Annotated in this window: 115 protein-coding genes and 1 pseudogene (2 of these 116 only partly in view); 56 read left to right on the forward strand and 60 right to left on the reverse strand. The window is 56.9% G+C overall.

Translation table 11 applies throughout. The annotated features are described in order from the left end of the window. Nucleotides 1-333 carry the 5' portion of a pilin gene (locus C7H08_RS10355; RefSeq protein WP_106671673.1) on the reverse strand. 111 nt of this gene lie to the left of the window's left edge, so 333 of the gene's 444 nt are visible here — the first part of the coding sequence; it begins with the start codon at nt 331-333; its stop codon lies beyond the left edge, outside the window. 160 nt (nt 334-493) lie between these two features. Here C7H08_RS10355 and ppnP point away from each other — a divergent pair, with 160 nt between their 5' ends. Beyond that, nucleotides 494-775, forward strand: a complete 282-nt coding sequence (gene ppnP / locus C7H08_RS10360) for a pyrimidine/purine nucleoside phosphorylase (RefSeq protein ID WP_106671674.1) — start codon at nt 494-496, stop codon at nt 773-775. A 351-nt stretch (nt 776-1,126) separates the two neighbouring features. Here the strand turns inward: ppnP and C7H08_RS10370 are convergent, their stop codons facing one another. The 3 genes from C7H08_RS10370 to C7H08_RS10380 form a co-directional block, all read right to left on the reverse strand. After that, nucleotides 1,127-1,423, reverse strand: coding sequence for a type II toxin-antitoxin system RelE/ParE family toxin (locus C7H08_RS10370; RefSeq protein WP_106671676.1), 297 nt, complete (start codon nt 1,421-1,423; stop codon nt 1,127-1,129). Further along, nucleotides 1,423-1,662, reverse strand: a complete 240-nt coding sequence (locus tag C7H08_RS10375) for a type II toxin-antitoxin system ParD family antitoxin (protein WP_106672072.1) — start codon at nt 1,660-1,662, stop codon at nt 1,423-1,425. Before C7H08_RS10375 ends, C7H08_RS10370 begins: the two co-directional genes overlap by 1 nt. Nucleotides 1,663-1,978: 316 nt before the next feature. Beyond that, entirely contained in the window at nt 1,979-2,302 is a 324-nt protein-coding gene (locus C7H08_RS10380) for a helix-turn-helix domain-containing protein (protein ID WP_106671677.1), read from the reverse strand. Nucleotides 2,303-2,570: 268 nt separating this feature from the next. Here C7H08_RS10380 and C7H08_RS10385 point away from each other — a divergent pair, with 268 nt between their 5' ends. Beyond that, on the forward strand, nt 2,571-3,155 hold the full coding sequence (locus tag C7H08_RS10385) for a hypothetical protein (protein WP_243411431.1): 585 nt from the start codon (nt 2,571-2,573) through the stop codon (nt 3,153-3,155). Between the two features lie 191 nt (nt 3,156-3,346). Here C7H08_RS10385 and C7H08_RS10390 read toward each other — a convergent pair whose 3' ends face one another. The 4 genes and pseudogenes from C7H08_RS10390 to C7H08_RS10405 form a co-directional block, all read right to left on the reverse strand. Further along, entirely contained in the window at nt 3,347-3,646 is a 300-nt protein-coding gene (locus tag C7H08_RS10390; RefSeq protein ID WP_188445141.1) for a HigA family addiction module antitoxin, read from the reverse strand. A gap of 12 nt (nt 3,647-3,658) precedes the next feature. Beyond that, nucleotides 3,659-3,769 (reverse strand): annotated as a pseudogene (locus tag C7H08_RS18385) (type II toxin-antitoxin system RelE/ParE family toxin); the annotation flags it as partial. 76 nt (nt 3,770-3,845) lie between these two features. Next, entirely contained in the window at nt 3,846-4,148 is a 303-nt protein-coding gene (locus C7H08_RS10400) for a helix-turn-helix domain-containing protein (protein ID WP_106671679.1), read from the reverse strand. Nucleotide 4,149: 1 nt separating this feature from the next. After that, nucleotides 4,150-4,503 (reverse strand): type II toxin-antitoxin system RelE/ParE family toxin, encoded by a 354-nt coding sequence (locus C7H08_RS10405; protein ID WP_106671680.1) that lies wholly within the window; start codon nt 4,501-4,503, stop codon nt 4,150-4,152. Between the two features lie 148 nt (nt 4,504-4,651). Between C7H08_RS10405 and C7H08_RS18390 the strand changes: the two genes are divergently transcribed. Further along, nucleotides 4,652-5,194 carry a transposase gene (locus tag C7H08_RS18390; RefSeq protein ID WP_227663105.1) on the forward strand — a complete coding sequence of 181 codons (543 nt, stop codon included), beginning with the start codon at nt 4,652-4,654 and terminating at the stop codon, nt 5,192-5,194. Further along, a complete protein-coding gene (locus tag C7H08_RS18395; RefSeq protein WP_227663106.1) occupies nt 5,191-5,688 on the forward strand; it encodes a hypothetical protein in 498 nt (165 codons plus the stop codon). The genes C7H08_RS18390 and C7H08_RS18395 overlap by 4 nt, the downstream gene beginning before the upstream one ends. A gap of 208 nt (nt 5,689-5,896) precedes the next feature. On the opposite strand, the gene C7H08_RS10415 is transcribed toward C7H08_RS18395, so the two are convergent. The 3 genes from C7H08_RS10415 to C7H08_RS10425 form a co-directional block, all read right to left on the reverse strand. Beyond that, entirely contained in the window at nt 5,897-6,091 is a 195-nt protein-coding gene (locus C7H08_RS10415; RefSeq protein WP_106671681.1) for a hypothetical protein, read from the reverse strand. After that, nucleotides 6,075-6,242 carry a BrnT family toxin gene (locus tag C7H08_RS18560; protein ID WP_227663107.1) on the reverse strand — a complete coding sequence of 56 codons (168 nt, stop codon included), beginning with the start codon at nt 6,240-6,242 and terminating at the stop codon, nt 6,075-6,077. The genes C7H08_RS10415 and C7H08_RS18560 overlap by 17 nt, the downstream gene beginning before the upstream one ends. A gap of 192 nt (nt 6,243-6,434) precedes the next feature. After that, complete coding sequence (locus tag C7H08_RS10425; RefSeq protein ID WP_207768310.1) at nt 6,435-6,872, reverse strand: pilin; 438 nt, start codon at nt 6,870-6,872, stop codon at nt 6,435-6,437. Between the two features lie 392 nt (nt 6,873-7,264). On the opposite strand from C7H08_RS10425, the gene pilB reads away from it, so the two are divergent. The 12 genes from pilB to C7H08_RS10485 all read left to right on the forward strand — a co-directional run bounded on the left by pilB (nt 7,265) and on the right by C7H08_RS10485 (nt 21,261). After that, complete coding sequence (gene pilB / locus C7H08_RS10430) at nt 7,265-8,977, forward strand: type IV-A pilus assembly ATPase PilB (protein ID WP_106671683.1); 1,713 nt, start codon at nt 7,265-7,267, stop codon at nt 8,975-8,977. A gap of 2 nt (nt 8,978-8,979) precedes the next feature. After that, nucleotides 8,980-10,200, forward strand: a complete 1,221-nt coding sequence (locus tag C7H08_RS10435; protein ID WP_106671684.1) for a type II secretion system F family protein — start codon at nt 8,980-8,982, stop codon at nt 10,198-10,200. Between the two features lie 88 nt (nt 10,201-10,288). Beyond that, nucleotides 10,289-11,164 (forward strand): prepilin peptidase, encoded by an 876-nt coding sequence (locus C7H08_RS10440; protein WP_106671685.1) that lies wholly within the window; start codon nt 10,289-10,291, stop codon nt 11,162-11,164. A gap of 1 nt (nt 11,165) precedes the next feature. Next, nucleotides 11,166-11,777: a dephospho-CoA kinase gene (gene coaE, locus C7H08_RS10445; protein WP_106671686.1), complete on the forward strand. Its 612-nt coding sequence runs from the start codon at nt 11,166-11,168 to the stop codon at nt 11,775-11,777. A gap of 79 nt (nt 11,778-11,856) precedes the next feature. Continuing rightward, nucleotides 11,857-12,855: a hypothetical protein gene (locus C7H08_RS10450; RefSeq protein ID WP_227663110.1), complete on the forward strand. Its 999-nt coding sequence runs from the start codon at nt 11,857-11,859 to the stop codon at nt 12,853-12,855. Between the two features lies 1 nt (nt 12,856). After that, on the forward strand, nt 12,857-13,606 hold the full coding sequence (gene tsaA / locus C7H08_RS10455) for a tRNA (N6-threonylcarbamoyladenosine(37)-N6)-methyltransferase TrmO (RefSeq protein WP_106671688.1): 750 nt from the start codon (nt 12,857-12,859) through the stop codon (nt 13,604-13,606). A 43-nt stretch (nt 13,607-13,649) separates the two neighbouring features. After that, nucleotides 13,650-16,004 carry a response regulator gene (locus C7H08_RS10460; protein WP_106671689.1) on the forward strand — a complete coding sequence of 785 codons (2,355 nt, stop codon included), beginning with the start codon at nt 13,650-13,652 and terminating at the stop codon, nt 16,002-16,004. 36 nt (nt 16,005-16,040) lie between these two features. Continuing rightward, nucleotides 16,041-16,229 (forward strand): DNA gyrase inhibitor YacG, encoded by a 189-nt coding sequence (gene yacG, locus C7H08_RS10465; protein WP_106671690.1) that lies wholly within the window; start codon nt 16,041-16,043, stop codon nt 16,227-16,229. A gap of 168 nt (nt 16,230-16,397) precedes the next feature. Beyond that, nucleotides 16,398-16,958, forward strand: coding sequence for a YfaZ family outer membrane protein (locus C7H08_RS10470; RefSeq protein ID WP_106672078.1), 561 nt, complete (start codon nt 16,398-16,400; stop codon nt 16,956-16,958). Between the two features lie 135 nt (nt 16,959-17,093). After that, entirely contained in the window at nt 17,094-19,313 is a 2,220-nt protein-coding gene (locus C7H08_RS10475; protein ID WP_106671691.1) for a hypothetical protein, read from the forward strand. An 85-nt stretch (nt 19,314-19,398) separates the two neighbouring features. Then, nucleotides 19,399-20,331 carry a glucosaminidase domain-containing protein gene (locus C7H08_RS10480; protein WP_106671692.1) on the forward strand — a complete coding sequence of 311 codons (933 nt, stop codon included), beginning with the start codon at nt 19,399-19,401 and terminating at the stop codon, nt 20,329-20,331. 33 nt (nt 20,332-20,364) lie between these two features. After that, the gene (locus C7H08_RS10485) at nt 20,365-21,261 is read left to right on the forward strand and encodes an acyltransferase (protein ID WP_106671693.1); all 897 of its coding nucleotides are present in this window, start codon (nt 20,365-20,367) and stop codon (nt 21,259-21,261) included. A gap of 26 nt (nt 21,262-21,287) precedes the next feature. Here the strand turns inward: C7H08_RS10485 and C7H08_RS10490 are convergent, their stop codons facing one another. From C7H08_RS10490 to zapE, 5 genes are all read right to left on the reverse strand, one after another. Next, the gene (locus C7H08_RS10490; RefSeq protein WP_188445152.1) at nt 21,288-23,963 is read right to left on the reverse strand and encodes a LuxR C-terminal-related transcriptional regulator; all 2,676 of its coding nucleotides are present in this window, start codon (nt 23,961-23,963) and stop codon (nt 21,288-21,290) included. Nucleotides 23,964-24,235: 272 nt separating this feature from the next. After that, entirely contained in the window at nt 24,236-25,597 is a 1,362-nt protein-coding gene (locus tag C7H08_RS10495) for a DUF1329 domain-containing protein (protein ID WP_106671694.1), read from the reverse strand. 33 nt (nt 25,598-25,630) lie between these two features. Then, complete coding sequence (locus C7H08_RS10500; protein WP_106671695.1) at nt 25,631-27,532, reverse strand: DUF1302 domain-containing protein; 1,902 nt, start codon at nt 27,530-27,532, stop codon at nt 25,631-25,633. Nucleotides 27,533-27,751: 219 nt separating this feature from the next. Then, entirely contained in the window at nt 27,752-28,936 is a 1,185-nt protein-coding gene (locus tag C7H08_RS10505; protein WP_106671696.1) for a thiolase family protein, read from the reverse strand. A 110-nt stretch (nt 28,937-29,046) separates the two neighbouring features. Next, a complete protein-coding gene (gene zapE, locus C7H08_RS10510; RefSeq protein ID WP_207768316.1) occupies nt 29,047-30,144 on the reverse strand; it encodes a cell division protein ZapE in 1,098 nt (365 codons plus the stop codon). Between the two features lie 236 nt (nt 30,145-30,380). Here zapE and C7H08_RS10515 point away from each other — a divergent pair, with 236 nt between their 5' ends. Then, nucleotides 30,381-30,815 carry a Z-ring associated ZapG family protein gene (locus C7H08_RS10515; RefSeq protein ID WP_106671698.1) on the forward strand — a complete coding sequence of 145 codons (435 nt, stop codon included), beginning with the start codon at nt 30,381-30,383 and terminating at the stop codon, nt 30,813-30,815. On the opposite strand, the gene C7H08_RS10520 is transcribed toward C7H08_RS10515, so the two are convergent. From C7H08_RS10520 to C7H08_RS10570, 11 genes are all read right to left on the reverse strand, one after another. Beyond that, on the reverse strand, nt 30,816-31,559 hold the full coding sequence (locus tag C7H08_RS10520; protein ID WP_106671699.1) for a Nif3-like dinuclear metal center hexameric protein: 744 nt from the start codon (nt 31,557-31,559) through the stop codon (nt 30,816-30,818). A gap of 216 nt (nt 31,560-31,775) precedes the next feature. Next, nucleotides 31,776-32,828 (reverse strand): histidinol-phosphate transaminase, encoded by a 1,053-nt coding sequence (gene hisC, locus C7H08_RS10525; protein WP_106671700.1) that lies wholly within the window; start codon nt 32,826-32,828, stop codon nt 31,776-31,778. 261 nt (nt 32,829-33,089) lie between these two features. Further along, the gene (gene hisD / locus C7H08_RS10530) at nt 33,090-34,394 is read right to left on the reverse strand and encodes a histidinol dehydrogenase (protein WP_106671701.1); all 1,305 of its coding nucleotides are present in this window, start codon (nt 34,392-34,394) and stop codon (nt 33,090-33,092) included. Between the two features lie 253 nt (nt 34,395-34,647). Next, nucleotides 34,648-35,295: an ATP phosphoribosyltransferase gene (gene hisG / locus C7H08_RS10535; RefSeq protein WP_106671702.1), complete on the reverse strand. Its 648-nt coding sequence runs from the start codon at nt 35,293-35,295 to the stop codon at nt 34,648-34,650. A gap of 30 nt (nt 35,296-35,325) precedes the next feature. Continuing rightward, nucleotides 35,326-36,588 (reverse strand): UDP-N-acetylglucosamine 1-carboxyvinyltransferase, encoded by a 1,263-nt coding sequence (murA, locus tag C7H08_RS10540; protein ID WP_106671703.1) that lies wholly within the window; start codon nt 36,586-36,588, stop codon nt 35,326-35,328. 19 nt (nt 36,589-36,607) lie between these two features. Beyond that, nucleotides 36,608-36,856 (reverse strand): BolA family protein, encoded by a 249-nt coding sequence (locus C7H08_RS10545; protein WP_106671704.1) that lies wholly within the window; start codon nt 36,854-36,856, stop codon nt 36,608-36,610. A 60-nt stretch (nt 36,857-36,916) separates the two neighbouring features. Next, on the reverse strand, nt 36,917-37,234 hold the full coding sequence (locus C7H08_RS10550; protein ID WP_106671705.1) for an STAS domain-containing protein: 318 nt from the start codon (nt 37,232-37,234) through the stop codon (nt 36,917-36,919). Beyond that, entirely contained in the window at nt 37,231-37,884 is a 654-nt protein-coding gene (locus C7H08_RS10555; protein ID WP_106671706.1) for an MlaC/ttg2D family ABC transporter substrate-binding protein, read from the reverse strand. Before C7H08_RS10555 ends, C7H08_RS10550 begins: the two co-directional genes overlap by 4 nt. 23 nt (nt 37,885-37,907) lie before the next feature. Next, nucleotides 37,908-38,357 (reverse strand): outer membrane lipid asymmetry maintenance protein MlaD, encoded by a 450-nt coding sequence (gene mlaD / locus C7H08_RS10560; RefSeq protein WP_106671707.1) that lies wholly within the window; start codon nt 38,355-38,357, stop codon nt 37,908-37,910. Between the two features lie 22 nt (nt 38,358-38,379). Continuing rightward, nucleotides 38,380-39,162 (reverse strand): lipid asymmetry maintenance ABC transporter permease subunit MlaE, encoded by a 783-nt coding sequence (gene mlaE / locus C7H08_RS10565; RefSeq protein ID WP_106671708.1) that lies wholly within the window; start codon nt 39,160-39,162, stop codon nt 38,380-38,382. Further along, nucleotides 39,159-39,974 (reverse strand): ATP-binding cassette domain-containing protein, encoded by an 816-nt coding sequence (locus C7H08_RS10570; protein WP_227663238.1) that lies wholly within the window; start codon nt 39,972-39,974, stop codon nt 39,159-39,161. Before C7H08_RS10570 ends, mlaE begins: the two co-directional genes overlap by 4 nt. A 213-nt stretch (nt 39,975-40,187) precedes the next feature. On the opposite strand from C7H08_RS10570, the gene C7H08_RS10575 reads away from it, so the two are divergent. From C7H08_RS10575 to yjgA, 12 genes are all read left to right on the forward strand, one after another. Beyond that, nucleotides 40,188-41,177 carry a KpsF/GutQ family sugar-phosphate isomerase gene (locus tag C7H08_RS10575; RefSeq protein ID WP_106671710.1) on the forward strand — a complete coding sequence of 330 codons (990 nt, stop codon included), beginning with the start codon at nt 40,188-40,190 and terminating at the stop codon, nt 41,175-41,177. A 34-nt stretch (nt 41,178-41,211) separates the two neighbouring features. Continuing rightward, complete coding sequence (locus C7H08_RS10580) at nt 41,212-41,781, forward strand: KdsC family phosphatase (RefSeq protein ID WP_106671711.1); 570 nt, start codon at nt 41,212-41,214, stop codon at nt 41,779-41,781. Further along, on the forward strand, nt 41,778-42,377 hold the full coding sequence (lptC, locus tag C7H08_RS10585) for an LPS export ABC transporter periplasmic protein LptC (RefSeq protein WP_188445154.1): 600 nt from the start codon (nt 41,778-41,780) through the stop codon (nt 42,375-42,377). The genes C7H08_RS10580 and lptC overlap by 4 nt, the downstream gene beginning before the upstream one ends. Then, a complete protein-coding gene (gene lptA, locus C7H08_RS10590) occupies nt 42,361-42,888 on the forward strand; it encodes a lipopolysaccharide transport periplasmic protein LptA (protein ID WP_106671712.1) in 528 nt (175 codons plus the stop codon). Before lptC ends, lptA begins: the two co-directional genes overlap by 17 nt. A 7-nt stretch (nt 42,889-42,895) precedes the next feature. Beyond that, a complete protein-coding gene (gene lptB, locus C7H08_RS10595; RefSeq protein ID WP_106671713.1) occupies nt 42,896-43,621 on the forward strand; it encodes an LPS export ABC transporter ATP-binding protein in 726 nt (241 codons plus the stop codon). 190 nt (nt 43,622-43,811) lie between these two features. Beyond that, entirely contained in the window at nt 43,812-45,341 is a 1,530-nt protein-coding gene (locus C7H08_RS10600) for an RNA polymerase factor sigma-54 (protein ID WP_106672084.1), read from the forward strand. A 72-nt stretch (nt 45,342-45,413) separates the two neighbouring features. After that, nucleotides 45,414-45,716, forward strand: a complete 303-nt coding sequence (hpf, locus tag C7H08_RS10605; protein ID WP_044384321.1) for a ribosome hibernation promoting factor — start codon at nt 45,414-45,416, stop codon at nt 45,714-45,716. A gap of 99 nt (nt 45,717-45,815) precedes the next feature. Then, entirely contained in the window at nt 45,816-46,286 is a 471-nt protein-coding gene (ptsN, locus tag C7H08_RS10610) for a PTS IIA-like nitrogen regulatory protein PtsN (protein ID WP_106671714.1), read from the forward strand. A gap of 39 nt (nt 46,287-46,325) precedes the next feature. Beyond that, nucleotides 46,326-47,210, forward strand: coding sequence for an RNase adapter RapZ (gene rapZ / locus C7H08_RS10615; protein WP_106671715.1), 885 nt, complete (start codon nt 46,326-46,328; stop codon nt 47,208-47,210). Between the two features lie 7 nt (nt 47,211-47,217). Next, nucleotides 47,218-47,487: an HPr family phosphocarrier protein gene (locus C7H08_RS10620; RefSeq protein ID WP_106671716.1), complete on the forward strand. Its 270-nt coding sequence runs from the start codon at nt 47,218-47,220 to the stop codon at nt 47,485-47,487. 91 nt (nt 47,488-47,578) lie between these two features. After that, nucleotides 47,579-48,940 (forward strand): magnesium transporter, encoded by a 1,362-nt coding sequence (gene mgtE / locus C7H08_RS10625; RefSeq protein ID WP_106671717.1) that lies wholly within the window; start codon nt 47,579-47,581, stop codon nt 48,938-48,940. A 17-nt stretch (nt 48,941-48,957) separates the two neighbouring features. After that, nucleotides 48,958-49,482, forward strand: coding sequence for a ribosome biogenesis factor YjgA (gene yjgA, locus C7H08_RS10630; protein WP_106671718.1), 525 nt, complete (start codon nt 48,958-48,960; stop codon nt 49,480-49,482). An 11-nt stretch (nt 49,483-49,493) separates the two neighbouring features. On the opposite strand, the gene C7H08_RS10635 is transcribed toward yjgA, so the two are convergent. From C7H08_RS10635 to C7H08_RS10665, 7 genes are read right to left on the reverse strand one after another with little or no spacing between them, the layout of a single operon-like run. Further along, nucleotides 49,494-50,321 carry a carbon-nitrogen hydrolase family protein gene (locus tag C7H08_RS10635; RefSeq protein ID WP_106671719.1) on the reverse strand — a complete coding sequence of 276 codons (828 nt, stop codon included), beginning with the start codon at nt 50,319-50,321 and terminating at the stop codon, nt 49,494-49,496. Nucleotides 50,322-50,333: 12 nt separating this feature from the next. After that, nucleotides 50,334-54,068 (reverse strand): YhdP family phospholipid transporter, encoded by a 3,735-nt coding sequence (locus tag C7H08_RS10640; RefSeq protein WP_106671720.1) that lies wholly within the window; start codon nt 54,066-54,068, stop codon nt 50,334-50,336. 39 nt (nt 54,069-54,107) lie between these two features. Then, on the reverse strand, nt 54,108-55,592 hold the full coding sequence (gene rng / locus C7H08_RS10645; RefSeq protein ID WP_106671721.1) for a ribonuclease G: 1,485 nt from the start codon (nt 55,590-55,592) through the stop codon (nt 54,108-54,110). Continuing rightward, nucleotides 55,589-56,191 carry a Maf family protein gene (locus C7H08_RS10650; RefSeq protein ID WP_106672086.1) on the reverse strand — a complete coding sequence of 201 codons (603 nt, stop codon included), beginning with the start codon at nt 56,189-56,191 and terminating at the stop codon, nt 55,589-55,591. Before C7H08_RS10650 ends, rng begins: the two co-directional genes overlap by 4 nt. A 5-nt stretch (nt 56,192-56,196) precedes the next feature. After that, entirely contained in the window at nt 56,197-56,673 is a 477-nt protein-coding gene (gene mreD / locus C7H08_RS10655; RefSeq protein ID WP_106671722.1) for a rod shape-determining protein MreD, read from the reverse strand. Continuing rightward, a complete protein-coding gene (mreC, locus tag C7H08_RS10660; RefSeq protein ID WP_106671723.1) occupies nt 56,673-57,539 on the reverse strand; it encodes a rod shape-determining protein MreC in 867 nt (288 codons plus the stop codon). Before mreC ends, mreD begins: the two co-directional genes overlap by 1 nt. Nucleotides 57,540-57,568: 29 nt before the next feature. Then, the gene (locus C7H08_RS10665; protein ID WP_106671724.1) at nt 57,569-58,612 is read right to left on the reverse strand and encodes a rod shape-determining protein; all 1,044 of its coding nucleotides are present in this window, start codon (nt 58,610-58,612) and stop codon (nt 57,569-57,571) included. A gap of 194 nt (nt 58,613-58,806) precedes the next feature. On the opposite strand from C7H08_RS10665, the gene gatC reads away from it, so the two are divergent. From gatC to gatB, 3 genes are all read left to right on the forward strand, one after another. Further along, on the forward strand, nt 58,807-59,094 hold the full coding sequence (gene gatC, locus C7H08_RS10670; RefSeq protein ID WP_106671725.1) for an Asp-tRNA(Asn)/Glu-tRNA(Gln) amidotransferase subunit GatC: 288 nt from the start codon (nt 58,807-58,809) through the stop codon (nt 59,092-59,094). 74 nt (nt 59,095-59,168) lie between these two features. Continuing rightward, complete coding sequence (gatA, locus tag C7H08_RS10675; protein ID WP_106671726.1) at nt 59,169-60,626, forward strand: Asp-tRNA(Asn)/Glu-tRNA(Gln) amidotransferase subunit GatA; 1,458 nt, start codon at nt 59,169-59,171, stop codon at nt 60,624-60,626. 23 nt (nt 60,627-60,649) lie between these two features. Continuing rightward, on the forward strand, nt 60,650-62,101 hold the full coding sequence (gene gatB / locus C7H08_RS10680) for an Asp-tRNA(Asn)/Glu-tRNA(Gln) amidotransferase subunit GatB (protein ID WP_106671727.1): 1,452 nt from the start codon (nt 60,650-60,652) through the stop codon (nt 62,099-62,101). 478 nt (nt 62,102-62,579) lie between these two features. On the opposite strand, the gene rimO is transcribed toward gatB, so the two are convergent. Next, the gene (rimO, locus tag C7H08_RS10685) at nt 62,580-63,920 is read right to left on the reverse strand and encodes a 30S ribosomal protein S12 methylthiotransferase RimO (protein ID WP_106671728.1); all 1,341 of its coding nucleotides are present in this window, start codon (nt 63,918-63,920) and stop codon (nt 62,580-62,582) included. 309 nt (nt 63,921-64,229) lie between these two features. Between rimO and C7H08_RS10690 the strand changes: the two genes are divergently transcribed. The 6 genes from C7H08_RS10690 to C7H08_RS10715 all read left to right on the forward strand — a co-directional run bounded on the left by C7H08_RS10690 (nt 64,230) and on the right by C7H08_RS10715 (nt 69,325). Further along, nucleotides 64,230-64,652 (forward strand): PilZ domain-containing protein, encoded by a 423-nt coding sequence (locus tag C7H08_RS10690; protein ID WP_106671729.1) that lies wholly within the window; start codon nt 64,230-64,232, stop codon nt 64,650-64,652. Between the two features lie 180 nt (nt 64,653-64,832). Further along, nucleotides 64,833-65,747, forward strand: a complete 915-nt coding sequence (gene cysD / locus C7H08_RS10695) for a sulfate adenylyltransferase subunit CysD (protein WP_341476608.1) — start codon at nt 64,833-64,835, stop codon at nt 65,745-65,747. Nucleotide 65,748: 1 nt separating this feature from the next. After that, nucleotides 65,749-67,407 (forward strand): sulfate adenylyltransferase subunit CysN, encoded by a 1,659-nt coding sequence (cysN, locus tag C7H08_RS10700; RefSeq protein ID WP_106671731.1) that lies wholly within the window; start codon nt 65,749-65,751, stop codon nt 67,405-67,407. A 185-nt stretch (nt 67,408-67,592) separates the two neighbouring features. Beyond that, nucleotides 67,593-67,796, forward strand: coding sequence for an addiction module protein (locus C7H08_RS10705; RefSeq protein ID WP_106671732.1), 204 nt, complete (start codon nt 67,593-67,595; stop codon nt 67,794-67,796). Continuing rightward, nucleotides 67,793-68,095 (forward strand): hypothetical protein, encoded by a 303-nt coding sequence (locus C7H08_RS10710; RefSeq protein ID WP_106671733.1) that lies wholly within the window; start codon nt 67,793-67,795, stop codon nt 68,093-68,095. Before C7H08_RS10705 ends, C7H08_RS10710 begins: the two co-directional genes overlap by 4 nt. A gap of 213 nt (nt 68,096-68,308) precedes the next feature. Continuing rightward, on the forward strand, nt 68,309-69,325 hold the full coding sequence (locus C7H08_RS10715; protein ID WP_106671734.1) for a nucleoid-associated protein: 1,017 nt from the start codon (nt 68,309-68,311) through the stop codon (nt 69,323-69,325). A gap of 141 nt (nt 69,326-69,466) precedes the next feature. Here C7H08_RS10715 and trmH read toward each other — a convergent pair whose 3' ends face one another. Further along, the gene (gene trmH / locus C7H08_RS10720; protein ID WP_106671735.1) at nt 69,467-70,201 is read right to left on the reverse strand and encodes a tRNA (guanosine(18)-2'-O)-methyltransferase TrmH; all 735 of its coding nucleotides are present in this window, start codon (nt 70,199-70,201) and stop codon (nt 69,467-69,469) included. 349 nt (nt 70,202-70,550) lie between these two features. Between trmH and miaB the strand changes: the two genes are divergently transcribed. The 5 genes from miaB to lnt all read left to right on the forward strand — a co-directional run bounded on the left by miaB (nt 70,551) and on the right by lnt (nt 75,823). Beyond that, nucleotides 70,551-71,897, forward strand: a complete 1,347-nt coding sequence (gene miaB, locus C7H08_RS10725) for a tRNA (N6-isopentenyl adenosine(37)-C2)-methylthiotransferase MiaB (protein WP_106671736.1) — start codon at nt 70,551-70,553, stop codon at nt 71,895-71,897. 90 nt (nt 71,898-71,987) lie between these two features. Beyond that, a complete protein-coding gene (locus C7H08_RS10730; protein WP_106671737.1) occupies nt 71,988-72,974 on the forward strand; it encodes a PhoH family protein in 987 nt (328 codons plus the stop codon). Then, a complete protein-coding gene (gene ybeY / locus C7H08_RS10735; protein ID WP_106671738.1) occupies nt 72,971-73,444 on the forward strand; it encodes an rRNA maturation RNase YbeY in 474 nt (157 codons plus the stop codon). The genes C7H08_RS10730 and ybeY overlap by 4 nt, the downstream gene beginning before the upstream one ends. Next, nucleotides 73,441-74,286, forward strand: coding sequence for an HlyC/CorC family transporter (locus C7H08_RS10740; protein WP_106671739.1), 846 nt, complete (start codon nt 73,441-73,443; stop codon nt 74,284-74,286). The genes ybeY and C7H08_RS10740 overlap by 4 nt, the downstream gene beginning before the upstream one ends. After that, nucleotides 74,276-75,823, forward strand: coding sequence for an apolipoprotein N-acyltransferase (lnt, locus tag C7H08_RS10745; protein ID WP_106671740.1), 1,548 nt, complete (start codon nt 74,276-74,278; stop codon nt 75,821-75,823). The genes C7H08_RS10740 and lnt overlap by 11 nt, the downstream gene beginning before the upstream one ends. Before the next feature lie 4 nt (nt 75,824-75,827). Here the strand turns inward: lnt and C7H08_RS10750 are convergent, their stop codons facing one another. After that, nucleotides 75,828-76,376, reverse strand: coding sequence for a zinc ribbon-containing protein (locus C7H08_RS10750; RefSeq protein WP_106671741.1), 549 nt, complete (start codon nt 76,374-76,376; stop codon nt 75,828-75,830). 175 nt (nt 76,377-76,551) lie between these two features. Between C7H08_RS10750 and leuS the strand changes: the two genes are divergently transcribed. From leuS to C7H08_RS10775, 5 genes are all read left to right on the forward strand, one after another. Continuing rightward, nucleotides 76,552-79,137 (forward strand): leucine--tRNA ligase, encoded by a 2,586-nt coding sequence (gene leuS / locus C7H08_RS10755; RefSeq protein ID WP_106672088.1) that lies wholly within the window; start codon nt 76,552-76,554, stop codon nt 79,135-79,137. Between the two features lies 1 nt (nt 79,138). Further along, entirely contained in the window at nt 79,139-79,717 is a 579-nt protein-coding gene (locus C7H08_RS10760; RefSeq protein WP_106671742.1) for an LPS-assembly lipoprotein LptE, read from the forward strand. Next, a complete protein-coding gene (gene holA, locus C7H08_RS10765; protein ID WP_106671743.1) occupies nt 79,714-80,727 on the forward strand; it encodes a DNA polymerase III subunit delta in 1,014 nt (337 codons plus the stop codon). The genes C7H08_RS10760 and holA overlap by 4 nt, the downstream gene beginning before the upstream one ends. A gap of 117 nt (nt 80,728-80,844) precedes the next feature. Then, nucleotides 80,845-81,108 (forward strand): hypothetical protein, encoded by a 264-nt coding sequence (locus C7H08_RS10770; RefSeq protein ID WP_106671744.1) that lies wholly within the window; start codon nt 80,845-80,847, stop codon nt 81,106-81,108. A 190-nt stretch (nt 81,109-81,298) separates the two neighbouring features. Beyond that, nucleotides 81,299-81,934, forward strand: a complete 636-nt coding sequence (locus C7H08_RS10775) for an endonuclease (protein WP_106671745.1) — start codon at nt 81,299-81,301, stop codon at nt 81,932-81,934. A 71-nt stretch (nt 81,935-82,005) separates the two neighbouring features. On the opposite strand, the gene C7H08_RS10780 is transcribed toward C7H08_RS10775, so the two are convergent. From C7H08_RS10780 to bioB, 8 genes are all read right to left on the reverse strand, one after another. Beyond that, a complete protein-coding gene (locus tag C7H08_RS10780; protein ID WP_106671746.1) occupies nt 82,006-83,796 on the reverse strand; it encodes an acyl-CoA dehydrogenase C-terminal domain-containing protein in 1,791 nt (596 codons plus the stop codon). 233 nt (nt 83,797-84,029) lie between these two features. Next, a complete protein-coding gene (locus tag C7H08_RS10785) occupies nt 84,030-85,829 on the reverse strand; it encodes an acyl-CoA dehydrogenase C-terminal domain-containing protein (RefSeq protein ID WP_106671747.1) in 1,800 nt (599 codons plus the stop codon). Between the two features lie 235 nt (nt 85,830-86,064). Beyond that, nucleotides 86,065-86,778: a putative metalloprotease CJM1_0395 family protein gene (locus C7H08_RS10790; RefSeq protein ID WP_106671748.1), complete on the reverse strand. Its 714-nt coding sequence runs from the start codon at nt 86,776-86,778 to the stop codon at nt 86,065-86,067. A 17-nt stretch (nt 86,779-86,795) separates the two neighbouring features. After that, entirely contained in the window at nt 86,796-87,035 is a 240-nt protein-coding gene (locus C7H08_RS10795; RefSeq protein WP_106671749.1) for a flagellar basal body rod C-terminal domain-containing protein, read from the reverse strand. 50 nt (nt 87,036-87,085) lie between these two features. Continuing rightward, nucleotides 87,086-87,790, reverse strand: coding sequence for a dethiobiotin synthase (bioD, locus tag C7H08_RS10800; protein ID WP_106671750.1), 705 nt, complete (start codon nt 87,788-87,790; stop codon nt 87,086-87,088). 98 nt (nt 87,791-87,888) lie between these two features. Beyond that, complete coding sequence (bioC, locus tag C7H08_RS10805; RefSeq protein WP_188445228.1) at nt 87,889-88,713, reverse strand: malonyl-ACP O-methyltransferase BioC; 825 nt, start codon at nt 88,711-88,713, stop codon at nt 87,889-87,891. Between the two features lie 2 nt (nt 88,714-88,715). Beyond that, nucleotides 88,716-89,903: an 8-amino-7-oxononanoate synthase gene (gene bioF / locus C7H08_RS10810; RefSeq protein WP_106671752.1), complete on the reverse strand. Its 1,188-nt coding sequence runs from the start codon at nt 89,901-89,903 to the stop codon at nt 88,716-88,718. Between the two features lie 83 nt (nt 89,904-89,986). After that, the gene (gene bioB, locus C7H08_RS10815; RefSeq protein WP_106671753.1) at nt 89,987-91,045 is read right to left on the reverse strand and encodes a biotin synthase BioB; all 1,059 of its coding nucleotides are present in this window, start codon (nt 91,043-91,045) and stop codon (nt 89,987-89,989) included. Between the two features lie 51 nt (nt 91,046-91,096). Between bioB and C7H08_RS10820 the strand changes: the two genes are divergently transcribed. Further along, nucleotides 91,097-91,825 (forward strand): ComF family protein, encoded by a 729-nt coding sequence (locus C7H08_RS10820; RefSeq protein ID WP_106671754.1) that lies wholly within the window; start codon nt 91,097-91,099, stop codon nt 91,823-91,825. Here C7H08_RS10820 and C7H08_RS10825 read toward each other — a convergent pair. Further along, nucleotides 91,822-92,940: an NAD(P)/FAD-dependent oxidoreductase gene (locus tag C7H08_RS10825; protein ID WP_165793955.1), complete on the reverse strand. Its 1,119-nt coding sequence runs from the start codon at nt 92,938-92,940 to the stop codon at nt 91,822-91,824. The two genes, C7H08_RS10820 and C7H08_RS10825, sit on opposite strands and share 4 nt — an antisense overlap. Before the next feature lie 123 nt (nt 92,941-93,063). Here C7H08_RS10825 and C7H08_RS10830 point away from each other — a divergent pair, with 123 nt between their 5' ends. The 5 genes from C7H08_RS10830 to cmoB are packed head-to-tail and all read left to right on the forward strand — an operon-like array spanning nt 93,064 to nt 96,662. Beyond that, nucleotides 93,064-93,486 carry a hypothetical protein gene (locus C7H08_RS10830; RefSeq protein WP_106671755.1) on the forward strand — a complete coding sequence of 141 codons (423 nt, stop codon included), beginning with the start codon at nt 93,064-93,066 and terminating at the stop codon, nt 93,484-93,486. 5 nt (nt 93,487-93,491) lie between these two features. Then, entirely contained in the window at nt 93,492-94,511 is a 1,020-nt protein-coding gene (locus tag C7H08_RS10835) for a serine/threonine protein kinase (RefSeq protein ID WP_106671756.1), read from the forward strand. A 21-nt stretch (nt 94,512-94,532) separates the two neighbouring features. Continuing rightward, a complete protein-coding gene (locus tag C7H08_RS10840) occupies nt 94,533-94,898 on the forward strand; it encodes a PA3694 family proteiin (RefSeq protein ID WP_106671757.1) in 366 nt (121 codons plus the stop codon). Beyond that, nucleotides 94,891-95,649: a carboxy-S-adenosyl-L-methionine synthase CmoA gene (gene cmoA / locus C7H08_RS10845; RefSeq protein WP_106671758.1), complete on the forward strand. Its 759-nt coding sequence runs from the start codon at nt 94,891-94,893 to the stop codon at nt 95,647-95,649. The genes C7H08_RS10840 and cmoA overlap by 8 nt, the downstream gene beginning before the upstream one ends. Nucleotides 95,650-95,669: 20 nt before the next feature. Then, nucleotides 95,670-96,662: a tRNA 5-methoxyuridine(34)/uridine 5-oxyacetic acid(34) synthase CmoB gene (cmoB, locus tag C7H08_RS10850; RefSeq protein ID WP_106671759.1), complete on the forward strand. Its 993-nt coding sequence runs from the start codon at nt 95,670-95,672 to the stop codon at nt 96,660-96,662. Nucleotides 96,663-96,748: 86 nt separating this feature from the next. Here cmoB and C7H08_RS10855 read toward each other — a convergent pair whose 3' ends face one another. The 11 genes from C7H08_RS10855 to C7H08_RS10905 all read right to left on the reverse strand — a co-directional run bounded on the left by C7H08_RS10855 (nt 96,749) and on the right by C7H08_RS10905 (nt 109,649). Next, nucleotides 96,749-98,044, reverse strand: a complete 1,296-nt coding sequence (locus C7H08_RS10855) for an adenylosuccinate synthase (RefSeq protein ID WP_106671760.1) — start codon at nt 98,042-98,044, stop codon at nt 96,749-96,751. A gap of 74 nt (nt 98,045-98,118) precedes the next feature. Beyond that, nucleotides 98,119-99,300: an ATP phosphoribosyltransferase regulatory subunit gene (locus C7H08_RS10860; RefSeq protein ID WP_106671761.1), complete on the reverse strand. Its 1,182-nt coding sequence runs from the start codon at nt 99,298-99,300 to the stop codon at nt 98,119-98,121. 175 nt (nt 99,301-99,475) lie between these two features. After that, nucleotides 99,476-100,351, reverse strand: a complete 876-nt coding sequence (gene hflC / locus C7H08_RS10865; protein WP_106671762.1) for a protease modulator HflC — start codon at nt 100,349-100,351, stop codon at nt 99,476-99,478. A gap of 1 nt (nt 100,352) precedes the next feature. Beyond that, nucleotides 100,353-101,549, reverse strand: a complete 1,197-nt coding sequence (gene hflK, locus C7H08_RS10870; RefSeq protein ID WP_106671763.1) for an FtsH protease activity modulator HflK — start codon at nt 101,547-101,549, stop codon at nt 100,353-100,355. An 87-nt stretch (nt 101,550-101,636) separates the two neighbouring features. After that, nucleotides 101,637-102,929, reverse strand: a complete 1,293-nt coding sequence (gene hflX / locus C7H08_RS10875) for a ribosome rescue GTPase HflX (protein WP_227663243.1) — start codon at nt 102,927-102,929, stop codon at nt 101,637-101,639. Between the two features lie 94 nt (nt 102,930-103,023). Next, a complete protein-coding gene (hfq, locus tag C7H08_RS10880; protein WP_044384232.1) occupies nt 103,024-103,272 on the reverse strand; it encodes an RNA chaperone Hfq in 249 nt (82 codons plus the stop codon). A gap of 34 nt (nt 103,273-103,306) precedes the next feature. Continuing rightward, a complete protein-coding gene (gene miaA / locus C7H08_RS10885) occupies nt 103,307-104,347 on the reverse strand; it encodes a tRNA (adenosine(37)-N6)-dimethylallyltransferase MiaA (RefSeq protein WP_106671765.1) in 1,041 nt (346 codons plus the stop codon). A 7-nt stretch (nt 104,348-104,354) separates the two neighbouring features. After that, the gene (gene mutL / locus C7H08_RS10890; protein ID WP_106671766.1) at nt 104,355-106,244 is read right to left on the reverse strand and encodes a DNA mismatch repair endonuclease MutL; all 1,890 of its coding nucleotides are present in this window, start codon (nt 106,242-106,244) and stop codon (nt 104,355-104,357) included. A 20-nt stretch (nt 106,245-106,264) separates the two neighbouring features. Beyond that, nucleotides 106,265-107,596: an N-acetylmuramoyl-L-alanine amidase gene (locus tag C7H08_RS10895; RefSeq protein ID WP_106671767.1), complete on the reverse strand. Its 1,332-nt coding sequence runs from the start codon at nt 107,594-107,596 to the stop codon at nt 106,265-106,267. After that, the gene (gene tsaE / locus C7H08_RS10900) at nt 107,593-108,090 is read right to left on the reverse strand and encodes a tRNA (adenosine(37)-N6)-threonylcarbamoyltransferase complex ATPase subunit type 1 TsaE (RefSeq protein WP_106671768.1); all 498 of its coding nucleotides are present in this window, start codon (nt 108,088-108,090) and stop codon (nt 107,593-107,595) included. Before tsaE ends, C7H08_RS10895 begins: the two co-directional genes overlap by 4 nt. After that, nucleotides 108,087-109,649, reverse strand: coding sequence for an NAD(P)H-hydrate dehydratase (locus tag C7H08_RS10905; RefSeq protein WP_106671769.1), 1,563 nt, complete (start codon nt 109,647-109,649; stop codon nt 108,087-108,089). The genes tsaE and C7H08_RS10905 overlap by 4 nt, the downstream gene beginning before the upstream one ends. 133 nt (nt 109,650-109,782) lie before the next feature. On the opposite strand from C7H08_RS10905, the gene queG reads away from it, so the two are divergent. Continuing rightward, on the forward strand, nt 109,783-110,871 hold the full coding sequence (gene queG, locus C7H08_RS10910; protein ID WP_106671770.1) for a tRNA epoxyqueuosine(34) reductase QueG: 1,089 nt from the start codon (nt 109,783-109,785) through the stop codon (nt 110,869-110,871). A 13-nt stretch (nt 110,872-110,884) separates the two neighbouring features. On the opposite strand, the gene orn is transcribed toward queG, so the two are convergent. Further along, complete coding sequence (gene orn, locus C7H08_RS10915) at nt 110,885-111,427, reverse strand: oligoribonuclease (RefSeq protein ID WP_106672091.1); 543 nt, start codon at nt 111,425-111,427, stop codon at nt 110,885-110,887. 115 nt (nt 111,428-111,542) lie between these two features. On the opposite strand from orn, the gene rsgA reads away from it, so the two are divergent. After that, nucleotides 111,543-112,598: a small ribosomal subunit biogenesis GTPase RsgA gene (gene rsgA, locus C7H08_RS10920; protein ID WP_106671771.1), complete on the forward strand. Its 1,056-nt coding sequence runs from the start codon at nt 111,543-111,545 to the stop codon at nt 112,596-112,598. A 30-nt stretch (nt 112,599-112,628) separates the two neighbouring features. Here the strand turns inward: rsgA and motB are convergent, their stop codons facing one another. Both motB and motA read right to left on the reverse strand, forming a co-directional pair. Next, nucleotides 112,629-113,588 (reverse strand): flagellar motor protein MotB, encoded by a 960-nt coding sequence (motB, locus tag C7H08_RS10925; protein WP_106671772.1) that lies wholly within the window; start codon nt 113,586-113,588, stop codon nt 112,629-112,631. Nucleotides 113,589-113,619: 31 nt separating this feature from the next. Further along, nucleotides 113,620-114,271: the 3' portion of a flagellar motor stator protein MotA gene (gene motA, locus C7H08_RS10930; protein WP_106671773.1), read on the reverse strand. It continues 200 nt past the right edge of the window; only the last 652 of its 852 coding nucleotides appear in the window; the start codon falls outside the window, past its right edge; the stop codon is at nt 113,620-113,622.

Below are 114,271 nucleotides of genomic sequence, written 5' to 3' on the forward strand. Positions count from 1 at the left end.
GGTGCCGGACACATTTGGGTGAGCATTGCCCCCCATGGTCACTTGTAACTGACCAGATCCGTCAGCGTTAACGGTGGCGATTTCGGTGGCAGAGTTACCATTAGTCATTGTTGACGGCACATAACCCAGCACTTGATTGTTGATGGTCGCTGAACCGGTCAAGTTTGATTCGAAGGATGCACGGTAAGCCGCCAACTCGCCAACAGCACGATTTATCTGGGATTTTGCGATATGGCTTTGGTACAGAGGGATAGCAACGGCCGCCAAAATGCCGATAATGGCAACCACGATCATCAGCTCTATCAGGGTGAAACCTTTGTTGGGGTTTGGCATTGCTGCTGCTCTTGTCGATTGATTGAACAAGTCGCAGCAAATTTGGGGCCAGGTTAGCACCAGTTCATACACGCCTTTCATAAAAGCCCGAGTAGATTCTGATCCTCCGCTAACGGATTTTGCCGTATAGTAGAGCACCCTTTTTTAGCGAGTTATAACCATGTTGAATGTAAACGAATACTTCGATGGTAAAGTGAAATCTATCGCCTTTCAGGGTGAAGCCCTGCCTGCCACCCTAGGCGTAATCAGCCCAGGCGAGTACGAGTTCGGCACCAGCAAAAAAGAAGTCATGACGGTTGTCAGTGGCGCATTGACCGTTCAGCTGCCGGGCAGCGAAAGCTGGGTTCGTTACGGGGCTGGCGACGCGTTTGAAGTTGAGGCTAATGCCAGCTTTAAGGCCAAGGCAGACATGGATACCGCTTACTTCTGCACCTACGAATAACAGCACCGGGGGCAGAGCATCCAACTGATTGAACAGCGATTTCCCGATGGAACTCTGCCCTACAGCCACCCCGGGGCGGAGCTATAATACCCGGAACAGCGGGAGACAGTTGTCCATGATCATCATGGCTTTGTTTGTTCTGACACTGGGCGTTGTCAGCGTAGCCTCACTGATAACGGGGAAGCTCACCCCATGGTCCTCGCAGCCGGTCTATTTCCGGCAACGCCCGGTCGTTTTTTTGGCGTATGTTTCTGGCTGTTTGATCGTTATGGTTTGCCTGATTGCCGTGCTTCGGGCTTGGTTTGGGTAGTTTGTTGAGTGATCATACTGCTGCCTGTCCCTGATAGTTTACTAAATCAGATGCACCTCAGGCAGCATGCGTTTGTGTAGGATGCGGATAATCTCAACAACATCGTCGGTGGCTAGCCGATAGAATATGATGTGGCTTCCCTGAGGGTACTGCCGGTAGCCTGGACTTATCTCATCGCAGGCTTGCCCCAGATTTGGATTCTCACCCAGAAGGTGAAAGCATTGATCGAACTGAAGAATATAGTGGTTTCGTTGATCCCGGCCCCATTCACGCTCCGTGTATAGGGCAATAGATTTGAGGTCAGCTTTGGCCTTCCTGGAAAGTTTGAAACTTGTCATCAGCGTTCTTCGTTGTCCAATTCACGAATAAACGAGTCATAGGAGTACTCTTCGAAACCACTGTCCTCGCCTTCCTTGAGTAGTTTACGAATTCTAGTCAGGCGTGTTTCAGACTCTTCAAGCAAGCGCAATGCGGCACGAACGACCTCGCTGGTAGAGCTGTATCGGCCATTTTTGAGCTGTTCTGCAATGAACGTATCAAAATGTTGGCCTAGAGTGATGCTAGTGTTCTTCTGCATGGCGCCACCTCGACAGTACCAATAATTGGTATATTTTGGTCTAGGTAGCATAACAATGCAATCCATGGTTAGGCTCGTGCCTGTCCATTGGTTAGGCTCGTGCCTGTCCATAAGAGGGTTTTGGTCGTCGAACACCACATGATCCAACCGCGAGAATCCTACTGGCAGGTTAGTACCTCTCCATTCAACTACCATTGCCCATGCTTTTACAGCGGAATGGCCAGATGAGTCCCATCAGGAAGCTCAATGCAGGCCAGTGCCTGTCCACGATTGCACCCATGCACGATTGCATGACTCTTTTGGCGGTTGATGGGAGTTATAAATGTAAAATCTCGATGCCCTTTCTTCTCACAAGGTTCAACAATTTCAGCGATGCTCCGGCAGGCTTTTTCTCACCCGTCTCCCACTTCTGAACGGTTGAAACACTCACGTTAAGAATGGCAGCAAACACAGCCTGACTCATACGGGTCTGGCTGCGAATATTCCGGATTTCTTCCGGCGGGAGCTCTCTACTGTCAGTGCGACACAGCTCTTCGTATTCGCCGAGTCGCCGTTTACCTATTAGCCCAACGGCATGGAGGTCCAATGCCGTTTCTCGAATTTCATTCAACAGCCGGTTGTCTCTCTCAGTGGTTGCCATAAGTAATCTCTCCGTTTTTCCGCATCCATCGATAAAACGTTTTCGTTCTGAAGATCCTTATCATACGCAAACCATACCACTGAGTGGAACACCGAAACCAATAACACTTGTAAGCCAGTTATATCCGGCAACAAGATACTGTACATATATACAGCTTAAAATTATTGATGCATGATGTGACCATGTCAACAGTCACGGAAGACAAGGACCCACCATACCCAAAGCCAGAGCAAAACTGGTCAGCGTTTCAGATACCCCCTTCTACCACGTGATCTCACGCTGCGTGCGCCGCACCTTCCTGTGCGGGCAAGATCGCGCCACCGGGCGCAGTTACGAGCACCGGCGAGGATGGATTGAAGAGCGGATCCGGTTGCTGGCATCTGTGTTCGCGGTAGATGTTGCCGCTTATGCGGTGATGTCGAACCACTACCACCTGGTGGTGAAGCTAAGCCCGGATGACGTGGAACCGTGGAGCATAGATGAGGTGCTGGCGCGCTGGTGCAGCCTCTATAAAGGGCCACCACTGGTACAGCGGTACCATCGGGGTGATGAGTTGTGTGCGGCCGAGTTTCGGCGAGTGGAGGAGTACGCAGAAACCTTCAGGCTGCGGTTGGCGGATTTAAGCTGGTTTATGAAATGCCTGAACGAGCCGATTGCGAGGCAGGCCAACCGGGAAGATGAGTGCACCGGGCGGATCAGCCGGAGTGACAAACGGGGCGCTATTGGTGAGAAGGCGCTGCCGATTCTGAAACGGTTGAATCTGGACCCGGAACGGTGGTGCCACCGGGCAACCGCCTTTGAAGATAGCTATCAAGACTACCGGAATCCTGGACGGCGACGACAAGCGGCTTAGGCTACCTCCCCTTCTTTCTCAAATCAGACTATCGGCGCGTCCGCCGAGAACGTCGCTCGCTTGAAATCCGCAGATTTCCAGAATTCACGGTGGAATGCCGCCGCCGTTTTGTCATAACCCCGAATTACGCGACGCCTGAAACGACAAAAGCCCGGAGAACAAACATGTCTGTCCATAATGGTTTATGGTTTTCAGGCAGCGTGCGGCTGTATCTCCTTAGCAATCTTCGCTTCTTTGCTCATCTGAGCCTGGCGTAGCTCAAACTCAGTTTGGAGGTTCAACCAGAACCGCGCACTGGTGCCAAAGTAACGAGCTAGTCGCAGCGCTGTGTCTGCGGAAACGCCCCGGTTCTCACGAACGATCTCATTCATCCGCGTCGCCGGAACATTCAAAGCATTGGAGAGCGCATTTACGCTCATCTCCAGCGGCTCCAGATACTCTTCCCGTAGAATCTCTCCAGGGTGAATGGGACGCATACCATTGCTAATCATTGTGCGACCTCCTCAGTGGTAATCAACAATTTCAACATCTTCCGGACCGTCAGTAGTCCATCGAAAGCACATCCGCCACTGCCGGTTAATGCGAATACTGTGCTGGCCTTCCCGGTCACCATTAGTGGCCAGTGCCTGTCCATCATTCTGCCAGTGCCTGTCCATGATCATTCTGATCCCAGCTGCTGTTGCCCGGTTATCAAAGTGGAATAGCGTGATGAGTTCCGTCAGGAAGCTCAATATCCAAACGGACTTTCGCACCAGCACTCTCCACATATCGTTTAATGGAGGACAGCTTCAAGTCTTTACCGGCCTTTTCCATGTTCGCAATCGTAGGCTGGCTTACACCCATGGCTTCCGCCATATCTTTCTGGGTTTTCTCCAACAAAGCACGAACTTCACTGAGACGAATCTCCAAAAGAATGCGATCTGCTTTAATCTGCGCGCGCCTGACAACGTCCGGCTTTTCGCTAGCCAGCAGTTCGTCCAAAGAATTTGCCATATCAGTTGCCTCTCTTGAGATCTTCCAAATGGGCGGTAAATTCTCGGTCTGCCACTGGAATCATCTCATCATAAAACCGTTTGTCTTTACCTGTTTTCTCGCCGGCACAGAGAATTATGCCCGTGCGGGCTGGATCAAATGCAAAGAATGCCCGAATGGGCCTGCCTTTGCTCTGCACCCTCAGCTCTTTCATATTGCTATGTGCCGACCCGTAAACGCTGTCGGCGTGTGGCCGGGATAGCATCGGACCTTTCTCTTTCAATACCAGTATCGCCGCCAGGACATTCTCTCTATCCCCATCGCCAAGCGACCGGTACCAATCGTCAAACCGCGTAGTTGTTTCGATTGTCCACATTAACCGCCTCCAACTATAGCCTGCAAGCTATACCAACTTCAAACCACATGAACCTAACTCAAAATACTTATTACTGTTTATTTGTACAGCTGTATACTTATACAATAAACCAAACGTATCAACAGTCACGGAAGACAAGGATTTCGTCATGCCCAAAGCACGAGCAGAACTGGTCTGCGTTTCAGACACTCCGTTTTATCACGTCATTTCTCGCTGCGTGCGAAGAACATTTCTATGCGGGAAAGATCGTGCCACCGGTCGCTGCTACGAGCACCGGCGGGGCTGGATTGAGGAGCGTATCCGACTGCTGGCGTCGGTGTTTGCGGTGGATATTGCGGCCTATGCGGTGATGTCTAACCACTACCACCTGGTGGTCAAACTCTGCCCGGATGACGTGGAAACCTGGAGCAACGATGAGGTGCTGGCGCGCTGGTGCAGCCTTTACAAAGGGCCGCCGTTGGTGCAGCGCTATCACCGGGGCGATGACCTCTGCCCGGCCGAACTGAGGCGTGTGGATGAGTATGCTGGCACCTTCCGTAAGCGGCTGGCAGACTTGAGCTGGTTCATGAAATGCCTGAATGAGCCAATTGCCCGGCAGGCCAATAAGGAAGATGAATGCACCGGCCACTTTTATGATGGCCGTCCATGGCCATCACCCCTGCGGGGCCAGCCTTCGGCTGTTCCAATTTGATCCAGTCAAATTGGTGGGAAAGCCGTTTCAAATCCCAAGCATTAGACACCGAAGAAGCCCTGCTCTCCTGCATGGCCTATGTGGACCTGAACCCCATTCGAGCCGCTATCGCGGACACTCCGGAAAGCTCTGATCACACCAGCATTAAGGAGCGGATCAGTCCTACCTTCAATCTGGCCGAAGCCATCATCAGGCAAACGGAACAGCAGGCGTTGAACGAGTTTTCGGTTCCGCTGAAACCGCTGTTAGGTTTTGAAGGTGTTATCCGCAACGGCTTCCAACGCGGAATACTATTCAGTTTTGCTGACTATCTGGAGCTGGTGGATTGCACCGGCCGGATCAGCCGGAGCGACAAACGCGGAGCCATTGATGAAAATGCCTTGCCGATTCTCGAACGACTGAATCTGGACTCCGGCCGCTGGTGCGAGCGGGCCACCCGGTTTGAGGACACTTATCAGGATTACAGGCAGAGCCGACGACGACGGGCAGCCTAAAGCCCCCCTCCCCCTGAACCACTCTCCTCAATCTGGCACACGTGCCGGAGCGTTGGCGTACCCGAAATACCGAGCCATAGCCGCGAATCGGACCTTTGTCGCGCACAGCTTTGACATAATCTTCAATTACGCGGCGCCAGAAACGACAAAAGCCCGGAGGTCGAAGCCACCGGGCTTTTGGGGATCAGGTCAGGCTAGTGCCTGTCCATCAGGCTAGTGCCTGTCCATAATTGATCATAACCTCCGCTTTTGGCCGGCCGATGGGTCGAAGCTGCCCGAACTCTTCATCCGTAAGCTCTCGAGTGTCCGGATCTCCTCCAATACCCGCCTTGATTTCAGCTTCTTCCTGCTCAGACGGCAAGTCAAACGTCCGACCCGATTTAGATTTAGATTTTGCCTGCATAGAGCCTCACCTCTCGCCTGTTGGCTTTTCGGAGACTGATTATGCGCCGGACCTCACCTCTTTCAGTGAAGACAACGCAGTAGACACGATTACCTATAGGCCCATACCCAATCATTCTACGCTCACCGTAATCATTTCGAGCATCTTCCACAGCCCAGGTTATGGCTTTGCCTATGGCTTTGCCTGTCCATGATCAGTTTGACATAACGGGATATTACGCGATGCCAGAAACGACAAAAGCCCGGGGGTCGAAACCTCCGGGCTTTCGGGGATCAGGTCAGGCTAGTGCCTGTCCAAGATCAGCTTGTCAGGCTATGCGGGCCTGTCCGTGATTAGTCTGAAATCAGTTGTCACAACCAGATGGTTCATATTTGTCATCACCGCTGTACGCACATGACCAAGCACCATCGGTGGCACGACTCAGGGTGATAGTGTCGCCACTTACGGCAGGATTGCCACCAACAGTACCCTGAATAGCCGTTGCTTGAATGCCGGTTTCTGCGTCCGGAGCGTTGATAGCGACAGCACTACAGGCCTGCAAGTTTATGCCTAAGTTAGCTTGGGTGTAATAAGCGGCGGCTTTGCCCTCGTTAGTGGCAATCTCGTACTGAGTCTTACCCGGGCTGATTTCTGCCAGGCAAGATGTAACCTGGGTTTTAGCCACGTAGTCTTGGTAAGCCGGAATAGCAATCGCAGCCAGAATACCAATAATCGCAACAACGATCATAAGTTCAATCAGAGTAAAACCGTTCTGACCGTGTTTCATTTTAATTTCTTGCATGTTATCGACCTCTAGAGTTGTCGTTTTTCGTTTTAAACAGCTCCGGGGCGGTGGAGCTCTACCCCAGGACCGCATTGAGCCTGAATGAAACCAAGCAGCCATCATGCCAACTGCAAGATAATGTTAAAAACAAACTAAAATTCAGTTACTTGCAACGCCGACGTGATACACATCACACTCGCTCATATAACTGATTTATCGCCCCAAGGCGTCCAGGAGTGACACTTTTCGTCACCTACAGCTGCAGGAATCGACAGGCACTCTCCATCGACATATCCTTGAGAAAGATCAAACCTGAGACCCACCCCGCTTTCCAAACTCCGGCCATACATCTAAACTCCGAGTCATAAACACGATATTCAGCCACTTATAAGACTTTCCTCAGAGTATTTATGGCGAGCAGCAACCGAAACGTGACGCTGACGGGTCTGGCCCGTCGATTTGTGGATGATGGGCTTCTGGATGAAGACACCGCCAAAGACGCCTTTATCCAGGCCTCCCAGAACCGTATCCCCCTAATCACCTACCTGACCCAGAATCATCTCGCTGACAGTTCCAAGCTGGCGTTTTCTGCCGCCATGGAGTTCGGCGTTTCGGTGCTTGATCTGGACTCCTTCATGCCTGAGATGATGCCGGAGAAGGCGGTCGACGAAAAACTGGTACGCAAGCACAACGCCTTGCCGTTGTATAAAAGGGGTAATCGCTTATTCATCGCGGTTTCCGACCCTACCAACATACAGGCGTTGGACGAGATCAAGTTCAATACGGGCCTGAGTACCGATGCCGTGCTGGTGGACGATGCCAAGCTGCGCATTGCCATCGACAAGTATCTGGAATCGCAAGACTCCACCATGGGCGATCTGGATGACGCCGATCTTGAGGGCGTAGAAACCGAGGGTGGCGACAAAGACGACGACGGGGCCGCAAGCACCGCCGAGGTGGATGACGCTCCGATCGTCAAGTATGTGAACAAGATGCTGCTGGACGCCATTCGCGGCGGGGCGTCTGACGTCCACTTCGAGCCTTACGAGAAAACCTATCGGGTACGTTACCGGACCGATGGCATTCTCAAAGAGATGTCCCGACCTTCCATCAAGCTGGCACCGAAAATTTCGGCCCGGATCAAGATCATGGCGCAGTTGGACATTTCCGAGCGGCGGGTGCCTCAGGATGGCCGGATCAAGATGAAGCTGTCGAAAACCAAGGCCATCGATTTTCGGGTGAACACCCTGCCCACACTTTGGGGCGAAAAGATTGTGTTGCGGATTCTGGACCCGAGCCAGGCCCAGATGGGTATCGACGCCCTGGGCTATGAGGAAGACCAGAAGCAGCTGTACATGGACGCCCTCTCCCAGCCGCAGGGTATGATTCTGGTTACCGGGCCGACCGGTTCCGGTAAAACGGTCTCCCTCTATACCGGCCTTAACATCCTCAACACGCCGGGCATCAATATCTCCACCGCCGAGGACCCGGCCGAGATTAACCTGGAAGGCATCAACCAGGTCAACGTCAACACCAAGGTGGGCCTTGGCTTTGCCGAAGCGCTGCGGGCTTTCCTGCGGCAAGATCCGGATGTAATCATGGTGGGCGAGATCCGGGACCTGGAAACCGCCAACATTGCCATCAAGGCGGCGCAAACGGGCCACCTGGTTTTGTCTACCCTGCACACCAACAGTGCCGCAGAAACCCTGACCCGCATGATGAACATGGGGGTGCCGGCGTTCAACATTGCCACTTCGGTGAGCCTGATTATTGCCCAGCGCCTTGGCCGGCGGTTGTGCAGCTGCAAACAACCGATGGACGTGCCAAAGGACGTACTTTTGAAGGAAGGGTTCACACAAGAACAAATTGATACAGGCTTCACGTTGTTCAGGCCGAAGGGCTGTGATAAATGCACTAGTGGATACAAAGGCCGCGTCGGTATTTACGAGGTGGTGAAGATTACCGAAGAGCTGGCCAGCATGATTATGGAAGAAGCCAGTTCCATTAAAATTGCAAAACAGGCGCAGGCAGATGGCTTCCGCAATCTGAGGCAATCCGCCCTCCGAAAGGTAATGGAGGGTGTGACCAGCCTCGAGGAAGCTAACCGCGTGACGAAGGATTAAGCATGGCAGAAAAAGCGCAGAAGCTGGAATCGTACATTTGGGAAGGTAAAGACCGTAAAGGTAACAAAGCCAAAGGAGAGCTGACCGGCTCTAACCTGGCCTTGGTAAAAGCCCAATTGCGCAAGCAGGGCATCATTCCTGATAAGGTGAAAAAGAAGCCCAAGCCGTTGTTTGGTGGTAGCAAGAAGATCACACCGTTTGATATTGCGATGCTGACCCGCCAGTTAGCCACCATGATGAAGGCGGGTGTACCGCTGGTGCAGAGCTTTGACATCGTGGCCGATGGCTTGGAGAACAAAGGCTTGCAAGAACTGGTGATGAGTCTCCGGAACGACATTTCATCCGGTACCGGCTTTGCCGCCTCCCTGCGCAAACACCCCAAGTACTTCGATACCTTGTACTGCAACCTGGTGGATTCCGGTGAAAAGGCCGGTGCTCTGGAGCAGATGCTCGACCGGATTGCTCTCTATCTGGAAAAAACAGAGCTGCTCAAGAAGAAAGTCAAAAAGGCAATGACTTACCCGATTGCCATTGTTGTGGTGGCAATTATCGTAACCGCCATTCTGCTGGTGAAAGTGGTTCCCCAGTTCGAGAGCTTGTTCCAAGGCTTCGGCGCTGAGCTTCCGGTATTTACCCAAATGGTCGTAAAGCTCTCAGATTGGATGCAAACCTGGTGGTTTGTGGTGCTATTGGGCATTGTGGGCACCCTGTACTTATTCAAGGAAGCCAAACGGCGCTCGCAAAAGTTCTCAGACATTGTAGACAAGTACACCCTTAAGATACCTGTTGTCGGCGAAATCCTGGATAAATCTGCAGTCGCCAAATTTGGCCGGGTACTTTCCACAACATTTGCTGCCGGTGTCCCGCTGGTGGACGCATTGGACTCGGTTGCTGGTGCCACCGGTAACGCCGTTTACCGGGATGCCATCATGAACATTAAAAACGATGTCTCCAGTGGTACCCAGTTGCAGGCAACCATGCGCCAACAGGGTGTTTTTCCGGTGATGGCGGTTCAGTTAACCGCGATTGGTGAGGAGTCCGGTAATCTGGATGGTATGTTGGAAAAGGTAGCCGTGCATTATGAAGGCGTGGTTGACGATATGGTCGACAACCTGACCGCGTTGATGGAGCCTATCATCATGGCCGTTCTGGGCGTTCTCGTCGGCGGCTTGATCATCGCCATGTACCTGCCAATCTTCCAGATGGGTCAGGTTGTTGGCTGAGTTTTCGCCTTAGTCGCCCGGCCACTCCAAATTGCCCCGCTCCCACCCCGGGAGCGGGGCATAACCCCAGCTCAACACGAGTGCTTTAATGCCTACGCTTGACGTTTTCCTCGCTACCCCCTGGCTTCTCTACCTCTCCGTCATTTTCTTCTCTCTCTGCATCGGCAGTTTTCTGAACGTGGTCATCCTGCGCCTGCCCAAGATGATGCAACAGGAGTGGCGCTGTCAGTGTGAGGAGTTTCTGGAGCTCCCGGAGAAGCAGCGAAAATCAGACACGCCACTGTCGTTGTCCAAACCCGCCTCCACCTGCCCCTCCTGTGGCCACCAGATTCGGGCCTGGGAGAATGTTCCGGTCATCAGCTGGTTACTGCTGCGGGGCAAGTGTTCGTCTTGCATGACCCGCATTTCACCACGCTACCCGATCATTGAGGCGGTTACGGCGCTGTTTTCGGTGGCGACGGTGGCTCTGTTGGGGCCCACCGAGTCCTCTTTGTGGGCGTTGCTGCTGGTGTGGTCGCTGATTGCTTTGACAATGATTGATTTTGATACCCAGTTGCTGCCGGATAGCATTACTCTGCCGCTGATGTGGTTGGGGCTGGTGCTGAACTACTTCGGGGTGTTGACGGATTTTGAGAGTGCCTTCTGGGGCGCGGTGGCGGGGTATCTGTCGCTGTGGTCGGTTTACTGGCTGTTTAAGTTGGCGACCGGCAAGGAAGGTATGGGGCATGGTGACTTCAAGTTGTTGGCGGCGCTGGGGGCCTGGTTGGGGTGGCAGTTGTTGCCGGCGGTGATTTTGTTATCGTCTCTGGTTGGGGCGGTGGTTGGTATCAGCCTGATGGTGTTCAAGAAGCATGGGCGGGAGGTGCCGATTCCGTTTGGGCCTTATCTGGCGGCGGCTGGGGTGTTGGGGCTTTGGTTTGGTTCGGAGATTTTGGTGGTTTGGTTTGGGGTTTTGGGGGCTTGATTTGAAGATTGTTGGGTTGACTGGGGGGATTGGGTCCGGGAAGTCTACGGTGGTGCGCATTTTTGGGGATTTGGGTGTGCATTGGGTGGATGCGGATGATGTGGCTCGGGAGGTGGTTGAGCCGGGCACGTCGGCGTTGGCGGCGATTGCTGAGCATTTTGGGGCGGTGATTTTGTTGTCGGATGGCGGGCTGGACCGGGCGGCGCTGCGGCAGCGGGTGTTTGAGGAGCCGGCGGAGCGGGCCTGGCTTGAGGGGCTGCTGCATCCGGTGATTCGGCAGGAGTTGATCCGCCAGCTGTCGGCGGGAGGCGCCGGGGATGACTATACCCTACCCTACGTGTTACTGGTGTCGCCGCTGTTGCTGGAGACCGATCAGCAAGAACTGGTAGAGCGGATAGTGGTTGTGGATGTGCCGGAAGAAGTTCAGATTGAACGCACCATGGCTCGGGACGATAATTCCCGTGAGCAGGTGGAACGTATTATGGCCGCGCAAATGGCCAGACAGGAGCGGCGTTCAAGGGCAGACGCACATATTGACAACAATCGCCCGTTACAGGATGTGGAGCGTCAGGTTTGTGAATTGCATAATCGGTTCCTGTTTGAATTTCGCTAAGGAGCCCCGGCTGGCATGGCTGGCCGTTCCGCTGTTTGCTCTGTTGGTCTCATCTTACAGTCACTCGGCAGAGCCGCCGATGTTCACGGTACAGAACACCACCATTCCTGATGTGCTCTCCCCGAGCGCATTGCCCTATGCGTTCTACGTCTTTGAGCCTGAAGACTACTGGGCGGAACCGGTTGATTCCTGGTGGATGAACTTCAGCAACTGGGTGATCCGGCAGGAGCGCGTTCACGGCTCAACCGTGCAAACGTTCGGAGCCTGGGCTGACCGCACTTTGTCTCGCTCCAGTCACTCGATTCCGGGTAACGAAAGCTATCTCAGGCTGGGCTTTGCCGCCGAATCGGAATACAGCGACATCGCGCAATTCAAACCGGAGGTCCGGTTTCGCCTGGAAGTGCCCACCACCGAGGAGAAGCTTCGCCTGGTTATTGAGAGCGAGAGTGATGAGCTGATTCCGCTGGGCGAACGGGAGCGGGATCGCCGGTTAACCGAGCCGGAACGGACCGACACCGAGACCACCGGTGCTCTGCGCTACCTGTCGCAGGTGGGTGATGCGATTAATCTGTCGACGGACATCGGCGGCCGGCTAAGGTTGCCACCCGAGGTGTTCTGGCGCACCACCGCCCGCAAAGACTGGCAACTGGATGACGCCTGGGCTCTTAGAGTTCAGCAACGGCTGTACTATTTCCACACTCGGGGCTGGGGTGCGCGTTCCTGGATTGGTGCCAATCGCGCCGTTGGCAATGGCTGGCGTTTTTACACGTCATCCGAGCTGGAGTGGCTGCATTCAGACCGCAAATTTGAGGCCGCCCAGGTTTTCAGTGCCAACAAGCGACTGAACAATCGGTCAACCGTTACGCCGAGGCTGGCAGCCCTTGGCGAAAGCCAACCCTCCTGGCGCACCACCTCGTATTTTGTGGATATGACCTGGCGCTATCGCCTGTACGAGGACTGGTTATTTGCGGAACTGATTCCGGCCCTGGAGTTCCCCAGGGAACAAAGTTTCAAAGATCAGGCCTCGGTGATTTTCCGCATTGAAATGTACTTCTCTGGAACGATTGAGCGGAAATGACATGACCAGACCACGCCATAAAGCCAGACCGGCCAGCGAAGCGCTCACGCTCACCCCCATCGCGATTACCCGCTCCTGTTTCAAAGACAAATTCGGGGTGCCCCGGCAACCGGGCCTGACTCGCCATGCCCATGCCGAGCTGGTGATTCAGAGCCCCTACGATCGGGAAGATGCCTTCCGGGGCCTGGAAACCGCCAGCCACCTCTGGCTGACCTTTCAGTTTCATGAAGCGGTGCGGGCTGAGTGGCGGCCGGTAGTTCGGCCACCGCGACTGGGCGGCAACAAGAAGATCGGGGTGTTTGCCAGCCGGTCGCCGTTCCGGCCCAACAGTCTGGGATTGTCGGTGGTACGCAACGAAGGCCTGGTGCACAAAAACGGACAGCTGGTGTTGCGAATCCGCGACCATGACCTGATTGATGGCACCCCGATTCTGGACATCAAGCCCTACTTGCCGTTTGCCGACTCGGTGCCGGAGGCCTCCCTGGGCTGGGCAGACTCGGCACCCACAGAGCGAGTAGAGGTTGTGTTTTACCCACAGGCTGAGGCGGAACTGGCAATGCTCTCAAGTGAAGACTACCCGGATGTAAGAGCGCTGATTGACGATGTGGTAAGTTACGACCCGCGGCCGTCGTTCCGTCGGGGCCGGGATGAAGAGCGCATCTACGGCGCCAATTTATACGACCTGAACGTGCGTTTTCGTTTCGTGAATGATGATTCAAAGATACGTGTGGAAGTGATATCCGTCTGTTAAACTGCCGCTGGTGATTTTGTAGTCGACACAGGGAATTTGTGCCTTGCCTTCAAACCGGTTTCTAAAGCGCTTGGGTGTTCGCCCGCTGGCTCTTCGCCTGCTGGGGTGGGTGCTGCTTTACAGCCTGATCCTGTCGCTGGTGGCCACCGGCGTGCAGATGATTGGCGAGTTCGAGCGCCAGAAGAGCGAGCTGCAGTCCGGCCAGGAACGTGCCGTCGAGCTGATCTCCGGGGGTATGGGCACCAATCTTTGGGTGATGAACTTCAGTGAGGTGGCCAACAGCCTCGATGATATGCGCACCATGCCGTCTATCCAGTATGCCCGGGTGATTACCACCAGCGGCGAGGAATTCAGCACGGGCCAATTCCCGGATGGCCGGATTATCTCCCAGACCTTTCCTCTTGAGTTTAACCGCTCCACCTTTGACCAGCCGCAACGGGTGGGTGAGCTGACCGTTGTGTCCTCGGTGGAAAAAGTGTACGACGATCTTTTCAGCCAGGCCGTTCTGAATCTGCTGTTTCAGTCCATTGTCGTCATGCTGGGCACCCTGGGCCTGCTGCTGATCGTGCGCATTGCCCTGTCAAGGCACCTGGAAACCATGGCCGATTACGCTGCCAAGCTCAATCTGGATGCCCTGGTCGACCCCCTGAAACTGCGCCGTAAGCCGCCGCGCCGGCCAGACGAGTTGTCTGAGCTGGAACAGGCGTTGAACAAAATGCGCCTGCAGATTCTTGAAGACACCCGGTCCCTGCGCCAGACCACCATCGAGAGCCAGGGCGAGCGGGACGAAGCCATTCGGGCCAACCATGCCAAAAACCAGTTCCTGGCCAATGTCAGTCATGAGTTGCGCATCCCGCTGCAATCCGTGCTCGGCTACGCCAATCTGCTGACCGACACCCCGCTGGATCAGGAGCAGCGGGACTACGTGCACACCCTGCTCAACGCTTCTGAAAGCCTGTCGGCCATCATTAACGATCTGCTCGATATCTCCAGTATGGAAGCTGGCAAGCTGGAGCTGGAGTCGATTCCTTTTGATCTTCGGGAAACCCTGAACGACCTGATTCACATGCTGGGGTCGCGGGCCCGTGAGAAAGGCCTGGCACTGGAAATGCGGGTGGATGAGGACCTGCCCTGGGCCACGGTGGGCGATCCAATCAGAATTCGTCAAGTGCTGCTGAACCTGTTATCCAACGCCATCAAGTTTACCGATTCCGGGCATGTGCTGATCAGCATTGAGGTCCTGGGCCGCAAGGAAGGCAAGGTTCGTTTGCGCCTGGCGGTGGAGGATACCGGGATTGGCATCAACCCCGAAGACATACCGCTGATGTATGAGCCCTACGTGCAGCTCGGGCAGCGCTTTCAGCGGCAACTGCCCGGTGCCGGGCTGGGCCTGACCATCTGCCGGCAGTTGATTGATCTGATGGAAGGCTCGCTCGATGTCGAGAGCCGGCCAGGCGAAGGCTCCACCTTCTGGGTGGAGCTGCACCTGCAAGAAGCCAGCAATGGCTCCACCCGGGTGCGCCCGGATTCCCATAAGGTCCGGGGCCGGAAAATCCTGGTGGTGGATTCCTACGAGTTGTCCCGCAAGATCACCCTGGAGATGTTGTCCCGTCATGAGGTTCAGATCGAAGCGGTCAAAGCCGCCGGAGAGGCACTGACGTCTCTGCGCCAGGCCTTCGATGCGGGTGATCCCTACCATGCCATCGTGCTTGACGGATTTGTCCCGGACATGGACAGCGACCTGCTGTGCCGGCAAATTCATAGTAACCCTCAGTGGGCCGATATGCGCCTGCTGATTCTGTCATCCAACCCGCAACGGGGCGATGCCGAGCATTTCCGCCAGGCCGGTGCCGATGCGTTTCTGAGCAAATCCTTGCGGGAATCTTATCTGATTCCGATTCTTAACCAGCTATTCCTCGACGTTGAGAAACAGGAGCGCCGGTTCCTGACCCGGTTCTCGCTGCAGGCGATTACCGACGTTTCCGTGAACCAGAGGGGTATACCCTGCGGCCGGATGCGGGTTTTGCTGGTGGAAGACAACCCGGTGAACCGCACACTTACTCGCCGGCTGCTGGAAAAACTCGGCTGTGAGGTGATGACCGCGAACGATGGCCAGGCCGCCTCTGCACTCTGGCAGTGGCATCAGTTTGATGTGGTTTTCATGGATTGTGTGATGCCCCGCATGGATGGCTTCGAGGCCACCCGCCGGTTGCGGGACTGGGAAAAGGACAACTATCGGGCCCGGGTGCCCGTGGTGGCGCTGACGGCCAGCGCCATGGAAGAAGACGAAGAGCGTTGCCGGGCATCGGGCATGGATGCCTTTGTCGCCAAACCTGTCAACCTTGAAATGCTGCGGGCAGTACTGGAACAATACTGCCCGGCCGCTGCCACTACCTGAGTGCCAGCAAGAGACCCACAGCCCGGACGGTTTGATATGAATGTTGAATGCCCCACCTGCAAAAAACCCGTTGAATGGATCGAAGCCAACCCCTGGCGGCCGTTTTGCTCAGAGCGATGCAAACTGATCGACCTGGGCGCCTGGGCCAACGAGGAATACCGTGTGCCGGCGGAGAATGTGTCTCCGGATGATCTGGACCAGGGCGGTGAAACTACCCAGCATTAAAATCTGCTACACGCCTGACCGGCCCATGCATCGCCTTTGCGTTGACTTACCGGCATTTAAGTTGTGATGCAGTTGGCAGGTCGTTACCATCGCCACAATCATAACGATCGCGGATGCCGGCAGGTCTGGCCGGCCCGAATCCAAAACGAAAGCAACGAAGGTGTCCCCATGAAAATAACCCGCATTTCTGCTTTGGCATTGTCTCTGGCCGTTACTCCCGTTTTTGCCAGTGATCTGGACTTGAGCCTGACCAACGATTCCGTCAAGGCGCAGGTCAACTTCTTCGGCAATCAGAATGAACTGCAACTGGGTACCGGCTACACCTATCACGAAGGCAGCCGCCACATCGGCAATATTGATTTTCATGCTCAAGGCCGCACCGCCATCGGCAACCTGCCGACCACCGCCGGTATTGGCATGCGCGGGATTGCCTGGGACGACGACCGTGTAGACGGCGGCGCCATCGGCCTAGGTGGTTTTGCGACCGTCAACGTACCGGATGTTCCCGGCCTGTCCTTCACGGGCAGCCTGCACTACGCACCGAGCATTCTGTCATTCGGGGATTCCGATGACATGACCAGCCTGGAACTGCGTGGTAGCTACCGGGTAATCCGCAACGCCGAGGTGTTTGCCGGCTACCGTTATCTGAACACGGAACTGGATTTTGCCGGCTCTCCGGACATCAATCTGGACGAAGGCATTCTGGCAGGCATCAAGATTTTCTTCTGATTGCGCCACTCTGTTCCCCGAATCAGTTACCTGGCGTCCGTTCAGCGCCGGGTAACCGATTCGTGCTTTTCCTCACGCTCTGCCCTCCCCGTTACTGCTAGGCTTACCGGATACTTTTAATCCGGATTGTTCCGTATGAAATTCAAGCTCGTCCCCGTTTTGGTTGCTACCCTGCTAGTGACGGCCTGCAATGGCGACAGCGCCATTGATGGCGCCAAGAAGATCCCGAACCGTTTTGGCAATGTGGTGAATGCCCTGGATGATTTCAGTCCCGGCAGTACCGGGGATTCCAGCAACGCCCGGGGGTTAAAACCCAACGAGGTGCGGGTGACCATGGAGGTGCCGGCCAACGTCGCTCCCCAGGCAGAAGCAACGCGCCGAAACCTGAAGATTGTGGTGCCCGACCGGGTGGCGGTCTACCAGACCGACTACACCCTGCGAGAGGATCTTGGCACCGTAGCCTACACCAGCACAACCGATGACGACGGCAACATCATCCTGACGTTCGAAAACGGTGTGCCGGTTGGTCCTGACGTGGTGATTGAGGCCTCCTATCAGGGCGTGACATTCAAGGCTCTGGCCGCCGACTCCGACCGGGACGTCAAAGTGAACCCGTTTTCTCATTACCTGGTGGAGCAAGGCCTGGGCGGTTACGACGCTATCGATTTCCAGACCGTGATGAACTGCGTGGACAACAGCCGGTGCCTGAACCGCTATGTCTGGGGTACGGTGGCCGATCAGGTGCATGATTTCGAAATCGATATTGCCAGTAACGCGAGCGTCGCATCAGCGCTGGCGAGTCTTAATGCCCGGGCGGACTTCAAAGCCTATGTCGAGGCCATGGCGGCTTATGCCCTGCTGGGCCAGGGCACCTCCGACAGCATTCGCGCCAGTTCCGCGGACTACAACTCGGTCTTTCTGGGGCTGGAACTGGGCCAGACCTTTCGGGAACCCAGCGCCTTTGGCGCCGGCCAGTGGGGCGTTCGCACCGCCCAGGAAGAGCAACTGACAGACGCCGGCAGCGCCTACCTGTACCCGGCGTTGACGCTGACCTCGTTTGAGGCGTTCAACATCAACGTGACCTCGCTGGCGACTGACATTCCCTACGACCGGCAGGCGCTGATCCATGGCGTTGACGGCACTGGCGGCCAGACTTTTTTTAGCCGGAGCTCCGATGTCTGGGAACGTAACAGCCACTCAAGCGCCCCTGGCGCGGCGACCCTCACGCCCCCGTTACAAGAACAACAGATCGATCCGGCGCGCCTGTTAGCGGGCAGATCCCTGTATCAAAGCATCACGGGCCGAGACAGCAGCAGGATCAATGGCTGGACTCGCAATCCCTATCATCTGGACGCTTTCACGTCCGTGCCGGCCGATGACAGCAGCGGCCCTGATCGCGTACTGGCCAGCTATTTTTCTGCCGGCAAAGCCATCGCCCTGGAAGACAATGCCGGCAAGCTCAAGCGCCAGGACACGTTGGAGAACCATTACCTGTCGGTGTTTGAACTGCACCTTCAGCGCAGTGACGCCTTCGATTTTTCGGCCGTGGCGGACAGCTCTTACAACGTTATCTATCTTGCCCCGCGGTTTGGCGATGTTATTGACCCCGTGGTGTTCGAAACCGGTCATGGCACCTGGGACACCGGGCCCTCAGATGGTGAACAGCTGACGGCGACGGTTGATCTGAACCACTTCCAATTGGCCCGTGCCGCTTCTGGGCTGGTGCGGGCTGAAACCGGTAGCCAAAACAACACCTGGAACCTGGCCAATCGCCTGTCTCGCGTCAGCCAGGATGACAAACATATTGGCCGCCTGAGCTTGTTTGAAACCCGGCGCGGCACCACTTTCGGCCCGCCAGACATGGGCCAGGGCGCTGCCACTCCCGATGGTTCGCTGATGGCCTTCAACCTCAACAACAGTTATCTGGGCGACGGCCTGGTTGTTGCCGCCAAAACCACCACCGCACCGCTGGCCACGAATGCCCGCTATCGCGTTCAGGGTGCCATCGTTGCCATGACCAATGACAGCAACACGCTCTACCAGATTAACAACGGTGTACTGGAACTGGACGGGGGTGATGGAACGAACGGTGCAAGTTTCACCGCGGACAGCTTTCGTATCCAGCATGAAATACCTGAAAACGCCGTCTCAACACCTGAGAGCCAGCAATGGGATGCGACGTTTACGGTTAACCAGGCGCAGGATGGAAACATCACCCTCACGGGCACCGAACTCACGCTGCACGGCTTTTACACAGGCACCGGTGACCAGATCTTTTTAACGCTCCAGAATGCTGCAGAGGCACAGCCTCAGACCGGTTTGTTGATCGCTACGCTCATCCCCGACCAGGACTGACAGAACCAATGATCGGGATGTAACCGTATAACCTGTTATAATTCCAGCTATATCGCCTGATATATCACCAGATACGAGAGGTTTTATGACTGCTGTTAACCGGGCGCTGATGCTGTGTGTTCCCTTGTTTCTGTTCGCTGCCGGCGGTGCCTGGTATGCATCCACGAGCACAGGTCTCAGCCAGGCAAATAATGACAACGGAGAGGTTACTCTGGCTTCGCTCCCACGACTGCCGGCCTGGGCCGAAGAGGATCTGCCGGATTTTTCGGGCTACCGCGACACCACTGAGCGTAAGGTAGCCTTCTTTTCGTTCCTGTACCCGAGAATTGTGTTGGCAAACTCTCGCATTCTGCTTGAGCGTGAGTATCTGGAGTCTCTGTCCGCAAGATTCGAGCTATCTGACCAGGAAGTGAAGTGGCTCTCCGATCAGTCCCAACGACTGCGCGTTGAGGCAGAAACTGGCAGCCTGGAGCAGTTCGCTTTGTTGCGCAAACGCCTGGATGTCATTCCGCCCTCCCTGATTCTGGCACAGGCAGCCAATGAATCGGCCTGGGGTACCTCCCGCTTCGCCCTCGAGGGTAACAACCTGTTCGGCCAGTGGTGCTTCAGCAAAGGCTGCGGTCTGGTACCTCAAAGCCGCGTGGAGGGTGCCAATCACGAAGTGGCCAAATTCTCCTCGCCCTATCAGTCCGTTCGCTCTTATATCCAGAACCTGAACCGACACCCCACCTACCAGCTGGTTCGGGACTTACGCCTGCAGGATCGCCAGGCCGACAAACCCTTGTCTGGCATTGAACTTGCGGAAGGCCTGCTCGGCTATTCCGAAAGGGGCGAAGATTATATAAAAGAAATTCGCTCAATGATTCGGTACAACAATCTTGAGTTTTACGACCGGGAATTTCGCGCCCTCCTTGGCAATCGCTCACCTAACATTTTCGAGCGCCTGGCCTCCGCCGATGCTGACACTACGCTTTTGCCGGGTGCCGAAGGCAGCGTCGCCAGTCCGTTTGAAGGCTGAGCGTAATAACTGAACAGACAGAGACTCTAACTTATGCTTGATTTTCTGCCCGCGCCGCTGAAAGGTGCCTTGGTAGTTTTGCTGATCTTGCTGAATACCGTGGTGTTTCTTCCATTTTTGCTATTTTTTGCGATCATTAAACTGGTGATCCCCATCACATCGATTCGCAAAGGCTGCACTCTGGTGGTCAACGGTATCGCCAGATACTGGATCGGCTTCAATAACGCCCTGATGGACCTGTTCCACAAAGTGGAGTGGGATGTTCGGGGGGTTCAGGCTCTGAGCCGCAAGCACTGGTACTTTGTAACCTGCAACCACCAGAGCTGGAGCGACATACCGGCTATTCAGTACGTACTTAACAGTAAGATTCCGTTGCTGAAGTTTTTTTTGAAGAAAGAGCTGATCTGGGTACCGCTACTCGGCGTCGCCTGGTGGGCTCTGGACTTCCCGTTCATGCACCGGCATACCAAAGAGCAGATCGCCAGGCGGCCCGAGCTTAAGGGGAAAGACACCGAGGCGACCCGCGCTGCCTGCGAGAAATTCCGCTATACCCCGGTGACCATTTTCAATTTCATGGAAGGCACTCGCTTTACGCCAGAAAAGCATGACCGCCAGAACTCACCGTATAAAAACCTGCTCAAACCCAAGGCCGGGGGAACCGCGTTTGTGTTTGGCGCCATGGGCGAGATGATTCACACCATGCTGGACGTGACCATTGTTTACCCGGATGGTCGATCGGGCATCTGGGACTATTTGTGTGGCCGGGTGCGCCGGATCATTGTGGACGTTCGCACCCGCGAAGTACCTGAACGGTTCCTGGGCATGGATTACGAAAGCCATCGTGAAGTGCGGGCAGATTTCCAGCGCTGGGTCAGCCAAATCTGGGCCGAAAAGGATGCCCGGATTGACGAACTGAAAGCCGAGGCCTGATTACCGGTCGTGATGACCGATCCTGATTACAACAGGCCCAGCTCGCGGGCCCGGACAATGGCCTGGGTTCGTGATTTCACTTCCAGTTTGGCATTGATCCGGCGCGCGTGGGTTTTCACGGTGTGCAGGGAAATATGCAGTTTGTCGCCAATTTCCTGATTCGACAATCCTTTGGCAATCAATTCAAGAACCCCCTGCTCCCGATCGCTGATGGGTTCTGCCAGGGTCTCGACAGCATCTTTACCGGTTTCAATGCCGAACAGCTCCCCAAGCGCTTTGGTGAATGGACAGGGCTCAAGACCATGAAAGCTCTTTTCCATCAACGGCCGGAGCTCGTGCATCAGCTCAGCGAACGGGCTGATGAAATGCTCTCTCGCCGCTTCTCTGATCACGCTCTCCAACTGCCTTCTGCCCGCTGCCAGGCCTTTCTCTTCGGTCAGCAACACCGCATCAAGCAAACCTGCATGCAGTTGTAAGCCCCACGGAAGTGCCTCCGCATAACGACGATAGACGTCTGACAGGTGCTCACGGGAACGCACCAAATCACCGTTGACCAGATCAATGCGCACTTGCAGGCAATCGAGCAGGCCCGGAATCATCGGGAACAATTCCGGTACACAGCCGTCCTGTCGGTAAGGGGCCAGTTTCTCTAACGCCTGAGCGGCGCTCTCCGGCTGTTCGCAGGCCAGCCAGCAACTGGCTTTGAGGGCTTCCAGCACCGGTAGATACAGCGACTCATCCACTTGCCAGGCCTGCATGGTGCGCTCGGCCCGGCCTATCCAGACAAAGGCATCATCCATCCGCCCCTGGGCACGGCACATCAACACCCTGAGTGCCATGGCCAGCAACAAACCGAGATCACGGGTCTGCTCGGCGTGGCGAGCACAGCTGACCAGCAGCCGGTCCGCCTCTTTTAAACGGCCTTTATGCCAGAGCACCAGCACCAGGTTCAGCTGTAAGCGGGTTTCACCGATTCTGGCGGGCCGGCTGAGCTCCTGCATGGCCGTATCCAGGCCGGTGCGAAGCAGCTGTTCGGCGTGGCTGAGGGCGCCTTTGCCAAGCTCGATTCTGGCATGGGCATAAACGGCCAAAGCCTCTGAACCGGAATCGCCCGCTTCTCTGGCCAGCTTGGCAGCGGTGCGATTGGCATCCCGTGCTTCCTGAAACCGCCCGGCGGCGCACAGGGCACTGGAACGAACAATCTGGGTAACCAGCTGCGCCTGAGTTGATAGAACCCCACCCGCAAGCGCCTTATCGGCCATTTCAAGAGCAGGCTCAACAAAGCCTTCTCCGCGCAGGATAAAAGCCTTCAACGCACAGATTCGAGCTTCCTGTTCCTGCCAGTCGGTCGGGCTGAAGCTTTCGAGTAACTGTCGGGCCTGGCGGAACTGGCCGCCGATGGCATGGACCCAGCCGTAGACAATGCGTAAGCGAGCACTGCGCTCCAGTAATCGGGCCGGGATACTCTTGCGCAAGGTCAGCAAAGAGGCCGTGTCTTGCCCTAACAACAACGCCTCTGTGCCCTCAGAAGCAATACGAATCACCTCATCGTTCTCTCCGGCCAACAGCGCATGCTTCAACGCCTCCGGAAACTGCTCTCGCTGGCTGAACCAGCGGCTTGCCATCAGCATACGGGTGGCGTATCCGGTCATTACAGGCGCTTGCAACCAGGCCCGGAGCAAGGGATTTAAACGGTACCAGCGGCCACGGCCAGGCACCTGCCTGAGCGGCAAGCCGCGCTCTGACGCAACTGACGGTGGCATGCCTTGCTCGGCGAATGCTCCATCCAGGGCCATAAACAACTCATCAGAGCAACTCTCCAGCTCCGCCATCATGCGCAGGCTTTTGGCTTGCGCTGGTGACAGCCGGGTGAGAATGGAATCTTTCAGGAATCGCTCCACCGACGGCGTTTCATGCAAAGGCTTTCTTTCGTCACCACGCATCAACTCCCGGCGATACAGCGCCAGCGGTGTTACCCAGCCTTCCGTCAGGTTGTAGAGATGATCAATAGAAACACTGGTAATCAGGCTTTCAGAGCGTGCCTTCTGGAAGAATTCAAAGGTTTCAGAGCGAGTTAATTCTAACTGCTCAGTACCGATCGAGTGATAACAGCCATCCAGCTCCAGAGTATGGCACTCAAATGGTAGCGGCAAACGCGAGGCCATAACCACGCTAAGATTTTCCGGCAGATGGGAGGTCAACTGGTGTAGCAGTCCAACCACCGCAGGGTTAGTCAGGTTGTGCAGGTTGTCGAGTACCAGGACGTCTTTTTGCACAGAGACTTTTCGGGCTCTGGCAGCCAGAAGAACCGAAAGATGATCTTCAAAGGTGCCTCCCGTCGGCGGGGCATAATCGGGTAAATCCAGTGCCATTTCTAGCAACGACAGCAATCGGGACGGTGCGTTGTCACCGGCGTTGAGGGTCACCCAGCGCACGTTTGTCTCAGTGGCTTCAGACAGCGAACTGATCAATGATAGCGTTTTTCCGTAACCGCTAGGGGCCTCAAGAAACAGGAGTGTTTTAGGTGCGAGCGCACTCAGAATGTGCTGGTCAAACTCTGGCCGAACAAGCCTCGCTTCAGGAATAGCCGGCATTTGTAACCGCTGCTCCATGAGGTCACGCACCAGCTCGCCATGCTGGAGCCCGTTATTTACGGTCTGAAACTCGTCGTTGGCTGCACAGCCATCATTATAGGATTTCACGCACTGCCCCTTTGAAACCGAGTCAGTCTGGGAGACTGGCCGGTGTAAAAAGATCATTCTTTTCACGAATTCTGGCTTGGCGCCCTGCATCGGGTACGCCTTTAGTATGAGTAGTTTAGACGAAGGTTAAACTAAAGGCGGGGTTAGCTGCAAAATTTTGACGTGTAAAAAGTGACTCAGTGGCGGATTTTTAACGCGGAGGTTTCGATTGACTCAAAAAAAACGGCGGACCCCGAAAGGCCCGCCGCATCATTACCTTCAAAGCCTGTTCGTTACCGGGTGCCGGCACGACGCAGAGCCGACGGCGTGTAATCCCGGGACTGACGGGAAACACCGAAGTTGTACGGATCGTTTTCTTCGTTGGTCAGGCCAAGGGCCAGGTAACGGCCAGAGAGCAGATCGTACAGCACTTCAATGGCATACCAGGGCACGTTCTGATCATAGAACTGCATAGAGTGGGCTTCGGCTACGCGCCAGAGCTCACCACGGCCATCGTAATGATCAATTACGGCCGCCTGCCAGGAGTCTTCGTCAAGATAGAAGTCACGCTGGGCATAAACGTGACGCTCACCTTCTTTCAGGGTTGCGCGCACATGCCACACACGGTGAAGCTCGTAGCGTGTCAGGTCCTGATTGATATGACCTTCCCTGACGATGTCGGAGTAGCTGAGACTACGGTCAACCAGCTTGTAAGAGTTGTAGGGAATGTACATCTCTTTCTTGCCAATCAGCTCCCAGTTGTAACGATCAGGTGCACCGTTGAACATGTCAAAGTTATCAGATGTACGAAGGCCATCCGCTGCCGTACCCGGACCGTCGTAAGCTACCTGTGGTGCACGACGAACCCGACGCTGACCGGCGTTGTAGATCCACGCACGGCGAGGTTCTGCAACCTGGTCCAGGGTCTCGTGAACCAACAGTACGTTACCAGCCAGTCGAGCCGGTGCTGTAATGGCTTGCTTGAAATAAAACAGTACGTTGTCATCCTGACCCGGCGTGTAATCGTCCAGGTAGCTGTTCCAGGTCAGTTCATCCTGGAACTTTACTACGGAGAACGCACCACCTGCGGTAGGAGTCACCTGGCCCACGTTACGCTGCACCGAACCACCGCGGTAGCGCGTAATGTGGTTCCAGATGGCCTCGAGACCATTCTGAGGCATCGGGAACGGTGTTGCGTTGGCGTAGTCACCAATGCCGTTGCCGCCCTGAATCAGCTCAGAACGGGTCGCGTTCTTAACGGTCTCATCCATGATGTCTTGCGGGTAAACGGAGGTACGGTGAGTCGTGTAAACCGGGATTGTGAAATCCGGATACTGGCGAATCATCGCTACCTGGCCCGGTGACAACTTGTCTTCGTATTCACCTACATTGCTTTGGTTAATGATGAATTTCGGCTGCTCATCCGGGAACGGATTTAGGTAGATACCATCACCCTTGTAGCCGGCCGGCGGCGTTGCCAACCCGCCGGTCCACTCAGGAATATCCCCGCCATTGCCCGCGCGCTCGGCACCCATTGGTGTCAGAGTATTGCCAAGTTTGGCTGCTTCTTCTGCAGAAACCGCGCCCCAGGCCTGGCCGGCGACGAGACTTGCAGCCAGTACGCCTGTAGCCAGTAGTTTCTTGTTCAGTTTCATTTAAGTTACCTCGTTGAACGAATTCGGTCCGTATCAGAATGAGTAGGAAACACTAGCACTCACGAAATCGCGGTCGGTCAACTCGTTATACGGCTTGCCGCCGAAAAAGTTGGTATAGCCGATGTTGCCGGTGATTCTGTTTTGGTAAACAGCTTGCAGCGACAGGCCAATCGCCTTGCTGCCTTCGTTAAACGCACCACCTGGCTGCGGGGAATAACCTTTCACGTCATGGCTCCAGGCCAACTGAGGTGACAAGTTAATGCCGGCAAAGGCGTTGGGGTAATCCCAGACCAGACGCGAACGGTAGCCCCATGAAAATGAGGTTGTAAAGCCTTCGTTGTTGCAGTAGTTGGTGTTGATGTTCGTGCCTGATTGCGGCGAATTGTCAACACACAAATCTCGTCCGTCAACTCCAGAAACTGTACCGTTGCCGAAAGTACCTGAACGACCGTATCGGGCCTCGTCATAGCTCGGAAGATCATGTACGTAAGTTGCACCAAACTCCGTTATAAGTGACATCCGACTGGCACCCATCACTTGATCGAAGAATTTGATCAAAGTGAACTGAGCCTGTGACACACCAAAACGGTCATACCCGTCAACCTCTTGACCACTCAACTCGCTGATGTTACTAGCTCCAGCTTCTTTCACGCGCTGCTGTGCCAAAAGACTGAATGGTTCACCGCTACCGTCGCCTTTGAGAAATTGCGCACCACCGGTAAGCAATTCAAATGCGTTCCATTGCAACGGGACGTTGTCACGAAAGCTGTATTCGGCGCCCAAAGACCAACCGCCCGATACTGTTGTATTGATACTGACACCGTATAGATCAATATTTTCAGGGTACTCAATAAAATAAGAGGGGAACCTCTGCCCTGCGCCTGGGTCACTTACAACGCCACTTACGTAGGGCAATCGGCTATTGTATTTAATGTAATAAAAGCCTAGCTCGGAATCATTAAGGGCAGGCACATACCAGCGAAGCGCTACACCAAACTGGTCTTTGGAGTCGGCCTCTTTATCGGCTAAACGAGGCGCCACAAAGCCCTGCGCCAGTGCTTGCGAGTCTGACAGTTGACCCGCCAGTAAAACAGGGCCGCACCCATCAGCCGCGAAATCGTTAGTGGAGAAGAAGGTTCCACAATCGTCAGGGCGTATGGGCTCCCAGTCTGCCTGTACGAAGGCTTCTACGGTAACCGATTCAGTAAGACCCGCTGACACATAGAACATTTCCACCGGCAACAAAGCATCTTTCAGCTCGGAGCCGGGAGCACGAAAGGCGGGAACGTCAACCGGGTTAATAGTATTGATGCCGCCCGGTATAAACGTGCTTTCACCCCAGCTAACTACCTGCTTACCATAACGGGCACTGACAGGCGTATTGCCAAAATACCAGTCGGTAAAAATGTAAGCATCTAGAATCTCCCCACCGGACGCATTGCCCTTAGCACTGTCGTTAAGCTCTCTCTGCTGGCCCACATCGTCTATGGCGCGGCTTTCATCTTTGAGCTCAAAGTCGTACCAGTAACGGCCACGTATCAAGCCACCCACCCGGGTAAGCACGTTGCTGTTGACAGCGTAATCCAGGAACAGCTCACTGTTGCCTTTGACATTTTTTGAATAGGTATCGCCCTTGTCGAAATTCAGGTTACCGTCGTCGTAGTTGTTTGTGGATGCGCCGATATTCGCAAAATCCGGATCACCACCCTGAGAAACAGGCGCGTATTCCGGCCCAAGGTTACCCTGCGAAATCAGGCGTTTGTCTTGGTTTTGGGTTCTCCAACCCACACCAGCTGACAGCGTGGTATTGAACTGCGCGTCGACATCACCCATGTAAAAGGAAATAGCAGAAGCCGGGGCGGATACGCCGGCGGCGATGGCGACGGCAAGTGGTAACTTGGTCCAGCGCTGCCACGGTTGAGTTTTTCTTGTCATTGGAAGCCTACTCCGTTGTTGTTCTGAGTCGCTGCTCGGTTGTTCTGGTTTGGTCTCTTGGCGGCTGTGCATACAGTGCCGTGATGCTTGCACTATAGCTAAGGGCTTTCGGGGCTTTGATCAGTCAAAAGTATGATTTTGCTGTCACTCTCTATCCCGCCGTGTTTTCGCACTCCCTCACTATAGACAAGATTCGGGAGTGCAACCACTTCGGCTCGGTTACAACAATTCGATCGCCATGGCCGTGGCTTCACCACCACCAATGCACAAAGCTGCCACACCTTTTTTCTTGCCATAATGCTTCAGGGCGTGCATCAGTGTGACCAGTAAACGGGAGCCGGTAGAACCTACCGGGTGGCCCTGGGCGCAGGCGCCGCCATGGATATTGACCTTTTCCGGATCCAGGCCAAGCTCTTTGATTGGCATCATGGCGACCATGGCGAAAGCTTCGTTGATTTCGAACAGATCAACTTCGTCTTTGCTCCAGCCGGCTTTTTCCAGCAGTGACTGAATCGCGCCAACCGGGGCGCAGGTAAATTCGGACGGGTGCTGGGATTGGGTGCTGTGGGCAACAATTCGTGCCATCGGCTTCAGCCCGCGCTTTTCGGCTTCGGATTCGCGCATCAGTACCAGGGCAGAGGCGCCGTCTGAAATAGAGGAGGCATTGGCCGCAGTTACCGTGCCGTCTTTCGCGAAGGCCGGGCGCAGGGTGGGTATTTTCTCGATGTTGGCGTTGTGAGGCTGCTCGTCGTCTTCAACAACCACGTCGCCTTTACGGGTCTTGACCGTAACCGGGATGATCTCGTCTTTTAACAGACCTTCTTCGATGGCTTTTTTTGCCCGGGTCAGAGAAGTAACGGCGTACTGATCCATCTCTTCGCGGGTGTAGCCTTTTTTGTCCGCCATTTCCTGCGCAAAAGCGCCCATCAGTCGGCCTGTTTCAGCGTCTTCAAGGCCATCCAGAAACATGTGATCCTGCGGCGCCTGGCCAGGCCCCATGCGATAGCCCTGGCGGGCGCCAAGCAGCACGTAGGGCGCATTGGACATGCTTTCCATGCCGCCAGCAACCATGACGTTGTTGGTTCCGGCTTTGATCAGGTCATGAGCAAACATGGCAGCTTTCATGCCAGAGCCACACAGTTTGTTGATGGTGGTGGCACCGGTGCTGTCCGGCAGGCCCGCCTTACGCATGGCCTGGCGTGCAGGGCCCTGCTTCAGGCCGGCGGGCAGTACGTTGCCCATGATCACTTCCTGAATGTCGGTCGGCTGCAGGCCAGCGCGCTTGACCGCTTCGGCGATGGAAATGGCACCCAATTCCGGGGCGGACACCGGGGCAAGGCTGCCCATGAATCCACCCATCGGAGTGCGTACACCGCTGACAATGACTACGTTGTCCTGGCTCATGTTGTGACCTCTCTGTTTGATATTTGGTTTTGGCTCGGCTCTTGGTGATTGGGGTCAGTCTCCTTCGGGGACAGACCCCGTAGATCGACCCGTAGATCGAGACCCGCTGATTAAGGCTTGTGGGGTGCTTCCAGGTATTCCTGGGATTGCATCTCCAACAACCGTGATTCGGTGCGTTCGAATTCGAAACTCAGGCGGCCGCCGGAATAGAGCTGGGTGATCGGGACGGCGGCGGAGATGATGACTTTGACGTTTCGATCGTAAAATTCGTCGATCATGTTGACGAAGCGACGGGCCTGGTCGTCCTTGTCACCCCCCAGCACCGGTACGTTACTGACGATGATGGCATGGAACTGGCGAGCCATTTCGATGTAATCGTTCTGGCTGCGAGGGCCGTCGCACACATCTGTAAAGTCGAACCAGACCACGTCGTCAGCATGGGCCTGGGCCGGAATCTTGCGTCCGTTTATTTCCATGCTTCTGCTGTGCTTGCCGACCTCAAGGGCCAGCGCGTCAAAACTGTTGCGCAGGCTGATATCGGCCTGATCATCCAGCGGGCAGTGATAAAGCTCGGCCTGCTCCAGGGTTCGCAGACGGTAATCGACACCGCCATCGACGTTCACCACGTCAGTGTGTGCTTTGACAAGTTCGATCGCGGGCAGAAAGCGGGCACGCTGAAGGCCATCTTTATAGAGTCCGTCGGGCACGATGTTGGAGGTGCACACCAGGGTAACGCCTCGCCCGAACAAGCCGTCCATTAAGGTTGCCAGAATCATGGCGTCGCCAATATCGGAGACAAAGAACTCGTCGAAGCAGATCACGCGGGCTTCATCGGCGAACTTCCTGGCCACCAGGTCGAGAGGGTTCTTCTCGCCCTTCAGCGCTTTGAGTTCACTATGAACGCGCTGCATGAAGCGGTGAAAGTGCACGCGCATTTTGCGGTCGAACGGCAGCGCTTCAAAGAACGTATCCATCAGGTAGGTTTTGCCACGGCCTACGCCACCCCAGAAGTACAAACCTTTGACTGGAGCCTCCATGCCTTTTTTGAGTTTGCGGCGGAGTTTGGTCAGGCGTTTGTTGCGATCACTTTCGGCTTCGACCAGTTTGTCGTACAGTGCCTGAAGGCGTCGAACGGCGTCTTCCTGGGCCGGGTCCTTGAGAAAGTCCGGGCGTTCAAGATCCTTTTGGTAACGTTCCCAAGGGGTCAGGTTCGCTTCGGTTTCGGAGGACATGGCTGCTGTCATCAGGGGTTCCCGGGTTTGGATGGTATTGGAATCAGGGCGTAGTATTGTCGCTTATTTGGCGCTTTTTCGCTACGCCGCGGGGGCTTTGGGGCAATACGACGATTGGCGCAGTGTTTCGGCATGGGCGCAATCGACTTGGGGGGTTATACTCTTCGAATGGGGATTGGCTCACTCGCACGCAATGAAAGGACGATTTTTTTATGACAAACCTGATTCTGGCGGCGATTGTCGCGTTGGTAGTTGGCCTTGTCATCGGGATTCTGTTTGGCCGCTCGGGCCAGGGAGCAACACTGCGACAGCGCCGGGCGGAGCAGCAAATTGATGAGTTGCGCAGTGAGTTTACTCGCTATCAGGCGCAGGTGAACGAGCATTTTATGGAGTCTTCACAGCTGCTGCGGCGGTTCAATGATGCTTACCGTGATGTGAATCAGCATATGGCACGCGGGGCGAACCGGCTGTGCAATGACGAGGACTGGATGGATCAGGTTGGCCAGGATTCATCAGGCCGGTTGGAGCATGGCAATAGTGAAACATCCGAGCCGCCACGGGATTATGCGCCTAAGGATGATCCTGAAGACAAGGGCACTCTTGCCGAGGATTACGGTCTGAGAAAAGGCGAAAAGCGGCCGGCTTAATTACACCGGGTTGTCGCAATCGATAAACCTGTGAGCAACCCCAAACCCTTCTGAAATTGCCTTACCCAGTGCCTGAACGCCATACCGCTCAGTGGCGTGATGGCCCGCGGCGTAATAGTGGATTCCGCACTCTCTGGCTGTGTGGGTGGTCGGTTCTGAAATCTCTCCGCTTATGTAGGCGTCCACGCCTGCGTCCAATGCTGCATTGATAAACCCTTGGGCGGCGCCGGTGCACCAGGCGACGGTTTTGATTTCGGCTTTGCCCTGGCCTACGTGCAGTGGTTGACGATTCAACGCTCGGGCGATGTAAAGGCCGAAGTGTTCAGGAGCCATGGGCTCGGGCAATTCGCCTTGCCAGAGCAGGCCGCCCAGTGGGCGGGGGTTCTGGATGTTGAGAACGTCGGCCAGTTGGCGGTTGTTGCCGTAGTCGGGGTGGTCGTCTAGTGGGAGGTGGTAGGCGACGAGGTTGATGTCGTTGTCGAGTAGCTGTTTGATGCGGTTTTTCTTCATGCTGCGGATGGTCTGGTCTTCGCCTTTCCAGAAGTAGCCGTGGTGGACGAGGATCATGTCGGCGTTTTGTTTGATGGCGGCGTCGATGAGTGCCTGGGAGGCGGTGACGCCGGTGATGACGGTATTAACCTCCGACTTTCCTTCCACCTGGAGGCCGTTTGGGCAATAGTCCTGGAAGTTTTCTGGCTGGAGCCATTCGTTGATTTTATTCAGGATGTCGTTGCGGTTTGCCATGGTTACGCCTCCTGGCTTTGGGGGATCGGGGACCGGCGCTTCAGGTTTCGTGCAATGTAAGGGGCTGGCAGGGCTTTCCAAAAAACGCTCCTTCGGCACATCCATGTGGCGCTTGGGCTCCGCCATCCCTGGCTCCGCACATTTTTGGAAAGCCCTGCCAGCCCCTTACTGCTAACTTGGTGAGCGCCGACCCCTCGTTCAGGCTTATCGCTCTGTCTAAATTGAAGCTAATCCTTTGATCAAGGCATTGTTTTGTTCAGCGGTGCCGATGGTGATTCTCAGGAAGTCACTGATCCGCGGCTTGTTAAAATGCCGAACAATGACGCCTTGCTCTCTCAGTTTGGCCGCGAGGTCTGCACCGGCGTGTTCCGGGTGGCGAGCAAAGACGAAGTTCGCTTTGGATGGCAGTACTTCGAAGCCCAGGCTTTCCAGTTCAGCCGTCACTCTTTCCCGCTCGCTGATGACGCCCTGACGGCTTTTTTCAAACCAATCACGATCCTCAAAAGCGGCAATGGCGCCCACCAGGGCGAGTCGGTCCAGTGGATAGGAGTTGAAGCTGTCTTTAACGCGGTTCAGGGCTTCGATCAGCTCTTCGTTACCCACCGCAAAGCCTACCCGTAGGCCCGCCAACGAACGTGCCTTGGACAGGGTCTGGCTGACCAGAAGGTTCGGGTATTTATCCACCAGGGTAATCGCTGTCTCGCCACCAAAATCGACATAGGCCTCATCGACCACCACCACGCTGTCGGGGTTAGCATTGAGAATATCTTCCACATGCTCGAGCCCGAGGTAGCGGCCGGTCGGCGCGTTAGGGTTCGGGAAGATGATGCCGCCGTTGGCTTGTTTGTAGTCGTCCGGGTTGATTTCGAAGCTGTCGGTCAGCGGGATAACGTTGCTTTCGATTTGGTACAGTCCGCAATACACCGGGTAGAAGCTGTAGGTAACGTCAGGAAACAGTATCGGCTTGTCGTGCTTCAACAGCCCCTGAAAGATATGCGCCAGGACTTCGTCTGAGCCGTTGCCGACGAAGACCTGTCTCGCCTTTACGCCATAGTAGTTGGCGATCGATTCTTTCAGCGCCAGGCCTTCAGGGTCTGGATACAAACGCAGGTTATCGTTCAGTTCCGACTGGATGGCTTCGATGACTTTCGGCGAGGGTCCGAAAGGATTTTCGTTGGTGTTCAGTTTTACCAGGTTAGCCATCTTGGGCTGCTCGCCGGGAACGTAAGGCTGCAGCTTGCTGACCAGTGAACTCCAGTATTTACTCATTTCTAATGCACTCCGGTATGGTGCAGGAGCAGGCCTGGTTGTTGTCGTTTGGGTGCCGGAGTATGGCTGGCGGGGCTTTCCAAAAACCGCTACGAGCACATCCATGTGCGCTTCTCTCAGGCCATCCCTGGCCTTCGAAATTTTTGGAAAGCCCCGCCAGCCACACTCTACATGCTTCCGTGCCCAACCAGCCCTGCTCACAGAATTGTTCAGGGGATTCTAAAACGCCACGCTGCCGACTCTATCGGCCAGCGAGGGCAATTAATCTTTAATACGGTACTCAGCCGAGCGCGCGTGCGCGGTCAGGCCTTCGCCTCGCGCCAGCACCGACGCAACGCGCCCCATACGATCCGCACCTTTGGAGGTGAAGCCGATCAGAGAGGATCGTTTCTGGAAGTCATACACGCCCAGGGGTGAACTAAACCGCGCGGTACCGCTGGTCGGCAGCACGTGGTTCGGGCCGGCGCAGTAGTCGCCGAGAGCTTCTGCCGTGTGCCGACCCATGAAAATAGCGCCGGCGTGGCGGATGTCGTCCAGCATCGCTTGCGGATCTTCCACGGAGAGCTCCAAGTGCTCTGGAGCGATGCGGTTAGACACCTCCGCCGCTTCTTTCAGATCAGCCACTTTGATAAACGCACCCCGGCCAATCATCGATGTGCGGATAATTTTCTCCCGCTCCATGGTTGGCAGCAGTTTGTTGATGCTGGCTTCCACCGCATCCAGGAAATCCGCGTCCGGGCTCACCAGAATGCTCTGGGCCTGCTCATCGTGCTCAGCCTGGGAAAACAGATCCATCGCGATCCAGTCCGGATCGGTCTTGCCGTCACAGATCACCAAAATTTCCGACGGCCCCGCAATCATATCGATGCCAACCACGCCGAACACCTCACGTTTGGCGGTGGCGACAAAAATATTGCCCGGCCCGACAATCTTATCCACCGCCGGCACTGTTTCCGTGCCATAAGCCAACGCGCCCACCGCCTGCGCGCCACCGAGTGCAAACACCCGATCCACTCCGGCAATGGCCGCCGCCGCCAGCACCATATCGTTCACCACGCCATCCGGCGTCGGCACCACCATAATCAACTCGCCCACCCCCGCCACCTTCGCAGGAATTGCGTTCATCAACACCGACGACGGATACGCCGCCTTACCACCCGGCACATACAAACCGGCACGGTCGAGCGGCGTCACCTTCTGACCCAGAATCGTCCCGTCCTCATCCTGATACTGCCAGGATTGCTGATTCTGCCGCTCGTGATAATCCCGAACCCGCTCAGCCGCTTGTTCCAGCGCTTTCCGCTGATCCTGAGGAATCCTGGCCAACGCCGCCTGCAAACGATCCTGACCAATCTCCAGCTCCGCCATCGAACCAACCGTCAGCCGATCAAACTTCGCCGTAAACTCCAGCACCGCCGCATCGCCACGGGTTTTCACCTCATGCAGGATATGACGCACCGACTCGTTCACCTGATGATCCACACTGTCATCCCAGGCCAGCAGCTTGGCCAGCGCGCCGTCAAAGTCGCTCTGAGTGGTGTTCAGTCTGGTGATCTTGTCTGTCATAGCTCGAATCCTGCTTTGGATTAATTACGCGTTCGCCGGAATACCAGCCGGCTAGTCTGGGAATTGCTTGCGCGGGGCTGCTTACGCCAAACGTTGAGACGAGTGTTCAGGGTGGCCTTTCCAAAACTGTGCGGAGCCAGGGATGGCGGAGCCCAAGCGTCACATGGATGTGCCGAAGGAGCGTGTTTTGGAAAGGCCACCCTGAGCGCTCGTGCACCCAGCCAAAATCCCGAAAGCGCCGCGCGAGCGATTCTTACTCGGAACCCCGGCGTTTATCCACAGCCACCGCCATCTTCTCGATGATCGGGTTAATCTGCCCATGCTTCATCTTCATAGAAGCCCGGTTCACCACCAACCGACTGCTGATATGGTCAATAAGTTCCCGAGGCTCCAAACCATTCGCCTTCAGGGTATTACCGGTATCCACAATATCCACAATCTCATCCGCCAGATCCAGAATCGGCGCCAGCTCCATCGCACCGTACAGCTTGATGATATCCGCCTGCCGACCCTGGGCCGCATAATACCGACGTGCAAGATTTACGAACTTGGTCGCCACCCGGATTCGACCGGAAGGCGCCGGCTCTCCCTTCTTGCCCGCCGTCATCAACCGACAACGGGAAATGTTCAGATCCAGCGGCTCATAAAGCCCCTCACCGCCATGTTCCATCAGCACATCCTTCCCGGTAACGCCAAGATCTGCAGCACCGTACTGAACATAGGTGGGTACATCCGTCGCCCGGATAATCAAAATACGCACCTGGGGATCCGTAGTCGGGAACACCAGCTTGCGGGACTTATTCACGTCGTCTACCAGCTCAATGCCGGCTTCCGCCAGCAAAGGCAAGGTCTCTTCGAGGATGCGCCCCTTCGACAAAGCGATGGTGATGGAATCTGTCATGGGTTTTCCCGGGTTCCCGTTGATGTTGGATCAGCCTGGCAAGCGGCGAATGCTTCCGCCCAGCAGCTGCAGTTTCTCTTCAATACACTCGTAGCCGCGATCAATATGGTAAATACGATCGACGATGGTATCGCCCTCGGCGACCAGACCGGCAATGACCAGGCTGGCAGACGCACGCAGGTCGGTTGCCATCACTGGCGCACCCGTCAGATGGTCCACACCTTTGATGATCGCAGCGTTCCCTTCCAGGGTAATGTCGGCACCCATGCGGATCAGTTCCTGCAGGTGCATAAACCGGTTTTCAAACACCGTCTCGACAATGGTACCGGTGCCTTCCGCCACGGCATTCATAGCCGCAAACTGCGCCTGCATGTCGGTCGGAAAAGCAGGGTAAGGCGCCGTGCGAACACTGACAGCCTTCGGGCGCTTGCCCTTCATGTCCAGCTCGATCCAGTCCGGACCGGTGGTGATGTGCGCACCAGCCTCTTTCAACTTAAGCAGTACCGCTTCCAGCAAATCTTCTCGAGTATCTTTCAGCTTTACCCGACCACCGGTGGCCGCCGCCGCGACCAGGTAGGTCCCGGTTTCAATACGGTCCGGCAGCACATTGTAATGGCAGCCATGCAGGCGCTCCACACCGTTGATCTCGATGGTGGCGGTGCCGTGGCCCTTGATATCGGCACCCATAGCGATCAGGCACTCGGCCAGGTCGACCACTTCCGGTTCGCGGGCGGCGTTTTCCAGAATGGTTTTACCGTCCGCCAGAGTCGCCGCCATCAACAGGTTTTCGGTGCCGGTCACGGTCACGGTATCCATGAAGATGTGGGCACCCTTCAGGCGACCGTTGGTTTTCGCCTTGATGTAGCCATTCTCGACCTTGATCTCCGCACCCATCAGTTCCAGACCGTGGATGTGCAGGTTGACCGGGCGGGTGCCGATGGCACAACCACCAGGCAGAGACACTTCTGCCTCACCGAAATGTGCCACCAGTGGCCCCAGTACCAGGATCGAGGCGCGCATGGTTTTCACCAGCTCATAGGGCGCATGGAAATGCTCGATGGTGTTGGCGTGCACTTCGACGCTCATCTTTTCGTCGATCATCAGCTCAACACCCATGCGGCCCAGCAGCTCGATCATGGTGGTAACGTCGTTCAGGTGTGGCAGATTGCCGACGGTCACCGGCTCATCCGCCAGCAATGTGGCCGCCAATATCGGCAGCGCGGCGTTCTTGGCACCGGAAATACGAATTTCGCCATTCAGAGGCTTGCGACCCCTGATCAGAAGTTTATCCACAATTATTATCCTGTTCTGTTCAGGTGTTGGCCTGCCGCTCGGCCCACTCACTCGGAGTGAAGGCTTTCGGGTGAAGAGCGTGAATGGTGCCGTCCATGACGTGCTGGAACAGTACCTTGTTGATCATCTGCTGCCGTTTGATGGTGGGCAGGTCTTCAAATACATCGCCTACGACAACCACCATATAATGGTTGCCATCGACTTGTACCTGAACCTCGCAATCGGGCATGGCTTCTTTGACAAGTTCGGTAACCTGGGCGGCGTCCATAGACATTCCTCAACTGGTTTGAAATCAGGGGCGGAATTGTAACCAATTCCAGGGCGCCGGTCAGCTGTGTGAGGCAAATCCGGGAATCTGATCTTGCAGATTACTGAGCGAGGCCAGCGACAGCAGGCGCTCACTGGCTCCGTCGAAGGTAAGCGCTGTCTGGTTTTTCAGCGCCAGCCGGTGCCAGCATAACAGCATCGACAGCACCGCACTGTGTGCAGTTACAAGCCCTGACAGATCCACCGTCAACGGGCCGGGAGCCGCACTCATTAGCTGCTCACCCCGATTGCGCAGGATCACCACCGAGTCGACGTCTACTTCACCGACGACCCGCAAAATGGAACCGTCCAGCTCAACCGTGGGCGCACCGCTGCTCATGAGCGGTCGAGTTCTTCGTCAAGGTTCAGAGATTCGAGGGCATCTCCCCACCCGTCAATCACTGCCTGCACCTGGCCGCGGTTTTCTTCCATTTCCTGGGCAAAGCGATCACGGAACGCCAGACCAATGTTGACGCCCTCAACGATGACGTTCTCCATTAACCAGCGACCCTCCGCATTTTTGTACATGGAATAAGTGACCGGGTACCGAGTGCCGGAAGCGCTGACCATTTCCATCTGTACGGCGCCACGACTGTCATTATCGCTCATGATAGAGGCGTCTTTTACGGTAATCTCGAAGCTGTCTGCCGACACCAGTGCCTGAGCGTAACTATCAAACAGGCTGCGCTTGAACTTCTCGACAAATTCATCACGCTGCTCCGGTGTGGTCTGGCGGGCGTAACGGCCCATGACGCGAGCGGCGATACGGCGAAAATCCACAAACTCGTCCAGAGTCTCGCTCATGCTGGCGTAAAAGGCCTCAGGATCCTCGCTGTAGAGACCGCGCTCGGCATTCAGTTTTTGCACCAGCTTCTGAGTATTGTCATCCACGTAACGCTTCAACTCGTCTTCCGGGCTGGCCCAGGCCTGACCAAGCCCCAGAGCAAACAGGGTAAAAATCAGAAAAATTCGTTGTTTCAAAGCAAGCATTGCATTCTCCTGTGTGTAAACTCTTACCGGCCGGACGCGAAATTACTGATCATCCGTTCCAGGTTCATGGCGGACTGAGTTGTATAAAAGGTCTCACCCGCTGTTAACGATTCCATGTCCCCGCCGATCGATATATCAATGTACTGCTCACCCAGAATTCCGGATGTACGTATTACTGCAGCGCTGTCCGCTGGAATGTTATCAACGTCTTTATCAATCGACATGACTACCCGGGCCTGAAACGTCTGCTTATCCAGGGTAATTGAATCAATGGTACCAATGGTGACCCCTGCCATGGAGACCTTGCCTCTGGGTGCCAATCCGCCAGTGTCATTAAAGTTGGCAGACAAGGTGTAGCTGTCGCCAGACGATTTTGGCGACAGCCCACTGACCTGCAGCGCCAGAAACATCAGGGCCGCAAGCCCGGCCACCATAAACAGACCGACGATAATTTCTGTTGTTCTTTGTGCCATGACAGGCTCCCGGAATTCCTGATTAAAAATTACCAAACATGACAGCGGTCAGCACGAAATCGAGGCCGAGCACTGCAAGCGATGAATAAACCACGGTCTTGGTGGTGGCGGAACTGATGCCGGCAGAGGTCGGCACGCAGTCATAACCCTGATAGACCGCGATCCAGGCACAAACAAAACCGAACACCACACTCTTGATAATGCCGTTGACCACATCGTCGAAAAAGTCGACCGACGCCTGCATATTGCCCCAATAGGAGCCTTCAAACACGCCCAACCACTCCACACCAACCAACATGCCACCCACTACACCAACCACCGAGAAGATCATGGCCAGCACCGGCATCGCCAGAAAACCCGCCCAAAGCCGCGGTGCAATAACGCGGCGCAGCGGATCCACCCCCATCATTTCCATGCTCGATAATTGCTCAGTGGCCTTCATCAGGCCAATTTCTGCGGTCAGGGCCGAGCCGGCACGGCCAGCGAACAGCAACGCCGTAACCACGGGCCCGAGTTCACGCACCAGAGTCAACGCAATCATCTGACCGATGGCCGCCTCGGAACCGAAATCGCTGAGGATGGTGTAGCCCTGAAGGCCCAGCACCATACCAATAAACAGCCCCGAGACCACGACGATGGCCAGCGACAGCACGCCCACCGCGTACAGCTGCCGGATCAGCAGGGGGAAGCCAACCGACGGCCTGGGCACGCCGCCCAGCACACCCGCCAAAAACTGACTGGCACGACCGAAAGACGCAACCGTATCGATACCCACGCGGCCAAACGCTGCAATCCGATCCATCATGCTGCGCCTCCTGGTAAGCCGAAATCCGAGGCAGCATCGCCGGACGGATAATGAAACGGCACCGGGCCATCGGGCTCACCCTTCAGAAACTGCTGCACACGCTCAGAGGGATGCTCTCGTAACTGCTCCGGCGTGCCTTCACCGATGACTTTGCCATCGGCAATGATACAGGCAAAATGGCAGATACTCAGAGATTCCGGTACGTCATGGGACACCAGCACGCTGGTCAGGCCCATGGAGCTGTTCAGATCACGAATCAGCTTGACCAGCACCCCCATGGCAATCGGGTCCTGGCCGGCGAAGGGTTCGTCATACATGATCAGTTCCGGGTCCAGGGCAATGCTGCGGGCAAGCGCCACGCGCCGGGTCATACCCCCGGACAATTCGGACGGCATCAATTGGCGGGCGCCACGCAGGCCAACCGCCTCAAGCTTCATCAATACGATGTCGCGAATCATGTCTTCCGGCAGCGCGGTGTGAACCCGTAACGGAAAGGCCACGTTCTCGAAGACACTCAGATCGGTAAACAACGCGCCGCTCTGAAACAACATGCCCATTTTTTCCCGCAACCGGTACAGATCCCGGCGCTTGAGTTTCGGCACATCGTGCCCTGCCACCGTAACCTGCCCGGAGTCCGGCCGGAGCTGGCCGCCGATGAGGCGAAGCAGCGTGGTTTTCCCGGTGCCACTGGGGCCCATAATGGCGGTAATCTTGCCCTCGGGGATAGCCAGGGACACGCCATCAAAAATGCGCCGGCCGGAGCGGGAAAACACCACGTCTTTCAATGTTATATAAGCAGACGACTCCATGATCCTTCCTTTTCAGCGAGCGCCTACATTATGCCAAGCGCCGCGCCAGCTCAATGGCAGGCCAGTGAAAGCTCGGTAAAATGTATTGATGGCAATGTTCAGTTTCCCTGAACGTTGGCAGCCACCCGGCTTAACAATGATATACTTCCGCCACAGTGACCCGACCGTCAACCATGGCCGGGCAAACCACACCGACCGAGCAGACAATCAGCCGAGATGACAGATTCTATTTCTTCAGGTGCCCCGGATTACCGCTCATCCGCACTGCGGGCCATTCGCATCGAACGGGAAGCCATCGAAACTCTGGAAGACCGTATCAACGGCGAGTTTACCAAAGCCTGTGAAGTCATCATGGCGTGTAAAGGCCGGGTAGTCGTGACGGGCATGGGCAAATCCGGCCACATCGGCAACAAGATTGCGGCAACCCTCGCCAGTACCGGCACACCGTCCTTTTTCGTTCATCCCGGCGAGGCCAGCCATGGCGACATGGGCATGATCACGCCGCAAGATGTGGTCATCGCCATCTCCAACAGTGGCAGCACCAGCGAAGTGGTCACCATCTTGCCACTGATCAAGCGCATGGGCGCTCCACTGATCAGCATGACCGGTAACCCAAATTCGGTTCTGGCCAAGGAGGCAATCGCCAACCTGGATGTGAGTGTCGCTATTGAGGCATGCCCGCTGGGATTGGCGCCAACGTCCAGCACCACCGCCACCCTCGTCATGGGCGATGCCCTGGCAGTGGCCTTACTGGAAGCTCGCGGTTTCAGTGCTGAAGACTTCGCCTTTTCACACCCGGGTGGCAGCCTGGGCCGGCGCCTGTTGCTGCGGGTGTCTGACATCATGCACTCGGGCGATCAGATTCCCCGGGTACTGGAAGACACGACGCTCAGTGGCGCCTTGCTGGAAATCACCCGTAAAGGTCTGGGCATGACCACCATCGTCAGCCCCACGGGTGAGCTAACGGGTATCTTCACCGATGGCGACCTGCGCCGAACGCTCGATAAATCACCTAACGTCCATAAAACCCTGATTCGCGATGTCATGACCCATAACGGCAAAACTATCCAGGCAGATCACCTGGCGGCCGAAGCCCTGAACATCATGGAAGAAATGAAGATCAACGCCCTGCCCGTCACCGACGATGATGGCAACCTGGTTGGCGCCATCAACATGCACGACCTGCTGCGGGCCGGGGTCATCTGAAAAGTTATCTGGAAAGCTATTTAAGAGGCCTCGAATGGCAGATCTGAACCCGCCGATGCACGAAAGCTGGGGCGACGAACTCAAAGCAAGGGCCGCGGGCATTCGCCTGATTGCACTGGACGTTGATGGCATCATGACCGACGGCCGGCTGTATTTCAGCGCCCACGGTGACGAACTCAAAGCGTTCAACATTCTGGACGGCCTGGGCCTGAAGCAGTTGATGAAAGCCGGCATTACTGTTGCCGTGATCACCGGCCGGCGCTCGCCCCTGACCAAAAAGCGCATGAGCGATCTGGGCATCCCGCATCTGATGCAGGGCCGTGAAGACAAGAAAATTGCCCTGCAAGAGCTGGTGTCTGAGATGAACATCACACCGGAACAAATCGCCTACATGGGTGACGACCTGCCGGATCTCCCTGCCCTGCAGTATGCCGGCCTTGGCATTAGCGTGCCCAACGGCTACTGGCTGGTGCGTCAGCAGGCGGATTACTGTACCCACGCCCACGGTGGTTATGGTGCCGTGCGCGAGGCGTGCGATCTCATTCTGTGGGCGCAGGGCCAGCTGCACGCCACGCTGCAACCTTATCTGAACGAGCCGTCATGAATCGCAACACGCTGCCCACCCTCCTGCGCAAGCCCCGGCTGCGAACTCTGGCGCTGGCCGCCACGGTGGCGGCAACCGTATTCCTTATGTGGGAGCGAGAAGAAGTAGACATCTCGCGCAGTGATGCAACCGAACTCAGGGGCCCCTCCGAACCGGACAGTTTCGTCATCGAGGGCCGATACAGCACCTGGGACGAGCAGGGCAACCTGAAAATGACCCTGGCGAGCCCTCGCATCGAGCAGTTTGACGACAGCGAACACGCCACCATGAACGCGCCCCGGGCCAGAATCTACAGCGATCAGGGTATCGACCCATGGATTATTGAAGCGGATGAAGGTAGCCTCCAGCACAACGAAGATCTTGTTGTTCTGACTGGCAATGTGGTGGTGCTCAGGCAAACCGCAGAGTCAGAAGCAACACTGACCACCAGCTTGCTGACCCTGGACAACAACCTGGGCATTGTACATACCGACCAGCCGGTCACGATTACCGAACCGTTTGGCGTTACCCGTGCCACCGGTATGAAGGCTTGGGTCGATCAACGGGTACTGGAACTCAACTCCCGGGTGGAAGGGCAATATGAAACCGTCAGGTAAGCGTGCATACCTCTTGTTGGCAACACTGATACTGGCCGGCCCCACAGCCGCGTTCGACCTGGACTCGGATGCTCCGATCCGGGTCAGCGCTGACTCCGCCCGACTGGACGATGCCGAGGGCATCGCGGTCTACAACGGCGATGTCGAGCTGATGCAGGGCAATACCCAACTGAACGCCGAGCGTCTGGTGTTGTATCGCGACCAGCAAGGCCTGAGCCGGGTTGAGGCCAGCGGCGAACCCGCTCGCTATCGCCAACCCGCCAGAGAGGGCGAAGCCATGACCGACGCCCGGGCCCGCAACATCACCTGGTCAGCAGCAGACAACCAGCTTACCTTTGAGCGCCAGGCCATTATTGAGCAAGGCAACAACGTGTTCCGGGGCGACGTTATTCACTATGACACCGTGAGCAGGGTGGTCACCGCAGAGGGCGGCACACCCTCTGAAGAAAGTTCAGGACGGGTAGAAATGGTGATCCAGCCTCGCGGCGCCGGCAACCCCACAGACGAATAGGTTTCTGATGGCAGTTCTCAGGGCCAGTAATCTGGCAAAGAGTTATAAACAGAAAAAAGTGGTTGTGGACGTCTCCCTGGAAATCCGTTCCGGAGAAATCGTCGGGTTGCTTGGCCCCAATGGTGCTGGCAAGACCACCTGTTTTTACATGATCGTCGGCCTGGTGCCGTCCGATCACGGTCGCATTACCATCGATAGCCAGGACATCACGCCCCTGCCGATGCACGGTCGCGCCCGCAAGGGCATTGGTTACCTGCCGCAGGAAGCCTCGGTGTTCCGGAAACTGACCGTGCGCGACAACATCATGGCGATTCTGGAAACCCGCAAAGGCATGAGTCGGCCGGAGCGGGACGCCAAGCTGGAAGAACTGTTGAAAGAATTCCACATCACCCACATACGGGACAGTCTCGGCATGGCCTTGTCCGGCGGTGAGCGGCGGCGAGTGGAAATTGCCCGGGCGCTGGCCATGGAACCGGCGTTCATTCTGCTGGACGAACCCTTTGCCGGGGTAGATCCGATCTCGGTCAGTGACATCAAACACATCATCCGGCACTTGCGGGACAAAGGCATCGGCGTGTTGATTACCGATCACAACGTGCGGGAAACCCTCGATATCTGCGAGAACGCCTATATCGTTTCCGGCGGTCACATCATTGCCTCCGGCAATGCCGAGGCCATCCTGGCCAACCAGCAGGTCAAAGAAGTCTATCTGGGTAATGAATTCCGCCTGTAAACGGACAGGAAATCAGCGTCGACCGAGGTCTGATTGTTTTGATGATCTGTAGCAAGTAAACTCGGCAAAGAACTTGCTTATACTGTCCGCAAGACACGGCAAGTATCCAGCGTACAACATTTTTTTCAGCCTGTGCGCAGGCGATGTCACCACCGGGACACCCCTGATTTATGGATCTTGAGCCATGGTTATGAAAGCCTCGTTACAGCTTAAGATGGGCCAGAGTCTGACCATGACTCCCCAGCTGCAACAGGCCATCCGTCTGTTACAGCTTTCCACCCTCGACCTTCAGCAGGAAATCCAGCAGGCACTGGAATCCAACCCTATGCTGGAAACCCCCGAGGACGACGACCTCCCGGAAAGCGGCGATGAGGCGAACAACACCCAGGCCGAGCAGAAGGACGCCAGCACCGAATACGATGAGCCCACTTCCGACGTCGCCACAGACTGGGACGAAAACGAAAACGCCCCGGATTGGTCATCCGAGAACGAGATTCCCGACAAGATCCCTGATGACCTGCCGGTGGACACCGCCTGGGAAGACATTTACCAGTCCGGCCCCGCACCCGCCAGCAAGGGCGACGATGACAACGATTCCGATTTTGAAACCCGTAACTCCCCGACTGAAACTCTGAGGGATCATCTCGAATGGCAGCTCAACCTGACCCCGCTGAACGAGCGGGACAGCGCCATTGCGCATGCCTTGATGGACGCCGTCGACGAACGGGGTTACCTGACCTCCCCCATTGAGGAGATCTACTCCGGACTGCAGGATGACACCGAAGAAGATCCTCTCGAGCTGGACGAAGTCGTCGCCGTTCTGCACAGACTCCAGCATTTTGATCCGCCGGGCGTTTTTGCTTGCGACCTTCAGGAGTGCCTGCTGATCCAGCTGAACCAGCTGCCGCCGGACACACCCTGGCTGCGCCAGGCCCGACTGGTGGTCACCCAGTTCCTGCACTTGCTGGGCAACCGGGACTACGCCCAGTTGCTGCGTCGCAGCCGCCTGAAGGAAGATCAGCTCAGAGACGTGCTTGCCCTGATCACCAGCCTGAACCCCAGGCCTGGCGACGTGATCGACCGTACCGAGCCGGATTACGTAATCCCCGATGTCATTGTGCGCAAGCACGAGGGCCGCTGGCGGGTAGAACTGAACCCGGAGATTGCGCCGCGCATCCGGGTTAATGCCAGTTATGCCTCGCTCATCCGCCGGGCCGACAGCAGCGCCGACAACACCTACCTGCGCGACCAGCTTCAGGAAGCCAAGTGGTTTATCAAAAGTCTGCAAAGCCGCAACGAAACCTTGCTGAAAGTAGCCACGCGCATCGTCGAGCACCAGCAGGGCTTTCTGGACCTTGGTGAAGAAGCCATGAAACCGCTGATCCTGTCTGACATTGCCCAGGCCGTGGAGATGCATGAGTCGACAATCTCCCGGGTTACCACGCAAAAGTTCATGCACACCCCCCGGGGCATTTTCGAACTGAAGTACTTTTTCTCGAGCCATGTCAGCACAGCCGAGGGCGGGGAATGTTCCTCTACCGCCATTCGTGCGATGATCAAGAAACTGATTGCAGAAGAAACTCCAAAAAAGCCATTGAGCGATAGCAAGATTGCGGCCATGCTTGGAGAACAGGGAATCAATGTAGCTCGGCGCACCGTCGCCAAGTACCGGGAGGCGATGCACATTCCGCCTTCGAATGAACGTAAACGACTGGTTTGACTTTTTGCCAGTGCACGAAGCACCGGTATTCAGCCCGGCAGAAAGCCGGCACGATGACAACAGGAGACGCCTATGCAACTCAATATTTCAGGCCATCACGTAGAACTGACCCCTGCACTGAAGGATTACGTCAACACCAAGTTCGAAAAGCTGGAGCGTCACTTTGATCACATCAGTAACTGCCAGGTGACGCTGGAAATTGAGAAAGTTCGTCAGATGGCCGAAGCCACCCTGCACGTCATCGGTGGCGAGATTCACGCAAAGGCTGAAAACGAGGATATGTACGCGGCGATCGACGCCCTGGTAGACAAGCTCGACCGACAGATCCTCAAGCACAAAGAAAAGAACGTTGACCGGATGCACGGTAACGGCTGAGCGCAGTATTTCGCGCCACCTTATCGGGTGTTTCAATAGATCGAGCTGCGGCGGGGCTTACCGGCCGCAGCCTTTTTTTTAGGGAATCACAGTCGATCCATGAGCGATACATCCCTGACCATCGACAACATTCTGGCTCCTGAACTGACGCTGTGCCGGGTACCGGCCTCAAGTAAAAAGCGGGTTCTGGAGACCATTGCCGAGCATATTCATCATCAGGATGAAATACTCAGCGACACCCAGATATTCAGTAACCTGGTATCCCGGGAAAGACTCGGCAGCACCGGTATCGGCCAGGGAATTGCCATTCCCCACTGCCGTCTTGAAGGGCTCGATCGTGTCATCGGGGTTCTGATGACGCTTGCAGAGCGCATAGATTTTGATGCAATCGACAACCAGCCGGTTGACCTGGTATTCGCGTTGATTGTTCCGAAAGAAGCCACCAGCGAGCACCTTGAACTGCTAAGCCAACTGGCCGAGAAGTTCAATGACAACGCCTTCTGCGAACGGCTGCGCCAATGTGAAGATGCCGACGCCCTGTACCAGCGTATGACCACGGTCAGCACCTGATACCCATTGCACCAGCAAAAGAAGGAAGGAGTGCCTACCATGAAGCTGATCATCGTCAGTGGCCGGTCCGGATCTGGCAAGAGTACCGCATTGCACGTACTCGAGGACCTGGGCTTCTATTGCATTGATAACCTTCCTATCGGATTGCTGTTCCCCCTGACTCGTGAAGCGGCCCATCAGGAGGCGCCCGGCCGTCTCAGAAAGATGGCGGTCAGCATTGATGCCCGTAACCTGTCTGCGGAACTGGCCAATTTCGAGCAGATTTACGACCAGCTTCGTGACACCGGCATCGTTGTCGAGATCATTTTCCTGGATGCCGATGAACAGTCGCTGCTGCAGCGATTTCATGCCACCCGGCGCAAGCACCCGCTCAGCGATGATAAAACCTCTCTGCGCGAGGCGATCACCAATGAAAAGGCCTTGCTGGATCCACTGTCGAGACTGGCCGACCTTTATGTCAACACCACCGGCCTGTCGATGTATGAACTGCGGGACATGGTCAAACAGCGAGTTGCCGGGCGCAAAGACCAGGAACTGGCGCTGTTGTTCCAATCTTTTGGCTTCAAACATGGCGTGCCGGTCGACTCGGACTACGTTTTTGACGTTCGCTGCCTCCCCAACCCGTACTGGGACACCAGCCTGCGCAAGTACGTGGGCACCGACCAGCCGGTCATTGATTTTCTTGAGCGGGAACCTCTGACCGGGCAGATGGTGGATGACCTGATACGGTTTCTCGACACCTGGCTGCCCTCCTTTGCCGACAGCAACCGCAGCTACATGACCATTTCCATTGGCTGCACCGGTGGTCAGCACCGCTCAGTGTATGTGTGCGAGCAGTTGGGTCGCCATTTCAGCACCCGTTACAACAACGTTCAGGTACGTCACACCGAGCTGCCTCATCTTCAGGCTCGAGGGGAGATCTGATCAACCCATGATCTGCCGCCCCATCACCATCATCAACAAACTGGGCCTGCACGCCCGTGCCACCGCCAAACTGGTGGCGACGGCGTCTGGCTTCGACTGCCAGGTACGGATTCGTGGCAAAGGCCGGGATGTAGACGCCAAAAACATCATGCAGGTGATGATGCTGGCTGCCAGCCAGGGCACCGAGGTGGAGCTTGTTGCCGAGGGTCCGGACGAGCAGGACGCCATCAGGGCACTGGTCACACTGATCGACGATTATTTTGGCGAAGGCGGCTAAGCCCGGCTTCGCTATTTCCCTACAACTCTTTCTCACCTGTACCGGCTAACTCCGCTATAATACGAGGGTTTTCTGATCGCAGGTGGTTTTCATGACCGATATTCTTGAAAAAAGTCAGGCCCGCCAGCGCCTTCGCTCTCTCAGTGAGGCCCTGGACAGTGGTGCCCTCAAGCAAGTAGCCCGCATTCTTAATGGCGGCCTGAGTCCCAGCGATATCGCCCACCTGCTGGAATCCTCGCCGCCCCGCCAGCGTGCACTGCTGTGGAACCTGGTCGACAAACAGCTCGAAGGCGAGGTACTGCAGTACCTCGGCGATGACATTCGTGGATATTTCCTGAGCCAGCTGAATGCCCAGGAACTGGCGGATATCATCGAGAATTTCGAGTCGGATGACTTGGCTGACCTGCTGCAGCAACTTCCCGACACGGTGATTCAGGAAGTTCTGGACACCATGGACGAGCAGGACCGGCAGCGGGTAGAGGAAGTACTCGCCTACCCGGAGGATACTGCCGGCGGCCTGATGAACACGGATACCATCACCGTGCGGCCAGACATCAGTATTGACGTGGTTTTACGTTATCTGCGCCGGCATCGCAGCTTGCCACCGATGACCGACAGCCTGATCGTGGTGAGCCGACGGGACGAATTTATCGGCATGTTACCGATTACCCGAATGCTGGTCTCCAACCCTGCCGCCACGGTTCGGGAAGTGATGGATACCGAAATCGAACCGATACCGGTCGGTCTGTCAGATACCAAAGTAGCCACCCTGTTCGAACGTTACGACCTGATCTCGGCGCCGGTGGTGGGCGAAGGCAACAAGCTGCTGGGCCGGATCACTATCGATGACGTGGTCGATGTTATCCGGGAAGACGCCGACCATTCGCTGATGAGCATGGCCGGTCTGGATGAGGACGAAGACACCTTCGCGCCGATCATGAAAACAACCCGTCGCCGGGCGGTGTGGCTAGGCATCAATCTGCTTACTGCGTTTACCGCCTCTGGGGTGATCGGCCTGTTTGAAGACACCATCGCCAAGGTGGTGGCGCTGGCCGTATTAATGCCGATCGTGGCCAGCATGGGCGGTATCGCCGGCAGTCAGACTCTGACCCTGGTGATCCGCGGTATGGCCGTTGGCCAGATCAGTGGCGCCAACGTGGGCTGGCTGCTGAACCGTGAGTTCCTTTCGGGCGTTCTCAACGGCCTGCTTTGGGCCGTGGTGGTGGCCGTTGCCGCCATACTCTGGTTCCAGGACTGGCTGATCGGTGCCATCATTGCAGCTGCTCTGGTCATCAATCTGGTGGTGGCCTCGTTAGTCGGCACAGTTTTGCCCTTGTACCTGAAATCCAGAAACATTGACCCCGCCCTCGCCGGCAGTGTAATTCTGACAACGGTTACCGACGTTGTCGGCTTCATGGCCTTTCTGGGACTGGCCACCATTTTCTACGCCTGACAAAATTGACGATCACCATGACTGACCATACTGACGACCAACTTCCTGAGTACTCCGGCCCCAGCAAGTCCCAGCTGAAGCGGGACATGCACGCCTTGCAGGACCTGGGCAAGCGGATGCTGGATCTGAACGACGAGCAGCTGGCGACGCTGGCTATCAGCGATACCCTGCAGCGGGCCATTATGGAATCACGCCGGATCAACCAGCGTGAAGCCAAGCGCCGGCACCTGCAATATATTGGCAAGGTGATTCGACAGGAAGCAGATCCCGAAACTCTGAGCCGCGCTATTGATGCCTTTCATGCCGGCAGTGAGGAGCATACCCGTCGCCACCACCTGGCCGAACGCTGGCGTGACCGGATGATCGCCGAAGGCGATAAGGTCGTGGGCGAATTTATTGGTTATTGCCCATTGGCCGACGTTCAGCATTTGCGCAACCTGGTTCGCAATGCTCGCAAGGAAGTGGATTCTCAGAAAAACACCGGTCAGGCGCGAAAATTGTTCCGGGCTCTCCGGGAATGGATTGACGACGCAGAGCTGTGATGTCCGGCGCTTTACAGGCGCCGGTGTTGCCAGACCGGCATGCGGGTTCTGACTTGTTCAAGATATTCAAGGCCCAGGTCGGCGCATACCAGGCCCGGCCCCTCTTCTTCAATTTCACAGGCAACCTTGCCCCAGGGATCACAGATCAGGCTGTGACCGTAGGTTTTGCGGCGCGGACTGTTCTGGCCACCCTGACCAGGGGCGACCACCCAGACCTGATTCTCGATGGCCCGGGCTCGAATCAGGGCGTGCCAGTGGGCGTCACCGGTCTGCCAGGTAAAGGCACTGGGCAAACACACCCAATCAGCGCCCTGCTGCCGTAACGCTCTGAACAACTCGGGAAAGCGCAGATCATAGCAGATGGCCAGCCCCAGCCTGCCCGCGGGCGTCTCCACCGTAACCACCTGATCGCCCGGCTCGAAGGTATCGGATTCGCGATACTGACCATGAGAATCTTCCACCATGGCATCAAACAGATGGATCTTGTCGTAACGCGCAACCTCCTGGCCTTGATCGTTATAGACCAGGCAGCTTGCACGAACCCGCTCGACCATGTCTGACCCATCTGGCCGCGTTGCCAGCGGCAGGGAGCCGCCTACAATCCATAAACCCAGCGCCTTGGCCTGCGCCGACAGAAAACGACGGATCACCGGCTCGGCACTGGCTTCCTGCCGGCCACATTCAAGCATTTGCGTCGTGGCCAGTACCGCAAAATTTTCCGGCAGCACCGCTACTTTCGCACCCTGGACCGCAGCTTCCCGTAACAGGCGTTCCGCCTCAGCAAGATTGCCTGCAATGTCGTGGCTGCTGACCATCTGAATAGCGGCTACGTGGGTCATGGCTCAACTCCTCTATTCACCCGTATCAAAAACCCGGCGAAGTTCAACTTCCGGGTCGCTCCAGCTACCGGTCACGCTGTAGGTGGCACTGGTTAATTTACTCAGGGGGTCACCCAGAATCTTATCGAGCACAAACAGCGCGCCCCCAATCGGGGCACTGGCTCCCATCAGTATGGCAGCAAGGGGCAGATTCTGGGTAACCGGCAACACCAGCACCAGTCTCATATTCAGGCTTTCGTCGGTCATATTGGTGGTGCCGTTGAGTTTGAAGGCTCCGGATGGACCGACCAACTGCAGTTCTGGGTCCAGCGTGAGCAACCCGTTCACCAGGCTGGCTTTGCCAGAAATGGCATCGAAGGCAATACCCCTTTCGTACAGATCAGAAAAATCGAGGCGGAGTCTTCGCCAGAGCGTATCGGTGTTGAGCAGGTTGAAAATCCTGAACAACTGGGCCGAACCGCTCTGTTCCATGATGACACCATCATCCAATCGCACACTGACCTGACCACTGAGGCCGCTCAAGGCGAATTCATCCGGTCGACCGGGCCAATCCAGGTTCAGATCAATACGGGTCTGCTCATTGTTCAGCGGGATTGGTGCGCCGGTCAGTGCCTCCAGTTCATTCAGACGCCCTCCCGAAAGTGCGCCCACAAACCGGCTGGTTTCCCGCTCATCCACCACGCTCCAGGTCATGTCGCCCTTCAAAGCCAGCGTCTGCAGCTGGCCATCAATGCCCGTGACGTTCAACCTGAACGGTTCCGGGCGCAGACTGAACTGCCAGCGGCCAGCGCTTTCGTCACCTAACCTCAGTTCGTCGATCTTCACGTCGATGTCCGGCCAGCTTCCGATATCAAGAGCGCGAAAGGCTTCCAACTGCTGCTCCAGAGTCAGTAATTCCGGAGCACTGTCGGCGTCGCTGTCCGAGTCCGAGTCCGAGCGCAACAGGCTAAGACGCTGCAGGTCCACTTCGATCACACCGTCATCCGGCACCATCAGGCGCCCGAGTAGTCGCTCGGATTCGGTATTGAACACCCACCGGTCGCCCAGATTCAACGCATTGATCTGAATGTTACTGAGGGTGTGCCCGGCCAGGTTCAACTGGCTGAAATGCAGATCGAATCCGGAGCGTTTCCACAACAGGTCGAAGCCCAGACGATTCTGCCAGTCTCCGGTTATCCGCAAACCCTCGCTGGCGCTGGGATCAATCAGAGCCGCCAACTCGGCGGTCTGATCGGCCGATTTGCCCAGGGGTTCAGGCCAGTCCAGCGCCAGCCCGTGCAAGTCTGACGTCACCGAGAGCCGGGGCGTGGTTTCGGGGGCCACTTTCAGCTCTGCGGTGTAATCAAGCGTGCCCGCCATACCCAGGGACATATCTTCCGCCAACCCCAACTGACCAAGGAACGACGGCATCGATAGCTGACCGGCTTGTCGTATCAACAGTCCCGGGCCACCGGTGTCACTAGCCGTTGTCTGCTCAAAACTGACCATCACTGGCTGGTCAAGGAAGTTCGCACTCAAAGGCGCACCGGAAAAGCCCTGGCTTGTATGGTAAGTCAGTTCGCCCTCAATGCCGGTCCAGCTCAACCCGGCGTCGGGATAGGCCACCTCAGCCCCGCTGGTGCTGACCTTTGCCTGTACTTCGGGCTGGGCGCCACTGGCCAGCGCCAGGTCGAGATTAAGTGACAATTCATAAAGACCTCGATAGTCAAGCCCGCTGGCGGCAACACCGGCCAGCTCACCCAACGGCGTATTGTTCATCCAGAAAGGCACCGCTTGCCCGGGAACATTGGCGGCGGCATCAACCAGTATTCGGTTCGTGGTATCGCCGTTGCCGGGCACCACCCTGACCTCGCCCTGACTCAAGTCCAGACCGCCCGTGCGCCCTTGTGCCAGGGTAACCCGGGCGTCCGCGCTGTGAATTTCGACCCGGCCACGGGCACCCTCCAGCTCCGGCCACCGCTGGTCATAGCGGATACGGGCCTCATCAAACTCAAACCACATGGAGGACACAAACGATCCGCGGGGCGCGCCAGTATCTATCCGGCCATGTCCGTAATACTGTCCGGCGGTAATGTCAACTTCCGTGATGGCGGTTGTCAGCCAATCATAGAGTTCTTCGTTCATCACTCGGGCGGGGGCAAAGTCCGCAAGCATTTGAGCTGTGCCGTTCTCAACGCCCACGCTCAAACCAAGATTATCTTCACCAAACTTGTCGAGCCTAAGATCGAAGGCACCGGTCAACAATGACTGGTCACCATACGACAACGTCAAGTCGTCAGAAAACACTCTGGTAATCGGGCCTGCCAGTCTCCAGGATACCGTGCCCTTCATAGCGCTGAGCGACCAATCCGAGCTGAAAAGCTGGGGAAATCCGAGGTTTGCCGATTGCGCGGTATCCAGGGTGACATAGCCCCCCTCTGCGTTCATCAGTATCAACCCCTGGAGGCCGCTGGCCGAGGGCGCACCCCGGGAAGCCTGTATCGAAACATCACGCAGGCGACCAGAAAGCTCGAAATTGCCCGGATCCTCAGGCAACGTGAGGATCACATCATCCAGATACCCTGCCGGCCGGTACCGCTCCAGTGCCTGGTTTGGCACATCGGGCAACAGTGGCAAGGTCTGAACGAGGCGCCGGATCGGAGCCAACGGCACGTCATCAGCAATGAACACGTTACCGTCCGTGACCGGCTCAAGCCGAAGCCCGAACGGCTCCACCTGTTCGCCGATCCATTGCCACTGCAATTCCTGCAGCTGAAGCGGGCCATCTTTGCGCCAACCAAACCGGGCACGGATATCTTCGATCGGCGCGAGCGACTCCCTGTTCACGCCAAGTTGCAGATACGGTGTGTAGACGGAGCCCTGGACCTGCTCAATCTCGCCGTTGCGGAAGGTTAACCAGGCGCGCCCGCCCAGATCAAAACCCTCAACTCTCACACCGCGCCAGTTCAGATCATCAATCAGGCCATCAAACAGTCGGCCCGAATCCACATCCAGATAGAGCTGGCCGGTAAACTCACCGCGAAAAAAGTGCTGCCCTACCAGGGCAAAACTGGCCAACTGGGTTGACGTCCCCGGCTGCATGGCGCGGCCGGAGGCTTGAAACAAACCCCGCCGGTAGACCAGATCCAGCCTGGGAATATCCAGTTGGCGCAGGTTGCCGGAGCCATCGTCAATGGCAAGACTGATCCTCGTCAACGTCACCCTCGGGTCAGACAGCCAGCGCCCCGCCAGCTTTAGCCAGGATTGCAGATCCTGGCCGCCCGGGTGAGTCAGGTCGCTCAGTTCGTCAGGCGGATCAAACAGATCAAGGCCAGCACGACGGGTCAGTGTCAGTGACAAGCCATCGGCTTCAAAATCTTCAAACACCAGACGGAAACGAAAAACGGAGGACAGAAAGTTTAGCCGCAGCCGCAGGTGCTCGAGTTCGGCGATCGGTTCGCCGGTGTCCGGGTGACGCAGCGTAACGTCGTTGGCGGTTACTGCAGGGTCAAGCCAGTGCCAGCGGGACGACAGTGTGCCCACCTGGACATCCAGCCCGGTGCGTTCTGACAAGTGCGAGGAGAGGTCGCGGGAATAGCGATCAAGGTCACTGGTGAGCTGGCGACCAAGCCCAACATAGAGGGCGAACACCACCAGTATGGCGAAAATGAACCACCAGACGGCGTTCGCCAGATACTCAAGCGCCTTTGCCAGCATACTCGCTGGACGAACAGACGCTTGGGTTTGATCTTGCTCACGGCCTTGCATAGGTCAGATAACTCCGCAGACGGCCCCGCTCAGCGGGTGTCAGAGCAGGACCACATCGTATTGCTCCTGGCTATAGAACGGTTCGACCTGAAAACGAATGGTTTTACTGATGAACGTTTCAAGATCCGCAACATTGTCTGACTCTTCATCGAGCAGGCGATCCACCACGTGCTGGGATGCCATCACCAGGTAGCTCTCCGCGTCGTAGGCGCGATTTACCCTGAGTATTTCCCGGAATATTTCAAAACAAACAGTTTCAGGCGTTTTCAGAAATCCCCGGCCATCGCAGATCGGGCATGGCTCGCACAGTATCTGCCCGAGGCTTTCGGTAGTGCGCTTACGGGTCATTTCCACCAGGCCAAGTTCAGAAACACCGGTAATCTTGGTTTTAGCGTGATCCCGTTCGAGCATTTTCTCCAGCATCCGGTGCACCTGACGCTGGTGTTCCGGGTCATCCATGTCGATAAAATCGATAATGATGATGCCACCAAGGTTTCTTAAACGGAGCTGCCGGCTAATGGCTCGTGCCGCTTCGAGATTGGTCTTGAAGATCGTCTCCTCAAGATTGCGATGCCCGACAAAAGCCCCGGTATTGATGTCGATAGTGGTCATTGCCTCAGTCTGGTCGATGATCACGTAACCACCCGACTTCAACTGCACCTTACGACTCAGGGCCTTCTGGATTTCATCTTCGACAGAATACAGATCAAAAATAGGCCGTTCACCCGGATAGTACTCCACCTTGTCGGCGAATTCCGTGACGAACTCCTGCACAAACTCCATCACCCGCTGATAGCTTTCCCGGCTGTCGATACGGACTTTCTCGGTCTGTGGCCGGATCAGGTCACGGATGGTACGGATAAACAGTGGCAGATCCTGATAAATCACCGATGGTGCCGATGCCTTGGCCATCCGTTCATGAACAGACTGGCTCAGCCGGTGCAGGTACGTCATATCCGCAACCAGATCCTCCGCCGCCGCCGCCTCGGCTGCCGTCCGGATAATGTATCCACCCTTCACATCATCATTTTCGGCCGCTGCGGCTGCTTCGACCACAGACTTGAGGCGGGCTCGCTCGTTGTCGTCTTCAATACGCTGGGAAATTCCGATATGGCTGACCCCGGGCATAAACACCAGGTATCGGGAGGGAATGGAAAGCTGGGTCGTCAACCGGGCACCCTTGGTGCCGATCGGGTCCTTGGTCACCTGAACCACCAACGCTTGACCCTCCCTGAGGAGGGTACGGATGTCGGGCACGGTTTTCGGGGCATCCGCCAGCTCTTCAGCAGTCGACTGGCTGGTGACCACGTCAGAGGCATGGATAAAGGCGGCCCGCTCCAGACCAATATCAACAAAGGCAGCTTCCATTCCGGGCAGCACTCTGACCACCTTGCCTTTGTAGATATTGCCGACGATGCCTTTGCGACTGGCGCGCTCTATGTAAGCCTCTTGCAGCATACCGTTCTCGACCAGCGCGACCCGGGTTTCAACCGGCGTGACGTTGATCAGGATCTCTTCACTCATATTTGGCTCTCCTTACTGCACGGCCAGCTGTGCCAGACCGGATGGCCAGCCTCCGCCAGTAAGCCGGCGGTCTCCTGAAGGGGCAGCCCCACAACCGCGCTGTAGCTGCCTTTGAGTTCACTCACAAAGATACCACCCAGACCCTGAATACCGTAACCACCAGCCTTATCCATGGGTTCGCCACTGGCCACGTAGGTGGTGATTTCGGACTCGGACAACACCCGAAAACGGACATTGGTCACCACCAGACTGGACTGGCAGTGCTCGCCTTGAGCCAAGGCCACCGCGGTCATGACCTGATGGGTCTGACCTGATAATCGTAACAGCATGGCTTGCGCCTCAGCCTCGGAACCCGGTTTGCCCAGAACCTCACCGTTCAGCACTACCGAGGTATCCGACCCCAGCACCAGGCAATTGGGATTCTGGCTGGCCACCCGTTGCGCTTTCCCGCGCGCCAGGCGCTCAACATAATGCTCCGCCGGTTCTCCAGCCAGCACGGATTCGTTAATGTCGGCCGGTTGAACCCGGAAGGTCAGACCAATCTGTTCAAGCAACTGAGCCCGGCGTGGGGACGCGGAAGCCAGTATTAACGATGTCATCAGCGTCATCCCATTTGCCGATTCAGGCGATCAAGCAAGCCGCACACAAACGGCCAGGCAATGGCACTGGTAAGCGCCGGCCAAAGGTAACTGAACCCCGCCGAATCGGCACCGAGCAGTTGTTTGATGAAATGTACCAACATCTGATTGATGCCCAGCAGCAGGAACACCATCAGTGCCTGCTGTGGCAGGGGGTGCATTCTGAGTCGCTGGTGGATGGTCAACACCAGAAACGCAATCAGAGCCATACCCAGAGCGTTGGTGCCCAGCGGCGCGGATTCCAGCACATCCAGCAGCAGACCCAGGCACCAGGCCATCAGGATTCCAAACTGCGCCGGGGCCCTGAAGGTCCAGTAGAACACCACCAAGCCAAGCCATTCCGGACGAAATTCAAACCAGCCTACCGGAAACAGGGAAATACTCAGTACCAGCGCCAACACAACGGTGACAAAGAACAGCGGATAGCTGATGACAGATAACATCAGTTTGCTTCCTCTTCGAACGCAGCTGGCGAGTCTGCCTCGGCACGATCGCGAGTCTCCGGTTGAAATACCACCAGCACCATGCGGCTATGGTTCAGAAGGGCCTTAGGCACGGCTCGGATCGTCACAAACGGCTCCCCGGATTCTTTGGTAATCTGGCTCACAGCTGCAACCGGGTAGCCTCGGGGGAAGCGACCGCCCAGGCCTGAGCTGACCAGCGTATCGCCTTCACGGATGTCGGCGGTGTCCGGCACATGAACCAGGTCCAGCTCATCAGTTTCGCCGTTACCGAGCAACACCGAACGCAGTCCGTTCCGGACCACTTCAACAGGCACCGCATGACTGCTGTCAGACACCAGCAAAACACGAGAGGTAAACTGGCTGGTCTGGATGATCTGGCCCATCAGCCCTTCTGCATCGAGCACCGCTTGACCTCGGGTCACACCGTCGCTGTCACCTTTGTTAATGATGATTTCGTGGGAGAACGGATCCGGTGAAACACCCACCACTTCGCCCACGATGACCCGATCATCAAGCACTTCGGAAGAGTTCAGCAGACGTCGCAGTTCGTTGTTTTCGGAGGCAAGCGCCGCGTATTTGAGCGCCCGGCGCTCGAGAATCAACATACGGGCTTTGAGCTCTTCGTTTTCACTCTGTAAATCATCTCTGCTGACAAACAGGCCGGAAAACCAATCACTGAAGCGATAGGGCGCATTGCCTAACCAATAGACCGGCGCCAGGCCGGTCGACAGCGTACTGCGGACAGGGGTGAGCTTGTCAAAACGGGCATCGGCAGCGATGAGCGCTGCCGATATCAGAATCACTAGAAGTAGTCTGAAGCCGGGAACCGGCCCCTGGACAAAAATAGTCTTAATGGCGAAGTCCTCCCACAGGATTAACCCTCCTGGGAGAACATTCCGATGCCACCGCGATCAATCACTTCCAGGGCCTTGCCGCCACCTCGGGCAACACAGGTCAACGGGTCTTCGGCGATGATCACCGGCAGACCGGTTTCTTCACTGATCAGTTTATCCAGGCCGCGCAAGAGTGCACCACCACCGGTCAGAACGATACCCCGTTCAGCAATGTCAGACGCCAGCTCAGGGGGAGATTGCTCGAGCGCGCTCTTCACCGTCTGCACGATCTGGGCCAGCGACTCCTGGAGGGCATCCAGGATCTCTTCACTGTTCAGGGTAAAGGCGCGAGGCACGCCCTCGGCCAGATTGCGACCGCGCACATCAATTTCGCGTACATCGAGACCCTCATAGGCACAGCCAATCTCGTGTTTGATCCGCTCAGCAGTCGAATCACCAATCAGGCTGCCGTAGTTGCGTCGCACGTAGGTCACAATGGCTTCATCAAACCTGTCACCGCCCACGCGGACAGACTCTGCGTAAACGATACCGTTCAGGGAGATGATCGCAATTTCCGTGGTGCCACCACCGATGTCCACGATCATGGAACCGCTGGCTTCTTCAACCGGAAGGCCAGCACCAATGGCCGCCGCCATCGGCTCTTCAATCAGGAACACCTCGCGGGCACCGGCACCAAGGGCGGATTCACGAATCGCCTTGCGTTCTACCTGGGTAGATTTACTCGGCACACAAATCAATACACGGGGGCTCGGGGTAATAAAGCTGTTTTCGTGCACTTTATGTATAAAGTGCTGGAGCATCTTCTCGGTCACCACAAAATCGGCAATCACCCCGTCTTTCATCGGGCGAATGGCGTTGATATTGCCAGGAGTGCGGCCGAGCATGCGTTTTGCTTCAGCACCGACGGCAGCTACCGTTTTCTGGGAATTGTTGGTGCGAATGGCAACAACAGAGGGTTCATTCAGTACAATGCCGCGGTCGCGCACGTAAATCAGAGTGTTGGCGGTGCCCAGGTCGATGGACAGGTCGCTTGAAAATAAGCCTCGGAGTCTTTTGATTAACATTCGTGTTGTTTCAACCTGAGAGTTGCGGTTGCAGAAAAGAATGCGGCAACTTTAGCAGTGACACCTTCCTCAGGCAAGGCAACATCAGGGCTTGCGACTTACCATTTGCACATTTTATGAGGTATTGCGGGACCACTCTGAATCCGGATTCTGATAATATACTTTGCCTATATTCACACATCACTGGAGGCAGCGTGAGCATTTCCCGCGCGGACATTGAGAAAGTTGCCGTGCTCGCCCGCATTAAAGTGGACGACGAGCAGGTTTCGGCTCTGGAAAAAGATCTCGGGAACATCCTGGATCTGGTGGACCAACTGAGTGCTGCAGATACCGATTTGGTGGAACCGATGGCGCATCCGTTGGATGCCGTGCAGCGGTTACGCCCCGACGTGGTGACCGAAACCGATCAGCGGGCGGCCTTTCAGGCGATTGCGCCGGCGACCGAAGACGGGCTGTATCTGGTGCCGCGAGTTATCGAATAAGTTCATTGAATGCGCCGTAACTGCCACTTTATATGGGGCAGATTTTCTGACGATCATGGATTTCAGGATTGATCATGCATAACAAGTCCGTAGCAGAACTTTCCAGAGAGCTGGAAAGCGGAAAGATTTCGAGTGTGGAGCTGGCTCAACAGTTCCTCGACCGTCTGAAACTGGAAGATGGCAAGTACAACAGCTTCATTACCATTTCCGAAGAACAGGCCATGGTCGAGGCCAAAGCAGCCGATGACATGCGGGCCGCTGGCAAGGCGACGGCCTGGACCGGCATACCCTTTGCCCATAAAGATATCTTCTGTACCAACGGCGTTCGCACCACCTGCGGTTCGAAAATGCTGGAGAACTTTGTACCACCCTACGATGCGACGGTGACGGAAAAGTTCAAACAGGCTGGCGCAGTCTGCCTGGGCAAGACCAACATGGACGAGTTCGCCATGGGCTCTTCCACTGAGTCCAGTTATTTCGGGGCCACCACCAATCCCTGGGGGGCCTCCTCAGCTGTCAACCGAGTTCCGGGCGGATCGTCCGGCGGATCGGCAGCCGCCGTTGCCGCTCGCCTGGTACCGGCCGCAACGGGCACCGATACCGGTGGTTCTATCCGCCAGCCGGCGGCCCTGTGCGGCATTACCGGGCTAAAGCCAACCTACGGCCGAGTGTCTCGTTATGGCATGATTGCCTTTGCCTCGTCGCTGGATCAGGGTGGCGCGATGACCCGCACAGCGGAAGACGCCGCACTGATGCTGAACGTGATGGCAGGGTTTGATCCGAAGGATTCCACCTGCATCGATCGCGAAGTGCCCGATTACACCGCCACTCTTAACGAGCCCTTAAAAGGCCTGAAGATTGGCCTGCCGAAAGAGTATTTCAGCGAGCAGCTGTCACCCGCCATGGAACAGCAGGTTCGTAGCGCCGTACGCGAATACGAGAAACTGGGGGCAACCGTAAAAGAGGTTTCGCTGCCCAACGCCAAGCTGGCCATTGCCGCGTATTACGTGATCGCCCCGGCGGAGGCGTCTGCCAACCTGTCCCGCTTTGACGGGGTGCGTTATGGCTATCGCTGCGAAGACCCCAAGGATCTGATGGACATGTACACCCGCACCCGGGCAGAGGGTTTCGGCAATGAGGTGAAACGGCGGATTCTGGTGGGCAGTTATGCGCTGTCTGCCGGCTATTTTGATGCGTATTACCTGAAGGCCCAGAAAGTGCGCCGCCTGATCCAGCAGGATTTCATCACCGCCTTCAAGGAAGTGGATGTATTGATGAGCCCGGTGTCGCCATCACCGGCCTTTGTGCAAGGCGAGAAAAATACCGACCCGGTTTCCATGTACCTGGAAGATGTGTTCACCATCGCCATCAACCTGGCGGGCATCCCGGCTATGTCGGTACCGGCCGGTTTTGTTGATGGCTTGCCGGTAGGCCTGCAGATTATTGGAGACTACTTCTCTGAAGCCCGACTGCTGAATGCCGCCCATCAGTTCCAGCAGGTGACCGACTGGCACCAGCGCGAACCCCAATAAGCCCGACTGAAGGAGACGAACACATGCAGTGGGATATCGTGATCGGGCTGGAAATACACGTTCAGCTTGCCACCAAAACCAAGATCTTCTCCGGCTCCAGCACCGCCTTCGGTGCCGAGCCCAACACCCAGGCCAACGCGATCGACCTCGCTATGCCGGGCACTTTGCCGGTGCCCAACGAGCAGGCGTTTCGCTACGCGGTGATGTTCGGCCTGGCCACCAACGCGGAAATCGGCCGCCGCTCCATGTTCGAGCGCAAGAACTACTTCTATCCGGACCTGCCCAAGGGCTATCAGACTACCCAGCTGGCCCAGCCTATTGTTGGCCCCGGCCACGTGGACATCGACCTGGCCGACGGCAGCACCAAGCGCGTGCGCATTCACCACGCCCACCTGGAAGAAGACGCCGGTAAATCCCTGCACGAGGACTACCACGGCATGACCGGCATCGACCTGAATCGGGCCGGCACGCCGTTGATCGAGGTAGTGACCGAGCCGGACATGAGCACGGCCGAGGAGGCCGTGGTTTTTGCCAAGAAGCTGCACAGCCTGGTGACCTCTCTGGGTATCTGCGACGGCGACATGTCTCAGGGCTCCATGCGCTTTGACGTCAACATTTCGCTGAAGCCGAAGGGTTCCGATACCCTGGGCACCCGCACCGAGACCAAGAACCTGAACTCCTTCCGGTTCATGGAGCAGGCCATCGCCCACGAAGTCGAACGGCAGATGGACATCCTGGAAGACGGCGGCACCATCACCCAGGAAACCCGCCTGTACAACGGCGACCGGGACGAATCCCGGTCCATGCGCTCCAAGGAAGAAGCCAACGATTACCGCTACTTCCCCTGCCCTGACCTGCTGCCGGTGGACATCGACGACGCCTTCATCGAAGACGCCCGCGCCCGCCTGCCGGAGCTGCCGGATGCCCGCAAGGCAAGGTTCAAGGAGCAATATGGCCTGAACGATTACGACGCCGGTGTACTGTCTGGCGACGCCAGACTGGCGGCGTTCTTCGAGGAAACCCTGGCGCACGGCAAGGATGCGAAACTGGCGGCTAACTGGATTCAGGGCGAGTTTTCTGCGCGCCTGAATGCCGAGGAGAAGTCGGTTGCCGAGTCGCCAATCTCCGGGGCTCAGCTGGGTGCGCTGGTGACCCGCATTGCCGACAACACAGTGTCGTCAGCCGGCGCCAAGAAGGTGTTCGAGGCGCTCTGGTCTGGCGATAACGACAACGTGGATGCCATCATCGACGCCAACGGCCTGAAGCAGGTGTCTGACACAGGCGCTCTGGAAGCCATGGTCGAGGAAGTACTGGCCGGCATGCCGGATCAAGTGACTCAGTACCAAAACGAGGAAGATCCGAAGAAGCGCAAGAAGATGCTCGGCGGCTTTATGGGGCCCTTGATGAAAGCTTCCAAAGGTCAGGGCAACCCGAAGCTGTTCAACGAGATTCTTGTTCGCAAGCTTGGCGGCTAATCTGTTGACCTTGGGTCGGGGGCTAGCTCCGGCCCTAGCCTGGTTGTTTTGGGGAAGGGTGGGTTTGGGGCCCCTTCCCAAAAACCGCTACAAGCACATCCATGTGCGCTTCTCTCAGGCCATCCTTGGCCTTCGAAATTTTTGGGAAGGGGCCCCAAACCCACCCATTCAAACTACTGGGGCATAGGCTGAAAAACATCAGCGCTGCGCTGCTTTCTTTACGCTTTACTTCTAATCAGACTGCCCCGTTCAATTTAACGCTAATTACCCGCTGACTATTACTCCCCGCGCCCGAAGGCCTTGGCGGGCGGTGCCTCCCAAAAATGTGCGGAGCCAGGGATGGCGGAGCAGAAGCGCCACAAGGATGTGCCGCAAGGAGCGGTTTTTGGGAGGCACCGCCCGCCAAGGCCCAACCACCAACAAGCAAGCTGGGGCCTGAGCCGCGTCACACCACCAAAGTCAGCGAACTAACGCTGAATCAGGCCAATCGGGCCCAAAGGTCATGCTCATCGGCATGCTCGACAACTACCTGCACAATCTGACCCGGGACCAGGTCGGTCTCGTCGTTCAGGTAGACCATGCCGTCGATTTCCGGCGCATCGGCCTTGGAGCGGCCGATGGCACCTTCCTCGTCGACTTCGTCGATGAGCACGTCAATGGTCTTGCCGATCTTGACCTGCAGGCGGGCTGCGGAGATTTCGGCCTGCTTGGTCATAAACCTGGCCAGGCGGTCTTCCTTTACCTCTTCCGGCACAGCACCTTCCAGCTCGTTGGCCTTGGCCCCCTCAACCGGGCTGTAGGTAAACGCGCCAACGCGATCCAGCTGCGCTTCATCCAGCCAATCCAGCAAGTACTGGAAATCTTCCTCGGTTTCGCCGGGGAAGCCGACGATGAAGGTCGAACGAATGGTCAGTTCCGGGCAGATTTCCCGCCATTTGCGGATACGGTCCAGGGTCTTGCTGTCGTGGGCCGGGCGTTTCATGGCCTTGAGCACTTTCGGGCTGGCGTGCTGGAACGGAATGTCCAGGTACGGGAGGATCTTGCCTTCCGCCATCAGTGGGATGATGTCATCGACATGGGGGTACGGATACACATAATGCAGACGTACCCACACACCCAGCTCGCCCAAGGCTTCGCACAGCGACTGCATTTTGGTCTTGACCGGGCGGCCCTGCCAGAAGCCGGTGCGGTATTTGATGTCGACACCGTACGCCGAGGTATCCTGGGAGATCACCAGCAATTCCTTTACTCCGGCATCGACCAGGCGCTGGGCTTCGTCCATGACATCACCGATCGGCCGGCTGACCAGATCGCCGCGCATGGACGGGATGATACAGAAGGTGCAGCGGTGGTTGCAGCCTTCGGAAATTTTCAGGTAGGCATAGTGACGCGGGGTCAGTTTGATGCCCTGGGGCGGAACCAGATCGAGAAACGGATCGTGATCCTTCTTCGGCGGCAGATATTGATGCACAGAGCCCACCACCTCTTCATAGGCATGAGGGCCGGAGACCGCCAGCACACCCGGGTGGGTTTCTCGGATTTTCTCGGCTTCGGCGCCCATGCAACCGGTGACGATCACACGACCGTTCTCGCTGATGGCTTCGCCGATCGCATCCAGGGATTCCTGCTTGGCCGCGTCAATGAAACCACAGGTGTTCACCACCACGATGTCTGCGTCGTTGTAGGTTGGCACCACTTCGTATCCGTCCAGGCGCAGCTGGGTCAGGATACGCTCGGAGTCTACCAGTGCCTTCGGGCAGCCCAGGCTGATGAAGCCCACTTTGCCACCCAGGGCAGCGTCTTGTGTTTTCTCGGTCATAAATGTTCGCAGGAATCCCGGGGCGAAGCCCCTGATGAATGTAGGGGCAGGATTTTACCTCAGCCACACCTCAACTGCAGCTCCTTGCTGCATCGGAAGTGCAGCGGATACTGCGGACCGAGGGAAGCTGGCAAGGTAATTTTGTGACACCGTGTTCAGAATTTCTTAACAAAACTGACACAATAGTAGGCAGATTTCTTGCTGTTCACTTTTTAAACAGCTAAACTTTCAATCGGTTATGCGTTTTTCTGGAAGGCGTTTATGGGAAAGGCAACTTCTGTTCAAACCACACATGCCAGAAGAGTGAACATGAAACCTCTTGCAACGAAATCTAACCTTCGCAACCAGCAGCGCGTGGATATAGCCACCGACATTACCATCGAAAAGATTGATGGGTGCTGTCTGACGTGCAAGGTTTCCAACCTTTCCCGCTCCGGGGTGATGATCACCTGCGATCAAAACATGGTCAAACAACTGGTCCCCGGAATGCGCGCACCCTCCCCTGGCCACTGGATTGAAGTAAAAACCCGGTTTATGGTTCCCGTGCTGCCAACTCAGCCGGTAACCGTCCTGGCCGACGGCAACATCGTTCATATGCGCCGAATCGCTCGGGATGAGTTCCAGATTGGCATCCAGTTCAGCGAGTTTGAGGGCAACGGATTCGACTACATCGACCGGTATGTAGCGAAACTGCTGGCCGACACCCGCAACGAGGCGCGCGACGCACCATAAAAATACTCGAGCCTTGCCGCTCGGCACCGCTCTGAGCGCCCCTTCCGCCAGATCCTACCCGCTAGCCAACGCTATATTATTAGAACCCTAAATTCTTAGCAGGCACCTTCTTATACCCTGTAGCGCTCTGATATAGTGTTCCATCCGATTTAAGCCATCACAACGCCCCCGCGGTAACGGATGATCATGACCACATACAATCTCACGCATCTCAAACAGCTGGAAGCCGAAAGCATCCACATTATCCGGGAAGTGGCCGCCGAGTTTGACAACCCGGTCATGCTCTATTCCGTCGGCAAAGATTCCGCCGTGATGCTGCACCTTGCCCTGAAGGCCTTCTACCCGGGCAAACCGCCTTTTCCCCTGATGCACGTCGACACCACCTGGAAATTCCGGGAGATGATCGAGTTCCGCGACAAACAGGTCAACCGATACGGCCTGGATCTGATCGTGCACACCAACGAGGAAGGGGTTAAGCAGGGCGTCGGCCCCTTTACCCACGGCAGCGCCAAACACACCGACATGATGAAAACCCAGGCCCTGAAACAGGCCCTGAACAAGTACAAATTCGACGCAGCCTTCGGTGGCGCCCGGCGGGACGAAGAAAAGTCCCGCGCCAAGGAACGGGTGTACTCGTTTCGCGATGAACACCATCGCTGGGACCCGAAAAACCAGCGTCCTGAGCTCTGGAACATTTACAACGGCAAGGTCAACAAGGGCGAGAGCATCCGGGTATTCCCGCTGTCAAACTGGACCGAGCTGGATATCTGGCAGTACATCTACCTCGAAAATATCGACATCGTGCCCCTGTATTTTTCGGCGGTGCGACCGGTGGTGGAGCGCGACGGCACACTGATTATGGTCGATGACGACCGTATGCCCCTGAAAGAAGGCGAAAAACCGATGATGAAGTCGGTGCGCTTCCGGACCCTGGGCTGCTACCCCCTGACCGGGGCCATCGAGTCCGAAGCCAACACGCTGCCGGACATCATTCAGGAAATGTTGCTGGCCACCAGCTCCGAACGCCAGGGCCGGGTCATCGACCACGATTCGGCCGGCTCCATGGAACAGAAAAAGCGGGAAGGGTACTTCTGAGATGTCACACCAGTCTGAATTGATCGCCGACGACATTCTGTCGTACCTGAAACAGCACGAAAACAAAGAGCTGCTGCGCCTGCTTACTTGCGGAAGTGTCGACGATGGCAAAAGCACCCTGATCGGCCGCCTGCTGCACGACACCAAAATGATCTACGAAGATCACATGGCGAGCCTGAAAACCGACAGCGCCAAAATGGGCACCACCGGTGAAAAGTTAGACCTGGCACTTCTGGTAGACGGCCTACAGGCCGAGCGGGAACAGGGTATCACCATTGATGTCGCCTACCGCTACTTCAGCACTGACAAGCGCAAGTTCATCATTGCCGACACCCCGGGCCATGAACAATACACCCGCAACATGGCCACCGGCGCCTCCACCGCGCAACTGGCGATCCTGATGATCGACGCCCGCCATGGTGTGATGACCCAGACTCGCCGACACTCGTTCATTGCCTCCTTGCTGGGCATTCGCCACATTGTGGTGGCCGTGAACAAGATGGACCTGGTGGACTTCAGTGAGCAGCGCTTTAACGAAATCCGCGATGAGTATCAGGCTTTTGCTACTCGCCTTGGCCTTAACGATATCCGCTTTGTGCCGATTTCTGCCCTGGACGGCGACAACGTGGTGAACCGGAGCGAGCACACACCCTGGTTCACCGGTCAGCCGTTGATGGAAATCCTGGAAACCGTGGAAGTGTCCCGGGACAAGAACCTGGAGCATTTCCGCTTTCCGGTGCAGTACGTGACCCGCCCCAACCTCAACTTCCGGGGCTTCTGCGGCACTATTGCTTCCGGCGTGATTCGCCCGGGCGAGACCGTGATGGCCCTGCCCTCGCGGCGCACCAGCAAGGTCAAGGAGATCGTGACTTTTGATGGCAGTCTTGACGAAGCCTATATCGACCAGGCGGTCACCCTGACTCTGGAAGACGAAATCGACATCAGCCGTGGCGACATGCTGGTCAAAGCGGAAGACGAGCCGGAAGTGGCCAATCGTTTCAACGCCAACATTGTGTGGATGATGGACGCGCCGCTGGAAACCGGTCGCTTGTACGACATCAAACTTGGCCCTACGTTCACCTCCGGCACGGTGAAGGCCATTCACCACCAGACCGATGTGAACACGCTGGAGCAAAACCCGAACCCGAGCCAGCTTCAGCTCAATGAAATCGGCCTGTGCGAACTGACCCTGAACCAGCCCATCGCGTTTGACGCCTACCAGCGCAACCACGCCACCGGCAGCTTCATCGTCATCGACCGCCTGACCAACGTCACCGTGGGCGCCGGCATGATCGCTGGCCTGGCGGATGGTCTGGAATCACTGGACCCGGTCACCCCGGAAGAACGCGCACGTCGCCTGGCCCAGAAACCAGCCATCATCGCTTGCAACGGCAAGCAAGCATCAGCGCTGGCGCTTGCGGTAGAGCGCACCCTGTTCGACCAGGGCAAGACCGCCGTGGTGGTGTCTGAAGAGAACACCGGCGATGCCGATGAACGCCGCCGCGTGGCACAGCTGCTGACTGCTCATGGTCTGGTAGCGATTACCGTGAACCTGGGCTCTGACATCGCCAACGCCAGCGTATCGGCCGAGACTGAGGCCGAGATTCCGGACGCGGTTTCGGGCCTTGTTCAGGAGCTGGCTCGTAGAGTCTCGAGATAGGCCTGGCACATAGATTCCCCTTCCTTGGCGGGCTGGCACCGGGGTGGGGGATTCTTTTTCTTTGGAAAAACAACTCGCTGCGCTCAGACATCTTTTTCCGGCAGAAAAAGAATCCCCCACCCCGCCGCCGGCAGAGATTTGGAGTGGTACACTAAAAGCGTCTTGTTCAGATAGGGTTTGGAAGGATGACTGCTATTGATCAGATGACTGATATTGAGAAAGTTCAGGCTATGGAACAGCTTTGGCAATCTTTGACTGTCAATAATCGGATGCCCGAGCCGCCCGAATGGCACGGCAGGGTGCTCGCAGAGCGTGCTCAAGCTATTGAAGAAGGCCGGACTCAATACACTTCGCTTGCAGCTTTGAAGGAACGCGGTCCACGGCGATGAAACACCGGGAAGTAAGGCTCACGGACGGAGCACTTCAGGACATCAACAACGCTGTAAACTTCTACGACCAAATCGAGTATGGACTCGGCAGATATTTCTTCGATTCAATCATTACTGATATGGAGGCGCTGGAATTCTTTGGCGGACTCCATCAGCAGCGATTTGGCCACTACGCAAGCCCCGCAAAACGCTTTCCCTTCATTATTTATTACAAAATTGGCGAAACATTCGTCGATGTTCGTGCAGTTCTCGACACACGAGAAAATCCTGTAAACACAGACAAACGTCTCGAACGTTAGCCAACGAAACCAGGAACGAGCTACGCCGGTCGTGGGGTGGTGAACTATTTTTCTGCCGGGAAAAGATGTCTGAGCGAAGCGAGTTGTTTTTCCAAAGAAAAATAGTTCACCACCCCGCGACCCGCCCGCCAAGCCAAAAGCCGGCAATGAACAAAAAGCCAGACCATGGCACAATCCCCCGCCACCAAGATTAACCACAGGAGCTGAACCAAAATGGCCATTAAACACCTGCGCACCGCCTTCGCCAGCCAGTACCAGCCGGGCCAACCCGCCCGCCTTGTTGCCGGCGAGGCCATGCAGGAGCCCGGTGGCGATTACGAAGCTCTGCACAAACAGATGAAGCGCCTGTTCAACAGCAAACCCGGCAAAAAATACGGCCGCTTCTCCGAAGACCTCGGCGAAGGCCCGTTCAGCGCCTGGCTCAAGGACTACCTGGAAGACAAACAGACCTTCGCCGCCATGACCGACCGCCTGTTCGGGCATTGGCAGGAACTGCTCAACGGCAGCCAGGAAGAGTTTGATGGCCACCTGATGATCGTCCACGATGCCCTGGCCGACTCCGAAGTGGTGTACCTGTTCATGCTTGAAACCGACAGTGCCATGCGCTTCGACGGCACTCAGAAGCTGGACGCCACCGATGTGCTCAGCCTGTCGCGCCTGAATCTGGCCGTGCGAATCGAGCTGGACGACTGGCGCAACGACAACGCCAGTGAGAATTATCTGACCGTCATCCACGCCCGCGGCACCGGCGACCCCGGTGAGCTGTTTCTGCGCCTGTGCGCGTTCACCAACAGCGTGGATGTGGAAAAAGAAACCATGACGTTTCTGGACGCGGTGGAAGCCTTCGCCAAGTCGTCTGAACCCGAAAAAGCCGGCGAAGTTCGCACCAAAGCCTACGAATTCTGCAAAGACCAGCACGCCCTGGGCGAGCCCGTAGCTATTGAGGCCCTGTCCAGCTACCTGGACGAGAGCCAGCCCGAGCGCTTCAAGGAGTTCGCCAGCCAGAACGCCGAAATGCCTGAAACCGGCGTTCTGCACCCGGACCACCGCAAGGTCAAGAAGCTGGTCCGCATCGCCGGCTCGGGCGGTGGCATGAGTTTGTCCTTCTCCTCCGACTTGATGAACCAGGCGGTCTACTACGACCGCGATCAGGACGCCCTGACCATCACCCGCCTGCCTAAAGCATTGCGGGAGCAGTTGCAGCGGTATCTGGAGGCTCGGGAGGATTAAAACTGACTTGGGGCGGGTCGCGGGGTGGGTGAAACTTTTTCTTTGGAAAAATAACTCGCTTCGCTCAGACATCTTTTTCCGGCAGAAAAAGTTTCACCCACCCCACGACCGGCCTGACAATGGCGATGGATTCCGCAGGTATCAGCCTACTTCGATATTTTCCGGTTGCTCGTCCCACCTGGGGCGGTTCGCTCTGAGTTTTCTGACTTCCTGCATCCAGCCTACGCCATCGATCAGCTCTCCGGTTTCGTGATCAATCGGCGGGTACGGCAGGTTGCGGTCATCGCAATAGCGCTTCACCGTTGGCTGGCACCAGCGGAACAGCAACCGGTTGTAGTCCTCATCCGGCATCCGCCGATGCTCAAACATCCCCGCCAGTTTCCGCTGACGCTGGGCTTCGGAAAGAATAATCGAACAGGCTGAAGACACATTCAACGACTCCACCATCCCCATCATCGGGATCACCAGGTGCTCATCCGCCTGCTCCGCCGTCACCGGGTTCACCCCGTCCACTTCGTTGCCCATGATGATCGTGCATGGCACGGTGTAATCCACCTCCCGAAAATCCACCGCCCGCTCTGACAGCTGCGCAGCATAAATCTTGTGGCCCTGAGCCTTAAGTCCGGCAACGGCTTCGTCCATGGTCGGATGGGTGTGGGTGGTCACCCAGTGATAACTGCCGCCGGCGGTCTTCCGGAACGCCCGGAAGCCTTCCTTCGGCCACACTACGTGCATATGAGCCAGGCCAAAGGCGTCACAGGAACGGATAATCGCAGACAGGTTTCGCGGCTTGTGAACCTGATCGGTCAGCACCCGAAGGTCAGGTTGGCGGGTGTTCAGGGTCTGTTTGATTCGGGCAAGGCGTTCGGGGGTCATAAGTATATTGATTAAATGTTGTGTTGGGCGGCTTCCATAAACACGATCAGAGCTTGAGGAATCCAGCACAGGCCTATGGGAAGGGTTTTGGGGTGAGCTTTCCAAAACTGTGCGGAGCCAGGGATGGCGGAGCCCAAGCGTCACATGGATGTGCCGAAGGAGCGTGTTTTGGAAAGCTCACCCCAAAAGCCTTCATACACCAAACTGGAGTTGCTGCGAATGATACCACAGCAAAACCCGAGACAACGGTGGTTGAAGTTTAAGCACCCCGCTATACTACGCAGTCCAATTTTTGCCAGCGCCAAAATCACCACACCCGGCGCAACACACATCAGACTGCGTGAGACCCATGGCCAAAAAGCTGTACATCAAAACCCACGGCTGCCAAATGAACGAGTACGACTCTGCCCGCATGGCAGACCTGCTCAAAACCGGCGAAACCGTCGAAATGACCGACTCGCCCGATGACGCCGACATCCTGCTGCTGAACACCTGCTCCATCCGCGAAAAAGCCCAGGACAAAGTGTTCCACCAGCTCGGCCGCTGGAAAAAACTGAAAAGCAAAAAACCCGACCTGATCATCGGCGTCGGCGGCTGTGTCGCCAGCCAGGAAGGCCAGGCCATCATCGACCGGGCCCCGTTTGTCGACATGGTGTTCGGCCCACAAACCCTGCACCGCCTGCCCGACATGATCACCGAAGTGCGCGCCAAAGGTAACGGCGTGGGCGTGGTTGACGTCAGCTTTCCAGAGATTGAAAAATTCGACAATCTGCCGGACCCCGGCGCAGATGGCCCTTCTGCGTTCGTCTCGATCATGGAAGGCTGCAGCAAATACTGCACCTTCTGCGTAGTACCCTACACCCGCGGTGAAGAAGTCAGTCGCCCGGTCGACGACGTGATCGCCGAAGTCGCCCACCTTGCCAGCCAGGGCGTACGCGAAGTTAATCTGCTGGGCCAGAACGTCAACGCTTACCGGGGCGATACCCACGACGGCGACGTCATGGACATGGCCGAACTGATCGAACTGATCGCCTCCATTGATGGCATCGACCGCATTCGCTACACCACTTCCCATCCGGTCGAGTTCAGCGATTCCTTAATCGAGATCTATGAGCGGGTTCCGGAGCTGGTCAGCCATCTGCACCTGCCGGTGCAGAGCGGTTCCGATCGCATTCTGGCGGCAATGAAGCGTGGCCACACGGCTCTGGAGTACAAATCCAAGCTGCGCCGTTTGCGGAAGATCCGGCCAGACATCAGCTTTTCCTCGGATTTTATCATCGGTTTCCCTGGAGAATCTGATAAAGACTTCGAAGACACCATGAAGCTGATCAACGATATCGGCTTCGATATGTCCTTCAGCTTTGTCTACAGCGCCCGCCCCGGCACTCCGGCGGCGGATTTGCCAGACGATACGCCGATGCAGGTGAAGAAGCAGCGCCTGAGCATTCTTCAGGATCGACTGAATCAGAACGTGATGGATATCAGCCGGAAGATGGTGGGCAGCACGCAGAGGATTCTGGTGACCGGCTTGTCCAAAAAGGACCCCGGCGAATACGCCGGCCGCACCGAGAACAACCGCATCGTGAATTTCCGGCACGACAATCCCGAGGTGGTGGGTCACTTCGTCGACGTCGAGATCGTCGAGGCGTACGCCAACTCTTTGCGCGGCGTTCCTGTGGGTCCGGAGTTGTTTTAGACCGCGCCCCACAACCCCCGGCCAGGCACCACACACCGAAATACCGACTCCCCAACCAAGAATCCGGGGAGTAAACCAAACGGAGCAAGATTGAATACTCAAGACACCAGACAATTTGACCTGCACCCGGTAGACCAGCGAAGGCTGACCACGCTGTGCGGGCAGTTTGATGAACACCTGAAGATGATTGAAAAACGTCTCCAGGTGAAAGTTGGCCGTCGCGGCCATCACTTCCGGGTGGACGGGCACACCGAAAACGTCGCCGCTGCCACCGAGGTAATCCGCCACATGTACCGGGAAACCGAGGCGACCAGCGACATCCCTCCGGATACCGTGCACCTGTTTATCCGTGAGACCGGGCTGGAACGACTGCCGGATGACGTGCCCTATGATGAAGGTCAGGTCACGGTCATCAAAACTCCGAAGGTAACCGCCAAGCCCCGTGGCAAGAACCAGCAGAAGTATGTGCAGAGCATCCGCAGCCACGACATCAATTTTGGTATCGGGCCTGCGGGTACCGGTAAAACCTGGCTGGCGGTGGCCTGTGCGGTGGAAGCCCTGAAAGACGAGCAGGTCAAGCGTATCTTGCTGGTGCGCCCGGCGGTGGAAGCCGGCGAGAAGCTGGGCTTTCTGCCCGGCGACCTGGCCCAAAAGGTCGACCCTTACCTCCGGCCGCTTTACGACGCCCTCTACGAGATGCTCGGCTTTGATCATGTTACCCGCCTGATCGAGAAAAGTGTGATCGAGATCGCGCCGTTGGCCTTTATGCGCGGCCGTACGCTTAACAACTCGTTTATTATTCTGGACGAGAGCCAGAACACCACCCGGGAGCAGATGAAGATGTTCCTGACCCGGATTGGCTTTGGCTCCACCGCGGTGATCACCGGCGACACCACCCAGGTTGACCTGCCCCGGGGCGAGAACTCCGGGCTGATCCATGCGGCGGGTGTGTTGAGCAAGGTTCCGGGCATTGGTTTCACCCGCTTCGACTCAAAAGACGTGGTTCGTCACCCGATTGTTCAGCGCATTGTGGAAGCCTACGATTCCTTTGACGACGGGAGTCGCAAAGGCCAATGAGCAAGCTGACCATCGATTTTCAGCGGGTCTTTGACGGCGAAGGCGTACCCGATGAATCCAGCTTCCAGACCTGGGCCGAACTGGCCTGGCAAGGAGAGGATCCGTCAGAGGTAACCATTCGTATTGTGGATACTGAGGAAAGCCGGGAACTGAACCATCAGTACCGGGGCCAGGACAAACCCACCAATGTTTTGTCCTTCCCATTTGAGGCACCAGCGGGTATAACGATGCCATTGGCCGGAGATCTGGTGATCTGCGTGCCGGTCGTTGAACAAGAGGCGCGGGAACAGCACAAGCTGCCTGCTGCCCATTGGGCTCATATGGTGGTGCACGGTATGTTGCACCTTCAGGGCTACGATCATATTGAAGACGATGATGCCGAGGTCATGGAAGCCCTCGAGATCCGGTTGCTAGCGCAGCTCGGATATATCAACCCTTACGAAGCAGAGGAAACGGAACAAGACTCATGAGCGACGATCAGTCGAGTCGCAGCCAGGGCGGTAAGTCCTGGCTGGAACGTATATCACAGGCCTTTTCCAGTGGGCCGGAGTCCGTAGAGGACGTACTGGAAATTCTGCGGGACGCTGAATCCCAAAGCATCATCGACGCCGATTCCATGAGCATCATTGAGGGTGCCATGCAGGTGATTGATATGCGGGTGGAGGAGATCATGATCCCCCGTTCTCAAATGATCACCGTCAAAGCCGCTCAGGACCCGAAAGAATTCCTACCTGAAATCATGTCTTCTGCACACAGCCGCTTTCCTGTCATCGGTGAAAGCCAGGATGACGTAATCGGCGTTCTGCTGGCCAAAGATCTGCTGCCGTTAGCCCTGAACAACGACCTTAACTGGTCCAGTATTCGGGAGATTCTCCGGCCACCGACCTTCGTACCGGAAAGCAAGCGGCTGAACCAACTGCTTAAAGAGTTCAAAGAAAACCGCAATCACATGGCCATCGTGGTGGACGAGTACGGCGGCACTGCGGGCCTGATCACCATCGAAGATGTGCTGGAGCAGATTGTGGGCGAGATCGAAGATGAGCACGATTTCGATGAAGAAACCCACATCAAAGCCCGTGGCGATGGCACCTACGCGGTCAAAGCTGTGACGCCGATTGACGATTTCAACGAATTTTTCGAGGCCTCCATGGACGAAGAAGAGTTCGACACCATCGGCGGCCTTGTTCTTAAAGAATTTGGTCACCTGCCCAGACGAGGCGAAACGGTTGAATTCGGTGGTTTGCGGTTTACCATCGCCAACGCCGATAACCGAGTCATCCGTTTGTTGCAGGTAGTACGAAGTGAATCATGAGTCCGGCCCTCGCCACCCTCTGAACTTCAAATTCATCACCAGCTCCTGGTTAAGCCCGGCGATTCTGCTGATCGCCGGCGCTCTCCAGACACTGACCCTGGCGCCGTTTAATCAATGGTGGCTGGGGCCCGTGTCGGTGTTCCTGATTCTACTGGTGACCCTGAATCAGCCTTCCGAAAAGTTGTTCCGCTCTGGCTGGCTGGTTGGCCTGGGCTTGTTTGCCTCGGGTGTCAGCTGGATCTACGTCAGCATCAGTGAGCACGGCAACACCTCGGTACCGGTATCCATTATCCTGATGGTACTGTTTGTGGCCGGCCTTGCCCTGTTTCATGCCCTCGCGTTCTGGTTCTGGGGCAAACTTGCCAAAGACAGCAGCGTTCGTCGGCTGATCCTGTTTCCCGCTGTCTGGGTATTGGGAGACTGGCTACGGGGCTGGCTGCTGACCGGTTTTCCCTGGATGTACCTGGGCACTGCCCATACCGATGGCCCGCTGGCAGGATTAGCCCCGCTCACCGGAGTTCATGGCCTGACGTTCTGGATTCTTGTCACCGGGGCGGCCGCGTACGCCCTGTGGTGGCTGCTGGTGACTGGTCATCGCAAAGCGGCTGCCGCAACGTTGGTTCTGGCCCTGATACCCTGGTTCGTCGCGCCGGCCATGAAGCAGACCGACTGGACCCAACTCAGCGACGAGCCCATGAGCTTCGCCGCCATGCAAGGCAACATCCCCCAGCAGATCAAATGGGATCCGGACTTTCTCAGGGATCAGATTGTCGCCTACCTGGGCATGACCGAGGCCCATTGGCAGAGCGATCTGATCCTGTGGCCGGAAACCGCCATTCCGATTCCTCAGGATCAGGCCGGAGCGATCATTGATCACATCCGCAGCGAGCTGGGCAACAACAGCACGCTGATTACGGGCATTCCCTGGTACGGCTACAGTGATCGCATTGACGATTACACTTTCCACAACAGCATCATGGCCATTGGCAGTGGTGAAGGCATCTATCACAAGCAGAAACTGGTACCTTTCGGCGAGTACGTTCCACTGCAGGGGATTCTGAGAGGCCTGATCGGCTTTTTCGACTTACCCATGAGCAGTTTTTCACCCGGGCCGAAATACCAGTCACCGCTGATGGCCAATGGTGTAAGCATCATGCCCTACATCTGCTACGAAGTGGCCTACCCGGACTTTGTCGCATTCAACGCCCGCAGCGCCGGCATCTTGCTGACCATCAGCAACGACGGCTGGTTCGGCGACTCCATCGGTCCGCTGCAACACCTGCAGATTGCCCGTATGCGGGCGCTGGAAACCGGTCGTTACATGCTTCGGGGCACCAACAATGGCGTCACCGCGATTATTGACGAAAAAGGCCAGATCACCGAACGCATTCCTCAGTTCGAGCGCGCGGTACTGACCGGGGAGGTATTCAGCGCCACCGGCAGCACGCCTTATATGCTGACAGGCTCCTGGCCAGTGCTGACCCTGGCCGTGATCCTGGTTGTATTTGTGCGGGAACGGGTGATTCCAAAAAGCTGAGTGTTCAGCTTTCCTTTCGTGGCCAGCGACTGGTCACTCGTTCGAAGTAGTGCGAACCGCAAGCTTCACAGGGGTGCAGGTGACTGGTCTTGGTCAGACACAGCATATGGTTGCAGTTCATGCATCGGAACATGCCGGCGGTGGCCACCTCCCCGGAGATGTAGTGGCTAACGTCCTGGTTCTCGAGTTTTTGCTTGAGCTCCAGTGTATCCACCAGGGTTTTGTCAGCGACAGACAACAACCGGTCAGACAGAGTGTTTTCCAATAACGAGATATCCAGCTGCAGCCATTCTTTCAGTCCCTCCCCGGTTTCCTCGACAAAGTGCATCAGGTGTTCGAGATCACGCTCTAGATAGGCGCCCAGCAATTCAGCCTCTTCCCGGGTCATTTCCTCCAGTTCGTACTCAATTTCAACGGCCTTCTGAACCTCTTCCTCCAGGGTTTTCAGCGAAGTTTCCTGGAGCTCATGCAAACGGGTTTGCACCCGTTCGAGCATTCTGTCGTAGGCCTCAAGGGCTTTGCCTGAAAGGTGACTGCGTTCTGGTTCTGTCATGTTAATCCTCGACTCTGTTTTGGTTATGGTGCAAAGGCCAGGCAAATAAATGCATACCTGAAGTCTGGCACAAGTCAGCCAAATTGGCAGACTACCTGTTAAGCCTTGTGTGCGTTAGAATGTTCAGCCCTTTCGAACATCATTCTGACACAGGTTAATTTTGGCAATGGCAGGAATGGACGAGCAATACAACCCACGTGAAGTAGAACAGACCGCCCGCGACTTCTGGGAATCCAACCAGACCTTCAAAGTTAAAGAAGAGCCCGGGAAGCCCAAGTACTACTGCCTGTCCATGTTCCCCTACCCCAGCGGCAAGCTACACATGGGCCACGTTCGCAACTATACCATTGGCGACGTGATCTCCCGCTACCAGCGCATGCAAGGCAAAAACGTGATGCAGCCCATGGGCTGGGACGCGTTTGGCCTACCCGCAGAGAATGCCGCCATTGCCAACAGGTCCGCGCCTGCAAAATGGACCCGGGCCAATATTGACTACATGAAAAAACAGCTCAAACAATTGGGTTTCGGTTACGACTGGGGGCGCGAGCTCGCCACCTGTGACCCCGAGTATTACCGCTGGGAACAGTGGTTCTTTGCCCGGTTGTACGAGAAGGGCCTGGTGTACAAAAAAATGTCGACCGTCAACTGGGACCCGGTCGACCAGACCGTACTGGCCAACGAGCAGGTTGTTGATGGCCGCGGCTGGCGCTCTGGAGCACTGGTTGAGCAGAAGAAGATTCCCCAGTGGTTTATCCGCATCACCGATTACGCCGATGAACTGCTGAACGACCTGGACCAGCTTGAAGACTGGCCGGAACAGGTCAAGACCATGCAACGGAACTGGATCGGCAAGTCAGTGGGTACCGAGCTGACCTTCCCGCTGAAAGACCGTGATGAAGGCATGACCGTTTACACCACTCGCCCGGACACCCTGATGGGGGTCAGTTACATGGCGGTGGCCGCCGAGCATCCGCTGGCCAAGGCGGCCGCCGAGCGCCATCTGGATGTCGCCGAGTTTGTCGAACAGTGTCGCAACAACAAGGTGGCCGAAGCCGAGCTCGCCACCATGGAAAAGAAGGGCGTCGACACTGGCTTCAAGGCCATCAACCCCCTTACCCAGGAAGAAATTCCGGTCTGGGTTGCCAATTTTGTGTTGATGGATTACGGCACCGGGGCACTGATGGCAGTGCCGGGGCACGACGACCGAGACCACGAATTCGCGCTCAAGTACAAGCTGTCGATCAAGCAGGTCATTGCGCCCAACGACAGCCGTGATATTGATGTGCAGGAGAAGGCCTTCACTGAAAAGGGTTTTCTGGTGTCATCCGGCAAATACAGCGGCCTGACCAGCGACGAAGCCTTTGAAGAAATCGCCCGTTATCTGGAAGCGAACAACATTGGCAAGCGCACAGTAAACTACCGGCTGCGAGACTGGGGCGTGTCACGCCAGCGCTACTGGGGCTCGCCGATTCCAATGATGACACTGGACGACGGTACCGAGATGCCGGTACCGGACGATCAGCTGCCGGTTCGCCTGCCGGAGGAGGTCGAAATGGATGGCGTGCAGTCACCCATCAAGGCAGACCCTGACTGGTGCAAAACCGAATACAATGGTCAGCCCGCCACGCTGGAAACCGATACTTTCGACACCTTCATGGAGTCATCCTGGTATTACGCCCGGTTCTGCAGCCCCAACTACGACCAGGGCATGCTGGACCCGGCTGCGGCGAACTACTGGCTGCCGGTCGATCAGTACATCGGCGGTATCGAACACGCCATCCTGCACCTGCTGTATGCCCGATTTTTCCATAAACTGCTGCGGGATTTCGGCCTGGTAGACAGCTCCGAGCCGTTCAATCGCCTGCTCTGTCAAGGCATGGTGCTGGCCGAAACCTATTACCGGAACGAAGACAACGGCGGCAAGACCTGGTTTAACCCGGCCGACGTCACCGTTGAGCGAGATGGCAAAGGACAGGTTACGCAGGCGGTACTGAAAGCCGACGGCCAGCCGGTGGAAATCGGCGGCGTCACCAAAATGTCGAAATCGAAGAATAACGGTATCGACCCGCAGTCCATCATCGACCAGCACGGTGCCGATACCGTGCGCCTGTTCATGATGTTTGCCGCACCGCCCGAGCAGTCCCTGGAGTGGTCAGACAGCGGCGTGGAAGGTGCTCACCGCTTCCTCAAACGGCTCTGGCGCCTGGTGAATGAACACACGGCTGCAGGTGGCGTACCGGCACTGAACGCCGGCAGCCTGACTGATGCCCAGAAGGATCTGCGCCGCAAGACCCACGAAACCATTGCCAAAGTCAGCGACGATATCAGTCGTCGCCTGACCTTCAACACCTCCATTGCCGCGGTCATGGAACTGCTCAACGACGTCAGCAAACTGGCCGACGACGAGCCGCAAACCCGCGCCGTGCGCCAGGAGGCGCTGGATGTGGCGGTGCTGGTACTGTCCCCGATCGTACCGCACATCTGTCATAGCCTCTGGCACGCGCTCGGGCATGCCGAGCTGGTGGTGGATGCCAAGTGGCCCCTGGCAGATGAGAGCGCCATGGTGCGCAGCGAAATTGAAGTGGTGCTGCAGGTCAACGGTAAAGTCCGCGCCAAAGAAAGCGTGCCGGTCGATATCGGCAAGGACGACCTGGAGAAGCTGGCGCTCGAGAATGAAAACGTCATGCGCTTCACGGAAGGCAAGACCGTGCGGAAAGTGATCGTGGTTCCGGGCAAGCTGGTCAACGTGGTGGCGAACTGATATGAACTGGCTGCCCTCATTGCTGAAAGCGCTTCGGATTCCTGTGGTTGCGGCACTTGCCATGACCACACTCACGGGGTGCGGTTTTCAGTTGCGGGGCACCTCTCCGGTGCCGGCTGCCTTGCAGCCACTGGCAGTGGATTGCCCGGACGCCATACCAGGGCGATTCTGCCAGTCGGTCCGGGAGCAGCTGAGCCTGGGTGGCGTAGAACTCAGAGAACCCGCGCAAGCAGACTATGTGCTGCGCCTGAGAAACTATCAACAGGATCGCCGTGCCTCGGCCATTACCGCCCAGGCGGCGGCAGCCGAGTATATTCTGCGACACACAGTATCCATGGAACTGTTTACCGCCGATCAGATACCGCTCATTGCCGCAACCGAGCTGACCACCAGCGAAACCTACCGTTACGACGAAACCAATGTGCTTGCCAAGCAACGGGAAGAGGAGGAGCTGCGTCAGCAATTGGGTGACCGGTTGGCACAACAGGTTATCTTCCGGCTGGCACCGATGACCCGTGAGCGTATAGATGCCGTTACCGAGGAGCACTCCGCCAGTCAAGAGCAGGCCGAATCGCCGTGAAAACCCAGCCCGGCCAACTTCCTCAGTTACTGAAAAAAAGCCTGGCACCGGTGTACCTTGTTTCCGGTGATGAGCCGCTGCTGGTTCAGGAATGTTGCGACCAGATTCGGAAAGCCGCCCGTGACGCCGGCTATCAGGACCGTATTACCTACCATGCCGACCACCAGCTAAGCTGGAACGCGGTCGGGGACGAATGCAGTGCTCTGTCGTTGTTCGCTGAAAAACGCCGGATCGAGATTCACCTGCCCACCGGCAAGCTGGGCGACGGACGAAAGGTCATGGAGCAGATTCTCCAATCACCTCCGGACGATGTGGTTCTTCTTCTGATCAGTGCCCGGCTGGATGCGGCGGAAACCAAACGTAAGTGGTACAAAGAGCTACAGGGCACCGGCGTCCACGTGCCGGTCTGGCCGGTGGAACCGGAAAAGTTTGCCGGCTGGCTTCAACAACGGGCGAGCAATCAAGGCCTGCACCTGACCCGTGGCGCCCTGGCCATGTTGGCGGAACGGCTGGAAGGTAATCTGCTGGCAGCCAGTCAGGAACTGGACCGATTAGCACTGCTCACCGATGGCAAAACCATTGATGAGGAGACCATTGAGCGCGCAGTTCAGGACAGCGCCCGCTTTAATGGTTTTGAGCTGGTCACCGAACTGCTCTCTGGCAAGGCCGCTCACGCCGGCAAGATAATCGGCATCCTGCAACAGGAAGGTGAGAACCCGCTGGGACTGCTGAGCGTTCTGGTGCGCGACCTTCACCTTATTATTGAGCTCAAATCAGCGCTCCCTCCCGGTGATAACCCTTCCGGTTTTCTGAAAAAGCGTGGCGTATTCCAGCCCCGTCGCGCTTCGGCTATCCAGCAAGCCGCCCGACGCCTGAACCTGCCACAGCTGCATCACGCCATCCGTTTATGCAGTACCACCGACCGCGCCGCCAAGGGTTTTGATGATGTGTCACCCTGGCACCATCTCAGAGATCTCTCTGTTCTGTTGGCCGGCGTCCGACCGGGCTGACCTGAGTCAAGAACCGTTCAGGTCAGACAACCCGGCCGTTCCAGCCACTTGACACTTTTTTACCATTAGGCGCATTGTAACTCTTCCAAATCACCTCATCAGGGAAAGAGATTCGATATGAGCCTGCAAGACGATTTTAAAAAACTGTCGGACAAGATCAAACAGTACCGCGACGAAGCAAAGGTACAGCTGCACCTGGCCAGGGAAGACGTAAAAGACGAATGGGATGATCTTGAACAGGAGTGGGAAAAAGTACGCCAGAAGCTCGACCAGGTAATTCATGATGCCGATGATGCCAGTCATGAAGCCCGCGAAACAGCTCGGAAACTGGGTGAAGAAGTGAAAACGGGCTATCAGAACATACGCAACAAACTGAAATAAATTGTTAACTGGTTAACAATTTATTTCAGGAAAGACCGGCACGGAGGGTCGATTCGTTTCACCTCTGTGCCATACTTCACATCAAAGAATGAACAACCCGTCATACTTTAGTCAGATTGTTCATTTTGCCAGCAACCGCTCGTCGCGGTGGCCACGGCCTTTGGTACACAATGTGAGGTATTATGGCCCCATGAAAAAAATAATCTCCGTTCCAATTGCCCTAACACTTGCCCTAGCGACCAACTTCGTGATTGGCCAGAATACCCGTTTCAGTGACCCGGAAACGGTCGTTCGCGATCAGTTCTGGGGCGACCTCTACGCTGGTGGCGGCAACTCTTTCTTCTGTGATACGTCTTTTACCAACAAAGGTTTTGTGATGACGGATGGCTATGTCTATCCGTTGGCTGACGTTCGCACGGCACTGGCTTGCGGCACATCAAGCCAGTGCTCGCAAGACAATCGTTACCGCCAGATCAGCTCTGATCTGCATAATATCGTGCCGGTGAGAACGCGTGTGGAGATGCGCCGGCGCAGTGTCCGTTACGAGAACCTGGGCGATGCTGCCAGGGTCGATGATTGTGGCATTCGAGAGAGTGCGCAGTTCTTTGAGCCGCCGGAGCATGTCAAAGGCGATGTTGCGCGGACCGTAGCGTATATGGCCGAGACGTATGGGCTACCCTTGCTTGGCGCCACCGCGGTGTTTGAGGGCTGGCATGAGCTGGATCCGCCGAGTGACAAGGAGCTTGCCCGGCATCGTCAGATAGCGGAGCTTCAGGGCAATGAGAATCCGTTTGTGACCAACCCAGGGTTGATGAATCGGCTTTAAATTTAATGTTTGCCCACAAAAAAGCAGGCCACCAGGGCCTGCTTTTTTGTTTTCGGATTAGCGAAATCTGGTTAGATTTCGTTAGCGGCCAGAGCCATCATCGACTCGCTTCCGCTGCGAATGCCTTCGGCCAGGGACACTGTCTTCGGCAACAGGCGATCGAAGTAGAAACGTGCGGTTTTTAGCTTGCCGGTGTAGAAGCCGGAGGTGTCGCCCTCAGCCTTCGGTGCGGCGGCTTTGACCGACTTGGCCCACATGAACGCCAGTGCGGTATAACCGAACATGTCCAGGTAGTCCACGGCGGCGGCGCCAACAGCATTGGGGTTGTCAGTGGCCTGATTGATCACGTGTTCGGTAACGTCAGACAGGCGCTCCAGAGCAGCTGCCAACGGCTCCAGGTACGGCCTGAGAGCGGGATCAGTGCTGTTTTCTTCAATAAACGCAGCAACGTCCTGAGCGAACAGTTCATAGAACTTGCCCTGGCTGCCCACAACCTTGCGCCCCATCAGGTCCATGGCCTGGATGCCATTGGTGCCTTCGTAGATCTGGGTGATGCGGCAATCACGCACCAGCTGTTCCTGGCCCCACTCACGGATAAAGCCGTGACCACCGAAAACCTGCTGGCCAATGATGGTGGTTTCCAGGCCGCGATCGGTCAGGAAGGCTTTAGCGACCGGAGTCAGTAGCGCGACCATGCCTTCGGCGTGCTGGCGACGCTCATCGTCTTCCGCGTACTTGGAAATGTCCAGCCATTTGGCAACGTAGGTGGAGAATGTCCGGCCGCCTTCAACGTAGCCTTTCATAGTCAGCAGCATGCGACGTACGTCCGGGTGCACCAGGATCGGGTCAGCGGCCTTTTCTGGCTGCTGGGCACCGGTGGGAGCACGGCTCTGGATGCGGTCGTTGGCGTATTCACGGGCGTTCTGCAAGGAGGCTTCCGCCGCACCAATGCCTTGAATGCCAACACCGAGGCGTTCGTAGTTCATCATGGTAAACATGGCGGCCAGGCCCTTGTTTTCTTCACCGACCAGCCAGCCTTTGGCGCCGTCGAAGTTCATCACGCAGGTCGCCGAGGCCTTGATGCCCATCTTCTTCTCGATGGAGCCACAGCTGAAGCTGTTGCGCTCGCCCAGGGAACCGTCTTCGTTCACCATGAACTTGGGCACCAGAAACAGGGAGATGCCCTTGGGGCCTTTCGGGGCATTCGGCAGTTTCGCCAGTACCAGGTGGACAATGTTCTCTGCCAGGTCGTGCTCGCCCCAGGTAATAAAGATCTTGGTGCCGGTGACATTGTAGGATCCGTCATCGTTGGGCTCGGCCTTGGTGCGGATAATACCAAGATCGGTACCCGCATGCGGCTCGGTCAGATCCATGGCGCCGGACCAGACACCGGAATACATGTTGGGCAGGTACCTTTCTTTCAATTCTTGGCTGCCGTGAGCATCCAGCGCCAGGCAGGCACCGGCGGTCAGCATCGGGGCCAGGCCGAACGCCATATTGGCGCCTTGCATCATTTCTTCAAACTGGGCGACCAGAGTTTTCGGCATGCCCATGCCGCCGAAGTCGGGGTTACCACCCAGACCGTTCCAACCACCCTCAACGATGGTCTGGTAGGCTTCTTTGAAACCCTCCGGACTGGTCACTTCGCCATCATTCCACTTGCAGCCCTGCTCATCCGCTTCACGGTTCAGGGGTGCCAGGACGCCGCCGGTAATTTTGCCGGCCTCTTCGAGGATCGCATCCGCGGTATCAGGATCCACGTTGTCAGCAATCTTGGGCAGTGATGCCCACAGGGAGGGCGCATCAAACACTTCGTTAAGCACGAAACGCATGTCACGAAGGGGTGCCTGGTAATCAGCCATGTAAAACTCTCCAGAAATTCAGTCAGTCACTTTGGGAGGACGACCCGACAAACGCCTTCTTAAATAATGAAGGCCGGATTGCGTCCACCCGCTCGGCTATGTGTCCGAAACAAGGTTGTTGTTCTGTGGCGCATTATTCTACCTCAAAACACGCCACCGACTCATGAAAAAAGCCCGTCTCCTGACGGAGAACGGGCTTTTTCTGTGCCATCAACCAGATAGCAACCCCAGCCTTAGAGGGCGAAGGCTTCTTCTGGCATGTCCAGCAGGCTACCGGAACCCGCCAGCATGGTTTCTGCGTGGGTCTTGGTGCGCGGCAACAGACGCTTGAAGTAGAAGCGTGCGGTCTGGACCTTGGCGTTGTAGAACATCTCTTCCGAGGTGCCATCCGCCATTTTGTCCAGAGCTACCTTGGCCATGCGTGCCCACAGGTAGGCAAACACGGCGTAACCGGAGTACATCAGGTAATCAACCGCAGCGGCACCGACTTCTTCACGGTCCTTCATCGCGGTCATACCGATCTTCATCGTCAGGTCGCCCCACTCCTTGTTGATCGCAGCCAGCGGCTCGATAAACTCTTTCATTTGTTCGTTGTCCGCGTTTTCTTTGCAGAACACGTGCACCTGCTTGGTGAAGCCTTTCAGAGATTCGCCCTGGGTCATCAACACTTTACGACCCAGCAGGTCCAGCGCCTGAATACCGGTGGTGCCTTCGTAGATCATGCCGATACGGGCATCACGTACGTTTTGTTCCATGCCCCACTCAGCGATGAAACCGTGACCACCGTAGACCTGCATACCCAGGTTGGCAGCTTCGTAACCGATTTCGGTCAGGAATGCTTTGGCAATCGGGGTCAGGAAGCCCAGAGCTTCATCAGCAGCCTTGCGCTCTTCAGCGGTTTTGCCGCGCTGAACGATATCAGCCTGCTGGGCGGTCAAGTAAATCAGAGCACGGGCGCCTTCGGCGACTGCTTTCTGGGTCAGCAGCATACGACGCACGTCCGGATGAACAATGATCGGATCGGCAATACCGTCCGGGTTCTTGGCACCGCTCAGTGAGCGCATGGCCAGACGGTCTTTGGCGTAGGTCAGGGAACCCTGGAAGCCAAGCTCGGCAGCACCCAGACCCTGGATCGCAGTACCGATACGGGCGACGTTCATGAACGTGAACATGCAGTTCAGGCCCTTGTTCTCAGGCCCGATCAGCCAGCCTTTGGCGCCGTCGAAGTTCATTACGCAGGTGGCGTTACCGTGGATGCCCATCTTGTGCTCGATGGAACCACAGGAAACCGCATTGCGATCGCCGGCAGAGCCGTCTTCGTTAGGCAGGCACTTGGGAACGATAAACAGGGAGATACCTTTGGTACCTTCCGGAGCGCCCGGCAGGCGAGCCAGAACGATATGGACGATGTTCTCGGCCATGTCGTGCTCACCGGCAGAGATGAAGATTTTGGTGCCGGTGATGCTGTAGGTACCGTCAGCGTTCGGCTCAGCCTTGGTGCGTAGGGTGCCCAGATCAGAACCACAGTGTGACTCAGTCAAACACATGGTGCCTGTCCACTCACCGCTGATCAGCTTGGTGAGGTACGTCTGCTTCTGCTCTTCGGTACCATGCTCTTCGATGGTGTTGGTGGCACCATGGCTGAGGCCGGGGTACATGCCAAAGGACCAGTTACAGGTACCCATCATTTCACTCATCACGATACCCAGGGAGCTCGGCAAACCCTGGCCGCCGTAGTTGGTATCGGCGGTCATCGAAGGCCAGCCGCCTTCGATGTACTGTTGGTAGGCTTCTTTGAAGCCGGTCGGCGTTTTAACACCGTCTTCGCTCCAGACACAGCCTTCAATATCACCGACTCGGTTCAGCGGAGACACTACCTGCTCACAGAACTTTGCACCTTCCTGGATAATGGCATCCACCATATCCGGAGTGGCGTCTTCGGCACCTTCCAGATTGGTGTAGTGCTGCTCGCTGTTCAGCAGCTCGGTCATAACAAATTTGATATCACGCAGGGGCGCTTTGTATTCAGGCATGGAATCCACCTCGGTTCTCGGCCTAGGCTGACTTGAATAACAGCTTTCGGCCTTGGTTTTGCTCAGAAACCATGATGCACTGCATCACGGCCTTAATTAAACACTTGTTTGAAACATACGTTTTGTAGCACAGAATTGTCAATAGCCCTGGTTAAAAATTGTGTTGCGATGTGTGTCCCGAAAGCAGAGGGAAAAGACATTAGAAATGAGCGCCGGGGCTCAGGAACAGAGGGGTTCAGGCAAACACTGAGGTGACGGATTCGGGGGCACCAGTCTGCATAGCGAAAATGCTTCGGTAGGTCTCATTCGCTTGCCGGCCATTAGCGGTCGGTCCATCCTGGTCTCCATCCGCCGATGACGCAGCCGCTGCACCAGCTTGCTGACCCTCGTCGCCAACAGCCATTTCAGACTGCGCCTGCAACATAGTTTGCATGGCTTGGGCTGCCACCGCGCGATCTTGCGCAGATGGCTGCGCCGGGGCCATGGCGGCCGCGCGCACAACCCGCATCTTCTCAACGGTAGCTTGAGGATCGCCCGCCACCGGGGAAACGTCTATCGGGACCTCACCACCGACCGCATATTGCGCGCCGTCAGGCCCCCGCTGATAGGTAAATGACATAGCCCCGGCGTATTGCCCGCCAACCGCCTGGTGCGCAGCTTCGTGAGCGCGCACCTCTCGATCCCGGGCCTTAAGATCGGCAAGCTCTTTGAGCTGGGCTTCCTCAAGCCCTTGCGGGTTGGGCTGCGCATCCCCTTCCTTGTCAGTCGCGGTGTTATCGGACCGGCTTTCGGGAGCCTGCTCGACACCCCGTGTGGCGTCGCCCGAATCCGTTGCAAAGCCTTCACCGGATACACCACCCGAGCCAGACGGCGCAACGCTGCTGTTGGTTGCGGTCGCAGCGCCCGGGACAGTGGGGTAAACCGGAGAAATAGAGGGGAGCAAATTCACAGTACCGTCAACTTCGGTCAGGCCCGGATATCCAGAAGGGTACCGAGGGTCTCGTCGGCCGTTTTGACCACTTGGGCGGAAGCTTCGACACTGCGTTCGTAGAGAATCATGTCAATCAGTGGTTCGGCCAGGTTGCCAGCAGCATTACCCTGAGGGCCATCAACACCGCCGCGAGCAATTGTACGGGCCGCATTTTCCATGCCCGCCATGCCGTCCCGAATACCTTGTATGCCAAGAGAAAGAGTATTGTTGATCACGCCGGAGCTTCCTGTGACGATCAATTGATTTTATTTACGCACAATCTTGGTCAAATTTCAATCAGAGGTTTGATATTCAGGTAGCCCGCCAACATTTCAGGCAACCGGGCGGTAGACGTGGATTCCATCCAGGGCAGAACACCGAGACACGCGGCGCCAAGGTGCACACTCAGGTAGTTCAGGGTTTCCTGTTCGCAGCTCATGGCCTCAGCCTCGGGATGGTTGCCCACCCAACCCGCCACAAACAGACCATCGGCGCGGATGGCTTCGGCGGTGAGCAGGGCATGGTTGATGCAGCCCAGTTTGAGCGGTACCACCAGAATGACATCCAACCCCAGTTCGCGCGGGACCGCCGAGTAGCTTTCCCGGTCGTTCAGAGGTACCCGCCAGCCGCCGGCTCCCTCAATGAGCATGAGATCGGCCGGGCGAATCTGCAAGCCACGGCAGAAACCGATAAGGCGCTGGGCCGTAAGGAGTTTGCCGGCCTGCTCTGCTGCTACATGGGGCGCAATGGCGGGCTCCAGGGCAATGGGGTTGATGGTGTCGTAAGCAACGTCTTCGGTCATAGCTGCCTGAAGCATGAGGGCGTCTTCATTCCGCAGGCCTTCCCCGGTCTGGTCGCAGCCTGAGGCAATCGGCTTCATGGCCAGGGTGCGCTTGCCCGCCGCCTTTGCCGCTTCCAGAATCGCTGCAGCAGCGATGGTTTTGCCCACACCGGTGTCGGTGCCGGTTACAAAATAGGTTTTCTTTGCCATCTGGGTGGTCTCGTTCTGGGTGCAGGATGGGGGTGTGACACCCTCACCCCATGTCATCGAAGTGTAGTCTGCTTTGAACCAATGTCGACGGAGAAGCCCTATGCAGAGTAGGGCTTTAACCAATACAACCAGCCTGCCTCGTAAGTCACCAAAACACCGCTGTCATCGCTTCCGGGAAAAGCCCGGCACATGGCCCTAAACCGTCCCGGGGCCGTAGCCGTTCGGCGTCTTTCTTCACCCTTGAAACCCGCCCCGAGATCTTTCAGTTCCCGGTTCAGTGCCATCGGTGAATCGTAGCGCAGAATAATGGAATTCACCTCCAGCTCAGAATCAGGCAAGGTGTCTGCCGTCAAAGCTCGCCAATCTTCCTCTGAGGCAAACCGGTTGACATGGGCTTGCCCCGGATCCACTTTGGCCCAGGCTTGTTTGAGCTCCCTCAGGGTGCCATCAAGCAGTGTTGAAACAACCAGAACTCCGCCGGGCTTCAGGACTCTTCGGCACTCGGCAAGAACAACGTCAGGGCGGCGGCTCCACTGAATCATCAGGTTACTGAAGATCAGGTCAACGCTCTGGTCCGCCAACGGCAGTTGTTCGGCATCGGCGTTGAGCCAGGCGGCAATGTCTGGGCCGGTGGTTCTGGCCTGCTCGATCATGCCCGGAGCGAGATCGGCGCCGGTGATCGCAGCATTCGGATACGTGACGGCGAGCTTACGGGTAAACCAGCCGGTACCACAGCCCAGATCGAGTATGGCTTGGGGCGACAGATTACCCGGAATATTAACGAGCATGGCGTCGCCCATGGTTTTTTGCAGGCGCGACGCGCTGTCGTAAGTGCGGCTGGCCCCGCCAAAGCCACGCGCGATCGACTGCTTGGTGCCGGAATCTCCATCGGCAGGGGTGATTTCGGACAGGTCGGTGAACACGTTCAAACCGCCACCGTTTTCTGGTAATCACTACCCGGGAGCAGCGCCCGACTTTGTGCCAAGGCGTTCAGCAACCGGTCAACCTGCTCAAAACTATGCACAGCACTCAAGGTCACCCGCAGTCTAGCCTGACCTTCCGGCACCGTCGGTGGCCGAATAGCGGTAACCAGAACACCCTGTTGCTCCAGAGCCTGGCTCAGCGCCAGGGTTTCCTGATTACCACCGACTAGAATGGGCTGGATTGGCGATTGCGACGGCATCAAATGATATCCCAGCTGCTCCGCCCCGGCCCGAAAATGCACAATCAATTCACTGAGGTGTTGCCGCCGCGGGTCGTCCGCCTCGATCAGGTCCAGGCTGGCACAGGTCGCCGCCGCCAGCGCCGGCGGCATCGCCGTGGTGTAAATGTAGGTCCGGGCCTTCTGCACCAGATAATCCATCAACACCGCCGGCCCTGCCACAAACGCGCCACTGGTACCCACCGCCTTGCCCAGCGTGCCGATCAGCACCGGCACCTCGTCTTCCGACAACCCGGCCGCCAATACACTGCCCCGGCCCTGAGGACCCAGCACGCCAATGCCGTGGGCATCGTCCACCACCAGCAGCGCGTCGTGGGCCTTGCAGACCCGGGCCAGGTCCTTCAACGGCGCCACATCGCCGTCCATACTGAACACCCCGTCCGTCACCACCAGCTTGTGTCCGGACGTCTCCGCCAGCATGGCCGCCAACGCTGCCACATCGCCATGGGCATAACGCCGCGCCCGGGCCCGGCTCAGAATGCAGCCATCGATAATCGACGCATGGTTCAGGCGATCCGAAAAAATCGTATCACCACGACCCGCCAGCGCCGAGATCACGCCCAAATTGGCCATGTACCCGGTCGAAAAAAACAACGCCGCACTGCGCTGGGTAAACGCCGCCAGGCGCTGCTCCAATTGATGATGAGACTGATGATGACCACACACCAGATGCGACGCCGCACCGCCGAGCCCGGTTTCCGGCAGGGCATTGGTCAGGGCGTCGATATTGCGTGGGTGATTGGCGAGACCCAGATAATCATTACTGCAGAACGACAACAACGACTTGCCATCCGCGATCAGCTCCGGCTGTTGAGGGCCGGAAACCAGGCGGCGAGTCCGGTAGAGACCGGCCTGTTTCCGTTGTTCAATTTCGTGGGCAAAATCACGCATATCAACCGCACAGCCAATCAGAACAAACCGTCATTGAAACCCGCACGGAGCTCGAACGTGAGGGTCGGGGAAGGCCTGAAAGATCAGGCCGACTCGCGAGTCGCGTCATAGAACATGTGCCTGGTGGCCTCATATTCGACGGCCTCGGCCAGCACCTCTTCTTCCTGCGCCTCGGTCGCACACTGCTCCCGCTGCTCAGGCCGAATCCCCAGCTTGGCGAACAACTGCATATCCGCATCCGCCTCCGGATTCGACGTGGTCAGCAACTTCTCGCCATAGAAAATCGAATTCGCACCAGCGAAGAAGCATAACGCTTGCATCTGCTCATTCATTTGCTCCCGGCCCGCGGACAACCGCACATGCGACGCAGGCATCATAATCCGCGCCACCGCCAGCATCCGAATAAACTCAAACGGCTCCAGATCCTCCACATTCTCCAGTGGCGTACCCTTCACCTTCACCAGCATATTCACCGGCACACTCTCCGGGTGCTGCGGCAGATTCGCCAGCTGCACCAACAAGCCAACCCGATCGTCCTCGTCTTCACCCATGCCCAGGATGCCACCGCAACACACTTTCATACCCGCCTTGCGCACGTTATCCAGCGTGTCCAGGCGGTCCTGATAGGTACGCGTCGTAATAATATGGCTGTAGTACTTCTCCGAGGTGTCCAGATTGTGGTTGTAATAATCCAGACCAGCGTCGGCCAGTTCCCGGGCCTCTTCCTCTTGCAGCATGCCCAGGGTCATACAGGTTTCCATGCCCAACGACTTAACCTGCTTCACCATGTCCAGCACATAAGGCATGTCTTTCTTGGACGGGCTGCGCCAGGCCGCGCCCATACAGAATCGGGACGCCCCTTTTTGCTTAGCGGCACGCGCCTCAGCCACCACTTTCTCGATTTCCAGCAGCTTCTCTTTTTCCAGGCCAGTGTTGTAATGACCGCTCTGGGGGCAATACTTGCAGTCTTCCGGGCAGGCACCGGTCTTGATGGATAACAAGGTGCTGACCTGCACCTCGTTCGGATCAAAATGCTCACGGTGAACGGTTTGAGCCCGAAACAACAAGTCGTTGAACGGCAGGTTAAAAAGATCCCGGGCTTCCTGAAGTGTCCAGTCGTGGCGCAGCGCTGTGGCGGTCATGGCAAAGTCCTGTTAACCTTCGCGAGGTTTTGGGTTTACGGATAAACCGAGATGATAAACGGACTGAACTCTCTGTCAACCTTCATTGAACGAAAGGTTAACAGCGCCAAACAAGGTGGCCGCTGCGTCACCTGCCTGTCACCACACGCCAGCCACGGGCTTTGCCAGGGCTGTCGTGACGATTTGCCGATCAACCGCTGGCACTGCCACACCTGCGCCCTGCCCCTGGCCTTCGCCACTGAGGGAATGCGCTGCGGCGAATGCCAGACCTCGCCACCGCCCTTTTCCAGGTCTCGGATTCCCTGGCGCTACCAGTTCCCGGTGGACGGCATGATTGGCCGTTACAAATACCATGGCCACCGCAAGTTCGTGCGCCCCCTGCTGACCGACTTCAGTCAATTTCTGGAACAGCAGTTACTGCCCGGCGATCGCCCGGATGTTTTGATCCCGGCCCCGATGCACTGGCTAAGGCGCTGGCAGCGGGGCTTCAATCAGGCTCAGGACATTGCGGAATTTGTCGGCGCCCGACTGGACATTCCGGTAGCCGCGAATGCCGTTCGACGAAACCGGCGAGTGAACGCGCAGCGTGGGCTGAACCGGGCCGGGCGACTGGCAAACCTGGCCAATGTCTTTCAGGTCGCAGAAGCCGTGCCAGCGCGGGTCGCCATTGTCGATGATGTGGTCACCACCGGCGCCACCGTGCGGATTCTGGCGCGCGCCCTGGCAGAGGCCGGCGCCCGTGATATTCAAGTCTGGGCGCTGGCACGCACCCCCGGCTAGTGCTCATCGAGCCTGACCCTCACGTACTCAGCCAGGGCCAGACACGACGTCAGCCCCGGTGACTCAATGCCAAAAAGGTTGATCAAACCGGCAATGCCATGTTGTTCAGGGCCGTCGATCCGGAAATCCGAGAAGTCTCCCTCGGGGCCGGTCAACTTTGGCCGGATACCGGCGTAAGCGGGCTGCAACCGGGATTGATCCAGGCCCGGCCACCATTTGCCGATACCCTCGAAAAATGCGTGAATGCGATCGGGGTTGACCGTGTAATCTTCCTCATCTATCCATTCTACATCCGGGCCGAAGCGGGCCTGGCCTGCCAGATCCAGCGTTAGATGCACACCAAGGCCACCAGGCTCAGGCAGTGGGTAGATCAAGGTATTGAACGGGTGCTTGCCGCCATAGCTGAAATAGACACCGCGAGCCAGCCACTGCCTGGGCCTGGCCGAGGCCGGCAGTCCAATCCAGTTACCGGCAAGTGCCGCGGCGCCAAGGCCGGCGGCATTGATTACCTCACGAGTCTTCAGGACAACAGCGGGCTTGCCGACCAACATCAGCCGATGGCACCCGTCGACGGACTCCGCCTGCACAACGGGGCTGTTGAGCACCAGCTGGCCTCCGGCATCTTCCAGCTCACCCAGTAGAGACAACATCAGGCCATGGCTGTTGATGATTCCGGTTTCTGCAGACCAAAGACCGGCGCTGGCGTTGATGTCAGGTATCTGACCGGCCAACGCTTTGCCATCTGCCAGTGTCAACGCCACACCGTTGCTCTCGGCCTGCCGCCGGATATCGCAGAGCCGTTCAGCCTGAGCCTGATCCGAAGCGATAATCCACTTTCCGCACTTGCGATGGCTAACTTTGTGGCTGATGCAGTAGTCATACAATAGCTGACGGCCGCGGACACACAGCCCAGCTTTGAGAGAATGTTCAGGGTAGTAAATGCCCGCGTGAATAACCTCGCTGTTGCGGGACGAGATACCCTCACCAAAGCGTGGCCCGGCCTCCAGCACCAGCACTTCCCGACCACTTCGGGCCAGTTCACGGCCAATAGCCAGGCCGATTACCCCCGCCCCAATTACCACTGTCTGCACACTGTAGCTTTCAGTACTCACCATATCTGACCATTTATCGGTGCCAAAACCAGGAAATTACCGCAGATGGAGCCCGGCTGCATTACCTGTACCCTCAGAACCGTTATACTTTATCCCATCCGCAATGGGATGCACGGAGCTTGAGTTATGTCGGACAGGAAGCAATTCATAACAGTCATGGTAGTCGCCGCTCTATTTGTCAGCTGGATTGGCTGGCGTGGCTTTGAGGTAATCAGTCTTAATGACCGGCTCATGGCAGACACCACAGTCGCCAGCTATCCCTACCAGCACCGGGTGCTCCGGGTTGAGGGAGACACTGCGGTAATCAGTTCACTTCGGTCTCATTCGGTGTCAACGCAACAAGCTCTGGCTACAGTATTCCCAGGTATGCGACACCTTGCCGATACGCACCGGGACTGGCAGAGAGCAGAACGTGAGCTGGCTCAGGTTCAAGCCCGGGCCGGTGATGTGGTGCTGGCGGCAGCCGGTGTCAAACGTGTTCGGTGGGAACTGGACGAAAACTGGTACCATCTGCAATCCATGAAATCTCGATTCGACACGGCCTTCTGAATTCTATGCAACATGAGCCTTCTGAACCAACATCATCAACTCATCCTTACGATACGCTGACGCCTGAAGTGATTCTGGGCACCCTTGAAGAGGCCGGCTTTGAGGTCAGCGGTCGGTTGTTTGCCCTGAACAGCTACGAGAACCGGGTCTATCAGATCGGGCTGGAAAACGCTCCTCCAGTGATAGCCAAATTTTATCGTCCGGGCCGCTGGTCTGAGGCTGCCATTCGGGAAGAGCACGAATTTTCTCTCGAGCTGCAGCAAGCCGACATCCCGGTCATTGCACCACTGGTCATGCCCGGCGGCGACTCACTGGGCCAGGACAACGATTTCCTGTTCGCGGTCTTCCCCCAGCGCGGAGGCCAGGCACCGGACACCAGCGTTACCGATACCCTGTACCGCCTCGGCCAATGGCTCGGTCAGATGCACAACTTCGGCGCCCGCAAAGCTTTCAAGCACCGGCCCGGGTTTGACCTGATTGACGGCATCATCAAACATAACGAGCTGTTGATCAGCGGCGGCTGGATTCCAAATGACCTGCGCCCGGCCTGGGACAGCCTGATTCCCGACTTAATTGCCGGCTGTCAGCAGCGCATGGCGGATGCCGGCCAGGTAGATACCCTGAGAATTCACGGTGACTGCCATGCGGGCAACATTCTGTGCCGGGATGAAACCATGCTATTCGTCGATCTGGACGATTGTCGCACCGGGCCTGCGGTACAGGACATGTGGTTGTTACTGAACGGCGAATCGATTGAAAAAGGCCATCAACTGGGTGAGCTACTGGAAGGCTACGAGATGTTCCGGGACTTTAACCGGCGTGAGCGCCATCTGATCGAACCCCTGCGTTGCTATCGCCAGATTGCCCATTGTGCGTGGCTGGCACGGCGCTGGGAAGACCCGGCCTTCCCCCGCTTCTTTCCCTGGTTTGCCCAGCCCCGGTACTGGTCAGATCAAATCCTGGCCCTGCGTGAACAGCTGGGCGCCCTGCAAGAGCCCGCCATCAGCCTGCCCGGGCAGTTCTAAACTTTCTGATAAGAGGTATCCATGAACGATAACGAAGCCCGTTATACCGTCCGCAGCCTTATTGTCACCGGCATTGTAACCATCATTGCCACTGTATTGGTGCTGGAGCTCAGCGGCCGTATTGACCATACCGAGCACAAGGATCACGTGCCGGTGGGTGACTTCAAGGCCATTCACATCCAGCCGGGCGACAGCTTCCGCATGTCCCGCAAGTCCTCAGAGTTGCATGCGGCCTGTGAAGATGGCTATCTGGCCATCGCCGCCGATGTTGACCCGTCGTTTCGGGGCATTCTGGTGGACTACAAAAACCGTGGCGTCAGGTGCCAGCGGCCCTCACCTATGGACCCGAACCCGGCCGCCAACTCAGACGAGCGCAGCAATGACTGAGGGCAAGGCCAGAGCACCGGAGCAGATAACGGACCGGCTGTTTGCCACCGAGCGCAATCCGGAAGACTTCCGGTTCGACGCCTCCGTGGCCCGGGTCTTCCCCGACATGATCCGCCGCTCAGTACCCGGTTACACTACGATTATTCCGATGATCGAAGTGATCACCGAGCAGTACGCGCAGCCTGGCTCGAATTGTTATGACCTTGGCTGCTCATTGGGCGCCTCCACCCTGGCCATGCGTCACGGCATCCCCTACCCGGATTGCACACTGGTGGGGGTAGACAACTCCAGTGCTATGATCGAACGCTGCGAACATTATATTGCGCTGGATGACCACGAGCTTCCCGTCACCCTGCGCTGCGAGGACCTGCTGAACACTGAGTTGAACCAGGCTGCGGTAACCACGCTGAACTTCACCCTGCAGTTTGTGCCACCGGAGCACCGGCTCAACCTGCTCACCCGCATTGCTGACGCTACGCTTCCGGGCGGCGTGCTGATTCTGTCCGAAAAGGTCCGCTTTGAGTCGGATTGTGAGCAAGACATCCAGACTCGCCTGCACCACGAGTTTAAGCGGGCCAACGGCTATTCGGATCTGGAAATCAGCCAGAAGCGCGCGGCGATCGAGAAAGTCCTGATTCCAGAGACGCTGGCCGCGCACCGTGAACGACTGCTGAACGCCGGTTTCGATCAGGTACTGGTGTGGTATCAGTGCTTCAATTTTGTTTCCATGCTGGCGATCAAAACCCGCTGATTCCAGGACACGACTCCCCCATGGCATCTTTTGACTGGCGACAACACTTCACCCCGTTTATTACTTATCTGCGGCAATCCGACCAGGCTCTCTGGGCCGACCTGCTGACTCAGCAGATGACCCGTCGTTTTGAGGACAACCCCCACGGCGATATGGCCCGCTGGCAGGCGGCGCTGGACAATCTACCACAGGTTGATGGTGCCTCTGTCGACCTGAGCCAGTCTGCCATCACCCTGGCAGCACCCGGTGCCCTGGATGCACGCCAAGCAGAACTCCTGGAGCAAGGCCTGCGCGGGCTGATGCCCTGGCGCAAAGGGCCGTTCGATTTCTTCGGGACTTACATCGACACCGAATGGCGCTCGGACTGGAAATGGGACCGGGTGGCACCGCACCTGGCGGACCTTGACGGCCGCACCATCCTCGACGTTGGCTGCGGTTCTGGCTACCACTGCTGGCGCATGGCCGGTGCCGGAGCGCGGCACGTGGTGGGGATTGATCCGGGGCTGCTGTTCCTGTTTCAGTTTCTGGCGGTCAAACGCTATCTGGGCGCGACTCCGGTAGACCTATTACCAGTGAAGATGGAAGACTTGCCTAAGGACCTGGGGCTGTTTGACACCACCTTCTCCATGGGCGTGCTCTACCACCGTCGGTCGCCGCTGGACCATCTGCTGGAGCTCAAAGGCACCTTGCGCCGTGGCGGTGAACTGGTACTGGAAACCCTGGTGGTGGACGGGCCGGAAGGCCACAGCCTGATGCCGGAAGACCGTTACGGGCAGATGCGCAACGTCTGGTTTTTGCCCAGCTGCGCCACTCTGCTGCGGTGGCTGGACCGGGCCGGATTTCGCAACGCCCGCGTGGTCGACGTCAGCGCAACCACCACCGACGAGCAACGCCAAACCGACTGGATGCGCTTTAATTCACTGGCAGACTTCCTCGACCCGGCTGACCCGAGCAAAACCATCGAGGGCTATCCCGGGCCCAAACGAGCGACCATCATCGCTGAAAAGCCCTGAATCAGCCTGCGCCTGATTAACCTGCCCAATAAACAAAAAAACCGCCTGAAGCACGAGCCGCAGGCGGTTTTTTCTATCGTCGGAGATTACGCTCCGAACGGATGGCGCAGGATTATCGTCTCAACCCGGTCAGGGCCGGTGGAGATAATGTCGATCGGCGCCTCAATCTGCTCTTCGAGGAAGCGGATATAAGCCTTGGCATTTTCCGGTAGCTGCTCGACCGTGGTCAGACCCACAGTGCTTTCGCTCCAGCCAGGCAGCTCCTCGTACACCGGCTCAATGTCGTTATAGCTGTCGCAACCGATGGGCGGACGGGTGATTTCACCCTTCGGAGTCTTGTAGCCAACGCACACCCTCACGGTGTCCAGGCCGTCCAGAACGTCCAGCTTGGTCAGGCAGATGCCAGACACACTGTTGATCTGGATAGCATGGCGCAAAGCAACCGCATCAAACCAGCCACAGCGGCGTGAACGTCCGGTGGTGGTGCCCACCTCGTTGCCTTTGACCGCCAGGTGCTGACCCATATCATCAAACAGCTCGGTCGGGAACGGACCAGAACCCACCCGGGTGGTGTAAGCCTTGGTGATGCCCAGAACATAGTCCAGATACAGCGGGCCAAAACCGGATCCGGTGGCGGTGCCACCGGCGGTGGTGTTGGACGAGGTTACGAACGGATAAGTACCCAGATCGATGTCCAGCAGGGAGCCCTGGGCGCCTTCAAACAGGATGTGTTCACCACGCTTGCGGTAGTCGTGCAGGATATCGGTAACATCCGCCGCCATCGGCAGAATTTCTTCGCTCATCAGCTTGAGTTCCGCCAACGCGGCGTCGATGTCTTCGGCTTCTTCCTTGAAGTACTGGGTCAGCACGAAGTTGTGGTATGACATGATCTCCCGCAGTTTGACCTCAAAACTGGCCATATTATAGAGATCACCCAGGCGAACGCCCCGGCGGGACACCTTGTCCTCGTAGGCCGGGCCAATACCGCGACCGGTGGTGCCAATCTTGTCATTACCCTTGGCGCGCTCACGCGCCTGGTCAATACGAACGTGGGTGCGCAGGATGATTGGGCAGGCCAGGCTGATTTTCAGGCGATCACGAACCGCCACACCGTTGGCCTCCAGTTCACGCACTTCTTTCAGCAAGGCTTCCGGCGACAGAACCACGCCATTACCAATCAGGCAGTGCACTTTCTTGCGCAGGATGCCCGAGGGAATCAGGTGCAAAGCCGTCTTTTTGCCTTCAATCACCAGCGTGTGTCCGGCATTGTGACCGCCCTGAAAACGGACGACCGCCGCCACTTTGTCTGTCAGCAAGTCAACAATTTTGCCCTTGCCTTCATCACCCCACTGGGTACCCAGCACAACAACGTTTTTACCCATGATTCTCTCTCAATTCAGACGAGCCGACGGCTCACGTCCTGCAAATTTAATCCGAAAAACAGTCGTCAGGCGATTCAGACCAGTGCCTCGACTACCCATTTGCCATCCTGTTTGCGCAACTGGCGATCACAACCCCGCTCCGCAGGGTTTGCCCCGGTATCATCCGGCAGGGCCCGCACCACCGTCTCGGTCATTCTCAGGCCGGAAATTACGCCTTCAAGCGACGGATCATCCACCGCCGGGGCCCAGATAGCGCCAGCGTGCTTTGACGGCCTTTCGCCCAGGGATGCCAGTGCCCGGATATCCAGGCTGAAACCGGTTGCCGGACGAGCACGACCAAAATCGCTGCCAATGGCGTCGTACCGGCCGCCTTTACCCACGGCATCACCATGGCCCGGCACGTAAGCCGCAAAAACCAGGCCGGTGTGATAGTTGTAACCACGCAGTTCGCAGAAATCGAAACCCAGGTCCACTTCCGGGAAATCCCTGGCCAGCATATCCGCGACCCGGCCCAGCTGGTCCAGAGCGGCATCCAGCGCCACCGACGCACCGCTGAGGATCGCACGCGCATCGTTCAGCGCCTCGATACCACCGCTGACCCGTGCCAGCTTACGCAACCGCTCACCAGCGGAGCCAGCGGGGCTATCACCCAACAAGGCATCCAGCTCCGGCACCGATTTCCGCGCCATGGCGTCAAACACAGCCACTTCGGTGTCGCGGTCAAAGCCGGCTTCGTTGATCAGGCTTTCGTAAATCGACACATGGGCCAGATCAAGGTGAACCCGGCGCAGTCCAGCCACTCTCAAGGCCTCCAACATAAGGCTGATGACTTCCAGATCAGCCGCCTCCGAGGCGCTGCCGAACAGCTCACAACCGGCCTGAATCGGAGTACGACCAGTCAACATGTGGCGCGGGCGGGTGTGCAGTACATGCCCGGCGTAGCACAGGCGAGTGATACCTTCCTGCCCGAGCGTGTGGGCGTCAATGCGGGCGGCCTGGGGTGTCATATCGGCGCGCACGCCCATCATGCGCCCGGTCAGCTGATCGGTCAGCTTGAAGGTCTGCAGCTCCAGGTCATGCCCCGTGCCAGTAAAGAGTGATTCAAGGTATTCAATCAGCGGTGGAATCACCAGCTGGTAGCCCCAGCGCTGGCAAGTATCCATTACATCCCGCCGAAGCGATTCGATCTGTCCGGCCAGCGGCGGCAAAATGTCTTCCACCCCGTCAGGCAGTAACCAGCGATCAGATACAGTCATGAGATTCTGTCGTCCGTTTTTCCAGCGCCGGCACAATAACCGGGGGAATGACTCAGGATTTAAGGTGCCAGGGTCTGGAAAACCCGAAGCAAAACCGGCGAAATTCTACACCTTTGACAGACACAAAAAAACCGGAATACCGAGGTATTCCGGTTTTTGGTCATTGTCGGGGCAATCAGTTCGCGCCCATCGGGTCCTTCAGGAACCTCATGAATGCGCTGTCTGCGTCGATGACCATGATGTCATCCTTACCCGCAAACGTATTACGATAGGCCTGCAGACTACGGTAGAAACTGTAGAACTCCTGGTCGGTACCGTAAGCGTTTGCGTAGATTTCAGCAGCCTGCCGATCGCCCTGACCACGAGTTTCCTCGGCCTCGGCAAAAGCGTTTGCCAGGGTAACTACCTTTTGGCGGTCAGCGTCAGCCCGAATACCTTCAGCCAGCTCCTGACCTCGCGAACGGAATTCCTGAGCCAGCTTTTCACGCTCGGTCGCCATACGGCGATAGACGTTTTCACTGACCTGGCCGGGGAACTCAATGGCTTTCACCCGGACATCGACAATCTCGATACCGAGCTCGTCGCCAGCGGTCTCGTTGGTAAGGTCGCGCAACTGGAGCATCAGCTCATCCCGCTGACCAGACACCACTTCATGCATGGTCCGGATACCAAACGCGTCACGCAGACCATTATCGACCCGAGACAGGATCAACGAGCGGGCACGGAACTCGTCACCGCCGGTCGCCCGATAGTACTGGTCGACGTCGCGAATACGCCAGGCGACGTAAGAATCAACATCCAATGGCTTCTTCTCAACCGTCAGGTACTGACGGGAGGGGAGATCCATGGTCAAAACCCGGACATCAAACTCCCGGATCTGATCAATGACCGGTGCCTTGAAGTGCAAGCCCGCCTGAATGTCCGTCTGAACCAGCTCACCAAAGCGCAACTTCACGCCACGATGGGTTTCCGGAATGATATATACGGTCGACAGCACCAGCAGGACAACAATCAGAGCGCCTGCCAGGCCCACTATAGCTTTGGGTCCCATATTATCTGCTCCTCCGAGTGTTAGTGTCCTGACGCGTACGCAATTCCTGCAACACCTGATCGGTCAGGGTGCCGATTTCTGCCTGGTCGGTTCTGCTGCCAGACGACCCAGAGCCACCGGTTGCACCACCGGTGCCTTGCATCAGCCGATCAAGCGGCAGGTACATCATGTTGCTGCTGCTTTCGGTGTCGATAAAGATCTTGCTGCTGTTGGCCAGCACCTCTTCAATGGTCTGGATATACATCCGCTCACGGGTAACCTCGGGGGACATTTGGTAGACCTCCAACAGTTGGGTGAAACGAGAACTTTCACCACGAGCACGCTCAACCACCTGAGTCAGGTATCCGTTCGCTTCCTCGATCATGCGCTGAGCCTGACCACGAGCTTCCGGTACGATCCGGTTGCGGTAGGTTTCGGCCTCTTCTTTCAGGCGCTGCTCGTCCTCACGGGCCCGCTGGACTTCACGGAACGCGTCCTGCACGGCCGGTGGTGGCTGGGTACTCTCGACGTTCACCCGAACGATTTCGAGGCCCGTGCCGTAATCACGCAAGAAGCTCTGCAAACGTTGCTCAACCCTAACCCCGAGTTCGGCACGGCCTTCGGTCAGCACCTCATCGAGAGATGAACTGCCCACTTCATGACGCAGCGCACTGTCGGTGGCGAAAGCAAGGGCTTCGTTGGAATCCCGAACGTTCAGTACATAAGCGCGGGCATCACCCACGCGGTACTGGACCTGCAATTCCACTGTCACCAGGTTTTCATCCATGGTCAGCATCTGGCCACTAGACTGCGCAGTGCGGACATTGGTAACACCAACCTTGAACACGCTATCAATCAGGGGCACCTTGAAACGCAGGCCCGGATCTTCGGTGGTGCTGTATTCACCGAATCGCAGAACAACCGCACGTTCCTGCGCATCTACGGTGTAGAACGACTGAACCACCACGTAACCGATCACAAGAATGGCTGCGATCGCGATAATGGCACCAAAGCCACCTGCACCGCCGCCAGAACTGCTTCCACCACCCGATTTACCTGACTTGCCGCCTTTGCCACCCAGCATCCGGTTCAGCTTGTCCAGACCCTTCTTCAGGGCCTCGTCCAGGTCTGGTGGCCCCTGATCATTGCCGCGACGACCACCACCGGTTCCCCAGGGATCGTTATCGTTGCGGTTTCCACCCGGTTCATTCCAGGCCATAATTCTCTCCGTTCATGTATTATCGAATGGCTGCAAATACTAGGGATTTATGAAGGCCCCGGCAACAGTTTGAGGTATTCATGCTGATCAATCTTCCAGGCGGACCGATGCAGCGCTTATTCCAGCACGACTCAGCAACTGTAACCAGTCGCGATTTTGCAGCCGTACTTCTACCACCGAATCACCCGTTTCCCTGTGCTCTTCACTAAGCACCGATCCGGCTTCGTGCAATAACGCTCTGAGCTTGCCATCTGCCGGGCCCAGCAGCACGAAGTGATGTATCACGTCTTCCGCCAGTCGTTCAACAACGGCATCGAACAGCATGTCCAACCCTTGCCCGGTCACCGCTGATACCCAGGCACGTACCGGAACACCCTCCTCGTTACGGTCTATACGCGGCTCGAAGTCGTCCAGCAAGTCAATCTTGTTAAACACTTGCAGCATGGGGATTTCATCTGCACCGATTTCCGCAAGCACACTTTCCACTTGCTCAATGTTGTCATCCCGGCGCTCGTCATAGCTGTCAATCACGTGCAGCAACAGCGTTGCCTGTGTCGTTTCTTCAAGGGTTGCCCTGAACGCTTCAACCAGCTTGTGCGGCAGATGCCGTATGAAACCGACCGTATCCGCCATTACGACCAGTCCTATGTCCGGAAGTTCCAGACGACGCAGTGTCGGATCGAGCGTGGCAAACAACTGATCAGCAGCATATACGCTGGCGGTGGTAATTCGGTTGAATAAAGTGGATTTTCCAGCGTTGGTGTAACCCACCAGTGACACCGTCGGAATATCCGCCCGTTTGCGCGCCCGACGCCCCTGGTCACGCTGTTTGCGGACCTTCTCGAGACGCTTGTTAATAGACTTTATACGCTCCCGGAGCAGCCGACGATCTGTTTCAAGCTGGGTTTCACCCGGGCCTCGCAGGCCAATACCGCCCTTCTGGCGCTCAAGGTGCGTCCAGCCACGGATCAGACGAGTCGACATGTGCTCGAGTTGTGCAAGCTCAACCTGCAGCTTGCCTTCGTGGGTGCGGGCACGCTGGGCAAAAATGTCGAGAATAACCCCGGTGCGGTCCAGTACGCGGCACTGAAGTTCCCGTTCAATGTTTCGCTCTTGACTGGGTTTCAGGGCGTGATTGAACAAAACGACATCGGCCTCGTAGGCTGCCACGGCATCCCGGATTTCTTCCAGCTTGCCATCACCCACAAACAGTCTCGGGCTTGGCTGTTTGCGAGTGCCGGTCACCATGGTCATCGGTTCAACACCAGCCGACGTCACCAGTTCCCGAAACTCACCGGGGTCTTCAGTGTCATCGTGTGCTGTAAATTCTATGTGGACGAGAATCGCCCGCTCACCAACGTCAGGACGTTCAAACAAGATAGTTCAAGCTCCATAAAAACAAACACCCGCGGCCATTCGAGCTCTTAGGCTGTCCTGGAACGCGGGTGTGGGAAACCGGAAGTGTCCGCAAAGATCAGTCTTCAGACTCACCCTCAGCCGGGTTCTGAGGCGGCAAGCGCACATTACGCGCGGGCACCACAGTAGAAATCGCGTGCTTGTAGACCATCTGGCTGACGGTATTCTTCAGCAGAATGACAAATTGGTCAAAGGATTCAATCTGTCCCTGCAGCTTGATGCCGTTGACCAGGAAGATAGAAACCGGAATGCGTTCCTTGCGCAAAGCATTGAGGTAAGGGTCTTGTAAAGAGTGCCCTTTTGACATGTGTTTTCTCCTGTTTATGAGTAAATGCAGATCGTCATTTTTCTGAATTAAATGTGGTGTGAAGCCCGGATTTTTTCAAGGTTTCAATCACCACTTGCGGATCACCAACGCTCAGCCAGTGAACATTTGGCCATTTACGTAGCCAGGTAAGCTGCCGTTTGGCCAACTGGCGGGTGGCAGCCACTCCCTTACTAACAAACGCCTCATAATCACTGCTGCCCGAAAGATAATCCCAGGCCTGCCGATAACCAACGCAACGCATCGATGGCATGTCAGAATTGAGATTACCCCGCTCCATCAGGATTTCCACTTCATTCAGGAATCCCGACTCAAGCATAGCCTGAAAGCGCTGCTGTATCCGCTGATGCAGCTCGGAACGCTCGACTGGCGCTAAGGCAAACTGTGAAACAGTATACGGCAGGCTCGGGCTTTCGTCTGCCTGCCAGCGAGTAAAATAGGTGTAATCCTCAATGCCCGACAGGTTATCCCCTGAGGAAGTTCCAGACGGCGCCTGCCAGATTTCCGAAATTGGCCTTCCGGTCAGGCGGATCACTTCAAGCGCACGCATCAGACGCTGGCGATTATTGGGGTGAATCAACCCGGCCGCCACCGGGTCACGGGCCGCCAGTTCGCGGTGCAACTGCTCCCAGCCGTGTTCTTTAGCTTCCCGCTCAAGTTGCTCCCGCAGCGCGGGACTGGCGGAGGGCAGGTCCGACATACCGTGCAGCAGCGCCTTGAAGTACATCATGGTGCCGCCAACCAGCAAAGGGATGCGGCCGCGACCGGTAATTTCCGCCATCTCAGCCAGCGCATCGCGGCGAAAATCCGCAGCGGAGTATGTGTCAGCAGGATCGCAAATATCGATTAACCGGTGCGGCGCTGTGGTCAGTTCCTCAGCACCCGGTTTCGCCGTCCCTATATCCATGCCGCGATAAACCATCGCGGAATCCACGCTGATGATGTCACAGGGCAGGCGCCGGCAGAGCTCAATGGCAAGATCGGTTTTGCCAGAGGCGGTCGGCCCCATCAGGAAAATGGCCGGTGGCAAGGGCGCTGGAGCGTCAGGTTCGGACATAATTGACTTAACGGCCCCTCAGGAACAGCTTGTCGAGCTCGGAAAGGGTGACCAGGGTCCATGTTGGTCGGCCATGGTTACACTGGCCACTGCGCTCGGTGGCTTCCATATCACGCAGCAGCGAATTCATTTCCGGAATCGTCAGTTGGCGGTTGGCCCGCACTGAGCCATGACAGGCCATGGTGCCCAGCAATTCATGGGTCACGGCTTCAATGCGATCGCTCTGACCATGTTCGATCAGATCCGCGAGCACGTCGCGCACCAGTTGTTCGGTGTTCGCCCCGCGCAACAACGCCGGAATCTGCCGCACGGCCAAGGTTTCTGGTCCGATTCGTTCAATCTGCAAGCCCAGATGCCGCAACTCCTCGCCGTGGGTTTCGGCCAGAGCGGCTTCTTTCTGGCTGACCGCCAGTGACAGCGGCACCAACAAAGGCTGAGTTTTCAGATCCTGCTCGACCAGAGCCCGCTTCATTCGCTCATAGGTGATGCGCTCGTGGGCCGCGTGCATGTCAACCACAATCATACCCGCTTTGCCCTGAGCGAGAATGTAAATCCCGTGCAATTGCGCAATGGCATAGCCCAGTGGTGGCTCCTCAGCGCTGTCATGCGGTGGTGTGGTCGGGATCTGCTGCGATGATGAATGACCTGGCCCTGAGGCCACTCCGCCGCCCTCGTTCAGGGACTGGTAGAACGCCATTTGGTCACTGGCCTTCCATTCCTGCTGCGGTGGCATAGCCGCTGAATGGCCGAAACCACCCTGCCCTGACAACTGCCCGGGCATCATCGATGCCGGTTGAGTTCCATAGAGCGACACAGGGGCAGGCGAATCCGTCGGTGACGCCCCCTGTTCCCGACCAAAAGATTGTGCGACCGCACCTCTGAACTGGTCATCCGGGCGCACATCCGCCAACGCCCGGTGCAAGGTTCGGAAGATGAAGTCGTGAACCAGGCGACCATCGCGGAACCTCACTTCATGCTTGGTGGGGTGCACGTTGACATCAACGGTGGCGGGGTCCACTTCAAGATACAGCACAAAGGCAGGATGACGATTGTTGTAAAGCACATCCCGATAGGCCTGCCGCACAGCGTGAGCGACCAGTTTGTCCCGGATCACCCGACCGTTAACGAAGAAATACTGCAAGTCAGACTGACTGCGCGAGAACGTCGGCAAGGCTACCCAGCCCCACAACCTCAGGCCGGTTGCTTCAGCATCGATCACCACCGCGTTGTCAATGAACTGCTGACCACACAGCGAACCAATCCGCCGCTCCTTGTCGACCTCGGATTCCGCAGGTCGCAAACTCTGCACCACACGCTGGTTGTGGCGCAGGGTGAAACCGGCGTCAAAACGGCTCAGGGCCTGCCGGCGAATGCACTCTTCCACATGGTTGAATTCGGTTTTCTCGGTACGCAGGAATTTGCGTCGTGCCGGAGTATTGAAGAACAGGTCACGGACTTCCACCGTGGTACCGACCGGGTGGGCGGCGGGGGAGATGCGCGCATCCATATCGCGACCTTCTACCTCAACACGGGCAGCGGCTTCCTGAGTTTCGGTTCGCGAGGTCAGTGCCAGACGGGAAACCGAGCTGATACTGGCAAGAGCCTCACCCCGGAAGCCAAGAGTGCCGACCGCTTCGAGATCGTCCAAGGTCAGGATTTTGCTGGTGGCATGCCGGCTCAATGCCAAGGGCAGATCGGACTCATCAATACCCGAGCCGTCATCACGCACCCGGATCAGCTTTGCGCCGCCCTGCTCCACTTCAATATCAACCCGGCTAGCGCCGGCATCCAGCGCGTTTTCCACCAGTTCTTTGACAACTGAGGCTGGGCGCTCCACCACTTCACCAGCGGCAATCTGGTTGGCAAGCCGGGGCGAGAGCAACTGAATGTGGGGCATATCCGGGAACTACCTCTTGATCAGGATGAGGGAATACGAATGGTTTGCCCTACCATAACACGATCGTCGTTCATCCCGTTAAAGCGCATCAGCTCACTGACGGTGGTCTGATTTTGCCTGGCGACGCCCGACAGCGTGTCACCGCGCTGAATACGATAACGGCTGATCTGGCCACCGCCGCGCTGATTTTCCTTTTGCCAGGCCAGCAGTGTGCCTGGTGGTGGAGTACGCTGAAAATGGTCATTGATACCGTCCATGACGGCGCTGGCCAGACGGTTCCGATACCTCTCGGAACCCAGATTCTTTTCTTCTGTGGGGTTAGATATGAAGCCCGCCTCTACCAGTATCGAGGGAATGTCCGGCGATTTCAGGACCGCAAAAGCTGCCTGCTCCACGCCCGGCTTGTGCAATTTTGCGACATCGCCCAGTTTGCCCAGCACCGAACTGCCGACCCCCAGACTGGCGTTGATACTGGCCGTCATCGACAAGTCCAGCAGCACCCCGGCGAGCATATCGTCACGGCCATCGAGGGACAGCCCGCCGGCGCCGCCGATCAAGTCGGAGCGATTTTCACTCTGCGCCAGCCACCGTGCGGTTTCACTGGTAGCTCCCCGTTGCGACAAGGCAAAAACCGAGGCGCCGCTGGGCTGTGGCGTGCGGAAGGCATCAGCATGCATCGAGACAAACAGGTCGGCGTTGTATTTGCGGGCTAACAGCGTGCGATTGCGCAGACCAATGTAATAATCCCCGGTGCGCGTGAGTTTCGCAGTATAGCCTGGCTGCTTGTTAATCAGTTCAGCCAGTGTTTTGGACATTTTGAACACCACGTCTTTTTCCCGGGTGCCCCGGGGGCCAATGGCGCCAGGATCTTCACCGCCATGGCCCGGGTCAATTACCACCACAATGTCGCGCTTGCCGGCGGAATCCTGGGTGACCGTCGGGCTGGCCGCGCGTTCCAGACGACTGCCTTGCTCATCAATCAGGTCAACCACCAGACGGTGCCCGTATTGCTGGTTTGGTTCCAGCACAAAGCTGCGGGGTTTGATGTCGCTTTTCAGATCCAGAACCACCCGCAGGTCGCTGCCATTGCGCGGCGCACTCCGTATACGCTGTATCGGGCTACCGCTCAGGTCGACCTTGCTGAGATCTGCTTTCAGGGCGGTACCCTTCAGGTCGATGACCAGCCTTGGCGGCCCCGAAAGCGCAAACACATTATGATCCACGCCACCCTGAGTATCGAGGACAAGGCGAGTATGATCCGGCGCCGGCCAGATCCGAACCCCTTCAATTTGAGTGCCGGCCTGAACCAGGCTGGCGACCAGGGCCAGCATTAAAACCAGTACAATTTTCATAAATCCGGCCCTATCAACTCAATGTTGTTCAGCAGCGATGCTCCAAATTCCGACCGGGCCCGCAACACCACCGATCGTCCGTCATCCTGCCGTTCAAGATGTATCTCGAGATCCGGATCGGGCAATACGCCTTGACCGCGCTCAGGCCATTCGATCAGGCAAAAACTACGTTCAGAGAAATAATCCCGAATGCCCATATATTCCAGTTCCTCAGGGTCGCCCAGGCGGTACAGATCAAAATGGTAAACGGGCGGCTCCAGCTCTTCATAGGGTTCTACCAGCGTGTAGGTGGGACTCTTTACCGCACCCTCGTGCCCCAGACCACGCATAACGCCCCGACTGAGAGTGGTTTTACCCATACCAAGTTCACCGTCCAGAAACACGGTGACGCCCCGCCCTGAGGCTTTGACCAGCGAAGCCAGCTCACCGCCCAGTTGTTCGGTTTCTGATTCGCTCTCCAGAAAAAACCGGCGTTCGTTGCCGAAGATATTCATAGCTGCTCCCGGTCATGATTTCTATCAACCCGTTCCGTTTTTCTCAGGACCCTGGGCACGGCGTCAATGACGTCAGCAGGCGTCAATCCCATATATCCGACCTGTTGTGCAGCATAATCCGCTGCCGCCAGATGCAGCGCAGCGGCCATCACAGTAACCCGTTCAGGGTCAGCCATCTGACCCATCAATGCGCCAATCATTCCCGACAAGACATCACCCATCCCGCCGGTGGCCATGCCCGGGTTTCCCCCGGCAATTATAGATGATTGCCCGTGATCACCGACTACCACGGTGCCCGCGCCTTTCAGCAGCACCACCCCGCCCCAGATTTTCTGAATTCGGCGGCCGGCCGACAGGCGATCGGCTTCTATTTCATGGACCTTGCATCCCAGTAGCCGGGCAGCCTCGCCAGGGTGCGGCGTCAGAATATGATTGTCAGCAGCCACCGGCTCGCGCGCAGCCATCAGGTTCAGGGCGTCGGCATCCAGTACCCGGGGCTTGCCGCTCGCCAGAACCTGTTGCAACATCTGCTGGCCCCAGGCCGACTGGCCCATGCCCGGGCCACACACCAACACGTCCGCTTTTGCCAGCAAAGATTTCAGCCCAGAGCCGTGAACCACGCCGTGAACCATTAGAAACGGACACCGGGCCAACGCCGCGGTCACGTGCTCCGGACGCGTGACCAGAGAAACCAGCCCTGCGCCTGTCCGGGAAGCTGCCTCCGCCGCCATGATGCCTGCGCCACCAAAACCTCGATCACCCGCCACCACCAGCACATGACCAAAACGTCCTTTATGGGCGTTCATCGGCCTGACGGGCAGCCAGTGTCGGCAGTCTTGCCAGCTGTGCAGTGCCGAAATCGGCTGCTCGCCGCTTTCAGTGACGTCGTGGCCGGTATCGAGCGCATCAAACACAACTTTGCCGCACACGCCGGCACCAGCGCCGGTATACAAGCCCGCTTTCGACCCGATAAAGGTTACCGTCAGCTGTGCGTGAACGACTTCGCCTTCGGCCGACCCGGTGGTGGCATCAAGCCCGGAGGGCATATCCACCGCCAACACCGGCAACGCCGACCTGTTGATCTGACGAATGATACCGGCAACCGGCTCCCGGGGCGCCCCGGTCACGCCGGTTCCTAACATGGCATCCACCACCAGGCCTGCCGAAGACAGCTGGCGACTTATATCGGCCTCGTTCAACTCGTTGAGCTCGGCAATCGGAACACCATCGGCCCGGGCCTTGTTCAGTGCCTTGAGCGCATCGCCCTGCAGTTTTCCGGTAGGCGCAACGGCGATACATTCCACCAATAGTCCGTGGCGCCGGGCATTCGCTGCCACCAGATAACCATCACCACCATTATTCCCTGCCCCACAAAATATCAGAACCGAATCAGGCGCTGGCCAGTGCTTGATCAGCTGACGAAACGCTGAACGCGCCGCCGACTGCATCAGTTCAAAGCCATCAACACCTTGCTGATCAATCAGATAACGGTCCATCGCCCGAACCGAATCGGCGGAATAGAGGGCTTCTGGTAGACTATGCGCAGTGCGCGTGAACATTCGCCGGAACTCCCGTTAAAGAAACCAGTTTAAGAAAACTGGCCAGACACCTGTAAAGAATAGCAAAACAGGAAAAAAGGTCATAACTTAATCAAATTAAATCTTCGCAGGTTACGCTGCCAGCATCGAATTCATGACATCGACACAGAAGCCAGATGACACCGCAACGGAAACCCCGGCCCTCGCGGCCCTGCCCGGCCAGATCCGGCAATGGGCGCAAGAGCTGGGCTTTGCCGACGCTGGCATAACCGGCGCCGATACCGGCCCCCATGCCGAACGACTGCAACAATGGCTGAACGCCGGCTACCACGGTGAGATGGCCTACATGGCCGATCATGGCGGCAAACGCTACACCCCGGATTCGCTGGTACCGGGCACGCTGCGGGTTATTTCAGTTCGCATGGATTACCTGACCTCCCCGGATAGCCCCGGGCAGGCACTGGCCGATAGGGAAACCGCCTACATAACCCGCTACGCTCTGGGCCGCGATTACCACAAGCTGATGCGCAAACGTTTGGCCAAGCTGGCCAAACGTATTAACGAGGCGGTCAGCGGGTACGACTACCGCGCCTTCGTCGACAGCGCACCGGTGCTGGAACGAGGCTTGGCGCAGCGCGCAGGTCTGGGCTGGATTGGCAAGAACAACATGGTCATTCACCCGAAAGCCGGCTCTTATTTTTTCCTGGGCGAAATCTTTACCAGTGCGCCTTTACCTGTAGATCCGCCGTTTGACAGCCAGCATTGCGGCTCCTGCTCGGCCTGCCTGGAGGTTTGCCCGACCGATGCCTTTGTGGGTGCTCACTTACTGGATGCCCGCCGCTGCATCAGTTACCTCACCATTGAGCTCAAAGGACCCATCCCCGAAGAGCTGCGTGCGAAAATGGGCAACCGGGTGTTTGGCTGCGACGACTGCCAGCTGGTTTGTCCCTGGAATAAATTCAGCAAACCAACTCGGGAAACGGATTTTCTGCCCCGCCATAAGCTCGACAACTCGGCCCTTGCGGAGCTGTTTTTGTGGAGCGAGCAGGAGTTTCTGGAGCGCACCGAAGGCTCCGCCATTCGCCGAACCGGTTATGAGAACTGGCTGCGCAATCTGGCGGTGGGCTTGGGCAACGCCCCGCCCACCATTCCGGTGATTGAGGCGTTAAAGCAGCGTGCAGACCACCCCTCAGAGCTGGTCCGGGAGCATGTGGCTTGGGCTCTGCGCCGGCACGGGTTGTAGCTTGCAGCCAGATTTACAGCTTGAAGAAGTGCTCGCGGTAGTGGCGCAATTCCTCGATGGAATCCCGGATATCATCAAGCGCCAGGTGGCTGCCTTTTTTCTTGACGCCATCAAGTACATCCGGGCGCCAGCGGCGGGCAAGTTCTTTAACGGTGGAGACATCCAGGTTGCGGTAGTGAAAGAAGCCTTCAAGCTCAGGCATGTATTTGACCAGGAAGCGCCGATCCTGGCCGATGCTGTTCCCGCAAAGGGGTGACTGGCCTTTGATCAGGTGTTGCTTGAGGAATTCGAGGGTTTGTTGTTCGGCCTCGGTTTCGCTGATGCTGCTGTCTTTGACTCGTTGGGTCAGGCCACTGGCACCATGAGTATTGGTGCACCACTCGTCCATGCTGTCCAGCAAGCTGTCGGGCTGATGTATAGCAATCACTGGGCCTTCGGCGACGGTGTTCAGTTCCGAATCAGTAATAATCGTGGCCATCTCGATAATCCGCTCTTTCTCCGGATCCAGGCCAGTCATTTCCAGGTCTATCCATACCAGTCGGTTGCCGTTGCTCATCTCTTTGAAACCTATGCCGTTGAAAGTGGGTGCCTGTGCAATTTCAAAACTCTGCCTATTGTCCATGATTCACGTATCATGTGTCACACCACTTTCCCGCAACGCACGGAACCCAATGGCCAAGCGCAAACTGAACAACCGCCAGCAATGGCGCATCGAGAAAATCCAGAAAGATCGGGCCACTCGTGCTGCGCGCAGAGAACAGTCGGTCGTGCAACAGGATGAAGCCGGAGAATTGGGGCAGGAGCAAGAAGGGTTAGTGATTGCCCACTACGGCCAGCAACTGGACATCGAAGCTCTGGAAGGCGATGAGCCTGGCCGGGTGTTCCGTTGTTTTGTAAGGGCGAATATCGACAGCCTGGTAACCGGTGACCGGGTGGTCTGGCGGCCCGGGAAAAGCGAGACAGGGGTCATCGTCGCCCGCTGTGAACGAGGCAATTTACTGCAGCGGCCCGACAATTTCGGCGCCCTCAAACCCGTTGCGGCGAACATCGATCACATTGTTCTGGTGATTGCGCCGGAGCCGGAACCCCATGACAACCTGATTGACCGCTACCTGGTGGCTTCCGAGAGTTGCGATATTCCGGCGGTGATCCTGCTCAACAAGACTGACCTGATCAACGATCAGAACCGCAGGCAGATTGATACCCTGCTGTCTCGCTACGAAGGGTTAGGCTACAAGGTTGCCAGAACGTCTGCCACCGCCGGTGACGGCAAACCCGCGCCGGAAGTGGAAGCACTGGTGCGGGACCAGACCACAGTGTTTGTGGGACAATCCGGGGTCGGCAAATCGTCAATTATTCAGACGCTGCTGCCGGATGAACTGCTCAGGGTGGGTGCGGTGTCTGAAAGTACCGGCAAGGGCGTGCACACCACCACCACCGCCAAGCTGTTCCACCTGCCTGCCGGCGGCGACCTGATTGACTCCCCGGGCATTCGGGAATTTGGCCTCTGGCACATGACCCCGCAAGAAGTGGAATACGGGTTTCGGGAAATCCGGCCACTGATCGGCATGTGCAAGTTTCGCAATTGCCGCCATATGGGCGACCCGGGCTGCGCTCTGGATGCCGCAGTGGAAGCGGGCACCGTGTCCCGGGAGCGACTGAAGAGCTTTCATCGGATTCTGCAGGCCATGGCTGAGCAGCAAGCTCGCGGACTCAAGCTTACTTGAGCAGGGCCAGGCGCTGATCCTGGCCAGAACCTACCAGTTCAGATCTCCCGGCGCTGGTTGCTCACGCTCCTGGAACCAGTCACCGCTTTCCAGCCGATCAGACGCTTCCTGCTGCTCCTCTTCACTTGGCTGGGTAAGGTCAATCACCGGCTGATCAGATCGTCCGGCGCCCGTTTCGATACTATCTGCGGCTTTCTTGTTCAGCACGATGATGGAAATGCGGCGGTTAACGGGTGCCGTCGGGTTATTTTTTTCAAACAGCACCGAATCACTCAATCCGACCACCCGGGCAATCTGCTCCATGCGGACACCGCCGGCGACCAGTGCCCGGCGCGCTGTATTGGCTCTATCGGACGAAAGCTCCCAGTTGGTATAACCTGGCCGGCCCCTGAAAGGCGTCGCGTCGGTATGCCCGGTGATGCTGAGCTTGTTGTTGACCGAGCCCAGCGTGCTGGCTAGTTCAAACAGAATGTCTTGCGAGTAATATTTCAGCTCATCCCGACCGCTGTCGAACATCGGGCGCCCTGAACGGTCGACGATCTGGACTCTCAACCCCTCATCGGTAATGTCGATCAGCAGCTGATCCTTGAACTCCTGCAAGGTGTCGTTTTGCTCAATACGCTCCTGAAGCTGCTGAAACAATTGCTGCATCCGCCGTTGCTCCAGGGTATCCGCCAACTGATCAACCACCTCATCCTGAATCTGGACAGGGTTTGATTCGATATCCTGGGTCGCCTCGTTGATGACCGAGGCACTGCCACCCAGGTCCACCGGGCTGGACGCGCCGCCCTCCATGAAACCAACGGGATCTTTGAAATAGCCCTCAACGGCGAGCTTTTGTTCGGGGGACGCGGTCGCCGTCAGCCAGAGCACCAAAAAGAACGCCATCATGGCAGTGGCAAAATCCGCAAACGCAACTTTCCAGGAGCCGCCGTGGTGACCGGCCACTATTTTCTTTTTGCGTTTGATGATGATCGGCTGTTCTTCCACGCCTTAACTCCGGCTGTCGCCGCTCCGATAACTACTTGGAGCGGACGTGATCGTTCAGTTCCTGGAAGCCAGGCCGTTTGTCGGTAGGTAATGATTTGCGACCAAATTCAATGGCCATCTGCGGAGCCTGTCCGGACACGGTCGCCACGATGGCCGACTTCACACATTCATAAGCCTTCAGCTCATACTTGGCAGAGTGTTCCATGGAGATGGACATTGGCCCCACAAAACCGTAACCCATCCAGATGCCCAGAAAGGTACCAACCAATGCCGCAGCCACGCTGAGGCCGATTTTTTCAGGCCCCTCAGTCAGGAAGTTCATGGTGATGACGATACCCAGAACCGCCGCCACAATACCGAGGCCAGGCAGGGCATCTGCAATTTTGTTTACCGCATGAGAAGGCTCTTCAAGCTCGTGCTGGCGATTATCTATTTCGTTCTCCATCATGCCTTCAAGCTCATGGGGCGCCATGTTGCCGGAACTGATTATGCGTAGGTAATCAGTGATAAAATCACGCAAATGGCGGGACTTCATAATCGCCGGGTAACGGGTGAAAATCTGGCTATTCTCGGGGTTGTCGATATCTTCCTCTATTGCCATCACACCCTGCTTGCGGGATTTATCAAACACTTCGTACAGCAGGCTGAGTAAGTCCATGTAGTAGGATTTGTTAAAAGGAGAA

Origin of the sequence: Marinobacter halophilus, assembly GCF_003007685.1 — a bacterium.
Lineage (GTDB): Bacteria > Pseudomonadota > Gammaproteobacteria > Pseudomonadales > Oleiphilaceae > Marinobacter > Marinobacter halophilus.

What these genes read in the sequence shown, in the direction of transcription:
- ppnP (WP_106671674.1), top strand. Translation starts at nt 494, where the DNA reads ATGTTGAATGTAAACGAATACTTCGATGGTAAAGTGAAATCTATCGCC.
- C7H08_RS10370 (WP_106671676.1), bottom strand. Translation starts at nt 1,423, where the DNA reads ATGACAAGTTTCAAACTTTCCAGGAAGGCCAAAGCTGACCTCAAATCT.
- C7H08_RS10375 (WP_106672072.1), bottom strand. Translation starts at nt 1,662, where the DNA reads ATGCAGAAGAACACTAGCATCACTCTAGGCCAACATTTTGATACGTTC.
- C7H08_RS10380 (WP_106671677.1), bottom strand. Translation starts at nt 2,302, where the DNA reads ATGGCAACCACTGAGAGAGACAACCGGCTGTTGAATGAAATTCGAGAA.
- C7H08_RS10390 (WP_188445141.1), bottom strand. Translation starts at nt 3,646, where the DNA reads ATGATTAGCAATGGTATGCGTCCCATTCACCCTGGAGAGATTCTACGG.
- C7H08_RS10400 (WP_106671679.1), bottom strand. Translation starts at nt 4,148, where the DNA reads ATGGCAAATTCTTTGGACGAACTGCTGGCTAGCGAAAAGCCGGACGTT.
- C7H08_RS10405 (WP_106671680.1), bottom strand. Translation starts at nt 4,503, where the DNA reads ATGTGGACAATCGAAACAACTACGCGGTTTGACGATTGGTACCGGTCG.
- C7H08_RS18390 (WP_227663105.1), top strand. Translation starts at nt 4,652, where the DNA reads ATGCCCAAAGCACGAGCAGAACTGGTCTGCGTTTCAGACACTCCGTTT.
- C7H08_RS10415 (WP_106671681.1), bottom strand. Translation starts at nt 6,091, where the DNA reads ATGCAGGCAAAATCTAAATCTAAATCGGGTCGGACGTTTGACTTGCCG.
- C7H08_RS10425 (WP_207768310.1), bottom strand. Translation starts at nt 6,872, where the DNA reads ATGCAAGAAATTAAAATGAAACACGGTCAGAACGGTTTTACTCTGATT.
- pilB (WP_106671683.1), top strand. Translation starts at nt 7,265, where the DNA reads ATGGCGAGCAGCAACCGAAACGTGACGCTGACGGGTCTGGCCCGTCGA.
- C7H08_RS10435 (WP_106671684.1), top strand. Translation starts at nt 8,980, where the DNA reads ATGGCAGAAAAAGCGCAGAAGCTGGAATCGTACATTTGGGAAGGTAAA.
- C7H08_RS10440 (WP_106671685.1), top strand. Translation starts at nt 10,289, where the DNA reads ATGCCTACGCTTGACGTTTTCCTCGCTACCCCCTGGCTTCTCTACCTC.
- C7H08_RS10450 (WP_227663110.1), top strand. Translation starts at nt 11,857, where the DNA reads ATGTTCACGGTACAGAACACCACCATTCCTGATGTGCTCTCCCCGAGC.
- tsaA (WP_106671688.1), top strand. Translation starts at nt 12,857, where the DNA reads ATGACCAGACCACGCCATAAAGCCAGACCGGCCAGCGAAGCGCTCACG.
- yacG (WP_106671690.1), top strand. Translation starts at nt 16,041, where the DNA reads ATGAATGTTGAATGCCCCACCTGCAAAAAACCCGTTGAATGGATCGAA.
- C7H08_RS10470 (WP_106672078.1), top strand. Translation starts at nt 16,398, where the DNA reads ATGAAAATAACCCGCATTTCTGCTTTGGCATTGTCTCTGGCCGTTACT.
- C7H08_RS10475 (WP_106671691.1), top strand. Translation starts at nt 17,094, where the DNA reads ATGAAATTCAAGCTCGTCCCCGTTTTGGTTGCTACCCTGCTAGTGACG.
- C7H08_RS10480 (WP_106671692.1), top strand. Translation starts at nt 19,399, where the DNA reads ATGACTGCTGTTAACCGGGCGCTGATGCTGTGTGTTCCCTTGTTTCTG.
- C7H08_RS10485 (WP_106671693.1), top strand. Translation starts at nt 20,365, where the DNA reads ATGCTTGATTTTCTGCCCGCGCCGCTGAAAGGTGCCTTGGTAGTTTTG.
- C7H08_RS10495 (WP_106671694.1), bottom strand. Translation starts at nt 25,597, where the DNA reads ATGAAACTGAACAAGAAACTACTGGCTACAGGCGTACTGGCTGCAAGT.
- C7H08_RS10500 (WP_106671695.1), bottom strand. Translation starts at nt 27,532, where the DNA reads ATGACAAGAAAAACTCAACCGTGGCAGCGCTGGACCAAGTTACCACTT.
- C7H08_RS10505 (WP_106671696.1), bottom strand. Translation starts at nt 28,936, where the DNA reads ATGAGCCAGGACAACGTAGTCATTGTCAGCGGTGTACGCACTCCGATG.
- C7H08_RS10515 (WP_106671698.1), top strand. Translation starts at nt 30,381, where the DNA reads ATGACAAACCTGATTCTGGCGGCGATTGTCGCGTTGGTAGTTGGCCTT.
- C7H08_RS10520 (WP_106671699.1), bottom strand. Translation starts at nt 31,559, where the DNA reads ATGGCAAACCGCAACGACATCCTGAATAAAATCAACGAATGGCTCCAG.
- hisC (WP_106671700.1), bottom strand. Translation starts at nt 32,828, where the DNA reads ATGAGTAAATACTGGAGTTCACTGGTCAGCAAGCTGCAGCCTTACGTT.
- hisD (WP_106671701.1), bottom strand. Translation starts at nt 34,394, where the DNA reads ATGACAGACAAGATCACCAGACTGAACACCACTCAGAGCGACTTTGAC.
- hisG (WP_106671702.1), bottom strand. Translation starts at nt 35,295, where the DNA reads ATGACAGATTCCATCACCATCGCTTTGTCGAAGGGGCGCATCCTCGAA.
- C7H08_RS10545 (WP_106671704.1), bottom strand. Translation starts at nt 36,856, where the DNA reads ATGGACGCCGCCCAGGTTACCGAACTTGTCAAAGAAGCCATGCCCGAT.
- C7H08_RS10550 (WP_106671705.1), bottom strand. Translation starts at nt 37,234, where the DNA reads ATGAGCAGCGGTGCGCCCACGGTTGAGCTGGACGGTTCCATTTTGCGG.
- C7H08_RS10555 (WP_106671706.1), bottom strand. Translation starts at nt 37,884, where the DNA reads ATGCTTGCTTTGAAACAACGAATTTTTCTGATTTTTACCCTGTTTGCT.
- mlaD (WP_106671707.1), bottom strand. Translation starts at nt 38,357, where the DNA reads ATGGCACAAAGAACAACAGAAATTATCGTCGGTCTGTTTATGGTGGCC.
- mlaE (WP_106671708.1), bottom strand. Translation starts at nt 39,162, where the DNA reads ATGATGGATCGGATTGCAGCGTTTGGCCGCGTGGGTATCGATACGGTT.
- C7H08_RS10575 (WP_106671710.1), top strand. Translation starts at nt 40,188, where the DNA reads ATGACAGATTCTATTTCTTCAGGTGCCCCGGATTACCGCTCATCCGCA.
- C7H08_RS10580 (WP_106671711.1), top strand. Translation starts at nt 41,212, where the DNA reads ATGGCAGATCTGAACCCGCCGATGCACGAAAGCTGGGGCGACGAACTC.
- lptC (WP_188445154.1), top strand. Translation starts at nt 41,778, where the DNA reads ATGAATCGCAACACGCTGCCCACCCTCCTGCGCAAGCCCCGGCTGCGA.
- lptA (WP_106671712.1), top strand. Translation starts at nt 42,361, where the DNA reads ATGAAACCGTCAGGTAAGCGTGCATACCTCTTGTTGGCAACACTGATA.
- lptB (WP_106671713.1), top strand. Translation starts at nt 42,896, where the DNA reads ATGGCAGTTCTCAGGGCCAGTAATCTGGCAAAGAGTTATAAACAGAAA.
- C7H08_RS10600 (WP_106672084.1), top strand. Translation starts at nt 43,812, where the DNA reads ATGAAAGCCTCGTTACAGCTTAAGATGGGCCAGAGTCTGACCATGACT.
- hpf (WP_044384321.1), top strand. Translation starts at nt 45,414, where the DNA reads ATGCAACTCAATATTTCAGGCCATCACGTAGAACTGACCCCTGCACTG.
- ptsN (WP_106671714.1), top strand. Translation starts at nt 45,816, where the DNA reads ATGAGCGATACATCCCTGACCATCGACAACATTCTGGCTCCTGAACTG.
- rapZ (WP_106671715.1), top strand. Translation starts at nt 46,326, where the DNA reads ATGAAGCTGATCATCGTCAGTGGCCGGTCCGGATCTGGCAAGAGTACC.
- C7H08_RS10620 (WP_106671716.1), top strand. Translation starts at nt 47,218, where the DNA reads ATGATCTGCCGCCCCATCACCATCATCAACAAACTGGGCCTGCACGCC.
- mgtE (WP_106671717.1), top strand. Translation starts at nt 47,579, where the DNA reads ATGACCGATATTCTTGAAAAAAGTCAGGCCCGCCAGCGCCTTCGCTCT.
- yjgA (WP_106671718.1), top strand. Translation starts at nt 48,958, where the DNA reads ATGACTGACCATACTGACGACCAACTTCCTGAGTACTCCGGCCCCAGC.
- C7H08_RS10635 (WP_106671719.1), bottom strand. Translation starts at nt 50,321, where the DNA reads ATGACCCACGTAGCCGCTATTCAGATGGTCAGCAGCCACGACATTGCA.
- C7H08_RS10640 (WP_106671720.1), bottom strand. Translation starts at nt 54,068, where the DNA reads ATGCAAGGCCGTGAGCAAGATCAAACCCAAGCGTCTGTTCGTCCAGCG.
- rng (WP_106671721.1), bottom strand. Translation starts at nt 55,592, where the DNA reads ATGAGTGAAGAGATCCTGATCAACGTCACGCCGGTTGAAACCCGGGTC.
- C7H08_RS10650 (WP_106672086.1), bottom strand. Translation starts at nt 56,191, where the DNA reads ATGACATCGTTAATACTGGCTTCCGCGTCCCCACGCCGGGCTCAGTTG.
- mreD (WP_106671722.1), bottom strand. Translation starts at nt 56,673, where the DNA reads ATGTTATCTGTCATCAGCTATCCGCTGTTCTTTGTCACCGTTGTGTTG.
- C7H08_RS10665 (WP_106671724.1), bottom strand. Translation starts at nt 58,612, where the DNA reads ATGTTAATCAAAAGACTCCGAGGCTTATTTTCAAGCGACCTGTCCATC.
- gatA (WP_106671726.1), top strand. Translation starts at nt 59,169, where the DNA reads ATGCATAACAAGTCCGTAGCAGAACTTTCCAGAGAGCTGGAAAGCGGA.
- gatB (WP_106671727.1), top strand. Translation starts at nt 60,650, where the DNA reads ATGCAGTGGGATATCGTGATCGGGCTGGAAATACACGTTCAGCTTGCC.
- rimO (WP_106671728.1), bottom strand. Translation starts at nt 63,920, where the DNA reads ATGACCGAGAAAACACAAGACGCTGCCCTGGGTGGCAAAGTGGGCTTC.
- C7H08_RS10690 (WP_106671729.1), top strand. Translation starts at nt 64,230, where the DNA reads ATGAAACCTCTTGCAACGAAATCTAACCTTCGCAACCAGCAGCGCGTG.
- cysD (WP_341476608.1), top strand. Translation starts at nt 64,833, where the DNA reads ATGATCATGACCACATACAATCTCACGCATCTCAAACAGCTGGAAGCC.
- cysN (WP_106671731.1), top strand. Translation starts at nt 65,749, where the DNA reads ATGTCACACCAGTCTGAATTGATCGCCGACGACATTCTGTCGTACCTG.
- C7H08_RS10705 (WP_106671732.1), top strand. Translation starts at nt 67,593, where the DNA reads ATGACTGCTATTGATCAGATGACTGATATTGAGAAAGTTCAGGCTATG.
- C7H08_RS10710 (WP_106671733.1), top strand. Translation starts at nt 67,793, where the DNA reads ATGAAACACCGGGAAGTAAGGCTCACGGACGGAGCACTTCAGGACATC.
- C7H08_RS10715 (WP_106671734.1), top strand. Translation starts at nt 68,309, where the DNA reads ATGGCCATTAAACACCTGCGCACCGCCTTCGCCAGCCAGTACCAGCCG.
- trmH (WP_106671735.1), bottom strand. Translation starts at nt 70,201, where the DNA reads ATGACCCCCGAACGCCTTGCCCGAATCAAACAGACCCTGAACACCCGC.
- miaB (WP_106671736.1), top strand. Translation starts at nt 70,551, where the DNA reads ATGGCCAAAAAGCTGTACATCAAAACCCACGGCTGCCAAATGAACGAG.
- ybeY (WP_106671738.1), top strand. Translation starts at nt 72,971, where the DNA reads ATGAGCAAGCTGACCATCGATTTTCAGCGGGTCTTTGACGGCGAAGGC.
- C7H08_RS10740 (WP_106671739.1), top strand. Translation starts at nt 73,441, where the DNA reads ATGAGCGACGATCAGTCGAGTCGCAGCCAGGGCGGTAAGTCCTGGCTG.
- C7H08_RS10750 (WP_106671741.1), bottom strand. Translation starts at nt 76,376, where the DNA reads ATGACAGAACCAGAACGCAGTCACCTTTCAGGCAAAGCCCTTGAGGCC.
- leuS (WP_106672088.1), top strand. Translation starts at nt 76,552, where the DNA reads ATGGACGAGCAATACAACCCACGTGAAGTAGAACAGACCGCCCGCGAC.
- C7H08_RS10760 (WP_106671742.1), top strand. Translation starts at nt 79,139, where the DNA reads ATGAACTGGCTGCCCTCATTGCTGAAAGCGCTTCGGATTCCTGTGGTT.
- C7H08_RS10770 (WP_106671744.1), top strand. Translation starts at nt 80,845, where the DNA reads ATGAGCCTGCAAGACGATTTTAAAAAACTGTCGGACAAGATCAAACAG.
- C7H08_RS10775 (WP_106671745.1), top strand. Translation starts at nt 81,299, where the DNA reads ATGAAAAAAATAATCTCCGTTCCAATTGCCCTAACACTTGCCCTAGCG.
- C7H08_RS10780 (WP_106671746.1), bottom strand. Translation starts at nt 83,796, where the DNA reads ATGGCTGATTACCAGGCACCCCTTCGTGACATGCGTTTCGTGCTTAAC.
- C7H08_RS10785 (WP_106671747.1), bottom strand. Translation starts at nt 85,829, where the DNA reads ATGCCTGAATACAAAGCGCCCCTGCGTGATATCAAATTTGTTATGACC.
- bioD (WP_106671750.1), bottom strand. Translation starts at nt 87,790, where the DNA reads ATGGCAAAGAAAACCTATTTTGTAACCGGCACCGACACCGGTGTGGGC.
- bioF (WP_106671752.1), bottom strand. Translation starts at nt 89,903, where the DNA reads ATGCGTGATTTTGCCCACGAAATTGAACAACGGAAACAGGCCGGTCTC.
- bioB (WP_106671753.1), bottom strand. Translation starts at nt 91,045, where the DNA reads ATGACCGCCACAGCGCTGCGCCACGACTGGACACTTCAGGAAGCCCGG.
- C7H08_RS10820 (WP_106671754.1), top strand. Translation starts at nt 91,097, where the DNA reads ATGATAAACGGACTGAACTCTCTGTCAACCTTCATTGAACGAAAGGTT.
- C7H08_RS10825 (WP_165793955.1), bottom strand. Translation starts at nt 92,940, where the DNA reads ATGGTGAGTACTGAAAGCTACAGTGTGCAGACAGTGGTAATTGGGGCG.
- C7H08_RS10830 (WP_106671755.1), top strand. Translation starts at nt 93,064, where the DNA reads ATGTCGGACAGGAAGCAATTCATAACAGTCATGGTAGTCGCCGCTCTA.
- C7H08_RS10835 (WP_106671756.1), top strand. Translation starts at nt 93,492, where the DNA reads ATGCAACATGAGCCTTCTGAACCAACATCATCAACTCATCCTTACGAT.
- C7H08_RS10840 (WP_106671757.1), top strand. Translation starts at nt 94,533, where the DNA reads ATGAACGATAACGAAGCCCGTTATACCGTCCGCAGCCTTATTGTCACC.
- cmoA (WP_106671758.1), top strand. Translation starts at nt 94,891, where the DNA reads ATGACTGAGGGCAAGGCCAGAGCACCGGAGCAGATAACGGACCGGCTG.
- cmoB (WP_106671759.1), top strand. Translation starts at nt 95,670, where the DNA reads ATGGCATCTTTTGACTGGCGACAACACTTCACCCCGTTTATTACTTAT.
- C7H08_RS10855 (WP_106671760.1), bottom strand. Translation starts at nt 98,044, where the DNA reads ATGGGTAAAAACGTTGTTGTGCTGGGTACCCAGTGGGGTGATGAAGGC.
- C7H08_RS10860 (WP_106671761.1), bottom strand. Translation starts at nt 99,300, where the DNA reads ATGACTGTATCTGATCGCTGGTTACTGCCTGACGGGGTGGAAGACATT.
- hflC (WP_106671762.1), bottom strand. Translation starts at nt 100,351, where the DNA reads ATGGGACCCAAAGCTATAGTGGGCCTGGCAGGCGCTCTGATTGTTGTC.
- hflK (WP_106671763.1), bottom strand. Translation starts at nt 101,549, where the DNA reads ATGGCCTGGAATGAACCGGGTGGAAACCGCAACGATAACGATCCCTGG.
- hfq (WP_044384232.1), bottom strand. Translation starts at nt 103,272, where the DNA reads ATGTCAAAAGGGCACTCTTTACAAGACCCTTACCTCAATGCTTTGCGC.
- miaA (WP_106671765.1), bottom strand. Translation starts at nt 104,347, where the DNA reads ATGTCCGAACCTGACGCTCCAGCGCCCTTGCCACCGGCCATTTTCCTG.
- mutL (WP_106671766.1), bottom strand. Translation starts at nt 106,244, where the DNA reads ATGCCCCACATTCAGTTGCTCTCGCCCCGGCTTGCCAACCAGATTGCC.
- C7H08_RS10895 (WP_106671767.1), bottom strand. Translation starts at nt 107,596, where the DNA reads ATGAAAATTGTACTGGTTTTAATGCTGGCCCTGGTCGCCAGCCTGGTT.
- tsaE (WP_106671768.1), bottom strand. Translation starts at nt 108,090, where the DNA reads ATGAATATCTTCGGCAACGAACGCCGGTTTTTTCTGGAGAGCGAATCA.
- C7H08_RS10905 (WP_106671769.1), bottom strand. Translation starts at nt 109,649, where the DNA reads ATGTTCACGCGCACTGCGCATAGTCTACCAGAAGCCCTCTATTCCGCC.
- queG (WP_106671770.1), top strand. Translation starts at nt 109,783, where the DNA reads ATGACATCGACACAGAAGCCAGATGACACCGCAACGGAAACCCCGGCC.
- orn (WP_106672091.1), bottom strand. Translation starts at nt 111,427, where the DNA reads ATGAGCAACGGCAACCGACTGGTATGGATAGACCTGGAAATGACTGGC.
- rsgA (WP_106671771.1), top strand. Translation starts at nt 111,543, where the DNA reads ATGGCCAAGCGCAAACTGAACAACCGCCAGCAATGGCGCATCGAGAAA.